We start from the raw sequence: 113,190 nt of genomic DNA, 5'->3' as shown, positions 1-113,190 counted from the left end.
CGGCCGGGCTGCACCCTGGAGGAGGTCACCGGGCTGGCGCGCGGCATGACGATGAAGGAGGCCCTGCACTACAACCCCGAGGGCCGCTACATCCCCCTGGGCGGCGCCAAGGGGGGCATCGACTGCGATCCGCAGGACCCGGGGTCCTACCCCCTGCTGGTCCGCTACCTGCGAGCCATGCGGCCGTACGTCGAGAGCTTCTGGACCACCGGCGAGGACCTCGGCCTGACCCAGGACCTGGTGGACCGGGCGGCCGCCGAGGCGGGGCTGGTCTCCTCGATCCAGGCCGTGTATCCGCTGCTGGACGACGAGGCCGCGGCCCGGCGGCGGCTGGCGGACGCCTTCGCCATCGAGGTGGACGGGATCGGCCTCGACGAGCTGGTCGGCGGCTGCGGGGTCGCCGAGTCGGTGCTGACGGCCCTGGACCGGGCCGGGGTGCCGTACCCGGGGACGCGGGTCGCGGTGCAGGGGCTGGGCACGATGGGCGGGGCCACGGCGCGTTTCCTGGCCCGCGCGGGGCTCACGGTGGTGGCCGTCGCCGACGTCAAGGGCACGATCGCCAACCCGGCGGGCCTGGACGTCGAGGCGCTGCTGCGCGCGCGGGACGCGTACGGCACCGTCGACCGCGCGGTGCTGCGCCCGGGCGATCTGGAACTGCCGGGCGACGCCTGGCTGTCCGCCGACGCGGAGGTGCTGGTGCCGGCGGCGGTGTCGTACGCCGTCGACACGGCCAACGAGCACCTGGTCACCGCCCGCTGGATCGTGGAGGCGGCCAATATGCCCGTGCTGCCCGAGGCGGAGGAGCGGCTCGCGGCGCGCGGGGTGACCGTGCTGCCGGACGTGGTGGTCAACTCGGGTACCAACGCCTGGTGGTGGTGGACCCTGTTCGGCGACATCGGCCCGGACACGGACGAGGCGTTCGCGCACACCCGCCGCTCGATGCGGGCCCTGGTGGAGCTGATGCTGGATCGCGCGGAGTCCGACGGCACGACCCCGCGCGCCGCGGCCCACGCCCTGGTGAGCGACCGGCTGCCGGTGATCGCGGAACGGTTCGGCTGGTACCGGTGAGGGGACGGATGCGCAGCGGCGCCCGAGCAGCGGAGCGAGGACCAGCGCGAAGAGCGCGGTGAGGGTGGTGGCGGCCTGGGCGGCGAAGCAGCCGGCGTCCGAAGAGGGCGAGTCCGAGTGCGGTGACGAACGGGCTGTTCAGGCCGGTGGCCGGCACGGGGGTTCCGGCCGTGGCGGCCGGCAGGGCAGTGGTGATCATGGCGGGTGGGCCGTATCGGTCGGTGCGGCGGCCGGTGAGCGCGGCGGGCTCACGGCTGGGTGTCGCGGGTGAGGACGACGGCGTAGCGGCACTCGGCGTCGCCGGCATTGGCGAAGACGCGCTCGGCCGGCGGGCCGAGTTCGACGGTGTCGCCGGCGTCGAGTTCATGGACGGTGTCGCCGTCGTGGAAGGTCAGGCGGCCGTCGAGGACCCAGACGAGCTGCCGTACGAAGGCGAAGGCGGCCGCCGGATAGGGCACCCGGGCCCCGGCGGGCAGGCGGATCTCGGCGATCTCCGCCGGGAACCGCGGTCCGGTGATCTGGCGGCGCCGGTAGCCGGTGCCGGGGTCGCGCCACTCGGCCGCGTCGGCGCCGCGCCGCACTCCCGCGGTGTCGGCCGTGGTGTCCTGCGCGCCTTCGGCGAGGGCCAGCAGGGAGGCGACGCTCAGCTGGAACGCGGCGGACAGCTTGCCGAGGACGACGGCGGTGGGGCTGCTCTCGCCGCGTTCGATCCGGCTGATCATCGCGGGGGAGACACCGGAGGCGTCCGCGAGCTGCGCCAGGGTCCAGCGGCGGCGCTCCCGCTCGGTGCGGACACGGGCCGCGATCCCCGCCGCCAGGGAGTCCGTCGACGGATCTACTATGTTGGACATGAATCCAATATACGAGAGAGACGGGACGGTGCGGATCCGCCCGGCCCGCTCCGCCGACGCGGAGGCCGTACGCGCGATCCGCGACCACGCGGTCGAGCATTCGACGGCCCTGTGGACCGAGACCACGCAGACTCCCGCCGAGGGTGCGGCGTGGCTCGCCGTCCATCTGGCGCGCGGCTCGGCGTTCGTGGCCGAAGTGGCGGGCGAGGTGGCCGGATTCGCGGTGTACGGCCCGTGGCGCGAGCTGGACGGCTACCGGCACACCGTGGAGGACTCCGTCTACGTGCGGGAGGACCGGCACGGGCTCGGCATCGGCTCGGCGCTGCTGGGCGCTCTCATCGCCGCGGCGCGGGAGGCCGGCCACCACGTCATGATCGCCGGCATCGAGGCGGAGAACGCCGCGTCGGTCCGGCTGCACCAGCGGTTCGGCTTCGAGCACGCCGGCACGGTCCGGGAGGTGGGCGTCAAGTTCGGCCGCCGGCTGGACCTCACGCTCATGCGGCTGCCGCTGGACCGGGACGGCAACACGCGCGGGGGTGCGACCGATTAGGGTGACCGCGTGGCGAGAGTGCGGTTGAGCGTGGCCGAGCGGCGGGAGGAACTGCTGCGGGCCGCCATCGAGCAGATCGAGGCGCGGGGCGTGGCGGCGGTACGGATCGCCGATGTCGCCTCGGCGCTCGGCGTGAGCAACGCGCTGGTGCTGTACCACTTCTCGACGAAGGAGAAGCTGGTCGCCGCCGCCTTCGCCTACGCCGCCGAGGACGACCTGGCGCATCTGCGCAAGCTGCTGGGCCGCCGCACGTCGGCGTCGCGCCGGCTGCGGACGGCGGTGCGCTGGTACGCCCCGACCGGGCAGGCCAAGGGCTGGCGGCTGTGGATCGAGGGCTGGGCGGTGGCGCTGCGCGAACCCGCCCTGCGGGGGGTCACCCAGGAGCTGGACCAGCAGTGGAAGGCGGCGATCGCCGAGGTCATCGCCGAAGGGGTGGCCGCCGGTGAGTTCCGGTGCCCCGACCCCACGGCCACGGCACTGCGGCTGACCGCCCTGCTCGACGGGCTCGCCGTCCAGCTCACCTCCTACCCGGGCGCCCTGTCGCGTGTCCGGGCGCAGGAGTGGGTCGACGAGGCGCTGGCGCGCGAACTGGGGCTGCCCGAGGAGCAGTGAGGGGCGGCCCCGTCAGGATGCCGCCCCTCACCCGCTCCCACGGCCTCAAGCCACGGAAGCGATCCGCATCTTGATGTCGTCCGGGGAGAGCGTCCCCTTGGCCGTCACATGGTCGCCCGACGACTCGCCGCGCAGCCGCCGTCCGATCCACGGCACCAGGTACTCACGGGCCCAGTGCACGTCGTCGCGGCGGACCTCCAGGGTGCCGCGGGGCGGCAGCGGCGGCCACGGCTGGTCCGGGTCGGCCGGCACCTCGACGCCGAGCGCCTGACCGGCCCGCAGCGCCACCCGCGTGTGCCCCTCGGGAGACAGGTGCAGCCGGTCGCCGTCCCAGGCCCGCCGGTCCTGCACGGTCTTCAGGGACCACAGGTCGAGAACCGGGCAGCCGTACCGGTCGGCGATGGCCCGGACATGCCCGTTGTAGGTGGCGATCTTGCCGCGCAGATGCTTGAGGACGGGCACGCCCCGGGTGTCGAACCCGGTGGTCACCAGAACCGTGCCGACGGCCTCGGTCAGTTGGGCCACGGCCCGCTCGAACCGCTCGGCCACCTCGTCGGGGTCGGTGCCGGGGCGGATGATGTCGTTGCCGCCCGCGGCGAAGGAGACCAGGTCCGGGGCGAGTTCCAGGGCCTGCGGCACCTGGTCCGCCACGATCTGGTCGAGCAGCTTCCCGCGCACCGCGAGGTTGGTGTACTCGAAGTCGCCCTCGGGCTGCCGGTCCGACAGCAGAACCGCGAACCGGTCCGCCCAGCCGACGAAGGCCCCGTCGGGGCCGGGGTCGCCCACGCCCTCGGTGAAGCTGTCCCCCACCGCCACGTACGACCCGATCACTGATGCCTTGTCACTCTTCGAATCGTCTGCCACATCGGACCATGATTCACCTTCGACTGTGACCTACGCGACCGTAATAAGGGGTTGACGAACGGTGAGATAAGACACGCCTAAATACTCGACCAAGCCAGGAATAACCCTCTGGACAGGGGCGTTGAAGGGTCGATCCCCCGAAGGCCGGACCCGGGGATCGGGGGTCCGGCCTACGGAGTGCGTGTCAGATCAGTGGGGGTTCCGGATCAGCCGACGGTGACGCCCTTGGAGCGGAGGTAGCCGACCGGGTCGATGTCGGAGCCGTAGTCGGGGCTGGTCCGGATCTCGAAGTGGAGGTGCGGGCCGGTCACGTTGCCGGTGGCGCCGGAGAGACCGACCTGCTGGCCCGCGGTCACGGTCTGGCCGACCGAGACGGAGAGCGCGGAGAGGTGGCCGTACTGCGCGTAGTAGCCGTCGGCGAGCCTGATGACGACCTGGTTGCCGTAGGCGCCGCCCCAGCCGGCCGTGACGACCGTGCCCGTGCCGACGGCCTTGACCGGGGTGCCGGTCGGGACGACGAAGTCGACGCCGGTGTGGTAGCCGCTGGACCACATGCTGCCGGCCACGTGGTAGCCGGTGCCGATGGCTCCACCGGTGACAGGAAGGTTGAAACCGGAGGCGGTCGTCGTCGACGTGTCCGAGGAGGAGGCCGCGTTCGAGGACGACGACGAGGAGGGGGCGGAGGACCGCGAGTCGGGCCGCGCGTGGGACCGCGTCCCGGACCGGGAGTCCGAGCTCGGGGTGTCCGTCGTCGCGGCGTGGCGGCCGCCGAGCGTGAGCTTGAGACCGGGGTGGATCAGCGAGGGGTTGTCGCCGACCGCCTGCCGGTTGTCGGCGTAGAGCCGGGGCCAGCCGCCGTCGACGTGGTGGTCGCGGGCGATCTTCGAGAGATAGTCGCCGGGCACCACCGTGTAGACGCGGTGCGTGGAATTCCCGGTGCCGGAATCCTGGACGGCGGTCTTCTGAGCGGCGGCCTTTCGCACGGCGGTCTTCTCGACGGCCGGAAGCGACTGCGTGGTCTTTTCGGAGACGGACTGCGAGGTGGCCGCGTGGGCGCCGGTGGCCCCCATGAGCGGCAGAGCCAGCGCGGCGCCACCGGTTCCGGCGACGGCCATCGAGCGGGTGAAACGCTGGGACTTGGGGCGGCGGTGCTTACCCTTCGCGGGCATGACGCATTCCTCTCCGGCGCCTACGAGGTGAGCTGTCGGGTTCGGGCTGGAGCTGCCCGGCCACGCGGGAAGACGTGGCTACACCCCTAGCCGCCCCGGGAACCGGAACAGGCGGTCATACCTGGTGGGTCCCCCGCTCCTGCCGAGCACGGGTGAGTGTGTGTGGGGACTCCGGGCGGCGGCAGGATTCGGCGTTCCGTCCGGATGCGTGGCGAACGTAAGCGAGTAGGACGCACGTAAACAAGGGGTAGGTTCCGTCTGTCCGAGTTTCGCTTGATCCGTTACGGGAATAACCGGTCACCCTCCGTGAATTCCAGCCTTACGTGCTTTTCTAATCACCTTGAAAAGCACGGGAATTACGTGAACATGACGCGCGACGGACGGTCACGAATATGACGCTCCTCACGCACGTCACACCACGTCCCCTTATTCCAGACCGAGTTGCAATGAAGACACCAATTCGGACAGAAGGCTCAGATGCGACGTAGCCGGAGAACCGTCGCATCCAGGTCGCCGCACAGCTCCGTACGCAGCCCGTGGTGCAGCAGAACGGCACCTCGATGCACTTCGCCCGTTTCGCGGCATTCGTACGATGCGGTCGGGTCGAGTCCGCGCAGCCGCAGGGCCGGCATCGGCTCGCCGTAGCTCTGCGCCTGGAGCCAGGCGAGGACCACGGTCTCGTCGCCGAGCGTGTACTGGACCGCGCTGAGCCCGCCGGTCGGCGGCCGCAGCCGGAACTGGTCGCCGCGCTGCACCAGGGGCCGGATGTCCTTGTAGAGCTCCACCCAGCGGCCGGCCTCGGCCAGCTCCTCCTCGGTCCACTGCGAGAGGTCGCCGCCGACGCCGAGCGCCCCGGCCATGGAGCTGACGAAGCGGAAACGCAAACTGCTGACCCGGCCGTTGAGCTGGTGGTTCGGGCTGTCGGTGACCCAGGCGGACATCACCCGGGCCGGGTGGATCTGGCTGAAGCCGTGCTGGATGGCGAGCCGGTCCAGCGGGTCGGTGTTGTCGGAGGTCCACACCTCGTCGGTACGGCTCATGATGCCGAGGTCGATCCGGCCGCCACCGCCGGAGCAGGACTCGATGGCGACGTTCGGGTGGGCCGCCCGGATCCGGTCGAGCAGGGCGTACAGCCCGCGGACATGGTCGACCCACAGGCGCTGCGGGTAGGGCTCACCGGGCCAGCCCGCGTCGGTGAAGCAGCGGTTGAAGTCCCACTTGACGTAGTCGATCGGGGCGCTGGACAGCAGGGTGTCGAGCTGCTCCCAGAGGTACTCCTGGACGTCCTCGCGGGCGAGGTTGAGGACGAGCTGATTTCGGAGTTCCGTCCGCTTTCGCCCCTTCTGGTACTGCACCCAGTCGGGGTGCGCGCGGTACAGGTCGCTGTCCGCGTTGACCATCTCGGGCTCGACCCAGATGCCGAACTGCATGCCGAGAGCGTGCACGTATTCAGCGAGGGGCTTGAGGCCCTTGGGGAAGCGGTCCGGGTTGGGCGTCCAGTCGCCGAGGCCCGCGCGGTCGCTGGTGCGGGCACCGAACCAGCCGTCGTCGACCACGAACAGCTCGACGCCGATCGCGGCGGCCCGGCGGGCGAGGGTGGCCTGCTGCTCCTCGGAGATGTCGAAGGTGGTGGCCTCCCAGGAGTTGAACAGCACCGGCCGGTCCCGGTCGGCGTCGGGGATGACGTACGCCCGCTGGTAGGCGTGCCAGGCCCGGCTGGCCCCGCCGAAGCCGCCGTCGGTCCACAGGCCCGCGAAGACCGGGCTGGTGTACGACTCGCCCGCGGCCAGCATCAGCAGGCCCGAGTCGTCGTAGCCGGCCCCACCGGTGATCTGCACGCGCGCGTCGGGGAGTTGGGCGACGGCGATCCGCCAGGAGCCGGACCAGCCGAGGGCGCAGCCCCAGACCTCGCCGCGCTCCTCGGTGGCGTCGGTGTCGAGGGCGACCCAGGGCAGGTGCTGGTGGCTGGTGTGGCCGCGGCGGCTGCCGATGACCTTCTCGCCGTAGGTGAGCGGCGCGCTGGTGAGGCGGGACTCGGCGGCCCAGCGGCCGTGCAGCTGGGAGAGCCGCCAGCCCTCGCGGTCCGGGAGCGTCCAGGCGGCGGGGTCGGCACGCAGCAGCTCCAGGCGCGCGTCTCCCTGGTTGTCGACGGTCACCCAGCGCTCGACGACGTCGCCGCGCATCCGGTAGTGCAGGGTGATGAGGATCCCGTCGTCCCGGAAACGCAGGCGGAGCCCCGCACCGTCCGCGGTCTCCCCGGCGCCGCCGTCCGTCTCGTACGACTCGAAGGTCCACTCGGTGCCGCGGCGCTCCTCGGTGCGCACGGACAGCGCGGGGCGGACGAAACGGGGACCGCCCTCGACTGGGTACTCCTCACGGCCGTCCAGCGGGGACTCGAACGCCCAGTAGCCGGGCAGCGCCCGGGTGCTGAGCTCCTCGGCGTCGGCGAGCCCGATCTTCGGGCCCCAGTGGAGGTGGAGCAGTTCGTCGTCCTCCGTGAGGTGCAGCGCGTAGCTGCTGCCCGGGCCCGACAGGAGCCAGGTACGACCGTTTTCGGCGATGTCCACCACGAGAAACCTCACACAGGTGCCAACAGATCCGCTCAAGCACCAACATCATCAAGGGCGCAGGGCCCGGTGGCAACGCCTGTGGACAACTCATTGCCCGTGGAAACCGATGTCGTATGGTCGATCCAGTGCCCGTCGACGAGCAGCGCCGACGGGGCCGACCGGGAGGAGCCCCCGTGACGCAGCAGGTCCCGTCGACCGAGCCCGAGCTGGCCGGTGTGCGCAACTTCCGCGACGTGGGCGGCCTGCCGACCGCGGACGGGCGCCGGGTCCGGCACGGTGTGCTGTTCCGCAGCGGGCATCTGGCGCACGCGACGGAGCAGGACGCGGAGTTCCTCGCCTCCCTCGGCCTGCACACGATCTTCGACTTCCGCAACGCGGCCGACCAGAAGCTGGAGGGCCCGGACGTCGAGCTGCCCGGCGTGCGGAACGTGAACCTGCCGCTGACCGACCCGGCACACGGCGCCGAGTTCTGGACGATGGTCCGCGAGGGCGACATCGAGCAGCTGCGCGGCCTCCTGGGCGACGGCAAGGCCGCGAACCGGATGGTCAGCTCGTACCGCACGATCGTCAGGGAACGCACCGACGAGCACTCGCGCGTGCTGCACGGTCTCGCCGAGGACAGCGTCCCGGCGCTGATGCACTGCGCGGCCGGCAAGGACCGGGCGGGCGTCTCCATAGCCGTGACGCTCCTGGCGGTGGGCGTGGAGCGGGACGCGATCCTCGCCGACTACCTGGAGTCCAACGCCAAGCACCGCCGCTACAAGGTGCGGCGCAGCGGCGGCGGTGACAGCGCGTACGGCCCCGAGGTGATGGAGCTGCTGAGCCCGCTCTTCGAGGCCCGCGCGGAGTATCTGACGGCGGCCTTCGAGAGCATCGAGGAGACGTGGGGTGACGTCGACACGTACCTGGAGCAGGGCCTGAAGCTCACCCCGGAGACCCGCGAGCGGCTGCGCGGGCGCCTCCTCGACTGAGGCCGGGCGGCCGGGCGGAGACGGGAGCGCTCAGCCCTTGCCGCCGACGGCGAACAGCAGATAGAGGAACGCGGCGAAGACGTGCCCGACGGCGATGTAGATGATCAGCCGGACCCACAGGGCCCGGGGGAACTTCTCCTCGATGTTGCTCATGGCAGCTCTCCGGTGATCGGCCCCAGGCACAGCGCGGCCAGGGGACTCTGCAGCAGGGTGTGGACGAACAGCAGCTCGACCCCGTCGTGGTCCTCGGCGGCGAGGCGGTGCGGGGTGAGCGAGTCGAAGTGGGCACTGTCGCCGGGCGCGAGGACATGGGTGGTGTCACCGAGGCGCAGCCGGAGCCTCCCGTGCAGGACGTACAGCCACTCCTCGCCGGGATGCACCCGCACGATGTCGCCCTGGGTGCCGTACGGCACCCGGACGCGCAGCGCCTGCATGCCGCGGCCGGACGCCCCGGCCTGCCAGTACGTCCAGCCGCCCGCCCCGGTCGGCTCCATGTCCGAGGTCCGCACGATCGCGTCCTTGTCGGCGACCGTCTCGCCGAGCAGCTCGGAGACCGTCGTACCGTAGACACGGGCGAGCGAGAGCAGCATCGGCAGCGAGGGCTGCCGCTGCCCGGTCTCCAGCCGGGAGAGGTGAGCCGGCGACAGCCCGGCGTCCCGGGCCGCGGCCTCCAGGGTGAGGCCGGCGCGGCGGCGCAGGGAGCGCAGCTGCGGGGCGACGGCGGGCAGGTCGTCGCCGGGACCGGCGGGAGGCGCCGGGTCTGAGGCGTTCATGCTTCTATTGAGCCGGATTATTGCCTCAGCGGCAATTTTCTTGCCTCAGAGACAAAAAACGGGGGCCGCCCGCAGGCGACCCCCGCTCAGTGTCAGCGGTTGGCCACCGCCTGCTTGATGAGGGTCTTGCCGAAGTCCCACATCAGGCCGCCGCCGCTGTGCGCGTCGTCCATCACGTCCGTGAAGGCGGCCACGAAGCGGTCCACGTCCGTCTCGTCGACGATCAGCGGCGGGATGAGCTTGATGACCTCCAGATGGTCGCCGGAGACCTGGGTGAGGATCCGGTGCCGTTGCAGCAGCGGTACGACGACCATCTGCGCGAACAGGCCCTTGCGGGCGGCCTGGAGCATGGTCCAGCGGCTGCGGAGCTTGAGCGAGCTGGGCCTGCCGAACTCGATGCCGATCATCAGGCCCCGGCCGCGTACGTCGGCGAGCAGCTCGTACTTGTCGATCAGTTCGGTGAGCCGCGACTTGAGCCGCTCCCCCACGACCCGCGCGCCCGCGACGACCTGTTCGTTCTCCATGACGGAGAGAACGGCGAGGCCGGCCGCCATCGCCTGGGCGTTGGCGCCGAAGCTCGCCGAGTGGACCAGGACCCGGTCCATGGACGAGTAGACCTTCTTGAAGATCCAGTCCTTGCCGAGGGTCGCGCCCACCGGGACGTAACCGCCGGACAGCGCCTTGGCCACGCACACCAGGTCCGGCTCGACGCCGTCCTCGTGCTGATAGGCGTAGAAGTCGCCGGTGCGGCCGAGGCCGGTCTGCACCTCGTCGGCGATCAGCAGCGCCTTGTGCCTGTGCAGCAGCTCCTGGGCGCCGCGCAGGTAGCCGGGCGGCGCCTCGTGCACGCCCTTGCCCTGGATCGGCTCGACGATCAGGGCGGCGACGTCGCCCTTCTTCAACTCACGTGCCAGGGCGTCGAGATCACCGAGGGGCACGGCCGTGTCGGGCAGCAGTGGGGCGAAGCCGTCCCGGAAGCCGTCCTCGCCGTTGACCGACAGCGAGCCGGTGGTCAGGCCGTGGAAGGCATGGTCGCAGTAGAGGACGCGGGGTCTGCCGGTGGCGAAGCGGGCGAACTTCAGCGCCGTCTCGACCGCCTCGGTGCCGCTGTTGCCGAAGAACACCCGGTCCAGGTGCGGACTGTGGGCGAGCAGCCGCTCGGCGAGCAGTCCGGGCAGCGGCTGGCAGTCGAAGCGGGTGAGGTCGGCCAGCTGCGCGTCCAGGACGTCGTGCAGCGCCTTGCGGACGACGGGGTGGTGGCGGCCCAGGCCCATCACCCCGAACCCGGCGAGCATGTCCAGGTAGTCGTTGCCGTCCTCGTCCCAGAAATGGGCGCCCTCGGCCCGCTCGTAGACCTTGTCGAAGCCGATGGTGTGCAGCATGCGCGGGAGCTGGTGGTTGAGGTACCTGCTGTGCAGCTCGTACCGCTCGGCTCCGCGCTCGGCCAGCAAGGCGCCAAGGTCGAACTCCTTACTCATTGCCTCTCCTTGTCAACGCCCTCGGCATCAGCGCCCCTCAGGGGCGCGGGGCGCATCGATTTGCGGCTACCGCCGCGGGGCGCGACCAGTCCGGACGGCGCCGCACCCGCCGCACGACCCCCCGCGGCACCCCCGTAGGCACCCTCGGCCCCCCGCCCCGCGAGGCTCGCTCCGATGCGCCCCGCGATCTCCACCGGCGTCAGCCCGATGTCGGCCAGCACCTCCCCCCGCTTCGCATGCGCCAGAAACTGCTCCGGAATCCCGAACCGCCGTACCGGTACGTCCACTTCCGCGTCTCCGAGCGCGAGCGCGACCGCCGCGCCGACGCCGGCCGCCCGGCTGTTGTCCTCGACGACGGCCACCAGTTCGTGCTGGGCCGCCAGGACCGGCAGCGCGGGGTCCACGGGCTTGACCCAACGGGGGTCCACGACCGTGCAGTCGATGCCCCGGGCGGCCAGCAGCTCCGCGGCCTGGAGACAGACCGGCGCCATCACACCGACCGCGACCAGCAGCACCTGGGCGTCCGCACCACGGTGCAGCACGTCCAGCCCGCCGATCCGGTCGACCGCCGGGATCTCCGGACCCACCGACTCCTTCGGGAACCGCACCAGCGTGGGCGCGTCGTCCACGGCGACCGCCTCCCGCAACTGGAGGCGCAGCTGCTCGGCGTCGCGCGGGGCGGCGATCCGCAGGCCGGGGACCACCTGGAGCACGGACATGTCCCACATCCCGTTGTGGGAGGCACCGTCGACTCCGGTGACACCCGCCCGGTCCAGGACGAACGTCACCCCGCAGCGGTGCAGCGCCACGTCCATCAGCACCTGGTCGAAGGCACGGTTCAGGAACGTGGCGTAGACGGCGACGACCGGGTGCAGTCCGCCGGTCGCGAGACCCGCCGCCGAGACCGCGGCGTGCTGCTCGGCGATGCCCACGTCCCAGACCCGGTCGGGGAAGCGCGCGGCGAACCTGCCGAGGCCGACCGGGTGCAGCATGGCCGCGGTGATCGCCACGACGTCGTCGCGCTCCTCGCCGATCCGGACGATCTCGTCGCCGAACACCGAGGTCCAGGAGGGCCCGTTGGACGGCGCGAGCGGCTCGCAGGTGAGCGGGTCCATCACGCCGACGGTGTGGAAGTGGTCCTCCTCGTGGGCGAGGGCGGGTTCGTAGCCGCGCCCCTTCTCCGTGAGGCAGTGCACGAGCACCGGCCCGTGGAAGCGCTTCGCGCGTCTGAGCGCCGACTCGACCGCCCTGATGTCGTGGCCGTCGATCGGGCCGACGTACTTGAGGCCCAGGTCCTCGAACATGCCCTGCGGGGCGAAGGCGTCCTTGAAGCCCTTCTTGGCGCCGTGCAGGGACTCGTAGACGGTGTTGCCGACGAGCGGGGTGCGCAGCAGTACGTCCTTGCCCCAGGCCAGCATCTTCTCGTAGCCGTCGGTGGTGCGCAGCGTGGCCAGATGGTTGGCGAGCCCGCCGATGGTGGGGGCGTACGACCGCTCGTTGTCGTTGACGACGATGATCAGCGGCCGGTCCTTGGCGGCCGCGATGTTGTTGAGCGCCTCCCAGGCCATCCCGCCGGTCAGCGCGCCGTCGCCGATCACCGCGACGACATGGCCCTTCTCCCCCTGCACCTGGCGGGCCTTGGCCAGGCCGTCGGCCCAGCCGAGCGCGGTGGAGGCGTGGCTGTTCTCGATGATGTCGTGCTCGGACTCCTCGCGCGAGGGGTATCCGGACAGGCCGCCCTTGCCGCGCAGCTTGGAGAAGTCCTGACGGCCGGTCAGCAGCTTGTGCACATAACTCTGGTGACCGGTGTCCCAGAGGATGCGATCGACCGGGGACTCGAAGACCCGGTGCAGTGCGACGGTCAGTTCCACGACACCCAGGTTGGGGCCGAGGTGACCGCCGGTCCTGGCGACCGCGTGCACCAGGAACTCGCGTATTTCTTCGGACAGTTCACGAAGCTTCGCCTCGGACAGCGCCTTCAGGTCGCGTGGTCCCCGGATGGTCTCCAGAATCGTCACGCTCGGCCCCCTCTCGGTCCGTGCTGTTCAGCTCACGGTGACGGCGGGTGTTCCGGACCCGGCGCCGTCCTGCTCCATCTGTTCGGCGATCTTCATCGCCTCCTCGATGAGGGTCTCCACGATCTTCGACTCGGGGACGGTCTTGATGACCTCGCCCTTGACGAAGATCTGGCCCTTGCCGTTGCCGGAGGCGACGCCCAGGTCGGCCTCCCGTGCCTCGCCGGGACCGTTGACCACACATCCCATGACGGCGACGCGCAGCGGCACCTCCATGCCCTCCAGGCCGGCCGTCACCTCGTCGGCCAGCTTGTAGACGTCGACCTGGGCACGCCCGCAGGACGGGCAGGAGACGATCTCCAGGCGCCGCTGCCGGAGGTTCAGGGACTCCAGGATCTGGATGCCGACCTTGACCTCCTCGGCGGGCGGCGCGGACAGCGACACCCGGATGGTGTCGCCGATGCCCTGGGAGAGCAGCGCGCCGAAGGCCACCGCCGACTTGATCGTGCCCTGGAAGGCCGGGCCGGCCTCCGTGACGCCGAGGTGGAGCGGGTAGTCGCACTGGGCGGCGAGCTGCCGGTAGGCCTCGATCATCACGACCGGGTCGTTGTGCTTGACGGAGATCTTGATGTCCCGGAAGTCGTGCTCCTCGAAGAGCGAGGCCTCCCAGAGAGCGCTCTCCACCAGCGCCTCCGGGGTGGCCTTGCCGTACTTCTCGAGGAGCCGTCGGTCCAGCGAGCCGGCGTTGACCCCGATCCGGATCGGTGTGCCGTGGTCCTTCGCGGCCCGCGCGATCTCCCGCACCTTGTCGTCGAACTGCTTGATGTTGCCGGGATTGACGCGGACGGCGGCACAGCCGGCCTCGATCGCCGCGAACACGTACTTCGGCTGGAAGTGGATGTCCGCGATCACCGGGATCTGGGACTTCCGCGCGATCGTCGCCAGGGCGTCCGCGTCGTCCTGCGTGGGGCAGGCGACGCGGACGATCTGGCAGCCGGACGCGGTGAGTTCGGCGATCTGCTGGAGGGTCGCGCCGATGTCCGACGTACGGGTCGTGGTCATCGACTGCACCGACACCGGGGCACCGCCCCCGACGGCCACCGGTCCGACGTGGATCTGCCGCGACACGCGCCGCTCGGCGACCGGCCGGGCCGGGACCTCGGGGAGGCCCAGGGAGATGGCGGTCATGCGGTCACTCCCGGTTTCCGGTGACCGTCTCGCGCATGGCGCGCAGCGACTCCTTCAGGGACCCCATGGTGGCGAGGACGGCGGTGGGCTCGTAGCCGCAGTGCGCCATGCAGTTGGCGCAGCGCGGGTCCTTGCCGCGACCGTACTTGTCCCAGTCGGTCTCCTCGATGAGTTCGCGGTACGTCGGCACGTACCCGTCGCTCATCAGGTAGCAGGGGCGCTGCCAGCCGAAGAGCGAGTAGTTCGGGATCGCCCACGCCGTGCACGGGAAGTCGACCTTGCCCTCCAGGAAGTCCAGGAAGAGCGGGGAGTGGTTGAGCCGCCACCTGCGCCGGTTGCCGCCCGCGAAGGCCTTCTTGAACAGCTCGCGGGTCTGTGCCACGCCGAGGAAGTGCTCCTGGTCGGGGGCCTTCTCGTAGGCGTAGGCGGGCGAGATCATCATCTCGTCGACCTTGAGGTCGTCGTTGAGGAAGTTGAGCACCTCGATGATGGTCTGCGGGGTGTCGGTGTTGAAGAAGGTCGAGTTGGTGGTCACCCGGAAGCCGCGCCGCTTGGCCTCCTTTATGGCCGCCACCGCCTCGTCGAACACGCCCTCCTTCGCCACGGACTCGTCGTGCCGCTCACGCAGCCCGTCGATGTGCACCGCGAAGGCGAAGTAGGGAGAGGGCGTGAACTTGTCCATCTTCTTGCGCAGCAGCATGGCGTTGGTGCAGAGGAAGACGTACTTCTTCTTCGCCACCAACTGGCGCACGATCTCGTCGATCTGAGGGTGCATCAGGGGTTCGCCGCCCGCGATGGACACCATCGGCGCACCGGACTCCAACACCGCCCCGACGGCCTGCGCGACCGGCATGCGCTGCTTGAGCACACCTGCCGGGTGCTGGATCTTGCCGCAGCCCTCGCACTTCAGGTTGCATGCGAAGAGGGGTTCCAGCTCCACGATCAGTGGGAACTTGTCCCGCTTGCGGAGCTTCTGTTCAGCCAAGTAAGTCGCGACCTTGATGGACTGGCGCAGCGGCATGGCCATCTGGCTCACCTCCGGGGGAGCAACAAAGAACGGTGCCATTCGAAGAAAGCTGGAAGAACGGATCGAAGAACGCGGAAAGCCGATATTCCACCGCGCACCGTGCCGATCCGGACGAGTTCATGTTCAGGAGCGTCCACGACCACCCTGACGGCCGCAACCGGGCGTTCGCCCGCGCGCACGGCGCTCAGGAGCGTGGCCGCCGACTCCATGTCGACCGCGATTGCGCCGGTCGCGAGCAGGTCGGACCGTTCGTGACCGCGGACGACGTGATCGGAACCGGTGACGGGGCCGGTGTGGACGGTGCGGCCGGGTACGGTCCGCACGAGTTCTTTCACGAGGAGTTCGGTGCCGACGCAGGGGACACTGCCGCGCGGGTCCCGGGTCTCCTCGGCGACGACCAGGTCGCCGGGGTGCATCCCGGGGGCCAGTCCCGCGCAGAAGCCGGTGGCCAGCACGGCGGCACCGGCGAGCGACGGGTCGGCCAGGACCCGGGTGACGGACCGTTCCGCCGCCCTGGGACCCATGCCGGTGCGCAGCACGGTGACCGGCCCGCCCGCGCCGCCGCGTTCGCCGGCGCGCAGGGCCAAGTGCTCGATGCCGAGCGCGCAGGCGATCAGCAACGGAGCCGGAGCGGGCGTGGTATTCATTCAGCTCCTCTCGGCCTCGGGCATGGGCTCGCCGTGGAGGTACCGGCCGAGCGCGGTGAGTGGGAAGACCTGCCGGTAGAGGTGGTAGTTGATGGAGAAGTCCCAGGGGAAGCCGGTGCCGGTGAAGTAGGGCTCGTCCCAGGAGCCGTCCTCCTGCTGGGTCTCGGCCAGCCACCGCACGCCCCGCTCGACGGCCTTGGCGTCCTTCTCCCCCGCCGCGAGCAGCGCCATCAGCGCCCACGCGGTCTGGGAGGCGGTGGAGGCGCCGCGCCCGCTCCATTCGTCGGCGTACTTGTAGGAGCGCAGGTCCTCGCCCCAGCCGCCGTCCTCGTTCTGGACCTGCTCCAGCCAGGTCACCGCGCGTCTGATCGCCGGGTGCGAGGCGGGCAGCCCGGACGCGGTCAGCGCGGGCACCACGGAGCCGGTGCCGTAGACGTAGTTGACACCCCAGCGCCCGAACCACGAGCCGTCCGGCTCCTGTTCGGCCAGCAGCCACTCGATGCCGCGCCGGGTGCGCGGGTCGTGGGCCATGCCCTCGAAGGCGAGCATCTCCACGACGTGCGCGGTGACGTCGGCCGAGGGCGGGTCGATGACCTCGCCGAAGTCGCAGAACGGCAGCCGGTTGGGGAACGGGCTGGTGTTGTCGACGTCGAAGGCGCCCCAGGCGCCGTTCTTCGACTGCATGCCGAGGTTCCAGCGCACCCCGCGTCCGATGGCCTTCTCCATCCGCTCCGGGTCGTGGTGCTTGACCCGGCGCAGCGCGAGGACGACCTCGGCGGTGTCGTCGATGTCGGGGTAGTTGTCGTTGTGGAACTCGAACGCCCAGCCGCCCGGCGGGAGCTGGGGGCGTTTCACGGCCCAGTCGCCGGGCCGCACGATCTGCTCGCCGAGCATCCAGTCGGCGGCCTTGACCAGTTGCGGATGGTCGGCGGGCAGGCCGGCGTCGGCGAGGGCGATGGCGGCCAGACAGGTGTCCCACACCGGGGACTGGCAGGCCTCGATCATCCGGGCGCCGTCCTCGCGCCACACGGCGTAACGATCCAGCGACTCAAGGCCCGCGCGCATCACGGGGTGTTCGAGGTCGTAGCCGAGCAGGTACAGGGCGATCACCGAGTACACGGCCGGCGGCTGGATGCCGCCCCAGGCGCCGTCGTTCTCCTGGCGTTCGACGATCCAGCGGCCGGCGGAGTTCAGGGCGGAGCCGCGCAGCCGGCGCAGCGCGACCTTGCGGTAGCCGCGGACAACCTTGTCGAGCCGTTGGAAGACGCCCTCCCAACTGGCCACCGGGGCAAGCGGCTGCGGCGGGTTGGGGGCGGCCGGGTCGGTGTGGAGCTCGTCCAGCGGGAAGGGTGCGGGGCGCACCGGGCGTTTGGCCGAGACGACGGTGAGCGGCACGATGGTCTGCCGGGCCCACTGGCCGAAGTTGTAGATGCTGAGCGGGAACCACTTGGGGAAGTACAGGAGCTCCGGCGGGAGTTCGGGCAGGTCCTCCCACTTCCACCAGCCGAACAGGGCCAGCCAGATCCGGGTGAAGACCCGGGCGGCGGCGATCCCGCCGCGCTCGCGGATCCAGGCCGACGCCTTCGCCATGTGGGGCGCGTCGGGAGCGTCCCCGGCCAGCCGCAGGGCGACGTACGCCTCGATGGTGGTGGAGAGTTCGCCCGGACCGCCGTAGAAGGTGGCCCAGGTGCCGTCCTCGCGCTGCTCGCCGCGGATGAAGAGCGCGGCGCCGGCCGTCGTGGACTCGTCCCGGATACCGAGGAACTGACGGAGCAGCAGGTCCTCGGCGTCCATGGTGACATTGGTCTCCAGGTCACCTTTCCACCAGCCCTGCGCGTCCTGCCGGGCGAGCAGATGGTCGGTGGCACGCCTCACGGCGCGTTCGGCGGCTTCTTGTACCCCGGCCGCCGCAGGGGTGGTGAGGTCGGTGCTGGCCGAGGCAGCGCGGGGCGGCAGGGTGGCCCCGGTACTTCCGTCGGTCGTCGCTGTCATGGCTTCCCCTTCGTGCAGTCGTACGAAATCGTTCTGCTGTGGGTCCGCCGTCGGCCGGTGCTGGTTGCGCGCTCGCACCGGCCGGCGACTACGCGAGGGCTATTCGACCGATAATGATCATCTCTTTCGTACGACGACGAAGTCCGCGAGCGCCGTGAACTGCGCCCGGACCAGGTCGGGCATGTCGACGGCGTGCAGGGCCTCGATGGCGATGGTGTGCTGGCGACGCGCCTCTTCGGCGGTCCACTCACGGCCGCCGGCTTCCTCGATGAGGGCGGCGCGGGCGGCGAACTCCTCCTCGGAGAAGTTCTCGAAGTCGCTGCTCTTGGCGTCGGCGGCGAGGATCTCGCCGAGCCGCTCGGAGGCGGGGCCGCCCGCCGCGAGCGCGGCGACGACCGGCAGGGACTTCTTGCGCTGGCGCAGGTCGCTCCAGGTCTGCTTGCCGGTGGATTCCGGGTCGCCCCAGATGCCGAGCAGGTCGTCGACGGCCTGGAAGGCGAGGCCGAGGTGGTAGCCGTACTTCTCCAGGGTGTCGGCGGTGCGGTCGTCGGCGCCGCCGAGCACCGCGCCGATGGAGCTGGAGGCGGCCAGCAGCGCGCCGGTCTTGTTGCCCTCCATCTCCAGGCACTCCTCGACGCTGACCCGGTCGCGGTGCTCGTAGGAGATGTCCTGTGCCTGGCCGTCGATCAGGGCGCGGGTGGCGGTGGTGAGCCGGCGGGTGGCACGGCCGGCCTCGACGGTGCCGAGCTCCAGCAGCACCTCGTTGGCGAGGGCGAACAGGGCGTCGCCGACCAGGATGGCCTGGGCGGGGCCATGCACCTTCCAGACGGTGTCACGGTGGCGGCGCTGTTCGTCGCCGTCCATCAGGTCGTCGTGCAGCAGCGAGAAGTTGTGGACGAGTTCGACGGCGACGGCGCCGGGGATGCCGACCTCGGGGGCGGCGCCGGTGACCTCGGCGGAGAGCACGGCGAGCGCGGGCCGTACGGCCTTGCCGCCGTCGCCGTCGGCGGGGTTGCCCTCGGCGTCGATCCAGCCGAAGTGGTAGGCGGCCACGGTGTCCATGGGGGGTGCCAGGCGGTCGACGGCCGCCTTCAGTACCGGGTTGGCAAGGGTCCGGCCGCGCTCCAGGAGCGCGGTCACGTCCACCGCGTCGGCAGCCGTCTCGGCCGGGGGCACAGTGGGCACAGTTTCTCCTCTTGTTGCGGTACCGGGGGTGCGGGGGCCTGCCGCCTGCTGATCGAGCATCACGCTGCCTCCTCGAACTCGAAGAGGTGACGGGGGCGGGGCCGGCCCAGGGTGCGCAGCACGGCGTCGGCCGCGTTCACACCGCTGCGGACCGCACTCTCCATGGTCGCGGGCCACCCTGTGGCGGTCCACGCTCCGGCCAGATAGAGGCCGGGTGCCTTGGTGCGGGCGCCGGGCCGCAGCCGCCCGACGCCGGGGGTGGGGGCGAAGGTCGCGGTACGCTCCCGGGTCACGAAGAAGTCCTTGACCCCGGCGCCGCGCGCGCCGGGCAACAGCCGTTCCAGCTCGGGCAGATAGCGCTCGCGCAGGACGGCCACGGGTGTGTCGATCTCGTCCTGGGCGGCCGACTGGGACAGTGCGAGGTACTGGCCCTCGCGCAGCCCGGAGGCGTGGGTGCGGTCGAACACCCACTGGACCGGGGTGCCCAGGGCCGCGAAGAACGGCTTGGTGAGCACCGTGCGGTCGTAGACCACATGGACGTTGAGGATCGGCGCGGTGCCGATCTCCAGAAGGTTCTCCGGGGCGTCGAGGGCGCCCTCGGGCAGCAGGTCGTACGCCTCGCGCTGGGCCACGGCGAGCACCACGGTGTCGGCGGTGAGCGTCTCGCCGGGAACCTGAACGCTCCACGTCCCGTTCTCGTTGGTGGAGACGGAGGTGACGCGTGTACGGACCTCGGTGCGCACGCCCGCGGAGTCGAGCGCCTTGCGGGCCAGCCGGTCGTGCAGTTCGCCCAGCGGCACATGGGCCCAGCCGATGTCGGCCGCGCCCGGGTCGGACAGCAGACCGGTCTTGAACACCATCGCGGCGAGCGCCAGGGAAGCGTCCTGGGCCACCGCGTTGAGGGTGGCGACCCCCACCAGGTCCCACAGTGCCTCGATGGCCCGCGCCGACTGGCCTCGGGCAGCCAGCCAGCTGCCGAAGTCCTGTGCGTCGAGCGAGGGATCGCCGAGGTCGAGTGCTCGGAGGGCGAGAGCGGCCTGGCCTACTCTGGCGCGCTCGCCGAGCGAGAGATGCGGGTAGGCGGCGAGGCTGCGTCCCAGATGCAGGGGCACCGGCAAGGGGTCGCGGCGGAGTCTGCCGAGCCGGCGCCCCTCGGGTTTCGCGAGGTCGAGCACGGGCACGTCGAGCCGGTCCTGGAGCGGTGCCAGCGCCGCGCCCTCGACGCGGTCGAGGAACCAGCGGTAGGCGGTGCAGCAACGCAGGTACACATGCTGGCCGTTGTCGACGGTCAGGTCGCCGCGCTGGAAGGAGAAGGCGAGCCCGCCGAGGCGCGGCCTGCCCTCGAGCAGCGTCACGTGCACCCCGGCGTCGGCGAGTGCCAGCGCGGTCGTGACGCCGGCCAGGCCGCCGCCGATCACGACGGCGGTGCGCCCGGACGGAATGTCGTCGTGCGTCCGTTCGGATCGCGTGCCGTCGGTCATCGTGCAGCCTCCCCTGCCCGCCCGCCGTGCCGGTGGAACGGGGCGGGGCGGGCCGTCGCAGTCAGGGACGCCGCGCCGCACCGGAGGGTTGCCTGCCGTTTTTCTCCGGCGGCGCCGGCTTGGCCCACTTCGTCCATCAGGCGCGCCTCCTGACGGTCCGGCGGGACGTGTGGCGACGGGTGTCGAGTCCGGACAGGCCGCGTACGGCGACGTACGCCTTCTCGCGTCCGGGCAGTGAGACCCGGCCGCGCAGCACCGCATCCGGTTCCCGTTCGATGCGGTCGAGCAACCGGCGGTAGATGCCGGCCATGGCGGCGACACAGGCGCCGCTGCGCCGGTCGAGCATGGGCAGCAGCCGGTAGCCCTCGGCGAACAGGGCACGGGCGCGCCGTACTTCGAAGTGCACCAGACCCGCGAAGTCCGAGCCCTCCGGCGGGGTCGGCCCGTGGAACCCGGCGGCACAGCCGAACTTGGCGAGGTCGTCGACGGGCAGATAGGTACGGCCGTTCCCGGCGTCCTCGCGGATGTCCCGGAGGATGTTGGTGAGCTGGAGCGCGAGCCCGAGCGTGTCGGCATACTCCGGCGCGCGCTCGGCGCCGCGCGCCCCCGGTTCGGTGCCGAACACACCGAGCGAGAGCCGGCCGATCGCACCGGCCACACAGCGGCAGTAGACCTTGAGGTCGTCCCAGGTCTCGTAGGTCTCGCCGCGCACGTCCATCAGCACGCCGTCGATCAGCTCGTCCAGGCCGCCCAGCGGGATCGGGAAGGCCTGGGCGGCGTGTGCGAGGGCGACCGCGACCGGGTCGGTGTCGTCCTCGTCGACCGCGCCGTCCTGGACCCGGGCGAGCAGCGCCCGGGTGTCCTCCAGCCGGGCCGCCTTCACGTCGTCGGCCAGCACGCCGTCGCCGATGTCGTCGACGCGCCGGGAGAAGGCGTAGAGCGCCGACATGGCGCGCCGCTTGGGCGCAGGCAGCAGCCTGATGCCGTAGGCGAAGTTCCGTGCCTGCTGTCCGGTGACGGTCTCGCAGTAGCTGTAGGCGGCGAGTACCGGTGCGGACACAGGTGTGGGAGAGTCCACGGTCCGGATCACCCCTCTCCTCGCAGAGTCACGCCCACCTCACGCAGCAACCGGCCCTTGCCGGGCTTGGGCGGGCCGGGAAGTACGTCGTATTCGGCGGCGGCGATCGCTTCGATCGCCGCCCTTCCCCCCGCCACGAACCCCGCGAGCAGCAGCTTCAACCTGCCGTGGACGCTACCCACCAGGGGGGCGCCTTCATTCAGGAGATCGCGAGCGCGTTGTGCTTCGTATGCAACCAGTGCACGCACCGATGCGCCCGCGGTTTTCCTGGCGAGATCCGCCTCCTGGACATGAAAGCGCTTCATGTCCGCGGCGGGCAGATAAATCCGGTCGCGGCCGAGGTCCTCGGCCATGTCCTGGAGGTGTTCGACGATCTGGAGTGCGGTACAGATCGCGTCCGAGAGGCGGATCCGCTCGGGGGTCGAGGTGCCGGTGACGGCGAGGACGAGGCGGCCGACGGGGTTGGCGGACAGCTCGCAGTAGGCGAGCAGGTCGTCGTAGGTCTCGTACCGCTTGACGAGCTGGTCCTGGCGGTTGGCGGCGACCAGTCCGAGGAACGGCTCGGGGGCCAGGTCGCGGCGGCGGACCGTGGGCTGGAGGCGGCGCAGCAGGGGGTGGTGCGGGGTGCCGTCGAAGACACGGCCCAGGTCGGCCTCGAAGGCGTCCAGGAGGACCAGGCGGTTCTCGGCCTCCTCCGGGGAGACTCCGAGCAGCCGGGCGTCGGCGCCACCAGGGGCCAGGTCGCCGTCGCCGATGTCGTCGACGAGGCGGGCGAAGCCGTACACCGCCATCAGATCGTCACGCCAGGCCCTCGGCAGGAAGAACGGGGCCACCGGGAAGTTCTCGTCCGCGGCTTTGTCCAGGGTGCCGCGCTCGGCGTCCCCGGTGCGCGCCGGGATGGTCGCCGTCACCGTTCGCTGCCCGGGGCCGGGACGGCGTGGCCTGCGTTGAGCTGGGGAGTTTCCGTAGCCATTGCCGTCACATCTCCCGTTCTACACTGCCGACCCAATACACACTATTTCGGACACGCCGCCCAGCAATCCGCGGGGCGGCCCGGCCGAGGGTGTCGCGCATTATCGCCCCACTTGCCGCTTTCCGGGACCGGTACAGCTTACGTTGTACAACGCATCGAGGTTCGTCGGGGTGTCCCGCAGATCACAACAACACACCGATTGGCGTCAAGATTCCTAAGGCGGCGCGGAGTTGACGTTTCCTTTGCAGACGCCGGGCCCCGCCGGAAAGGTTCCGGCGGGGCCCGGGGACTGCTGGGCTACTTGCCCGTGAACTTCTCGTACTCCTTGAGCACCTCTTCGGTCGGGCCGTCCATGCGCAGCTCACCGCGCTCCAGCCACAGGACCCGGTCGCAGGTGTCCCGGATCGACTTGTTGTTGTGACTGACGAGAAACACGCTGCCCGCGTGCTCGCGCAGTTCGCGGATCCGGTCCTCGGAGCGCTTGCGGAAGGCCGCGTCACCGGTGGCCAGCGCCTCGTCGATCATGAGGACGTCGTGGTCCTTGGCGGCGGCGATGGAGAACCGCAGCCGGGCCGCCATGCCGGAGGAGTAGGTCCGCATCGGCAGGGTGATGAAGTCGCCCTTCTCGTTGATGCCCGAGAAGTCGACGATCTCCTGGTAGCGCTCCCTGATCTCCTCGCGGGACATGCCCATGGCGAGCCCGCCGAGGATGACGTTCCGCTCGCCGGTGAGGTCGTTCATCAGGGCCGCGTTGACGCCGAGCAGCGAGGGCTGCCCGTTGGTGTAGACCCGGCCCTTCTCGGCGGGCAGCAGACCGGCGATGGCGCGCAGCAGGGTGGACTTGCCGGAGCCGTTGGAGCCGATCAGGCCGATCGCCTCGCCCCGGTAGGCGACGAAGGACACCCCGCGCACCGCGTGCACCTTGCGGACGCCCCGGGCCGTGTCGTCGGAACCGCGCTTGACGATGCGGCTGAGGGCGGCCGTCGCGCTGCCCCTGCCGGATTTGGCGCCGTTGACGCGGTAGACGATGTGCACGTCCTCGGCGATGACGGTGGGGATCCGGTCCCCCTGGTTCTGTTCCGCGTCGTTCAGCTCAGCCACGGCCGTACCGCTCCTCCGCCTTCCAGAAGTACACGAACCCGCCGACGAAGACGACCAGCGCCCAGGACAGGGCGACGGCCCAGACGTGCGGCGGGAGGTTCGAGGCGCCATAGCCGTCGATGAGGGCGAAGCGCATCAGGTCCATGTAGACGGTGGCGGGGTTCACCTGGAGGAGCGTGCGCGCCCACTCCGGACGGCCCTCCATCATCTTGGTGATCGAGAACATCACACCGGACATGTACATCCAAGTGCGCAGGACGAACGGCAACAGCTGGGCCAGGTCCGGCGTCTTGGCGCCCAGCCTGGCCACGATCATGGCCAGGCCGGTGTTGAAGAGGAACAGCAGCACCAGGACCGGCAGGACCAGCAGCCAGGACAGGCCCGGGGAGGTGCCGAAGCCGATCACCACGGCGACCATGACGATCATGGAGAACAGCAGCTGCTGGAGCTGCTGGAGCGCGAAGGAGACGGGCAGTGCGGCGCGCGGGAAGTGCAGCGCGCGCACCAGGCCGAGGTTGCCGGAGATCGCGCGCACGCCCGTCATGATCGAGCTCTGCGTGAAGGTGAAGGTGAAGACGCCCGTGACCAGGAACGGGATGTACAGGTCCTGGGACATCCCGCGGCTGGCGTGCAGGATGACGCCGAAGATGAAGTAGTACACGGCCGCGTTCAGCAGCGGCGTGGCCACCTGCCAGAGCTGGCCGAGCTTGGCCTGGCTGTACTGGGCGGTGAGCTTCGCCTGCGAGAAGGCGAGGACGAAGTGCCGGCGTCCCCAGAGCTGGCGTACGTACTCGACGAGCGAGGGACGTGCGCCGCTCACCGTGAGCCCGTACTTGGCGGCCAGCTGCGCCGCCGTCAGGCCCTCGTCGGGCGACGGCACCGCGCTCACCGCGATTCCGACGTCATGCGTTGTCTCACTCAAGGGTGGAAGCCTTCGTCCTCAGATTCGTCTTACGTTCGTCTTACGGAATTGTGCTACTGGAGGTGACACGTATCCGCCATGGGACACGTTGCCGGGGAGGTCCGCGCGCCGGGCGCGCGGACACACACCTTCGAGCTTCTCAGATCACCGGGGGTCGGCCCAGTCGCGTGAGCTTCCACACGGTCCGCCACCGCATGGGCCGACGGGGTCCGCACGGGGTGGTCCAGCCCTCCCGGAAGCCGGCGAACCAGGCGTGCAGGGCCGGGCGCGAGGGGCGGCGCACCAGGGTCAGCAGCATCCACACCCCGAGGTAGACGGGGACCAGGGGGGCGGGCAGGTTGCGGCGGGCCAGCCACACCCGGTTGCGGGCGACCATCCGGTGGTAGACCGCGTGCCGGGAAGGGGCGGTCGTGGGGTGGTACAGCACCATGTCGGAGCGGTAGTCGATCATCCAGCCGGCGTCCAGGGCCCGCCAGGCCAGGTCGGTCTCCTCGTGGGCGTAGAAGAACTCGTCCGGCAGGCCGCCGACCTCGGCGAGGACCTGGGTGCGGACGGCGTTGGCGCCACCGAGGAAGGTGGTGACGCGGGAGGAGCGCATCGGGTCGGAGGCGCGGAGCCTCGGCACGTGCCGGCGCTGGGTCTGCCCGGTGTCCGGGTCGGCGATCCGGAAGCTGACGATGCCGAGCCTCGGGTCGGAGGCGAAGGCCTCGCGGCACAGCTCGGCGGTGTCGTGTCCGGGGAGCAGTCCGTCGTCGTCCAGGAAGAGCAGTATGTCGACGTCGCGACCGCTGGGACCGAAGGCTTCTATGCCGACGTTGCGGCCGCCGGGGATCCCGAGGTTCTCGGGCAGCTCCATGGTGCGGACGCCGTCCGGGACCTCCGGGACGGGCGAACCGTTGCCGACGACGACCACCTCGACCCGCTCGCCGTCCTGCTTGGCGACCGAGTCGAGGAGGGCGCGCAGCTCGTCGGGGCGGTTGCCCATGGTGATGACGACCGCGCCGACCTTCAGCCCGGCGCTCACCGCAGCCTGCTCGACGCGAGGACCGAGACCAGGTGCAGCAGGGTCTGCAGCACCGCGATACCGGCGAGCACCGCGGTGCCCAGGCGGGTGAAGAAGAGGTCGCCGCGGACCTGGTCGACGATCGCGAGGACCAGGATCAGCAGCGAGGCCTCGATGCCGAGGATCAGCCGGTGGAACCGGAGCAGGGCGGCGGCCCGGCGGGCCAGCGCCATCCCGGAGGACCGCATCTCGGCGGCGGCCTCCTTGACCACGGGCAGCCCGGCCTGGTGGCGGGCGACGCCGACCAGGTCGGTCTCGGCCTTGATCAGGATCGCGCCGAGCGCGGCCAGGGTGCCGAGGAAGGCCCACAGCCAGTCGATACGGCCGCTGCCGAACAGGTCGGCGGCGCGCAGCCCGAGGCCGACCAGGACGGCGGCGTCGGTGAGGTAGGCACCGACCCGGTCCAGGTAGACGCCGCCCAGCGAGTACTGCTGCTTCCAGCGCGCGACCTCGCCGTCGACGCAGTCCAGCAGCAGGTACATCTGGACGCAGACGACGCCGAGCACGGCGCCCGTGATCCCCGGCACCAGCAGGGCCGGGGCCGCGAGCACGCCGAAGACGGTCATCAGGTACGTGAGCTGGTTGGGCGTGACCCTGGTGTTCACCAGGTAGCGGTCCACCCGCAGGGACACCTCACGCATGTAGAGGCGCCCCATCCAGTGCTCACCGCTGCGCCGGTCCTTGACCCCTGCGGGGTGCACGACCGGACGGAGTTCAGCTACCGATGGCCTTGACATAGTCGACGTAGAAGTCCTTGATCTGGTGGGTCTTGAGGTCGAGGTGTTCGAGAATGGTGTAGCGGCCGGGCCGGGTCTCCGGGGCGAACTCGACGACCCGGACGAACTCGTCCACGGTGAAGCCGATCTCCTCCGGCAGCACCGGCAGTCCGTGCCGGCGCAGTACGTCGGCCATGTACACGGACTCCTCGTGGGCTCCGCGCAGGTACATCGCGAAGGCCGCGCCGAGCCCGCACTGCTCGCCATGGCTGGCGGCACGCCTCGGGAACAGCAGGTCGAAGGCGTGGTTAATCTCGTGACAGGCGCCGGAGGACGGGCGGGAGTCGCCCGACACCGACATGGCGATGCCGCTGAGCACCAGCGCCTCGGCGAGCACCTGGAGGAAGTCGTTCTCGCCGATGCCGCCTGGGTGGCGCAGCACCGCCTCGCCGGCCTGGCGGGCCATGGCGGCCGCCAGACCGTCGATCTTCTCGCCGTTGACGCGGTGGGACAGCTCCCAGTCCGCGATCGCCGAGATGTTGGAGACGGCGTCCCCGATGCCGGAGCGCACGAAGCGTGCCGGGGCCTCGCGGATGACGTCGAGGTCGATGACGACCGCGATCGGGTTCGGCACGCCGTAGGAGCCGCGGCCCGCGTCGTTGTCGAGGGTGGCGACCGGCGAGCACAGGCCGTCGTGCGCGAGGTTCGTCGGCACGGCGACCAGCGGCAGGCCCACCCGGGCCGCCGCGAACTTCGCACAGTCGATGATCTTCCCGCCGCCGAGCCCGACGACCGCGTCGTAGCGGCCGGCCTTGATCTCGCCGGCCAGCCGGATCGCGTCGTCGAGGGTGCCGCCGCCGACCTCGTACCAGGTGGCGCCGGGCAGGCTCGGCGAGACGCGCTCGCGCAGCTTGGCGCCGGAGCCGCCGGAGACGGCCACGGCGAGGCGGCCGGAGTGCGAGATGCGCTCGTCGGCGAGCACACCGGCCAGGTCGTCGAGGGCACCCGGGCGGATGTCGACGACGACCGGTGAGGGAATCAGCCTGGTCAGTACTGGCACGCGATCTCCCGTCCCTTGGCGAGATCGTCGTGGTTGTCGATCTCGACCCACCGGACGTCACCGATGGGCGCCACGTCGATACGGAAGCCGCGGTTGACCAGCTCCTGGTAGCCGTGCTCGTAGAACTGCTGCGGGTCGCTCTCCCAGACCGTCTTCAGCGCGTCGGCGAGCTCGGGGGCCGCGTCGCCCTCGATGAGGGTGACGCCGATGTACTCGCCACTGGCCTCGGCGGGGTCCATCAGCTTGGTGATCTTCGTCATGCCGTGACCGGCGTCGACGACGACCTTCATCTCCTCGTCCGCGAGGGACTTCACGGTGTCCAGGGCGAGGATGATCCGCTTGCCGTCGCCGCGGGCGGCGAGCAGCGTCTTCTCGACGGAGACCGGGTGCACGGTGTCGCCGTTGGCGAGGATCACGCCGTCCTTGAGGGCGTCACGACCGCACCACAGGGAGTAGGCGTTGTTCCACTCCTCGGCCTTGTCGTTGTCGATGAGGGTGAGCTTGAGGCCGTACTTCGCCTCCAGGGCCGCCTTGCGCTCGTAGACGGCCTCCTTGCGGTAGCCGACGATGATCGCGACCTCGGTCAGGCCGATCTCGGCGAAGTTGCCGAGGGTCAGGTCGAGCACCGTGATCGAGTCCTCTATCCCGGCAGGCCCCACCGGCACCAGCGCCTTGGGCAGGCTGTCGGTGTAGGGGCGCAGACGCCGTCCGGCGCCGGCCGCCAGCACGAGGCCGATCATGCGGGTTCTCCTTCATCGTGTACGGCGGGCGCCCCTGCGGACGCCCAGAAGCGGATGCTCTCGACGAGCACCAGCCCGGCCACGGCCACGGCCAGGACCGTGAGCGCGACCTTGAACTGCGTGGCGGTGAGCACCGCGGCCACCACGGTGACCAGCAGTGTTCGCCCCTCCTGTCCCCCGATGGCGCGGACCAGCCAGGCCGGCGGCGCCCCGGCGTCGCCGCGGATGCGGTACACCGTGTCGTAGTGATGGTAGGCGACGGCGGCCACCAGGCCGAAAGCCGCGGGAAGGGTTCCGTTCACCCCGGATTTGCTTGCGAGGACGAGAACGGTGCCGTACTCGGCGGCCCGGAACAGGGGCGGGACCAGCCAGTCGAGGGCGCCCTTGAGCGGGCGGGCGAGGGCCTGGCCGGAGGCCAGCGCGTAGACGACGGCGCCCGCGACCGGCGCCCAGGTCACGCCGGAGAAAAGGGACACGGTGAGAACCGCCACTCCGGCGAGCGCCACCAGGAGCGGGAAGCCGAGCGGTGCGGGTGTCGCGCGGGACACGAATCCGGCGAGCGGGCCGTTGTCGGCCAGGTCGGCCAGTGCCTGCGCCGCCCGGTCGGTGCGCCTGGCCCTGCGGGTCAGCGAGCGCAGTACCCGCCCGGCCGTGGTGTAGGTCGCCGCGAGGGCGCAGCCGACCAGCAGCACGTAGAAGGTGATCCGCGGGGTCGTCGCCGCGGTCAGGACGGCTATCAGGGCCCATCGTTCGCCGATGGGCAGGACTATCATCCGGCGCACCCAGACCGTCCAGCCGACGCTGTCGAGCCGGTCGGAGAGGGCCGCGGTGGGGCTGGTGTTGGCCGTGGCGTCGTGGTTCGCCTCGTTGAAGGAGAAGTCGACCACGTGCCGGCAGGTCTGCAGGATCATCGCGCCGAGGGCGAGGGCCCATACGTCGTCGCCGCCCCGGGCCGCGCCGAGGGCGAGTCCGGCGTAGTAGGCGTACTCCTTGGCCCGGTCGAAGGTGGCGTCCAGCCAGGCGCCGAGCGTGGAGTACTGCAGGGAGTAGCGGGCGAGTTGGCCGTCGGTGCAGTCCAGGACGAAGGACGCGATCAGCAGCACGCCCGCCGCGACGAACCCGGCGCGGGTGCCGGTGGCCGCGCAGCCCGCCGCGATCAGGGCGGTGAGCAGCGAGGCGGTGGTGACCTGGTTGGGGGTCAGTCCGCGCCGGGCGCACCAGCGGGCGAGATAGCGGGAGTACGGGCTGATGAAGAAGGTGGTGAAGAAGCCGTCACGGGACTTCACGGCCGACTTCAGGCGTACGGCCTCGTCGTCGACGGCGGCGACGGCCTGCCGTGCCTCGTTGCGGGCCTGCGGGTCGGCGGGGACGGCGGCGACCAGACTGCCCAGCTCCGGGCGGTGCACGTCGGCGTCCAGGGCGGTGACGAGGCCGTCGACGGCCAGGGCGGTGCCGCCGCCGGCGGCGGCCTCCCGGGCCAGCGCCCCGCTCAGCGCCTGGCGGCCGGCCGGCTGGGCGGTGACGGCGCCGGGGATCGCGGCGAGCGCGAAGCGCGGGTCGGTGAGGCCGAGGCGCAGGGCGTGCGGATGGCCGACGAAGCGGGCGTCGACGACGGCGACCCGCTGGTCGGCGGGTACGGTCGCGAGGAGGGCCGCGGTGTCGGCGCTGTCCGAGGCCGTGCGCACCTCGAAGCCGAGCGCCCGCAGATCGCTCTCCAACGACGATCCGGGGACCGGCTGACCGGTGACGATGGCGGTCGGCAACCGAACTCACTCCCTGGGTGCCGGCGCGCGGGCGCCGGTCTACTGCGTGATGGGGCGCGGTGTGCCTGGTGGCCCCCGGGCGGCATTCGGCAGAGGCTATCCGATGGCGAGGACTGCTTGTTCACCGGCCGTTAACGGCGCGGACGACCCACTCTGCCCCGGCCTTTGCCGAGATCATCATCCGTGATCCGGGCCCCGGCCCACAAACCGCGCTCGCAGAACGGACATCGAGGACACGGCCCGCTACGGCGCGGACGGGCGCCGACCGACCACCCGGGATGCCCGCCCGTTCACGACGGGTAACTGAGGGTGCCCTGACCTGGGATTCGTTTCCGCAGGTCAGGGCACATGACAACGGTGTTCACTGCCGCGTTGCCCGATACCCCCCGCCCGTAGTTCACTGTGATCCCGGGCGGAACAAGGAGGCGTATCTCATGGGGGCAGGGCACGACCACGGCCACACGCACACCCACGCGCCGGCCACCGGCACGGCCACGGCGGCCTTTCGCGGGCGGCTGCGGGTGGCACTCGCCATCACCCTCGGGGTCATGGTGGTCGAGATCGCCGGCGGGCTGCTGGCCGACTCGCTCGCGCTGATCGCGGACGCGGCCCACATGGCGACCGACGCGCTGGGCCTCGGCATGGCGCTGCTGGCGATCCATTTCGCCAACCGTCCGGCGAGCACCAACCGCACCTTCGGCTACGCCCGCGCCGAGATCCTGGCGGCCCTGGCCAACTGCCTGTTGCTGCTCGGTGTCGGCGGCTATGTGCTGTACGAGGCGGTCCAGCGGTTCGTGACGCCCGCGGACACGCACGGCGGCCAGATGATCGTGTTCGGACTGATCGGCCTGGTCGCCAACATGATCTCGCTCACGCTCCTGGTACGCGGCCAAAAGGAGAGCCTGAACGTGCGCGGCGCCTTCCTGGAGGTGGCGGCCGACGCGCTGGGCTCGCTGGCGGTGCTGATCTCGGCGGTAGTGATCCTGACCACCGGCTGGCAGGCGGCCGACCCGGTCGCCTCGCTGGTCATCGGCCTGATGATCGTGCCGAGGACGGTGAAACTGCTGCGCGAGACCCTGGACGTGCTGCTGGAGGCGGCACCCAAGGATGTGGACATGGCGGAGGTGCGGTCGCACATCCTGGCGCTGGACGGCGTGCTGGACGTCCACGATCTGCACGCCTGGACGATCACCTCGGGGCTGCCGGTGCTGTCGGCGCACGTGGTGGTCCGCTCGGAGGTGCTGAACGCCATCGGCCACGAGAAGATGCTGCACGAGCTGCAGGGCTGTCTCGGCCACCACTTCGACGTGGAGCACTGCACCTTCCAGCTGGAGCCGGGCGGGCACGCGGAGCACGAGGCCCGGCTCTGCCACTGACCGCGTCGCGGTCCGCCGGGCCGCCCGGCCGGCCACCGGAACCCACCGGTCCGGGCTCCCCCGGCGTCCTTGTGTTCGACACCCCCGGACGGTTCCCGTTCGCACCCGTAGGGCACGATCAACTACCGGGTCCCTCTTCCGGCGTGCCCGTGCCGGGAAGTGCCGGGAGTGTCGGATTCGTACGGCAGACTTGGTACGAAGACCGAGGCGAAGGATGGGTATGCCGATCACACCTGCCACCGCGACGCACAGCACGTCGGAAGGCACAACGGACGCGATCTTGCTTGAACTCGTCGACGAGAAGGGTGTGACCATCGGGACCGCGGAGAAGCTGGCCGCGCATCAGCCACCCGGGCAGCTGCACCGGGCGTTCTCCGTCTTCCTCTTCGACGAACAGGGCAGACTCCTGCTCCAGCAGCGTGCGCTGGGCAAGTACCACTCCCCCGGTGTGTGGTCCAACACCTGCTGCGGCCACCCCTACCCCGGCGAGGCCCCCTTCACGGCGGCGGCCCGCCGCACCTTCGAGGAGCTGGGGGTCTCCCCCTCCCTGCTCGGCGAGGCGGGCACGGTCCGCTACAACCACCCGGACCCGGCCTCCGGACTGGTCGAGCAGGAGTTCAACCACCTGTTCGTCGGCATGGTGCAGGCGCCGCTCGCGCCGGACCCCGAGGAGGTCGGGGAGACCGCCTTCGTGACGGCCGCCGAGCTGACCGAGCGGCACGCCCAGGCCCCCTTCTCGGCGTGGTTCATGACCGTGCTGGACGCGGCCCGTCCGGCGATCAGGGAGCTGACGGGCCCGTCCGCGGGTTGGTGAGAGGCCTCACGGCAGCGCCGCGGGTTTGAGCGGCAGGGCGGCCCAGATCACCTTGCCGCCGCTCGACGTGTGTTCCACGTCCACGACTCCGCCCGCCTCCCTGGCCACCTCCCGCACCAGCAGCAGCCCCCGGCCGCCGGTCTGGCCGTGGTCGGCCTCCAGCGCGGTCGGGCGGTAGGGGTGGTTGTCCTCCACCGACACCCGCACCCACTCGGCACCGACGGCGACCTCGACGGCGAGCACCGGCGACAGCAGCGCCGCGTGCTTGACCGCGTTGGTGACCAGTTCGGAGACGATCAGCAACAGCCCGTAGACCAGGTCCTCCGAGACCGGGACGCCCTGGCGCTGGAGCAGGTCCCGTACGGCGCGCCGCGCCTGTGGGACCGAGGCGTCCACGGCGGCGGCGGTGAACCGCCAGACTCCTTCGTACGGCAGCGGATCCGACGGCGGAGGGCCGCCTCCCTCTGGACGCGGGTCGTGCCCACGCCCGTGGTTCTCCATGGTCCGGTCGCCACCCTCGCGCTCGATTGTCACCACACGACGAGTGTTGGTAACGACCCCCGCCGCTCCGGATGACTGAACACAAGTCAGCAACTATCGAACGGTTCTGACCGTCGGCGCACGACAAGGTCGGTTGAGGGACCGCTCCTGTTCCACGAAAGCCGACTTCGCGCACTATTACGGTTGTACTGCAACCCCTGGGGCGGGGCCGCGTCGACCTGCGGCTCCGGCACGCCGATAACATCCCGCACCATGGAGCCCCACCTCTCCCACCAGGTCACCGACGCCGTGGCCACGGTGGTCATCCACAACCCGATCAAACGCAACGCGATGACCGCGGCGATGTGGCGAGCCCTGCCGCCCCTCCTGGACGAGCTGTCGGCCGACCCCGGCGTCCGGGCCCTCGTGCTGACCGGCGCGGGCGGAACCTTCTGCGCCGGTGCCGACATCTCCACCCTCCAGGGCTCCCCCGCCGCGGCACAGTCCCTCGCCGTCGCCGCCGAGGAGGCACTCGCCGCCTTCCCCAAGCCGACCCTCGCCGCGGTCCGCGGCCACTGCGTCGGCGGCGGCTCACAGCTCGCCGCCGCCTGCGATCTGCGGTTCGCCGAGCAGGGCGCGTCGTTCGGCGTGACCCCGGCCAGGCTCGGGATCGTCTACCCGGCCTCCTCCACCCGTCGTCTGGTGTCCCTGGTCGGCCCCGCCGCCACCAAGTACCTGCTGTACTCCGGCGAGTTGATCGACACGGAGCGGGCACTGCGCACCGGTCTGGTCGACGAGGTGCTGCCCGAGGGCAAACTGGCCAAGCGGGTGGCCGAGTTCACCCGGATCCTGGTGGCACGCTCCCAGCTGACGCAGGCGGCGGCGAAGGAGTTCGCGAACGGCCGCACCGACCGCGACGACCACTGGACGGAGCAGGCGCGCGGCAGCGGCGACACCGCGGAGGGCGTCGCCGCGTTCCTGGAGCGCCGTCAGCCGCGCTTCACGTGGGCTGTTCCCGGCCTAGGATGAACCGGCTCGACGAACGGAGCAGTTCGACGACCTCGGCGGGCGCCTTCTGCGGGGAGCCCGCGTCGTAGGGCGGGTGCGGGTCGTACTCGATCCCGAGCTGTACGGCCTGGGCGACGGCGTCCCCGGCGATCCGGCCGAGCAGGGTGAGCCCCATGTCGATGCCGGAGGAGACGCCGGCCGCGGTGACGTACTTGCCGTCGGTGACGACCCGCTCCCCCGTCGGTTCGGCGCCGAACGTCCGCAGTTCGTCGAGGGCCAGCCAGTGCGAGGTCGCACGGCGTCCCGCGAGCAGGCCGGCGGCGGCGAGCAGCAGGGAGCCGGTGCACACGGACGTGGTCCAGGTGCTGGTGGCGTCGGCGGTGCGGATCCAGTCCAGGAGGGCCTCGTTCGCCATCTGCGGGGTCTGTCCGGGGCCGCCCGGGACGACCAGGACGTCGGGGCGGGGCACCTCGGCCAGGGTCCTGTCGGCGATGAGGGCGAGGTTTCCGTGGTCGTTGCGGACCGGGCCGGTCCGCTCGGCGACGAAGACGACCTCGGAGTCCGGGAGCCGGCCCAGGGTCTCGTACGGTCCCACGGCGTCGAGGGCGGTGAAACGGTCGTAGAGGACGATCGCGAACTGCATGGCTCTCCTAACCGGGTCGGCCGACGGGTGCCGGCCGGAACCTGCGCCGGTACTCGGCGGGTGTCGCGCCGAGGGCCTTGAGAAAGGCGCGGCGCATCGCTTCGGGCGTGCCGTAGCCGCTGGCCCGGGAGACCTCCTCGACACCGTCGCCGGTGTCCTCCAGGAGCCGGCGGGCGTGTTCCAGCCGTACCCGGTCGACGTACCGGCCGGGCGTCATGCCGGTCTCGGCCTGGAAGGCGCGGGCGAAGTGGCGGGGCGAGAGGGCGGCGCGGGCCGCCAGCACCTCGACACCGAGATCGGCATCCGGGTGTTCGGTGATCCACTGCTGGACCTCCCGGAGCGGTTCGCGCCGTGCGGTCTGGGCGGCGAGCTGCACGCTGAACTGGGCCTGGTTGCCGGGCCTGCGCAGGAAGACCACCAGGTGCCGGGCGACGGTGAGCGCCACGTCCCGGCCCAGGTCCTCCTCGACGAGGGCGAGCGCGAGGTCGATGCCGGAGGTGACGCCGGCCGAGGTGGCGACCCGGCCGTCCCGGACGTAGATGGGGTCGGGGTCGACGTCGACCGCCGGATGGTCGCGGGCCAGCTTGTCGCAGTACGCCCAGTGGGTGGTGGCGCGGTGGCCGTCCAGGAGCCCTGCCGCGGCCAGCAGGATGGCACCGGTGCAGACGGAGACGAGCCGCCCGGTGCGCGGCCCGTGCTCGCGCAGCCAGTCGACCAGGACGGGATCGGGGCGCCGGGTGCCCTGCCCGCCGGGCACGAGCAGCGTGTGCGGCTCGTACGCCTCGGCCAGGGCCGTGTCCGGTACGACGGTCAGCCCGCTGGAGGTGCGCACGGGCGCGCCGTCCAGGGAGGCCGTACGGATGCGGTAGCTGCCCGGGGTGTGGGTCTCGGCGCCCGTGAAGACCTCCACGGGCCCGGTGACGTCGAGGCTCTGGACACCGTCGAAGAGGACGACGAGAACGGTTCGCTGCGCCATGTCATCGATTGTTCGCGGAGGGAGCGATGGCCGCAATGACGAGCTTCCCACCTTTTCGGCCATGGCGGATCGAATTCCCTGCCGCGACGGACCGAATTCCCTACCGTGGCTGACCCGACGCTCTGCCGTCGGGCCGGACACGGTACTGGAGTCCGTACCGACCAGTCGGTAACGTGCTCGCCATGACCACTGCCGTCCTGGAGCCGCGCGCCGGCCGCCGCTGCCACACCCTGCTCAACTCCCTGCACGCGACCCACTTCTTCAGCCCCGAGCTGGCCGAGGAACTGGCCACGCTCGGAGTGACCCACCCGCGGGCCGTCAACTTCGCGGTGCGGGCCGCCGCGTTGGGGCCGGTCGGGCCCGGCACGGTGACGGCCACGTTCTACAACTACAAGTACGAACTGGTGGCCCGGCACGTCCCGGCCGTCTGGGAGACCGCCTCGCCCGGCGACGTCCTCGCCGCACGCGCGCGTGCCGTCGACGCCTCGATGCGGCGGCTGCTCGGGGCGGACACGGTGGCCTCCGACGGGATGGCCGAGGCCGCGCGACTCGCGCTGCGGGCCACCGAGGCCTGCTCCCGCTCCGGCCGCCCGCTGTACGCGGCGCACGCGGACCTGGCGGTGCCCGAGGAGCCCCACCTCGCCTACTGGTACGCGGCCACGCTGCTGCGCGAGCACCGGGGCGACGGGCACCTCGCGGTGCTGATCTCGGCCGGTCTCGACGGGCTGGAGGCGGTGGTGACCCACACCGCGACCGGCAAGGGCATGAACCCGAAGTGGGTGCTCGCCACACGTGGCTGGAGCCAGGACGACTGGGACGCGGCGGTGCGGCGGCTGCGGGAGCGCGGGCTTCTCGACGCGGCGGGCGAGCTGACCGAGGCGGGGACGGCCCTGCGGGCGGAGATCGAGACGGAGACGGACCGGCTGGACCGGGCGCCGTACGAGCACCTGGGGACCGCGGGGGTGGCGCGGTTGACGGAGCTGGCGAAGGAGTTCGCCGGGGCGGCTCTCGCCGCGGGCGCCTTTCCGGCGGATCTGGTCGGCAAGGGGTGAAAGCGGTCGGCTGAGCGTCCGCGCGGCGACTTCGTGTCGCGGAAGGGTGCCCTGGGCCCCGGTTGTCGGTGTCACCTGCCACAATTGCCGCGCAACCTCAGTGGAGAAGGCGGTACGGGATCGTGACGACACCCGGGTCCCTGGTTCCAGGGTCCATCGAAGGCAGGATCGCCGAGGAGCTCGGCGTACGGGAGCGGCAGGTCAAGGCTGCCGTGGAGCTGCTCGACGGCGGTTCGACGGTGCCCTTCATCGCCCGCTACCGCAAGGAAGCGACCGAGATGCTCGACGACGCGCAGCTGCGCACGCTCGAGGAGCGGCTGCGCTACCTGCGGGAGCTGGAGGAGCGCCGGACGGCGATCCTGGAGTCGGTGCGCGAGCAGGGCAAGCTCACCGAGGAGCTGGAGGCGCAGATCCGGAGCGCCGAGACCAAGGCGCGGCTGGAGGACATCTACCTGCCGTACAAGCCGAAGCGGCGGACCAAGGCGCAGATCGCGCGGGAGGCCGGCCTGGAGCCGCTGGCCGAGGGGCTGCTGGGCGACCCGACGGTGGAACCGCTGGCCGCGGCCGCCACGTTCGTGGACGCCGACAAGGGCGTCGCCGATCCGCAGGCGGCCCTGGAGGGCGCCCGCGCGATCCTCACCGAGCGGTTCTCGGAGGACGCCGACCTCATCGGTGAGCTGCGCGAGCGCATGTGGGTGCGCGGCCGGCTCGCCGCGAAGGTGCGGGACGGCAAGGAGGAGTCGGGCGCGAAGTTCGCCGACTACTTCGACTTCGCCGAGCCCTTCACCGAGCTGCCCTCGCACCGCATCCTGGCGATGCTGCGCGGTGAGAAGGAGGAGGTCCTCGATCTCGTCCTGGAGCCGGAGGAGCCGACCGAGGGGCCGTCGGGGTACGAGGGCATCGTCGCCCACCGGTTCGGGATCGCCGACCGGGGCCGGTCGGCCGACAAGTGGCTGACCGACACGGTCCGCTGGGCCTGGCGCACCCGCCTGCTGGTCCACCTCGGCATCGATCTGCGGCTGCGGCTGCGTACGGCCGCCGAGGACGAGGCGGTCGACGTCTTCGCGGCGAACCTGCGCGACCTGCTGCTCGCCGCCCCGGCCGGCACCCGGGCGACGCTGGGCCTCGACCCCGGTTTCCGTACCGGTGTGAAGGTCGCCGTAGTCGACGCGACCGGCAAGGTCGTCGCCACCGACGTCATCTACCCGCACGTCCCGGCCAACAAGTGGGACGAGGCGATCGCCAAGCTCGCCCGTCTCGCCACCCAGCACACGGTCGAGCTGATCGCGATCGGCAACGGCACGGCGTCCCGCGAGACCGACAAGCTCGCCGGTGAACTCATCACCAAGCACCCGGAGTTGAAGCTCACCAAGGTGATGGTGTCGGAGGCGGGCGCGTCCGTGTACTCGGCGTCCGCGTTCGCCTCCCAGGAGCTGCCCGAGATGGACGTGTCGCTGCGCGGCGCCGTCTCCATCGCCCGCCGGCTCCAGGACCCGCTCGCCGAGCTGGTGAAGATCGACCCGAAGTCGATCGGCGTCGGCCAGTACCAGCACGACCTCTCCGAGGTGAAGCTGTCGCGCTCGCTGGACGCGGTGGTCGAGGACTGTGTGAACGGCGTGGGCGTCGACGTGAACACGGCGTCGGCCCCGCTCCTGTCCCGGGTCTCCGGCATCACCTCCGGGCTCGCCGAGAACATCGTGGCCCACCGGGACACCAACGGCCCGTTCACCTCCCGCGGCCAGCTGAAGAACGTGGCACGGCTCGGTCCGAAGGCGTACGAGCAGTGCGCGGGCTTCCTGCGCATCCGCGGCGGTGACGACCCGCTGGACGCGTCGAGCGTCCACCCCGAGGCCTACCCCGTGGTACGGCGGCTGGTGAAGGAGTCGCGCCAGGAGGTGGCCGCGCTCATCGGCAACACGGGCGTACTGCGCTCGCTGAGGCCGGGCGACTTCGTGGACGAGAAGTTCGGTCTGCCGACCGTCACCGACATCCTCAAGGAGCTGGAGAAGCCGGGGCGCGACCCACGTCCGGCCTTCAAGACGGCCACGTTCAAGGAGGGCGTCGAGAAGATCTCCGACCTGTCCTCCGGAATGGTCCTGGAGGGGGTCGTCACGAACGTGGCGGCGTTCGGCGCGTTCATCGACGTCGGCGTCCACCAGGACGGTCTGGCGCATGTCTCCGCGCTGTCGAAGACCTTCGTCAAGGACCCGCGGGACGTGGTGAAGCCGGGCGACATCGTCAAGGTGAAGGTCCTCGACGTGGACGTCCCGCGCAAGCGGATCTCGCTGACGCTGCGGCTGGACGACGAGGCGGCGCCGCAGGGCGGCGGCGGCCGGCAGGGCGAGGGCGGCGAGCGGCGCCAGCGCGGCGGGCGTCCGCCGCAGCAGCGGCAGCAGGGCGGCGCACGCGGCGGCCAGGGGCAGGGCGGCGGGCGCGGCGGCCAGGGCCAGGGCGGCGGTGCGCGGCAGGCGCCGGCGCCGGCCAACAGTGCGATGGCCGACGCGTTGCGCCGGGCGGGTCTGCTGGACCCGAAGAAGGGCAAGCGGTGACGGCCGCTTCGGGAGCCGTGAGGTTGTGAGGTGGTGGGGAACTGCGGGTCCGTTGTGGCTGGTCGCGCAGTTCCCCGCGCCCCCAAGGGGCGCGTTTCCTCTCCTCGTCACACGTAGCCGTCACACGTAGCCGCGTCGCTGGACGAAGCCGAGGGCCAGGGCGCCCAGTGGGACGTTGAGCCAGAACGTGAGCAGCCGGTAGACCAGGACCGCCGAGGTGGCCGGGCCGGCCGGCACGCCCAGCGCGGTCAGGCCCGCGATGAGGCCCGCCTCGAGCGCGCCGAGCCCGCCGGGGACCGGGGCCGCGTTGGCGAGCAGGCGGGCCGCCATGTAGGCGGCGCCGAGCTGGACGAAGGGGAGGTCACCGCCGAGCGCGTGCAGGCTGAGGGCGAGTCCGGCGACCTGGACGAGGGGCAGGCCGAGCATGCCGACGACGCCGAGGGCGAGTTTCGCGGGGTCGGCGGCGATCCCGGTCAGGGTCGATCCGGCCGCGCGCAGGAACGGCCACACCTTCTCGCGCAGGAAGCGGCGGCCCGGCGGGGTGAGGCCGACCAGCCCTCCGGCGGCCAGCACCACGGCGATCACGGGCAGCGCGTAGCTGCCGGCGGGCAGGTCCAGGTGCACCCCGCCGTGGCGCTGTCCGGCGGCGGCGAAGAACACGGTGGCCACCACGACGTTGGAGACCGCGCCGGCCAGGCTCTGCAGGCCGACGGAGGCCGTCGCCGCACCGGTCTCGATCCCCGTCTTCTGCAGGTAGCGCAGGTTCAGCGCCATGCCGCCGACATTGCCGGGGGTGATCCGGTTCAGGAAGGAACTGGCGAACTGCACCTGGTAGGTGGCCCGGAACGGCAGCCGCCCCGGAATGGTGCCCAGTTGCAGACAGGTCGAGAACGCCTGGGAGACGAAGGTGACGGGGACGACCGCGAGCAGCCACCACCAGTTCGCGTCGCCCAGCGCGCGGAGCGCGGCCGGGGCGTTGGCCAGTTGCGGCAGCACGAGATGGAGCACCAGGAACGCGCCGGCCAGGCCCAGGACGCTCTGCCAGGTGAACCGGGCGAGCCGGGCCGGCTTGGCGGCCGGGGCGTCGCATGCCGTGCGCACCTCGGCGGCGAGGTCGTGCATCAGGTTCGGCCGTCCGCCGGGGCGCAGTGTGCGGCGCCGGGTGCCCGTGGCGGCCTCCCGGGCGCGCGCCTGGTCGTAGCGGGCCACCTCGCGGCGCGCGGGACCGATCAGGGCGAGCGGTTGCAGATACGGCAGCGCGCTCGCCAGCCGTTCCGGGCCGAGGCCGGCCAGGGCACACGCCGTGGCCCGGACCGGTCCGACGCGGACGGCGGTGGTGGCGAGCAGTTCCGCGAGATCGCCGCCCAGTACCTCGGGCGGAGCGTTCAGCTGCGCCCGGGCGAACGCGGTGAGCCGGGCTCTGCCGTCCGGTTCGACGAGGATGTGCTCGGGGCGCAACGCCCGGTGCGCCAGCCGGTGTTCCTGGATGCGGGCCACGGCCGCCCACACCTCGCCGAGCAGCGTGTCGGTCAGTTCCCCGGCGGGGAGCGCGGACAGCGGGCGGGCGTCCCGCCCGACCGTCACCACGACCGCCCCGCCGCCGGTCACCGGGTAGGCGATGACCGGTTCGGCGACCCGGGCGCCGGTACGGGCGGCGAAGACCAGCATGAGCAGTTCGTGTTCGGCGGCGCCGAGCGGCGTCTGCTCGCCGGGGTCGGCCGGGTGCCGCAGCAGGGCGCGCCGGGCGAGCCGGTGGAACAGGTCGCGGCCCCGGTCCTCGGCGGCGAGGGTGCGTACGGTCAGCCGCGCGCCTTCGACGGTCTCCGCGCCGTAGAGGAGGCCCGCACCGGGGAGTTGACGGTCCGCCGGGAGTTCGTGGAGGGCCGCCAGGGGGATCCCGCAGGCGATCAGGGCGTCGGCGACGGCCTGGGCCGGCGGCCGGTCGGGCGGGCCGCCGGCCAGGAGCAGCACGGCCGAGCCCGCGGTGCCGCCGACGGCGAGCGCTCCGAGCGCGTCCAGCGGGACGAGCGAGGCGGCCAGCATTCCGAGCGCGGCGCACCCGACGGTCAGGCCCCACAGTGCCCGCCGCCACGGCCGTGTCAGCCAGGGGCCCGCGGCGACGACCGCCGACGCGCAGGCCGCCAGGTACACGGCTGAAGGCCAGCCCGCGTGCACCAGTCCGCCGCGGCCGACGAGCACCTCGGGCCAGGACTCGGGTCTGCTCTCGGCCGGCGCGAGACGGGTGAGTGTCCAGCCGACGGTCGCGCCCAGGGCCGCGGCGGGCAGCACCCTCGACACCGCGTCCGGGCGCCGCCGTACGACGAGGACGACCAGGGCGGCCGGCGGCGCGAGCATGGCGATCGCCTGCAGCGTCCCGATCAGTCCGTCGCGCAGTTCCGGGGGCAGCGCGGTGGCCGCGGAGAGCAGGCCCTGCTGTGCCCCGCGGGCGAAGTCGCGGGTGGCGACCGCCAGCAGCACCGTCACGACGAGGGCGGCCAGGGACACCAGCAGCCGCAGCAGGTCGGCGGCGCGGCGCGCGTCGTGCGGCGGCCGGGCGTCGACGACGGGGGCCGCCGCGCCGTCCCCGGCCGCGCCCACCAGGTCCGAGGACAGCAGCATGCGGCCCCGGTCGGTCATGTCCCGCCGCCGGCGGGGGTGCGAGGACGGCCCATGCGCGTACTCCTTCAGGCACAGGTCCGGCTCGCCCGGACGTCCGCCCATGGTTCCATGCGGCACAGGTCCCGCGCCTCGGTCGGATGACTGTACGCAGGCACAGTCATCCGACCGATCAGGTCGCCTCGGGCGGCCCGGCGGTGCCGTTCATCCGGGCGCGGTTCTCCGCGAGCAGTTCCTGGACGCGCCGTTCGACCTCCACGGGGTCGACGCCGAGCGCGCGGCCCATGTGGATGGACCACACCTCCGAGCGGACGTTGGTCTCGAAGTCCAGGTCGGCGCGGACGTTCTCGCGGGCGGCCTGGCGGTTCTGGCTCACCATCACGAAGGTGGAGAGGAAGATCGCCTCCAGGCTGACGATCATGGTGAGCAGTCCGAAGGGGAACGGGTCCCAGATCGCGTCGTCGCCGAACACGCCCTCGTTGCACACGATCCAGACCGCGAACCAGAGCGCGTGCAGATAGACGAACGTCATGGTTCCGGCGAAGGCGGTGATGGCGTCCGCGATCCGGTCCTGCGTCCCGCGCATCCGCGCGACGACGTCCTGTTCGTGCACGATGCGGACGGGCGGCCGTTTCGGCGATGTGGTCATGGGCTCTCCCTGCCTGATGATCCGCGTCGGATCGCAGCGTACGGGGGGTGGGCCCTGGCGCCGTAGGGGGGTGCCGAGTGGGTTGTTCAGCGGCTGCGGGTGTGTGGGGGTTGCTCGCGCTCACGCGGCGGAGCCGCATATCGACACAGCCCCGCGCCCCTGACGGGGCGCTTGCGGACCGGAAGTTGTCAGCGTTCCGTCACCTTGCCCGCCGAGACCTCCAGGCGGCGGGTCACGTGGACCGCGTCCAGCATGCGGCGGTCGTGGGTGACCAGGAGGAGGGTGCCCTCGTAGGTGTCGAGGGCCGACTCCAGTTGTTCGATGGCGGGCAGGTCGAGGTGGTTCGTCGGCTCGTCCAGGACGAGGAGGTTGACGCCCCGGCCCTGGAGCAGCGCCAGCGCCGCACGGGTCCGCTCCCCCGGTGACAAGGTGGCCGCGGAGCGCAGGACATGGTGCTGTTTGAGGCCGAACTTGGCCAGCAGGGTGCGGACTTCGGCTGGCGCGGTGTCCGGGACGGCCGCGCAGAAGGCGTCCAGCAGTGCCTCGGTGCCGTAGAAGAGGCCGCGTGCCTGGTCGACCTCGCCGACCACGACTCCGGAGCCGAGCGCGGCGTGCCCCGCGTCCAGCGGCACCCGGCCCAGCAGGGCGGCGAGCAGCGTCGACTTGCCGGCTCCGTTGGCTCCGGTCACCGCGACCCGGTCGGCCCAGTCGATCTGGAGGGACACCGGTCCGAAGGTGAAGTCGCCGCGCCGTACTTCCGCGTCCCGCAGGGTGGCGACCACGGCGCCGGAGCGCGGTGCCGCCGCGATCTCCATGCGCAGCTCCCACTCCTTGCGCGGCTCCTCGACCACATCCAGGCGTTCGATCATGCGCTGGGTCTGGCGGGCCTTGGCGGCCTGCTTCTCACTGGCCTCGCTGCGGAACTTGCGGCCGATCTTGTCGTTGTCGTTGGACGCCTTGCGCCGGGCGTTCTTGACACCCTTGTCCATCCAGGAGCGCTGCATCTGCGCGCGGTCCTGGAGCGCGGCCTTCTTGTCGGCGTACTCCTCGTAGTCGTCGCGGGCGTGCCGGCGGGCCACCTCGCGTTCCTCCAGGTAGGCGTCGTAGCCGCCGCCGAAGAGGTTGATCCGCCCCTGGGCGAGGTCGAGTTCGAGGACCTTGGTGACGGTGCGGGTGAGGAACTCGCGGTCGTGGCTGACGACGACCGTGCCGGCCCGCAGGCCGGTCACGAAGCGTTCGAGCCGTTCCAGACCGTCCAGGTCGAGGTCGTTGGTCGGCTCGTCGAGCAGGAAGACGTCGTACCGGGAGAGGAGCAGGGAGGCGAGACCCGCACGGGCCGCCTGGCCGCCGGAGAGGGAGGTCATCGGCTGATCGAGGTCGACGGCCAGGCCCAGGGAGTCGGCGACCTCCTCGGCCCGCTCCTCCAGGTCCGCGCCGCCGAGGCCGAGCCAGCGCTCCAGGGAGGTGGCGTACGCGTCGTCGGCCCCTGGTGCCCCGTCGACCAGGGCCTGGGTGGCCTCGTCCATCACCCGCTGTGCCTCGGCGACGCCGGTGCGGCGGGCGAGGAACGCGCGTACGGTCTCCCCCGGCCGGCGCTCCGGCTCCTGGGGCAGGTGGCCGACGACCGCGGTCGGCGGGGAGAGCCGCAGCTCGCCCTGCTCGGGGGTGGTGAGCCCGGCGAACAGCCGGAGCAGGGTGGACTTGCCCGCGCCGTTGGCACCGACCAGACCGATCACGTCCCCGGGCGCGACGACGAGGTCGAGCCCGGAGAAGAGGGTGTGGTCGCCGTGCCCGGCGGCGAGGTTCTTGGCGACGAGGGTGGCAGTCATCAGAACGCCGATCCTAATGCGCCGGGGAGCACACCTTCAGCCCCGTTTCTGCGCCGGTCAGCGCGTCGCCGCCGCCACCAGGACGCTCCCGGAGGTCCGGGCCACGACATAGGACCCGTTCTTGGCCGCCTTGCCGTCGAGGGGGATGCGGTGGCTGCCGGGTTCCAGGACGCCGTCGAAGAGGTCCTGGACGCGCGGCCGGGAGAGCCGGTCCAGGCGGTACGCCGTGAGCCGGACCCGGCAGGGCGAGGTGACCTCGATGCCGGCCGTGCCGTCGGCGGCCACCAGGTGGGTCAGCCGGCGCTGTGGGAGCGGGCTGCGGTCGAGGGCGTACTCGATCTGGGCGACCAGGAGGGGCACGATCGGGGCGAGCCCGTCGACGTGGGCGACCTCCACTCCGGCCCGGTCGAAAGCCTTGCGTACGGCGGCCCGCTCGGTCTCGCCGACCGTGGGGCCGAAGGCCACGGCGCCGTAGCCGCGGAGTTCCTCGGCGGGGACGCCCTCGGCGTCGCGGGTGATGTCGGCGCCGATGCCGATCGTGCGCAGGGCGGCGGCCAGCTTGGCGAGGAGGGCGACGCGGGCGCCGATCAGCAGGACCCGGCGGCCCGGCGGGGGGCCGGAGTCCTCGAGAAGGGCGCCGAGGGCCTCGCGGTACTCGGGCCCGGGGAAGCGGAACGGGCCGATGCCGTGGTAGCCGTTGAGCTCCAGGTCGGCGTGTTCGTCGGTCTGCCAGGCGAAGTCCCGCCAGACGTAGTCGTCGCCGTCCCGCTCGATGACCGCGGTGACCGCGCCGCAGGCCAGGTCCTCGCACTCCGGACAGCCGTAGATGACGTACCGCTCGCCGGGCAGCGGTGCGTCGGACTCCAGTAACAGGCTGCGGACCTGGGCGGTGAAGATCGCGGGCGGGATGTCGGAGGCGAGCGGGGAGACGGCGTCCAGGTCGGAGAGCTGGAACAGCAGCGGGGACCCGTCGACGACGAAGTCCACGAAGTCCCGGTGGACCTGGTAGCCGCCGTCGGCGCGGACGCCGCCGGCGCGCATCGCCGGGGCCAGGCCGAAGGTCGCGTATGCGGCACACATGCTGTGAGTATCCCCAGAGTGGGACGATCTGAGCGCGGCATGACATATTCCGCTAGCGTCCGGGCATGGACCGTGAGCTGGGTGACGAAGTGATCGTGGTCGGCGGCGGGGTCGTCGGGCTGACCACGGCGGTGGTGCTGGCCGAGAGCGGGCGCCGGGTGCGGGTCTGGGCGCGGGAGAGCGGCGAGCGTACGACCTCGGCGGTCGCGGGTGCGCTGTGGTGGCCGTACCGTATCGAGCCGGAGCGGCTGGTCGGCGACTGGGCCCTCGAATCCCTCGCCGTGTACACGGAGTTGGCGGCGCGGCCGGAGGAGACGGGCGTACGCCTGGTCGAGGGCGTACACGACGGGCTGCGGCTGGACGAGCTGGGCCCGTGGGCGGCCCGGGTGCCCGGGCTGGCCGACACCGCCGAAGGCCTCTCGGCGCGGCTGCCGCTGATCGACATGCCGGTCCATCTCGGGTGGCTGCGGGAGCGGTTGGGCAAGGCGGGCGGGACGGTCGAGGAGCGGGGGGTGCGCGGGCTGGGCGAGGTGCCGGCGGCGGTCGTGGTGAACTGCTCCGGGCTCGGGGCTCGTTCACTCGTTCCCGATCCGGCCGTGCGTCCGGTGCGCGGGCAGCTGGTCGTGGTGGAGAACCCGGGGATCAGCACCTGGTACACCTCCGCCGACAAGGCCATGGAGGGGCCTGGAGGAGGGGCCGAAGGGGGTTCCGAGGGAGGTTCCGAGGGGGGTTCCGAGGGGGGCGTTTCCGCCTACTTCTTCCCGCAGCCCGGCGGGCTGCTGCTCGGGGGCACCGCGGAGGAGGACGCCTGGTCCCTGGAGCCGGATCCGGACACCGCGGCCGCGATCGTGGCGCGGTGTGCGGCGGTACGGCCGGAGATCGCCGGGGCCCGGGTGCTGGGGCACCGGGTGGGACTGCGGCCGTACCGGGACGCGGTCCGGCTGGAACGTGAACTCCTGCCGGACGGGCGGGTGCTGGTGCACAACTACGGGCACGGCGGGGCCGGGGTCACGGTGGCCTGGGGCTGTGCCCGTGAGGCGGCCGGGCTGGTGGAGCCGGGCCCGGCCGCCTGATCGGTCAGCTCGCGGGGACGCGCTGCACGGTACGCGGGACACGCACGCCGGTCAGGGCGCCCGCCTCGGGGGCGGTCCAGCGCGCGGCGGTCGCGCGGGCGAACGCGGCCGCTCCCCCGACGAGCGGGACCTTGGCCGAGGTGCGGGACAGGTCCACGGTGAGCGTCGGGGTGCTGGACGGCGGATCGATGAGGTCCTTGTCCGTGCCCGCGACGATCAGCGCCAGCCGGTGCCCCTTGGGTACGACGTGGTCGGTGGCCGCCAGGTCGAGGGTGATCGTGTACTTCTTGCCCGGGGTGAGCGGGACGCCCTTGCCGGGGTCGGCGTAGGTGCCGAGGTCGGCCCAGCCGCGGCTGAAGACCGTGTAGTCGACGGCCTTGGTCCGGGCCGCGGTCTTCAGGAAGCAGGCGCTGTCGCCTGCCGTGCTCTCGCCCCAGCAGGTGCGGTCGCCGAGGGTGGTGATGCCCTCGGCGGCGTCGGCGTAGTCCCGGATGGTGTCCGGGCCGAGGTCGACCAGGACGGCGGTCAGGTGGGCCGTCGAGGTGGTCGGGGCGGCGGTGACCGTGACCTTGGAGGAGCCGGACAGCCGCAGGTCGTGGGTGAGCGGCGCGGTGAGGAAGCCGGCCTTGTCGGAGGTCGGGGTGGCGATCTGCGCGGCCCAGTCGGTCTCGCTCTGCCGCGGGTCGTCCGTGAACGTCTCGGTGCCGGATTTCCGGCTCAGGCCGAGGGTGCCCACACCTGCCTGGGTACCGCCGGCCGGGCGCAGGGTGGTGGCCTCGGTGCCGCGCGGCGGCCAGACGGCGGAGGTCACCCACTGGTCGGGGTGGCGTTCGACGTCCGCCATCGGCTCGCGGTCGATGCCGTTGTCGTAGCCGAGGAGTTCATGGTCGAACCAGCGGTGCAGGGTGTCCACCCAGGCGCCGCGGCGGTAGTCGAACGGGTCGACGTGCCCGGTCTGGGAGAGCCAGATCTTGCGCTCGACACCGTTCTTGGCGAGCGCGTCCCACCACTGGCCGAAGTTCTTGGTGCGGACGTTGAGGTCCTGCATGCCGTGCACGAGGAACACGCTGGCGCGCACCTTGGAGGCGTCCTTGACGTAGTCCCGCTCGGTCCACAGACCGGTCCAGTCACCGGTGCGCGGCGCGCCGTCGACGAGTTTCTGCTGTACGGCACCGCACCTGGCATAGGCGGCGTCGCTCTCCACCGCGCCGGCCAGCCAGTCGGGTCCGGAGTCGTAGAGCGGGGCGCCCTGGGCGAAGTAGTAGTCGTACCAGGAGGAGATGGAGCTGATCGGGACGATCGTCCTGAGGCCCTTGACGCCGGTGGCGGCGACGCCGTTGGCGATGGTGCCGTCCCAGCTCTTGCCGATCATGCCCGTCCTGCCGTTGGTCCAGCCGGCCTTGACGGCGGTGGTGCCGGTGCGGCTGCTGTAGGCCTTGGCGCGGCCGTTCAGCCAGTCGACGACGGCCTTCGCGGACTGGATGTCCGAGCGGCCGCCGACGTCGACACACCCGTCGGAGCGGTTGGTGCCGGCCAGGTCGACGCCGACGACGGCGTAGCCGCGAGGCACGAAGAAGTTGTCGTAGAACAGCGGCATCTGGACGACGTTCCCGGCGGCGTCGTACGTCTTGAGCTGGCTCTCGTTGCCGCGTCCGCAGCAGGAGTAGTACGGGCTGGCGTCCATGATGACCGGCACCTTGCGGCCCTGCGCGGCGGGTTCGGCGGGCCGGACGATGTCGGCGGCGACCCGGTCGGTCTTCCCGTCGCCGTCGGAGTCGAGCCCGGTGTCCACCCAGACGGCCTCGCGGATGGCGTGGGCGTAGGAGTAGACCGGTTGACTCTCGCGCGGGGCCGTACCGGCCGCCTGGGCCGCGACCGGGCTGAGGAAGGCGGCCGTCAGGGCTGCGACGGCCGCGACGACGAACGGTCTCCAGATCGTGAAGCGCGTGCGTTTCGGCATGCGGCGGACGCTACCCCGGTCAACTCCTGCGCAGAAGAGGGCACCTGAGGGACCGACAGAACAAATTGCGGCCGAATGGCGATCGTGTGACAGCGGGGGCCGTGGACAGGCCAGGGGTCACAGGGACTGAATAGGCTCCGAACAGTTTCGTGCTCCATCGACTTGGCGTTCCCGCCCGGGCGTGGCGGGCGCCTCGGCCCCCTACCGACCTGGAGTTCTCGTGCACCGCAGAATCCTCGCGCCGGGCGTACTCGCGGCGGCCTCCCTGCTGCTGGCGATCCCGGCATCGGCCGCGAGCCACAGCCCCGGCGCGCCGGGCATCGGCGACCCCTACTACCCGTACTACGGCAACGGCGGTTACGACGTCTCCCACTACGATCTGCGTCTGCAGTACCAGCCGGCCACCGACGAGCTGGCCGGTACGGCGACGATCCTGGCGCGGACCACGCAGGACCTGTCCAGCTTCGATCTGGACTTCCTCCTCGACGTGAGCGAGGTGCGGGTCAACGGCGCGAAGGCGGACTTCGCCACGTCCGGCCAGCACGAGCTGGTCGTCACCCCGAAGTCGCCGCTGGCGAAGGGCACGCAGGTCACCGTCGTCGTCCGCTACAGCGGGGTGCCGTCGACGAAGAGCGCGTACGGCTTCAGCACCTGGCACCGCACGCCCGACGGGGCGGTCGCGGCGGACGAGCCCGAGTCCGCCTGGTGGTGGTACCCGAGCAACGACCACCCGCTGGACAAGGCGACCTACGACGTCTCGGTCGCCGTGCCCGACGGCACCCAGGTCATCTCCAACGGCCTGCTCCAGTCGACGAGTTCACAGCGCGGCTGGACCCGCTACAACTGGCGGCAGAACAAGCCGCAGGCGACCTACCTGACCACGCTGGCCGTCGGGAGGTTCGACATCACGACGAGCACCTCCGAGGCCGGCGTGCCGGTCGTCAACGCCTACAGCAAGGACCTCGGCGACAACGACGGGGCGGCGCGGGCGAGCGTGGAGCGCACCGGGGAACTCGTCGACTGGCTCTCCGGCTACTTCGGGCCGTACCCCTTCAGCTCGGCCGGGGGGTACGTGCCGAACACGACGACCGGGTACGCGCTGGAGACGCAGACCCGCGTGTACTACAGCCCCAAGCAGTTCGCGAACGGCTCCAACACCTCCGTGGTGGTGCACGAGCTGGCGCACCAGTGGTACGGCGACGACGTCTCCCTCAAGGGCTGGAAGGACATCTGGCTCAACGAGGGCTTCGCCCGCTACGCGCAGTGGCTGTGGTCCGAGCACGAGGGCGAGGGCACGACGCAGGAACTCGCCGACTACGTGTACGCCTCGCATCCGGCCGACGACGCGTTCTGGACGGTAAAGCCGGGGGATCCCGGCCCCGACGACCAGTTCGACATCGCCGTCTACGACCGGGGGGCGCTGGCCGTGCAGGCGCTGCGGAACGCGGTCGGTGACGACGCGTTCTTCGCGATCCTGAAGGGGTGGCCGAAGGAGCACGCGTACGGCAACGCCTCGGTGGCCGACTTCCGGGAGTACGCCGAGAAGGTGTCCGGGAAGTCGCTGTCGGCGTTGTTCGACGCGTGGCTGTTCGAGCCGACGAAGCCGGCGGGGCCCGCGGCGAAGGCCGTGGGGGCCGTTGCCCAGCCGAAGTCGTGGAAGAAGATCGAGGCTACGAACGACGTGCACTAGGCGGTTGACGGGTGCGGTGGGGTGGGGGGCTGCGGGGCCGTCGTGGCTGGTCGCGCAGCTCCCCGCGCCCCTAGAAGGGCGCTTCCTCGCCGTAGGAGTACACGGTGACCGGGATGTGGCGGGCCACCAGGCGTTCCGCTATCAGCGGCTCGACGCGGGGCCACTTGCCGCCTGCCAGGCCGCAGCCTATGCGGGGCATGTGGACGGAGGCGCTGCGTTCGATCGCCTCGTCGGCCAGCTTGGTCAGGGCCCTGTCGATCGCCTCGTAGCGGACCGGGACGCCCTTGCTGCCGGTTCTGGTGCCGTGCTGTCCGATCATGTTGGCCACCCACAGGTACCGGTCGACCTGGATCAGCTGGACCGCGCCCAGGCCGAAGTCGTTCTTCGCCCGGTCGCGGTGCCAGGCGCGGTACGCCTTCTCCGGCTCCGGCCAGCGGCGGGAGAGCGCCAGGACGAAGCCCTTCCCCCAACCCCCCAGGTCGTTGCAGACATGGGCGATCACCTTGGCGCCCTTGCCCGACGGCGCGGTGGCGTCACCCCGGATGTAAGTGATCTCCGACATGACGCCACCGTAGGCGATGCCACTGACAATGGCGCCGACCTGCTACTTCGTGAGCTGCGACAGCTCCTTGTCGGCGGTCTGGAAGACCCTGCGGCGGACCCCGAACCAGCCCGCCACCAGCAGTGCGGCGATGACCGGGATGAGCAGGAGGGTCTTGCGGCCCACCTCCGGGTCCTTCCACATCATGCCGAGGCAGACCAGCAGGAAGGCGATCGTGGCGATCTCGGTGACGGGGCTGAAGCGGAGGCGGAACGAGGGGCGGTCGACCAGCCCGGCCTTCGCACGCCGGACGAAGATCAGGTGGCAGAGCATGATGATCACCCAGGTGCTGATGATGCCGAGGGAGGCGACGTTCAGCACGATCTCGAAGGCCTGGCTGGGCATCAGGTAGTTCAGGCCGACGCCGAGCACGCAGACCGCGCAGGTCAGCAGGATGCCGCCGTAGGGGACCTGGCTGCGGTTCATCCGGGCCGTGAACTTCGGGGCCGAGCCGGCCACCGCCATGGAGCGCAGGATGCGGCCGGTGGAGTACAGGCCGGAGTTGAGGGAGGACATCGCCGCGGTCAGGACCACCAGGTTCATGACGTCGCCGGCGCCCGAGACGCCGATCTTGGAGAGGACCGTCACGAAGGGGCTCTGGTCGGCCGAGTACACCGAGCCGGGCAGGAGCAGGGCGAGCAGGACGACCGAGCCGACGTAGAAGATGCCGACGCGCCACATGATCGAGTTCACCGCGCGCGGGACGACCTTCTCCGGCTCGGCGGTCTCGCCCGCCGCGACGCCGACCAGCTCCAGGGCCGCGTACGCGAAGATCACGCCCTGCATGACCAGGACGACCGGCATCAGGCCGTGCGGGAGGACACCGCCGTGGTCGCCGATGACGCTCAGGCCCGGGGTCCGGCCGTCCACCTTGTGCTGGGTGGCCAGCAGGAAGATGCCGATCAGCATGAAGCCGACCAGGGTCGCGACCTTGATGATCGCGAACCAGAACTCCATCTCGCCGAAGATCTTCACCGAGATGAGGTTCACCGCCAGGACCACGGCCAGGGCGATCAGCGCGAGCGTCCACTGCGGGATGCTGGTGAACATGCTCCAGTAGTGCGTGTAGAGCGCGATGGCGGTGATGTCGGCGATTCCGGTGGTCGACCAGTTCAGGAAGTACATCCAGCCGGCGACGTAGGCACCCTTCTCGCCGAGGAACTCACGCGCGTACGACACGAAGGATCCGGACGACGGGCGGTACAGGACCAGCTCGCCGAGGGCGCGGACGACGAAGAAGGCGAAGATTCCGCAGACCAGGTAGGCGAGGGCGAGCGCCGGGCCCGCGTTGTGGAGGCGTCCGCCGGCGCCGAGGAAGAGGCCGGTGCCGATCGCGCCGCCGATGGCGATCATGTTGACATGGCGGGCCTTGAGGTCCTTGCTGTAGCCGGCGTCGCCCGCGTCCGCGGGCGTCTGGGCCGCGTCGGTCCGGGTGGCTACGGCCTGTGCCGTGTCCACGGCGTTCTTGCTCACAGGTGGGTCCACTCTCTGGTGCGCCCGAGCGGGTCGCGCTCGGGTGTCCGGACGTACTCGGTCCGCGCGCTCGGTGGTGGGCACAGACCAAGGTGCCACCTTCCCCCGGCCACCTGGGCGTATGCGATGGCACAGATCACACAGCGGCGCTTCTCACAAGATTGCGATCATGACATTCGAATGAACATCCGACGAACGGATGACCGTGCGGCCTGCGCATCCTCCGGTGTCACAGTGCCGCTGTGACAGCGATACTGCTACGCATGACGACCGACACCGACGGCGAGTCCGAGCCGGCGCTCACGATCGACGAACTGGCCGCCCGGGCCGGCACCACGGTCCGCACGGTCCGGTTCTACGGCACCAAGGGGCTGCTTCCGCCCCCGGTGATCGGTGCCCGCCGGGTGGGCCGGTACGGGCCCGAGCACCTGGCCCGGCTGGCGCTCATCGAGGAGCTTCAGCACCAGGGCATGACACTGGCGGCGATCGAGCGCTATCTGCACCGGTTGCCGCCCGGGCTGAGCCATCACGACCTGGCCATCCACCGGGCCGTGGTGGCCTCCTGGGCCCCGGACGCCGAGGAGACGGTGAGCGCCGGGGAGCTACGGCGGCGGGCCGGGCGCCGACTGGACGAGGGGGACGTCGAGCGGCTCGTCGCGATGGATGTCGTACGGCCCGACGGTGACGTCTACCGCATCGACCCGGGCCTGTTCCGGCTCGCCGTACAGCTCCTGGACGTACCGCTGTCCGAGAAGGCGATCCTGGCCGCGCGCGCGGTGCTGACCGAGCACTCGCGCGCGGCCGCCCACGCGCTGTCGCAGCTGTTCCGGGCCGAGGTGGCGGAGCGGACCGAGCAGGACGTGAAGTCCCTGTCCGCCCATATGCAGCCGCTGGTGGTGCAGGCACTGCTGACCACGTTCCAGCGGTCGCTCAGGCAGGAGGTGCACGAGTGGCTCGCCGGCTCGGAGGAGGGCCTGCCCTCCTGAGGACGGGACCAGGCCGGACGCCCGGGGCGTCCGGCCTGTGGTGTGCCGTCGAGTGGGACGGACCGGTCAGCGGGCGTCGGTGAAGGTCTCCCCCTTGTCCGCCTTCTCCACCAGCAGTGCGGGCGGGGTGAACCGCTCGCCATACGTCTGCGCCAGCTCACGCGCGCGGGCCACGAAGCCGGGCAGGCCGCCCTCGTAGCCGTTGATGTACTGGAGGACACCACCGGTCCAGCCCGGGAAGCCGATGCCGAAGAGCGAGCCGATGTTGGCGTCCGCGACCGAGGTCAGGACGCCCTCCTCCAGGAGGCGGACGGTGTCCAGCGCCTCGGCGAAGAGCATCCGCTCCTGCATGTCCCGGAACGGGATCTCGTGGCCCGGCTGCGTGAAGTGTTCGCGCAGGCCCGGCCAGAGCCCGGCGCGCTTGCCGTCCTCGGCGTAGTCGTAGAAGCCGGCGCCGCCGCTGCGGCCGGGGCGGCCGAACTCGTCGACCATGCGGTCGATGACGGCCTCGGCGGGGTGCGCGGTCCAGGTGCCGCCGGCCTCCTCGACGGCAAGCTTCGACTCGCGGCGGATCTTCTGCGGCAGGGTGAGGGTCAGCTCGTCCATCAGGGAGAGCACCTTGGCCGGGTAGCCGGCCTGGGCCGCCGCCTGCTCGACCGACGCGGGCTCGACGCCCTCGCCGACCATGGCGACGCCCTCGTTGATGAAGTGGCCGATCACCCGGGAGGTGAAGAAGCCGCGCGAGTCGTTGACGACGATCGGCGTCTTGTTGATCTGCCGGACCAGGTCGAAGGCGCGCGCCAGAGCCTCGTCGCCGGTGCGCTCGCCCTTGATGATCTCGACCAGCGGCATCTTGTCGACGGGCGAGAAGAAGTGCAGGCCGATGAAGTCCTCCTGGCGCTCCACTCCCTCGGCGAGGGCGGTGATGGGGAGCGTGGAGGTGTTGGAGCAGAGCAGGGCGTCGGGGGCGACGACCGCCTCGATCTCCTGGAACACCTTGTGCTTGAGCGAGGTGTCCTCGAAGACGGCCTCGATGACCGCGTCGCAGCCGGCGAGGTCCTGCGGGTCCGCGGTGGGGGTGATGCGGGCCAGCAGCGCGTCCGCCTTCGCCTGGCTGGTACGGCCCTTGGCGACGGCCTTGGCGCACAGCTTCTCGGAGTAGGCCTTGCCCTTCCGGGCGGCCTCGGCGGAGACGTCCTTGAGGACGACGTCGATGCCCGCGCGGGCGCAGGAGTAGGCGATGCCGGCGCCCATCATGCCCGCGCCGAGAACGGCGACCTTGGTGACCTTGCGGGGCTCCACGCCCTTCGGCCGGTTGGCGCCGGAGTTGACGGCCTGGAGGTCGAAGAAGAACGCCTGGATCATGTTCTTCGAGATCTGCCCGGCGGCCAGCTCCACGAAGTAGCGGGCCTCGATGACCTGGGCGTTGTCGAAGTCGACCTGGCTGCCCTCGACGGCGGCGGCGAGGATGCGGCGCGGCGCCGGATAGGGGGCGTTGTTGGTCTGCTTGCGCAGGCTCGCCGGGAAGGCGGGCAGGTTGGCCGCGAACTTCGGGTTGGCGGGCGTGCCGCCGGGGATCCGGTAGCCCGGCGTGTCCCAGGGCTGCCGGGACTCGGGGTTGGCGTCGATGAAGGCGCGGGCCTTGGCCAGCAGGTCTTCCGGCGACTGCGCCACCTCGTGGATCAGGCCGTTCTGCAACGCCCGCGTCGCGTTGTACTGGGTGCCCTGGAGGAGGACCTTCAGCAGCGCGTCGGCGATGCCGAGCAGGCGCACGGTACGGACGACTCCGCCGCCGCCCGGGAGCAGGCCGAGGGTGACCTCGGGGCAGCCGATCTTGGTGCCGGGGGTGTCGAGGGCGACGCGGTGGTGGCAGGCCAGGGCGAGTTCGAAACCGCCGCCGAGGGCCGCGCCGTTGATCGCGGCGACGACCGGCTTGCCGAGGGTCTCGATACGGCGCAGGTTGCGCTTGATGGCGAGGCCGCCGTCGAAGAGGTCCTGGGCGGTCGCGGGGGTGACCCGGATGAGGTCGCGCAGGTCGCCGCCGGCGAAGAAGGTCTTCTTGGCGGAGGTGAAGACGATGCCGCGGATCGAGTCCTGCTCGGCCTCCAGGCGGTCGGCGACCGCGGCCAGGGACTCGACGAAGGCCGCGTTCATGGTGTTGGCGGACTGGTTGGGGTCGTCGAGGACGAGGGTGACGACGCCGGTGTCGTCCTGTTCCCAGCGGATGGTGGTGCTCTCGGTCATGTGAGGGTCTCCGTGAGGTCTCTTGGTTCCGCCGGGGTTTTCAGACGCGCTCGACGATCGTGGCGATGCCCATGCCGCCGCCCACACACAGGGTGGCGAGGCCGTAGCGCTTGTCCTGGCGCTCCAGTTCGTCGACGAGCGAGCCGAGGATCATCGCGCCGGTGGCGCCGAGCGGGTGGCCGAGCGCGATGGCGCCGCCGTTGACGTTGACCTTGTCCAGGGACAGGCCCATGTCCTTCACGAAGCGCAGCACGACCGCCGCGAAGGCCTCGTTGATCTCGACCAGGTCGATGTCGTCGATGGTGAGGCCGGCCTTGGCGAGGGCCTTGCGAGTGGCGGGGGCGGGTCCGGTGAGCATGATGGTCGGCTCGGAGCCGGAGACGGCGGCCGCGATGATCCGGGCGCGCGGGGTGAGGCCGTAGCGCTCGCCGATCTCCTTCGAGCCGATGGCGACCAGGGAGGCGCCGTCGACGATGCCGGAGGAGTTGCCCGCGTGGTGCACGTGGTCGATCTTCTCGACCCAGTGGTACTTCTGCAGCGCGACCGCGTCGAAGCCGCCCAGCTCGCCGATGTCGGCGAAGGAGGGCTTGAGCTTGGCGAGGGAGTCGGCGGTGGTGCCGGGGCGCAGATGCTCGTCGTGGTCGAGGACGACCAGGCCCGCGCGGTCCTTCACGGGGACCACGGAACGCTCGAAACGGCCCTCCTTCACGGCCGTCGCCGCCCGCTCCTGGGAGAGCGCCGCGTACTCGTCGACGTCCCGCCGGGAGAAGCCCTCGATGGTGGCGATCAGGTCGGCGCCGATGCCCTGCGGCACGAAGTTGGTGGCCAGGTTGGTCATCGGGTCGTTGAACCAGGCGCCGCCGTCGGAGGCCATCGGCACCCGGGACATGGACTCGACGCCGCCCGCGAGGACGAGGTCCTCGAAGCCCGAACGGACCTTGGCGGCGGCCATGTTCACGGCTTCCAGGCCCGACGCGCAGAAGCGGTTCTCCTGCACGCCGGCCACCGTGTCGGGCAGTCCGGCGGCGATCGCGGCGATCCGCGCGATGTCGGAGCCCTGGTCGCCGACCGGGCCGACGACACCGAGCACGATGTCGTCGATCGCGGCCGGGTCCAGGCCCGGGAAACGGCCCTGGATCTCGTGGATGAGACCGACGACCAGATCGATGGGCTTCGTGCCGTGCAGGGCGCCGTTCGCCTTGCCGCGGCCGCGCGGGGTGCGGATCGCGTCGTACACGTACGCTTCGGTGCTCACTGACAAGCCTTTCAACGAGGGTTCGGGGCGGTGGGGGGTCAGAGCCAGTTCTTGACGGTCTCGACCAGGCGGGCCGGGTCCGGGCCTACAGGGGTGATGTCGAGGGTGGTCACGCCCGCCTCGCGGAAGGCGGCGATGCGGTCACGGACGTAGCCCTCCGGGCCGCACAGGGACATGAGCTCGCAGAACTCGTCCGGTACGGCGGCCGCTGCGTCCCGGTGGCGGCCGTCCAGGTACAGCTCCTGGATGAGCCGGGCCTCCTTCTCGTAGCCGTAGGCGACGGCGAGGTCGTTGTAGAAGTTCTTGCCCGGTGCGCCCATGCCGCCGACGTAGAGGGCGATCCTGGGGCGGGCCAGGTCGCGTGCGGCGGCCGCGTCCTCGCCGATGGCGAGCAGGCCGCCGGCGACGATCCGCAGCGGTCCGAGGGCCGGGTCGCGGCGGGCGGCGCCCTCCGCCAGCGGGGTCCCCCAGACGTCCTTCGCCTTCTCCGGGATGAACAGGGTGGGCAGCCAGCCGTCGGCGATCTCGGCGGTCATCCGGACGTTGGCGGGGCCGAGGGAGGCGACGTAGAGCGGGACCTCGGCGCGGACCGGCCTGGTGAGGATCTTCAGGGGCTTGCCGAGACCGCCGGGGCGGGGCATGTCGGTGATGCCGTGGTGGTCGATGGTCTCGCGGCGCAGGATCCGCCGGGTCAGCTCGATGGTCTCGCGGGTGCGGCCGAGGGGCTTGTCGTACGCCTTGCCGTGCCAGCCCTCGACCACCTGCGGGCCGGAGGCGCCGAGCCCGATGACCGCCCGGCCGCCGGAGATCGCGTCGAGGCCGGCGGCCGTCTGGGCGATGAGGGCGGGGGTGCGGGAGTAGACGTTGAGGATCGCGGCGCCGATCTTCATCCGCTCGGTGCGGGCGGCCAGGTATCCCATGATGGTGGGCGAGTCGAAGCCGTAGGCCTCCGCGACCCAGACCGTGTCGAGGCCCGCCGACTCCAGCGCGGCCGCCCGGTCCGCCGCGGCACGCGGGTCGCCCGCGTAGTCGAGGAAGGTCGAGAGCTCCATCAGGTGGTGTCCTTGTCGTCGTCGAGCAGGGCGGGCACGGCCCAGTCGCGCGCCACCTCGGTGGTGTCCCCGCCCGGCCGGGCGGGGGCGGTGCGCACGGCCGTGGGGGTCGCGGAGAAGCGGGGGGCGGGGGCCGGCTGGGTGATGCCGCCGTGGTCGGTGAAGGTGCCGCGGGCCGCCAGGTGGGGGTGGTGCGGGGCCTCGCGCAGGGAGAGCACGGGGGCCACACAGGCGTCGGAGCCCTCGAAGACGGCCGTCCACTCGTCCCGGGTACGGGCCTTGAAGCGGGCGGCGACGCGCTCGCGCAGCTCGTCCCACCGGGTCCAGTCCTTACGGGCGTCGGCCAGGTCGTCCAGGCCGCCCAGCAGCCGGAGGAACTCGGCGTAGAACTGCGGCTCCAGGGCGCCGACGGCCATGTGTCCGCCGTCGGCGGTCTCGTAGGTGCCGTAGTACGGGCAGCCGCCGTCCAGCAGGTTGGCGGCGCGCCGGTCCTGCCAGCCGCCGGCGGCCACCATGCCGTGGATCATCGCGGCGAGGTGCGCGGTGCCGTCCACGATGGCGGCGTCCACGACCTGGCCGGTGCCGGTCGCGCGCGCGTGGTGCAGCGCGGCCAGGACGCCGACGACGAGGTAGAGGGAGCCGCCCGCGTAGTCGCCGAGCAGGTTGGCGGGGACCGCCGGGGGTTCGTCGGGGCGGCCGATCATGCCGAGGGCGCCGGTGACGGCGATGTAGGCGATGTCGTGGCCCGCGCGGTGGGCCAGCGGCCCCTCCTGGCCCCAGCCGGTCATCCGGCCGTAGACCAGGCGGGGGTTGCGGGCGTGGCACTCCGCCGGGCCGACACCGAGCCGCTCGGCGACTCCGGGCCGGTTGCCCTCGATCAGGACGTCGGCGCGCTCGGCGAGGTCGAGGACGCGGGCCGGTCCGTCCGGGGCCTTCAGATCGACCAGCACCGAGCGCTTGTTGCGGTTGGTGACGTCGTACGCGGGGTCGATGGCGAGTCCGGGGCCGCCGGGCCGGTCGACGCGGACCACGTCGGCGCCCAGGTCGGCGAGGAGCATGGCGGCGAACGGGCCCGGTCCGATGCCGGCCAGCTCGACCACGCGCACGCCGAAGAGCGGGCCGTGTCCTGGCGTCCCTGCCGTGGTCATGCCGCCCCCAGTCATGTGACACAACTGATGTAACACCGTTGATGCTAAGAACACGTTCCACTGGACACAAGGGTGAACGAGCAAGCGCTTAGTCAAGATACCCGGTGGGGGTGCGTCCGCACTCCTCACGCTAGCCTCAGCCACCGACAACGGCGCGGGTTGCACGACCGAGAGGTGTCATGAGCAGGCTGAAGACGACGGACCGTCCCTACGACATCGTGCTCTTCGGGGCCACCGGCTTCGTCGGCGAGCTCACCGCCGACTACCTCGCCGCCCACGCGCCCCTGGGCCTGCGGTGGGCGGTCGCGGCCCGGGACGAGCGCAAGCTGGAGGCGCTGCGCGAGCGGCTGCCGGCCGGCACGGAGGTCGGGCTGCTGCGCGCAGACGTGGCGGAACCCGGCACCATCCGCGCCCTCGCCGAACAGGCGCGCGTGGTGGCCACGACGGTCGGCCCGTACGGCCGTTACGGCGAGGACCTGGTCGCGGCCTGCGCGGACACCGGCGCGGACTATCTGGACCTGTGCGGGGAGCCCGAGTTCGTCGACCTGACGTATGTCCGGCACGACGCACGCGCGCGGGAGACCGGGGCCCGCCTGGTGCACGCGTGCGGCTTCGACTCGGTCCCGCACGACCTGGGCGCCTACTTCACGGTCCGCCAGCTGCCCGAGGGCGTGCCGCTGACCGTGGACGGCTTCGTGACCGCCGACGCGACCTTCTCCGGCGGCACCTTCGCCTCCGTCCTCGACCAGTTCGCGCGCCCCCGGCAGATGATCGCCGCCGCCCGGGACCGCGCCCGGTACGAACCCCGGCTGATGAACCGCCGGGCGACCGCGCCCGCCGGACCGCCGCGCTTCGCCAAGGAGATCGGCGCCTGGGCGCTGCCGCTGCCCACCATCGACGCGCAGATCGTGCGCCGGTCGGCGAAGGCCCTGGACCGCTACGGCCCGGACTTCCGCTACCGGCACTACGCGGCCGTCAGGCATCTTCCGGTGGCGCTCGGCGGGGTGGCGGCCGTGGGCGCGGTCGCCGCGGCCGCGCAGCTGCCGCCCGCCCGGCGCTGGCTGTCGGACCGGCTCAGGCCCGGGGAGGGGCCCAGCGCGGAGAAGCGGGCCCGCAGCTGGTTCACGGTCCGGTTCGTCGGAGAGGGCGGCGGACGGCGGGTCTTCACGGAGGTCTCGGGCGGCGATCCCGGCTACGGCGAGACGGCGAAGATGTTCGCCGAGGCCGCGCTCTCCCTCGCCTTCGACGACCTGCCGGCGACAGCCGGCCAGGTCACCACCGCGCAGGCGATGGGCGACGCGCTGACCGAGCGGCTGCGCGCGGCCGGCATCGGATTCCGGGTGGCCGCGATCCGCTAGCGGGCGCCGGCCCCGGTCAGGACTGCCAGGCCAGCACGGTGCAGACCATCCTTACGATCCAGGCGAACCCCGCCACCACCGCGAGGACGAGCGCCGCGTTGACGGCGCGCTCGACGGGCTGGGCGGGGTCGGCCACGGGCTTGGGGGCACGATGTGTCGTCATGCCGGCCAGCCTGTCGCCGGGACCGGGGCGGGCACATCCGTACGCGTACTCAGTACGGATACTCAGGCCTGGGCCTCCCGCAGTGCCCTGCGGCACAGCGCGTCCGCGCGGCGGGTGGTCTCCGGCAGGCGGTATCGCGGGGTGAGCGCCAGCGTGTGGGCGCAGGCGCGGTCCAGGCTCACCCGGTGGCCGACGGAGACGAACACCGGCTTGACGCCGTCCCGGGTGCGCAGCGCGCGGCCGACCTCCTCGGTGCCGGCGAGGAGCGGCGCGTGGCTGCCGCGCGGGGCGTCCGGGTCGTCGTACGCGAAGGTGAAGGGGTTCTTGGCGACGCCGACGGTGGGCAGGCCGGTGAGGACGCCGAGGTGGCTGGCGAGGCCGAAGCGGCGCGGGTGGGCGAGGCCGTAGCCGTCGCAGACGACCAGGCCCGGCGGACAGGGCAGGGCGTCGAGGGCGGCCCGAACGGTGGGGATCTCACGGAAGGCGAGCAGACCGGGCACGTAGGGGAAGGAGACGCGGCCGACGGCGGTCGCCTCGGCCACGGGTTCCAGGGTCGCCGCGTCCAGCACGACGGCCGCCGCCGCGACCAGGTCCCGTTCGTCGTCGTAGGCCACGTCGACACCCGTGACATGGCCCGTGCCGGGCGCCGGTCCCGGCTCGTCGAGAACCACCCGCCCCCGCAACTCGTCCTGCACGGCCAGCGCCGCTTCCTCGGTCGCGGGCCAGCCCGCGGGTACGCATACGGTCGTCATGGTGATCACGAGCGTACGACGCGCCACGCGCGCGTGCGGCGGGCGCGGTCGCGTTCCCGTGTCAGCGCTGGAGGATCGGCGGGTCAGCTCTTCCTGGCGTTCAGGGCGCGTTGCAGTTGCGCCTTGTTCATGTCGGAGCGGCCCTCGATGCCACGCTGCCTGGCCTCTTCGTAGAGCTGGTCGTAGGTCGGGCCCGCGGCGCCGCTGTGCGAGCGCTTGCCGCCGCGTCTCCCGGACGACATGTCCTGGAGGGACGTACGGCTCGCGGTTTCGGACTCGCCGGCGCGGGCGCGTTCCTTGTTGACGGTCCGCGCGGCGATCTCCTCGGCTCGCTGTTCGCTCTCGCCCCGGTCGAGCGCGCTCTCCTTGATGTGCTCGTACTGGCGTTCCCGCTTGGGGCTGGATCCGCGTGGCATGGCCACTCCCTCCGTGTCCCATCGTCGGCATTGCCGCCACCGGGTACCCGCGGGTCAGCGCTCCAGACGTGCCACCCGGCCCTGCTCACCGGCGGCCCAGCAGCTCAGGTCCGGGGTGCAGTCGACGGTGTCGTACGAGCCGGTGTCGACGGTCCGCCAGGTGCGGCCGCCGTCGGTGGTCAGGTCGGTGCCGGTGGGGCCGACGGCGAGGGCGGTGCTGCGGCTGTGCGGGAGCCAGGCCGCGCCGGAGCGGTAGGCGGGCGGCGGTGTGGTCGCGGGCTGCCAGGTGCGGCCGCCGTCGCGGGTGACCGCGGCCGCCTGCGGGGAGGACTGGTCGGGGCGGTAGTCGCCGCCGACCGCGAGGCCGTGGGTGCGGTCGCGGAAGGCGAGGGCGAAGACGCCCTTGGCCGGATCGCCGGCCGGGACGGGCGTGTCGGTGGCGGTCCAGGTCCGTCCACGGTCGGTGGAGTGCAGCACGCGCGCGTGCGCGCCGCCGCCGGTGGCCAGCCAGGCGTCCTTCGGCCCGGAGGCGACCAGGCACTGGCCACTGGCGGCGAAACCGGCCTCGCCGTCCAGGGCGGCCGGCATCCCGGTGCTGGGCAGTACCCGCCAGGAGCGGCCGCCGTCGCCGGTGGCCAGGATGCGGAACCTCCCCTCGACCGGGTCGCTCATGGCGAGGCCGTGGCGGCGGTCGAAGAAGGTCATGCAGTCGTAGAAGGCGGCGGGGTCGGTGTTGCGGAAGGACTCGGTCCAGGTCGCCCCGCCGTCGTCGGTGCGGTAGACGCGGGACGCCTCGCCCTCGCCGATGGCCAGCACCACCGCGCGGCGCGCGTCGAACGCCTCGACGTCCCGGAACTGGAGGTCGCCCGCGCCCGGCGGAGAGACGTTCCGCCAGGTCGTCCCGCCGTCGGTGGTGCGCAGCACGGTGCCGGCCGTTCCGGCCAGCCACGCGGTGTGCCGGTCGACGGCGGCCAGACCGCGGAACCGCACGTCCGGTGTGCCGGTGTTCTTGACCACCCAGTGCGGTGCCGGTGTCGCCGCGTGCGCGGAACCCGCGGTCAGCGCGGCCAGCGCCGCCGCGCACGCCACCCCCACCGTCACCGTCCGGCTCGTCCGTCCCGTCCGTCCTGACCGCCGCGTGCTCCCCAAGCGCCTCATGGCGGGGCAAGTTAGCCCACTGTCCCGGTGCCGTCCAGAGGGCCCGGCCGTCCCCTGGGCCAGGTAAGCCCCAGGTGTGAATGAACCCGGTGACAGAGGTCACTCGCACTTCGCGTGCACGGATCGGCCGCTTCCGTCGTCTCTTCCAGTGCCAGGTCTTATACGCCCGGAAATTCGTCCAGCCGTCACTAGGGAGCAAGGCCTTGTCCACTGTCATCGAGCAGCCCGTGGAGGCCCGACTGGTCGCCGCGTCGCCCCGCATGCCCAGCATTCCCGCCAGCCTTCGCTACGACAGCGAGGACCCCTTCGCCGTCCGTATGACGTTCCCGGCCCCGGCCACCCTGGAGGGCGTCGACGTCTGCTGGACGTTCTCCCGCGAACTGCTCGCGGCCGGCCTGCACGCCCCGGAGGGCGCGGGGGACGTCCGGGTGCGACCGTACGGCTACGACCGGACCGTCCTGGAGTTCCACGCCCCCGAGGGCACCGCCGTCGTCCATGTGCGCACGGGCGAGATCGAGCGGTTCCTGGAGGCGACCGGTGACCTGGTGCCCACCGGTCTCGAACACCTCCGGCTGGACCTCGACCACGACCTGGCCGAACTGATGCGGGACGCCTGCTGAGCCATCCGGTGGCGTCGGCCGGCCGCCGGACGGGGTCGCGATTAATTGCGTTGACACCCCGTTGGGGCCCTCCTACCTTGTACAACGGTTCTGTTGCCGTCGATAGGAGAAGGACGTTGCTCGTCTGAGGACTCGAGACACCGCGTCACACCCGCGAGGTGTGTCCGTGGCGTTCGACCTCGGCGTGCGAGCCGTCCTCCGGCACAGGCATCTCTTCCCTGGCCCTCGGCTGCTGTCCCGCGGTGTCTCGACACGCGTCTGTCCCCGACACCGCAAGCAACCATGAGGCGCCCATGTCTGCTTCCGTCACCTGTACGTCCCTGTCCTTCTCCTGGCCCGACGGCACCCCCGTCCTCGACGGCCTGGACGTCGCCGTAGGCCCCGGCCGGACCGGCCTGGTCGGCGTCAACGGATCAGGGAAATCCACACTTCTCAAGCTCATCGCCGGTGAGCTCACCCCGTCCGACGGCACCGTGAAGGTGGCCGGCGACGTCGGTCACCTCCCGCAGAACGTCACCCTGGACACCGCGCTGCGCGTCGAGGAAGCGCTCGGCATCGCCGCCCGGCGGGCCGCGCTGCACGCCATCGAGGCGGGCGACGCGTCCGAGGCGCACTTCGAGACGCTCGGCGACGACTGGGACGTCGAGGAGCGCGCCCTGGTCACCCTCGGCGAGCTCGGACTCGGCCACATCGGACTCGACCGGACCGTCGGCGAGGTCTCCGGCGGCGAGTCGGTGCTGCTGCGGCTGGCCGCGCTGCTGCTGGACCGGCCGGACGTACTGCTGCTCGACGAGCCCACCAACAACCTCGACCTGTACGCCCGCAAGCGGCTGTACGCGGCCGTCGCGTCCTGGCCGGGCCTGCTGATCGTGGTCAGCCACGACCGTGAACTCCTCGACCTGGTCGACCAGATCGCCGATCTGCGCGCCGGGGAGGTCACCTGGTACGGCGGCAACTTCTCGGCGTACGAGGAGGCGCTCGCCGTCGAACAGGAGGCGGCCGAGCGCATGGTGCGGGTCGCCGAGGCCGATGTCCGCAAGCAGAAACGCGAACTGTCCGACGCCCAGGTCAAACTGGCCCGCCGCAAGCGGTACGGGCAGAAGATGTTCGAGCAGAAACGCGAGCCGAAGATCGTCATGGGGGCGCGCAAACGGGCGGCTCAGGAGTCCGCGGGCAAGCACCGCATCATGCACGAGGAGCGGCTCAGCGAGGCGAAGGAGCGGCTGGACGAGGCGGTGGAGGCGGTACGGGACGACGACGAGATCCGCGTCGAACTGCCGTACACGGCCGTACCGCCGGGCCGGAACGTCCTGACGCTGGAGAATCTGGAGCTCGCGCACGGCTCGCGGGTGAAGGGGATCCTCGATCTGCGCGGGCCCGAGCGGATCGCGCTGATCGGGCGCAACGGCGCGGGCAAGACGACGCTGCTGCGCACGATCGCCGGGGAGCTGGAGCCGGTCGCGGGCGAGGCGCACACGCATGTGCCGCTGCGTTTCCTGCCGCAGCGGCTGGACGTGCTCGACGGGGAGCTGACCGTGGCCGAGAACGTGGCCAGGTTCGCGCCGGGCGCCACCAACAACCGGATCCGGGCCCGGCTGGCCCGCTTCCTGTTCCGGGGCGCCCGCGCCGACCAGCGGGCGGCCACGCTCTCCGGCGGCGAACGCTTCCGGGCGGCGCTGGCCGCGCTGCTGCTGGCCGAGCCCGCCCCGCAGTTGCTGATGCTCGACGAGCCGACGAACAACCTCGACATGGCGAGCGTGCGGCAGCTCACCACTGCTTTGGAGTCGTACCAGGGGGCTCTGATCGTGGCCAGTCACGATCTTCCCTTCCTGGAGTCGATCGGGATCACCCGCTGGCTGCTGATGGCGGACGGGGAGCTGACGGACACCACACCGGAGGAGGTGGCGCGTCTCAGGAGGGGCACAGCCTGACAACAAGGGTTTTGTCGACACGGACCCGCGCTGCATGATGGCGGTCCGGCGCCCCCGACAATGGGCGCCGGACCCAACCGCCGACCCCGGAGACCCGTCGTGCCCAGCAAGAAGGCCCTCATCCGCCGCCCCAGCCCGCGCCTCGCCGAAGGTCTGGTGACGCACATCGAGCGGGAGAAGGTCGACGACGAGCTCGCCCAGGACCAATGGGAGGAGTACGCGCAGACGCTGCGCGCGCACGGCTGGGAGACCGTCGAGGTCGATCCGGAGGACGACTGCCCGGACTCGGTCTTCGTCGAGGACACGGTCGTCATGTACAAGAACGTGGCGCTGATCACCCGGCCCGGCGCCGAGTCCCGGCGCGCGGAGACCGCCGGGGTCGAGGAGGCGGTGGCCCGCCTCGGCTGCTCGGTGAACTGGATCTGGGAGCCGGGCACGCTGGAGGGCGGTGACGTCCTCAAGGTCGGCGACACCCTCTACGTCGGCCGGGGCGGACGGACCAACGCGGCCGGGGTGCAGCAGTTGCGGGCGGTGTTCGAGCCGCTGGGCGCGCGGGTCGTCGCCGTACCGGTGAGCAAGGTGCTGCATCTGAAGTCGGCGGTGACCGCGCTTCCCGACGGAACGATTCTGGGGCACATCCCGAACGTGGACCGGCCCTCGCTGTTCCCGGGCTTCCTGGCGGTGCCCGAGGAGGCCGGCGCCCATGTGGTGCTGCTGGGCGGCGGCAAACTGCTGATGTCGGCGAGCGCCCCGAAGACGACGGAACTGCTGACCGACCTCGGCCACGACGTGGTCACGGTGGACATCTCCGAGTTCGAGAAACTCGAGGGATGTGTGACGTGCCTCTCGGTGCGACTGCGGGAGCTGTACGTCTGACCGGGTGATCTGGTCACCCCTCCAGCCCTGGGACCTGCGAGTCCCGGGCCCGTTTGGCATGTCCCGATTCGCCCTGGGCACGGCGCCTGATCAGCGGTCTTAACGGCGCGCTTAACCTACGGCTTCGTAACCTACGGGTTCGTAGCCTACGATCACGTAGGTTTCCGGCACCGCTCGCCGGTCCTCACCCGTTCATTCGCTCTTGTTCGGCGTCCCCCTGGAGTTCTCGTGACGATCACTTCTCCCCATCTCGGCAGCTCGTCCGCCTGGACCGACGCGCGGCTGCTGTACGCCCTGGAGGAAGTGGTCGAGAAGGAGCTGAACCGCCATCTGAAGGTCGCCAAGGACTGGATGCCGCACGAGTACGTGCCGTGGTCGGACGCCCGTAACTTCCCCGGCTTCTTCGAGGACGGCGAGGCCTGGGGCAAGGAGCAGTCCAAGGTCACCGAGATCGGCCGGATCGCCCTGGTGGTGAACCTGCTCACCGAGGACAACCTGCCCAGCTACCACCACGAGATCGCCTCGCTGTTCGGCCGGGACGGCGCCTGGGGCACCTGGGTGCACCGCTGGACCGCCGAGGAGGGCCGGCACGGCATCGTGATGCGCGACTACCTGCTCGCCTCCCGCGCGGTCGACCCGGACAAGCTGGAGGAGTTCCGGATGTCGCACATGAGCGAGGGCTTCGAGTCGGACAACCGCCACTCGATGCTGCACTCGGTCGCCTATGTCGCCTTCCAGGAACTCGCGACCCGCATCTCGCACCGCAACACCGGCCACCAGTCCGGCGATCCGGTCTGCGACCGCATGCTGGCCCGGATCGCGACCGACGAGAACCTGCACATGGTCTTCTACCGCAACCTTCTGAAGGCCGCCTTCGAACTCGCCCCCGATCTGACCATGCAGGCGGTGCGGGACGTCGTGGTCGACTTCCGGATGCCCGGCCACGGCATCCCCGGCTTCGAGCGGGCCGCCGCCCAGATGGCCATCGGCGAGGTCTACAACCTGCGCATCCACCACGACGACGTGATCCAGCCGGTGCTGCGCCACCTGAAGGTCCTGGAGATCGACGGCCTCGGCCCGGAGGGTCTGCAGGCTCAGGAGGAACTCGGCCTGTTCATGGGCGGGCTGGACGCGGAGGCCCTGAAGTTCGACGAGAAGCTGGCCGCGCGCAAGGCGCGGATGGCGGCGCGCGCCGGGGCGTGAACCCACGACGGAGGGGCGCGCGGATTATCCGGTGCGCCCTGTCGGTGGCCTGCGGCATCATGCGCCCATGCGTGCTGACATCACCTCCGGCCGGGCGGTCGGCTTCCTGCTGGACCTGATCGACTCCACAGGCGCCGACCGGGTACGCGCGCGTGTCGGGCTGCCCCGGCCGGCGCCGGAGGACCTCCGGGAGGCCCGGCGCCGGCTCCCGTCGGGGCTGCCGGCACTGCCTTCCTCGGTGCTGCTGTGGATGCTCCAGGAGGACGACCCCGAACTCAACGCCGTCGTCTGGCGTCTCCTCACGGACCGGGACACGGCGCTGCGGCGGGCCGTCCTGAACGGGGTGCCGTTCGGCCCGGGCCCCCTGCCCACGGTGGAGGTCGACCCGGTCCTGCGCGACAACTACGAGCCGCCACCGGTCCCGGAACGGGTCGCCCGCCTCGGACTGGTCCCGGCCCTGCGCGAGTCGACCACCATGGCCGCCGCGCGGGAGGCCACGTCCATGGTCTACCGGCGCGAGCACTGGCAGACGGTCGCGGCGGCGGACCGCGAGAACTCCCTTCCCGGCTACGTCCGGTGGGCCCTGGCCGTACGCCCGGACTGCCCGCCCTCGCTGCGCGCCCAGTTCGGCGCGCACCGCAAGTTCGACTTCCGCGTCCGCCAGGCCGGGATCACCACGGGCCCCGCCGAGTACGCCGTGGGACACGGCCCCGCCCTGGACGCGCTGAAGGTGCTCTCCCTCGGACACGTGATGTTCCCGCGCCGGATCGCCGAGGCCGAGGACGCCCTGCGCCCGCTCGTCCGCGACCACCTGGGCGACCACGAGGAGGCCTGGGCGGTACTGGCCCAGCTGCTCGGAACCTTCCACGGCACGACCGAGGAACTGATCGTGACCGCCGGGGCCATCGCCTAGGACAGGCCCTGAGCCACCGCCCGCTCCTTGTACCGGTCCGGATAGCGTTCGGTGAACTTCACCGCCCAGACCAGCAGGGCGATGGGGACGACCCAGTTGAACCAGTCGCTCTGCCCGGGCAGTCGGATGGCCAGCCAGGTGGACAGGGCCATCAGCGCGAAGACCACCCCCCAGGCCGCGGTCAGCACCATGTTGACGTGGGTGAAGACGGGCGAGCCCCAGTACTCGCGCGGCACGGAGTGGCGCGCGTACTGCGCCGTGAAGGGGTCGGACAGCAGGGAGCCGAGCGCCACGACGGCCACCACCGCGTTGGAGATGACCTGGGCGTACGTCTCCAGCCAGATCAGCTCGTGGCGGTCCAGGGCGAGGGCGAGGACGCAGAGCACCGCGAAGAACACGATGGCGATCATGTCCAGCAGGAAGAACCGGCCCCGGAGCATGTCCTTGCCGGACAGCACGACCGCGGCGACCAGTGCCGCCAGCGCCGCGTACTCCCAGGTGCTGGGGCTCGCGACGACGCCGAAGATGATCCACGGAGCGAAGGAGAGGAAGACGCTCCCGGTACCTACGGGCTTCTCGGCCCGGGTTCGCACGGCCGGCCGCTGTTCCGTGTGTCCCATGGGAGCTCCTCCCATCGCCACCTGGCTCTCCTACCAGCGTGCCGCGCCGACGGGCCGTCCGCACACTCTCCGGTGTGTGCCGCCGGCCCGGGGCTCCTGGCGTGGGAAGGGCGGGCGGCGGACGGGCCGGGGCCGTCCCGGCGACCGGGACGGCCGGATCCGCCGCCGGGAGCCGCCATGCCCTACCGGTTCAGCGTTGAACGACCGGTGCGGACCCGGCGCCGGCCGCGCTGTGGCGCCGGCGAACCAAGCCGTACGGCTTCGAGTCGCCGTTCGACCTGCTCACCGAGATCTCCGCGTACGACCTCACCCCGGTCGCCCACCGGATCAGCACCCCGCTGCTGATCACCGACCCGGAGGGTGAGCATTTCTGGCAGGGCGCCTCGCGGCGGCGCTGCGACGCGCTGCCGGGCCCGCGGCGGCTGGTGCTTCACAGCGGCGGAGGGCGCGCATCCGCACTGCGAGCCGATGGGCCGCGCCGTCTTCGGACAGCGGGTATTCGACTGGCTGGACGCCCTGCCGGCGTCCGTCCAGAAGCCGTTCCAGGGGGCGGGGCGGCCGGATTCGAACCGGCGTGTTCTGGTTCTGGAGACCGGTGCGCCTGCCTCTGCGCTACGGCCCCGCCCTTGCGGCCGATCGTAATGCCTTCGCCCGATGTCGGTGGCGGCTGGTACCAATGGAGCGTCGGGGGGAACTGCGCGGCGGGGGGCTGCACATGGCGTACGGAGAGCGGGGGCGGCCACGCCCGCCCGTGGTCGATCTGGCCGACCGCAGGGCACTCGAGGCCTACCGGCCGGCGGATCCGGAGACGGTCGCGCAGGCGAGGCGGCTGAAGGAGGCCGCCCTGCTGGACTTCGGGCTGACCGAGTCGGCGGTGGCGTCGTGGCTGTACTCGAAGTGCCCGCACCAGATCCCGACGACGGCGATCGACACGGCGGCCGTGGTCGCCTCGGGTGACGGCACCTGTCTGCTGCTCTACAACCCGGACTTCTTCGTCGGACTCGGCCTGGACGGCGTGAAGTTCGTGCTGTTCCACGAAGCCCGGCACCTGGTGCACCGCCATCTGCTGGCCGACCCGGAGCTGCGCGAGGACCCGGTGTTCACGCTCGCCGCCGAGGTCGCCGTCAACCATGTGGCCCTGGTCCGCCTCGGCCGTGACGACCTGCCGCTGCTGGACGGCCGTCCGACGGGTGTCGATCCGCGCGCGGTGTACGAGGCCTACCGGGAGGATCTGACGGCCCACGGCCTGGAGCCGCTGGTGTACGAGCGGTTCGTCGAGACCGACATGCGGATCTACGGCGAGCTGAAGCGGATGCGCGAGCCGCCGGTGCCGCCGCCGCTGTGCCCGCATCTGGTGGCCGGTCTGGTCCCCGCCGACCAGGAGACCGTCGACGCGGTGACCTCGTCCGCGCTGCTCAACTCGCTGCTGGCGGCCCGGCGCGGTCACGCCGACGCGGAGCGCGAGCTGCTCGACCTCATGAACCGCACGGATGAGGGTTCGGCGCGGGCCGCGAAGCTCTGGGGGAACCTGGGCGCGGGCATGCTGCGCGGCGAGACCAGCCGCACCCGGACGGTCGACTGGTGGCAGCGCTGGCTGGTCGACGTCCTGGGCTCCCGGCTGCGCGACGGCGAGCGGCTGGTGTACCCGAAGAAGCGCGGCGCCCTGCTCGCCGCCCTCGGCCAGGATCCGGTGCTCGCCCGGCGCGGCCCGGTCCGCGACAAGGTGCTCGTCATCGCCTACGACACCTCGGGCTCGATGCCCCACCAGGTGATCGACTGCCTCACCCGGCTCGTCGGCCGGATCGACGGGGTGGCGGCGCACTGGCTGTCCTTCGACGCGGTGGTGATGCCGTTCGCACCCGGCGAGCGTGTGTACGGCGGTGGCGGCACCAGCTTCCAGGCGGTCGCCGACTATGTGGAGGGCCGTACCGAAGTGGCGGGCCGCCGTTGCGAGGTGATCCCGGACGCGGTGGTCGTGCTGACCGACGGATACGCGCCGCCGGTCACCCCGGCCGAGCCGGAGAAGTGGATCTGGCTGATCACGGAGGGCGGCGACGACTGGCCCGAGAGGCACACACCCGCGATGGACTGCCATCGCGTCACCACGGGATCGCGGTAGATGAGCACACGGACGAAGACCACGGAGAAGAAACGGACCACGGAGCCGTCCCGGCTGGAGTCCTTCATCGACGCGATGATCGACATGCGGCAGACCGGGCAGATCTTCGGCGAGCACGGCATCGGCAAGACGGCGACGTTCTTCTCGCACCTCGCCCGGTCCCACCCGGACACCACGCTGGTGTATGTGCCGGCGGCGAACCTGACCCCGGACGACCTGCTGGTCAACGCACCGGTCCGGGACCCGCACACGGGCGAACTGGTGCTGCGCCAGCTGGTGATGAGCCAGCTCAGGCCGGCCCGGCCGTTCGTGCTGCTCATCGACGACTCGCTGCAGGCGGGCGACACGATCCAGTCGCAGCTGATGCAGATCGCCTGCGACTGGTCGCTGGGCGAGCACGATCTGCGCGCCCTGGGCTGTGTCGGTGTGTTCCTCACCGACAACGAGTCGCTGTCGGAGACCTCGGCCCGCCGTGGTGACCTGGCGCTCCTGGACCGCATGGTGACGCTGCGGATCACGGCGAACGACACCTCGTGGCGGCGGCATCTCGCGGCCGAGTACCGCCCGTGGGACCTGCGTCCGGTGTTCTCCCTGTGGGCGTCGCTCTCCCCCGCGCTGCGCGAACTGCTCTCCCCGCGCACCCTCGACCATGTGCTGGCCAACGCGCGCGAGGGCTTCCCGCTGCGCTGGGGCCTGCCGCTGGTCGACGGCGAGCGGCTGCGGCTGGCCGAGCCCGGCCCGGACGGCCGCCCCGGGCAGAACCGGACGGCCGAGATCCTCGACCGGATCGCCGCGAGCGTGGGCGTGGCCAACCCGGCGACGATCGCGGACCCGGTACGGCAGGTGGTGCGGGCCGCGCTGCGCAACCGCTGGACGGTACTGCTCCAGGGGCCGCCGGGGTGCGGCAAGACGGAGCTGGTGCGGGAGACCGTGCGCGAGGGGCTCGGCCGGGACGCCCTGTACTTCTCGCTGCCGGTGACGAACGTCGAGGACCTGTGCGCGCCGGTCCCCTCCCCGGATGGCACGCTGGACAACCTCCTGGCCGCGCCGTTCACGGGTCCGGAGCCCAAGGTGATCGTCTGGGACGAGTACAACCGGCCCAAGGACAAGGCCGCGTTCGCCAAGCTGATGGAGGTCACCCAGGAGTGGTCCCTGGCCGGGCGGCGGATCGAGAACCTGCGGGCGCAGATAGCGGTGCAGAACCCGCCGTACCACCTGGGCCGCAAGCTCCTCGTGGCACGGAACAACATCGCCCAGGCGACCCGTTTCACCGCCTCGCTCCTGGTCGAGCCCGAGGACATCCCGGCCAACGAGTGGCTGCTCACGCGCTACGGCCGGGACGCCGAGACGGTCCTTGAGTGGTGGAAGCACGACATCGACGACGAGGGGCGGGCCTGGATCACCAAGCGGACGCTGGAGCGGCTGATCAAGCTGCACCGGCGGGGGCTGCCGCTGGAGATGGGCACGGTCTACCTCGGCGACGGCGAGTACGCGCCGGTGCCGCTGACGGCCCTGGTCGACCGCTTCCGGGGGCGCCCGGTCACCGGCCTGCGCGAGCTGGCCCGGGACGTCGAGGCCTGGGAGGACCGCTTGCGCCGGGCCGCCGCGCTCTCCGACGAGGGCGGCGGCGACAGCGACGTGGTGCACCAGATCCTCGCCAACGCCGAGCTGTCCCAGCTGAAGCGGGAGCGGGCGGTGGTGATCCGCCTGGTGGCCCTGCTCCCGGCGAAGCTGCGCGCGACCTATCTGGTGGGTGCGTCGGAGCGGCAGCAGCGGTACTGGATGGAGGTGTTCGGGGAGATGCGCAGGAGGTGAGAGTCAGCCCTGAGGCGGTGCCGTGCGGTGCACACTGTGTCCGGCACCCCGGGGAACGTCGGCTCCCCACTCACCACGCGGCCTCCCGGTAGTCCTTCAGGAACACCCCGGACACCGGGTCGCCGGCCTCGCCGCGCACGATCGGGTCGTAGACGCGGGCCGCCCCGTCGACGATGTCGAGCGGGGTGCGGAAGCCCGCGCCCGCCATCCTGGCCTTCTTCGGGGCCGGGTTCTCGTCGGTGATCCAGCCGGTGTCCACCGCGCACATGTGGACGCCCCGCTCGGCGAGTTCGGCGGCGCTGGTGCGGGTGAGCATGTTGAGGGCGGCCTTGGCCATGTTGGTGTGCGGATGGCCCGCCGTCTTGTTGCGGACGGCGAACCGGCCCTCGACCGCGGTCACGTTGACCACGTACCGGCGCGGGTGCGGCGAGGCCAGCAGCAGCGGCAGCAGCCGGTCGCAGAGCAGGGCCGGGGCAAGGGCGTTGACCAGCTGGGTCTCCAGGACCTCGGCCGGGTCCAGGTCGCCGAGCCGGGCCGACCAGGAGTTCTCCGGCGAGGGGTCGGGCAGCAGCCCGGCCTCGTCGGCCTCCCGGAGGGCGACGGGCAGCGACGCGGCTCCCTTCGCCGGCGTCCGCAGCGATGTGAACCCGGGGGCCGGTCGGGCGCCCGGCGGCAGCGCGGCGCGTTCGCCGGAGGCCAGCAGGGCGTAGGACTCGGGTGGTCTGCGCACGGTCTGGGCCGCGTTGTTGACGAGGATGTCCAGCGGCTCGCCCTCCTGCCGCAACTCCTCGCACAGGCCGAGCACTTGACGTGGATCACGCAGGTCGACGGCGAGCACGGTCAGCCGGTCCCGCCATTTCGCGCTGCCGGGGGCGGCTTGGAAGCGGCGCACGGTGTCGTGCGGGAAGCGGGAGGTGACCAGGACTTCGGCGCCGTCGCGCAGCATCATCAGCGCCAGCTGGAAGCCGATCTTCACCCGGCCGCCGGTGAGCAGCACCCGGCGGCCGCTCAGGTCGGTGCTCAGGGCGCGGCGGGCGGTGTTGTCGGCGGCGCAGTCGGGGCAGAGCCGGTGGTAGAAGGTGTCGACCTGTCGGTAGGGCGACTTGCAGACGTAGCACGTGCGCGGCTTCTGGAAGACACCCCCGGCACCGGGCACGGCCAGCGGCGCGTCCTCGCGGCGGTCCAGGGCGCCGGTCGCGGTCGCGGCCATCACAGCGGCGTCGGCGCGGGACAGTTCGGTGCCGCGGGTCCTGCGGCGGCGCAGCCGTCCGTCGCGGGCGAAGGAGGCGGCGACCTGCTCGGCGCGCAGCCGCACCGGGTCGTCGACGGGCAGCGCCCGCAGCTTCCCCACCACGTCGTGGAAAGCGGCCAGTTCCGCCTCGGTGATCGCCTCGCTCATCCGTCCCGCCGCCCCGTGTCCGCCCTACCGTGGTCCCAGCCGGATTCGAACCGGCGTATCCGCCCTGACAAGGCGGCGAGTCTGCCTCTGCTCTACAGGACCTCGTCACGCGGCCCGGACGACCGGATTCGAACCGGCGTGTTCGCCTGAGCAAGGCGGTGCGTCTGCCTCTGCGCTACGTCCGGCCGCGTCCCGGGATCGTAACCGGGCGCGGCGAGGGACCGTACACATTTTCCGGGGCGGCCGTGGTCCGGCTCTTCCGGGGCGGCCGTGGTCCGGCGATTCCGGAGCGATCATGGTCCGGCGTTTCCGGGGCGGCCGTGTTTCAGCTCTCCCGGGGCGGTCGTGGGTCAGCGGGAGGCGCGCCGGAGTTCCAGTCGCTCCTTCTCGGACAGGCCGCCCCAGACGCCGAAGCGTTCGTCGTTGTCCAGCGCGTACTCCAGGCAGGCCGAACGCATCTCGCACATACCGCAGATGCGCTTCGCCTCGCGCACCGAACTGCCGGGCTCGGGGAAGAAGAAGTCCGCCCCGGTCTGCGCGCACAACGCCTGCGCATGCCAGACCGGGACGGGCGTGCGGGGTGGGATGGTGGTGTCGAAGTGCATGCCCAGGATCGTGCCGTGCGGCGAAAAACGTTCGATCAACGCCCGCTCAACGGGGGCGCGACGGACCGCAGCAGCCTCGATCATGCGCGACGACGCCACGCCTGCGCACGGCGGCGCGCGCAACGGAATCAAAACTCGGCGAGTGCGTCAAGTGACCTACGGTAACCGGATTGCGGTGGGCGCGCTCCGGCAGCGATTGTCAGTGGGCGGTGGAAGACTCGGCTCTGCAATGCACGGGACCCTTCCGAGGAGGGCGAAGATGCTCACCACCCGTTTCGTCAACGGCGCTCCCAACTGGATCGACCTCGGCACCCCCGAGATCGACGGCGCCGTCTCCTTCTACAACGGCCTCTTCGGCTGGCAGTTCCAGTCGGCGGGTCCGGACGCCGGCGGTTACGGATTCTTCCAGCTGGACGGCAGGACCGTCGCCGGCGGTATGCAGACCAGTCCCGAACAGGGCCCGCCGAGCTGGACCGTGTACTTCCAGAGCGAGGACGCGCAGGCCACCGCCAAGACCGCCGAGCAGGCGCACGGCAGCGTCCTCGCCCAGCCGATGGACGTGATGGGCCAGGGCCACTTGGCGATCCTCGCCGACCAGGCGGGCGTGCCCTTCGGGATCTGGCAGCCAGGGCTGACCAAGGGCGTGGACGTGGCGAGCGATCCCGGTTCGCTGTGCTGGGTCGAGCTGTACACCCCGGACATCGCGGCGGCCGCCGCTTTCTACCACAAGGTGCTCGGCCTGGAGACTTCCGGAGTGCCCTTCCCCGGCGGCACCTACACCTGTGTCAACCCCGCGAACGGCGACGACGACTCCATGTTCGGCGGGGTGGTCCCGCTGGCCGAGGACCCTGCCGAGGCCCAGATCGGCGCGTACTGGCTGCCGTACTTCGAGGTCGAGGACCCGGACGCGGTGGTGGAGAAGGCGCAGCAGACCGGTGGCAAGGTGCGGATGCCGGCGACCACGCTGGAGGGTGTGGGCCGGATGGCCAAGCTGGCCGACCCGTACGGCGCCCGGTTCGCGGTGATCAGGGGCGAGCAGCAGGGCTGAGGCGGAGGCGGTCTATGCGGTGGCACGCCGTACCAGTGTCGTGGGCAGGATGACGCTGGACGGCGCGCCCGTGGCCGGGTTCCCCCGGGTCAGGGAGGCCAGCAGGAGCCGGGCCATCAACCGGCCCATCTCCTCGATGTCCTGACGGACCGTCGTCAGTGACGGCTCGGCCTGTTCGGTGACGGGCAGCACGTCGTCGAAGCCGATCACGGCCACGTCCTCGGGCACCCGGTGGCCGCGCTCGCGCAGGACGCGCAGGGCGCCCAGTGCGGTGAGGTCGTTGGCCGCGAACACGGCGTCGACGTCCGGGCAGCGGTCGAGGAGTTCGGCCATGGCGCGCTCGCCGCCGGCCGGGGTGAAGTCGCTGGGCACGACCAGCCGCGGATCGGTCCTTCCCAGGGCGTCCATGACGTCCCGGTAGCCCTGGAGGCGGTCGGCGGCCGATGTCTGGTCCAGGGGCCCGGTGATGTGGGCGATCCGGGTCCGGCCGAGGCCGGCGAGATGGCGTACGGCGTCCTGGGCGCCGCCCCGGTTGTCGCAGTCGACGTACACGGCGCTGTTGGTGCCGTCGCTCCAGCCGGGCCGGCCGCCGAACACGGTGGGAACTCCGGCGCCCTCGATCAGACCGGGCAGCGGGTCGTCGAGATGGAGCGAGAAGACGAGCGCGCCGTCGACATGGCCGCCGGCGAGATAGCGGGCCACGCGCGCGTGGTCGTCCCGCCCCTCGGTGAGCAGCAGCACGAGCTGGTTGTCGCGGGCGGTCAACTCCTTGCTGATGCCCCGCAGTTGGAGGGCGAAGAAGGGGTCGGTGAAGATCCGGGTCTCGGGTTCGGCGATGACGACGGCGATCGCGTCGTGCCGTTTGGTGACCAGGCTGCGGGCCGCCTGGTTGGGGACGTAGCCGAGTTCCTCCACCGCTTTGCGGACCCGCTCGACGAGGGGTTCGCGCACCCCGTCCCCGCCGTTGACCACCCGGGACACGGTGGCCCGGGACACCCCGGCCCGCGCGGCCACGGCCTCCAGTGTGGGGCGCGACACTGCCTCGGACACCTGGGCCCTCCTCATCGGCGGCTGACGATCAGCATAGCCCCGGACGGGAGGGAGGACGTGAGCGCCGCCGGGGCGTGACAGCCCGCCGGGGCACCGGGATCCGGACCCGAGCCCCTTCGTCAGGAGGGCTGTTCGGGCCGTGCGCGGCTCGGCTGGACGCGTTTGGGCTCGCCCGGCATCTTCGGGTACTCGGGCGGATACGGCAGGTCGCCGAGACCGTGCTCGTGTTCGTCGCGGCGGGCGAGTTCGAGGAGCGTGTCGAGGGAGAAGGCGTGGTCGTCCATGTCGGCGTGCACATCGCCGACTTCGGCGAAGCGGGCCGGCATCGTGACGAGGTCGAAGTCGCCCGGCTGCACGTCGTCGACCTCCTCCCAGCGCAGGGGCGCGGAGACCGGGGCGTTCGGACGGGGCCGCAGGGAGTAGGCGGAGGCGATGGTGCGGTCCCGGGCGGTCTGGTTGTAGTCGACGAAGATGCGCTCGCCGCGTTCCTCCTTCCACCACTTGATCGTCACCTGGTCCGGCATCCGACGCTCCAGCTCGCGGCCCAGGGCGATCGCCGCGCGCCGCACCTGGGTGAAGGTCCAGCGGGGTTCGATGGGCACGAAGACATGCAGGCCCCGGCCGCCGGAGGTCTTGGGCCAGCCGCGCAGCCCGCCGAACTCGTCGAGGACGGCCCGCAGTTCGTGGGCGGCGCGGACGGCGTCGGCGAAGTCGGTGCCGGGCTGCGGATCGAGGTCGATCCGCAGTTCGTCTGGGCTGTCCACGTCGGCGCGGCGCACCGGCCAGGGGTGGAAGGTGAGAGTGCCGTACTGGGCGGCCCACACCACGGCGGCCTCCTCCGTGGGGCACATCTCGTCGGCGGTGCGGCCGCTGGGGAAGGTGATGTGGGCGGTGGGGATCCAGTCCGGCATGCCCTTGGGCGCGCGCTTCTGGTAGAACCACTCGCCCTCGACGCCGTCGGGGTAGCGCTGCAGGGTGGTGGGGCGGTCGCGCAGGGCGCGCAGGATGCCGGGGGCCACGGCCGCGTAGTAGCGGGCGACGTCCAGCTTGGTGAAACCGCGCTCCGGGAAGAACACCTTGCCGGGGCTGGACAGCCGTACGGTCCGGCCGGCCACCTCCAGTTCCACCGCATCACCCATGCGGCCACGGTAGGCGCACCACCCGGCCCGCGCATATCGGCTACGCCCGTCCCGCACACATCGGCCAGGCCCGCGGCCCGCACATCGGCCAGGCGCGGGGCACGGACATCGATCAGGCCCGCGGCCCGCACATCGGCTAGGCGCGGGGCACGGACCAGGTGACTTCGGGCCTGCGCTGGACGTCGTAGACGATCCGGTCGGGGCGGCTGCCCTTGGCCATGCCGAACGTGATCTTCCCGCGCAGACAGCTGCCCGGTCGCACGGTGCCCGCCGAGACCGGATAGGTCGGCGCCGGTACGCCGTACCCCCTGAGCCCGAGCGGCTTGACCTCGGTGCCGTCCTTGAGCCGGAGGGTCCACGGGGACTGCGCGACGATGACGTTGGTGCTGGCGGCGTCGGCGCACGTCTTCACTTCCAGCACGGCCCACTCGGGGTCGGGGAAGTCGGCGAGGTTGGTCGGAAGGTGCACGCCCTTGGCGGGCTGCGTGTAACTGACGGCGGTCGTGGTGGCGCTGATGTGACTGCCGTCGCCGTCGATGTCCTTCCAGTGCCGGCCGGAGCCGAGCGTGAGGGCCTTGGTCGAGGCCTGCGCGCGGGACGCCTCGGCGCCGGCCGGGTCGGCGCCACCGCCGGTGCAGGCCGTCGCGGTCGCCGCCAGCAACAGGACAGCGGTGACGGTCGTACGGATACGCATGAATGTTCCCCCGTGGAGCGTGTGTACCGAATGAGCATCATGCTGCCTGTGCGGGTGCTGTGCGGACACCGTGTCCAGGTTGTGATCAACAAGCACCGATCCGGGGCGTGCACGCGACGAGCGGAGCCCGGGGTCCGCTCGTAGAGTCGTGGGCATGGATCTGCCGGTGATGCCACCCGTGAAGCCGATGCTCGCCAAGTCGGTGGCGTCGATCCCGCCGGACATGCAGTACGAGGCGAAGTGGGACGGCTTTCGCGCGATCGTGTTCCGGGACGGCGCCGAGGTGGAGCTCGGCAGCCGTACCGGGAAGCCGTTGACGAGGTACTTTCCCGAGCTGGTGGCGGCGCTGACGGAGCGGGTGCCCGAGCGGTGCGTGCTGGACGGGGAGATCGTGATCGCGCGGGAGGGCCGGCTGGACTTCGACGCGCTGACCGAGCGGATCCATCCGGCGGACTCCCGGGTGCGCACCCTGGCGGAGCGGACGCCCGCCTCCTTCGTCGCCTTCGACCTGCTGGCGCTGGCCGACGAGTCCCTGCTGGACGTTCCGCTCACCGACCGCCGCGCCCTGCTCACCACGGCGCTCGCCGGGGTCACCCCGCCCGTGCACCTGGCGCCCGCGACGACCGATGTGGACGTGGCCCGGCAGTGGTTCGAGCAGTACGAGGGCGCCGGCCTCGACGGGGTCATCGCCAAGCCGCTCACCCTGCGCTATCTCCAGGACGAGCGCGCCATGTTCAAGGTGAAGCACGAGCGGACCGCCGACGTCGTGGTGGCGGGCTACCGCCTGCACAAGAGCGGCCCGGTGGTCGGTTCGCTGCTGCTGGGCCTGTACGACGACCGGGGCGCCCTCCAGCATGTCGGCGTCTCGGCCGCGTTCCCGATGAAGCGGCGGGCCGAGCTGATCGAGGAGCTGGCGCCGCTGCGCATGGACGACGCCTCCGGGCACCCCTGGGCGGCCTGGACGCAGGAGGCCGCCCACGAGTCGGCCCGGCTGCCCGGCGCGCCGAGCCGCTGGTCGGGCAAGAAGGACCTGTCCTGGGTACCGCTGCGGCCCGAGCGGGTGGCCGAGGTGGCGTACGACCACATGGAGAACGGCGCCCGCTTCCGCCACACGGCCCGCTTCCGCCGCTGGCGCCCGGACCGCACACCGGACAGCTGCACCTACGCCCAGCTGGAGGAACCGGTGCGGTACGACCTCTCGGAGATCCTGGGGTCGTAGCCCCGACACCCCTCCCCGCGGGCGGGTCACCCGACGGTGCGTGATCGGTTTCGACCGGGTATGGCCACCGGTGAGCCGATGAGCACACAATCAAGGGGACGAACGGGGTGGCAACGGTGGGCATGCGACACAGGGCGCCGACGCGCCGGACCGTGCTGACGGCCGCACTGGCCGCGGCCGTGCTGTCGGCCGGCTGCACCCGGCACGACACCTCGGACGACGGCCGGGCACCGCACGACAGCCAGGCACCGGACGACAGTCAGGCGCCGGACGGGCAGCGCACCGCCGGCACCGGCTCCGTACTGGCCGTGAAGATCGACAACGTCGGCGCGGCCCGCCCGCAGACCGGACTGGACTCTGCGGACGTGGTGTACGCGGAGCAGGTGGAGGGCGGGCTCAGCCGGCTGATGGCGGTGTACGCCACCAAGCTCCCCGGGGTCATCGGCCCGGTGCGCAGCGCTCGCGAGTCCGATCTGGAACTGCTGCGCCAGTTCGACCGGCCGACGCTCGCCTTCTCCGGTGCCCAGCGCAAGCTGCTCCCGCTGATCGACCGGGCACCGCTGCGGCCGGAGACCCCCGACGCGGCGTCCGACGCCTACTACCGGGGCAGCGACAAGCCGGCGCCGCACAACCTGTATCTGCGCCCGGCGAAACTGATGGCCGGCGCACCCGGCGAGGCGGCGCTCACCACCGGCTTCCGCTACGGCCCGGCCTCGGCCGGCGGCACGGCCACCGCCACCCGCACCGTGCGGTATCCGGCGGCCCGCTTCACCTTCACCTGGTCCGGCGGCGAGAAGCGCTGGCTGGTGTCGATGGACGGCACCCCGGCCCGGACCCCGGCCGGGAAACGGGTGGCGGCCGCGACGGTCGTGGTGCAACACGTGCGGGTACGCACGTCCGAGTTCCACGACGTGCTCGGCAACCACACGCCGTTCACCGAGACGGTGGGGACGGGGAAGGCCGAAGTGCTGCGGGACGGGCGTTCGTTCGAGGCCACCTGGACACGGCGGAAGGCCGGCGACGGTACGACGTTCACCGGGGCGGACGGCAGTCCGGTGGACTTCGCCGAGGGGCAGGTCTGGGTGGTGTTCGCGAAGTCCTAGGCCTGCGGGACGAGGGGCTCCGCGGGATTGCGCAGCCCCTCCGCCGCGTCCGAGACCCGGCGGATCAGTTCGAAGAACTGGGTCTGCTCCTCGGCCGAGAGCGGGGCCAGGAACACCTGGTTCATCCGGGCGGTGCGCACGGTGAGCTTGCGGTGGGTGCGCAGCCCGTCGTCGGTGAGGCGCAGCAGAGAGCGGCGGCCGTCCTGCGGGTCGCGCACCTTGTCGACCAGCCCGCGCCGACCGAGCCGGCTGATGACCTCGGCGATGGTCGACCGGTCCAGACCCACCCGCTCCCCCACCGTGCGCTGGTCCAGTCCCGGCTCGGCGACGAGCGCGTTCAGGACGGCGAACTGCGGCGAGGTGATCTCCTCCGAGACCATCGTGTTCCACAGCAGGTAGTGGGCCTGCTGAAGCCGCCGGGCCAGGTGCCCGGGGTGGGTGGTGAGGTCCACCGCGGCCATATGCGCCCCCAAGATCCGAATTGGTTGGTGCACTGAACGATACTCGCAGTCACCACATCCTGTCTGTACACCCGTCTGCCATTACCCGAGGCCTTGACGAGCGAAGACGCCGGTGGCAGCGTGAAAGAGGTCTCGCCGAAGTACTCAGTGCCCTGACTAATTCCTTGATCGAGATGGGGCTTCACGGATGGCCGAGGTGGTCGCCACGGCTGGGAAGGCGGTGGCCGATGTGCCGAAGGGCGCGTCGCCGGCGGTGGGCGGGTTCTGAGCGACAGGTCGTGCGGCACCCGCGGGTGCGCCGCGGCTCGTCGCGCCCACGCGGCAGAGCCGCACATCGATAGAGCCCCGCGCTCCTGCCGGGGCGCTTACAGCTAGGAACTCCCATGACTCTCACCCAAGCCGACATCGACGTCGAAATCACCGCCGAACACTCCGCCTACGAAAAGCGCGTCGCCGAAGGCGCCCCCGTCGAACATCACCCCCGTCGGGACTACGCCCCCTACCGGTCCTCCGTTCTCCGGCATCCGAAACAACCCCTGGTCGCCATCGACACCGGCAAGGATCCGGAGCTGGTGGAGCTGCACTCCCCCGCGTTCGGGGAGCGGGACATCACCGGGACGGACAATGACCTGACCCGTCAGCACACCGGTGAGCCCATCGGTGAGCGGATCACCGTCTCCGGGCGGCTGCTGGACCGGGACGGCCGGCCGGTCCGAGGCCAGCTGATCGAGATCTGGCAGGCCAACTCGGCGGGGCGCTACGCCCACCAGCGCGAGCAGCACGACGCCCCGCTCGACCCCAACTTCACGGGTGTCGGTCGTACGATCACCGACGCCGACGGCGGCTACCGCTTCACCACCGTCCAGCCGGGCCCCTACCCCTGGCGCAACCACCTCAACGCGTGGCGGCCGGCGCACATCCACTTCTCGATGTTCGGCACGGCGTTCACCCAGCGGCTCGTGACGCAGATGTACTTTCCGAGCGACCCGCTGTTCCCGTACGACCCGATCATCCAGTCGGTGACGGACGACGCGGCCCGGCAGCGCCTGGTCGCGACCTACGACCACAGCCTGTCCGTGCCGGAGTTCTCGATGGGCTACCACTGGGACATCGTGCTGGACGGCCCGCACGCCACCTGGCTCGAAGAAGGACGCTGAGCTGCCATGACGAAGATCGACACAAGGAGCCCGGAGCAGGTGCTGCCCACCCCGTCGCACACGGTCGGTCCGTTCTACGGCTACGCGCTGCCGTTCCGCGGCGGCGAGGAGATCGCCCCCCTCGGCCACCCGGACACGGTCACGGTCCACGGGTACATCCTCGACGGCGAGGGCAACCCGCTGCCCGACGCGTTCCTGGAGCTGTGGGGCGCGGACCCCGAAGGGAACGTCTCCACCACCGACGGTTCGCTTCGCCGCGACCCGGCGACCGGTGACCACCTCGGCCGCAACGGCGTGGAGTTCACCGGCTGGGGCCGGATCCAGACGGACGCCGACGGACACTGGTACGCGCGGACGCTGCGGCCGGGTGCCCGTGGCGACAGCGCGCCCTACCTCAGCGTGTGCGTCTTCGCCCGGGGGCTGCTCATGCACCTGTTCACCCGGATCTATCTGCCCGGCGACGACGCCGCGCTCAGCGCCGACCCGCTGCTCACCCGGGTGGGCGAGCGACGCGACACACTGATCGCGGGCGACGAGGGCCGGGGGACCTACCGTTTCGACATCCGCCTTCAGGGCGAGGGCGAGACGGTCTTCCTGGAGTTCCGGTGACGACAGTGGGACACGGCGGCGGCGACGCCGGGCTGCTCGGTCCCGGGTGGGCCGGGTCCGCCGTCGCGTCCGCGACCGAAGACGCCGCCTGGCTGCGGGCGCTCCTCGACGCGGAGGCCGCCCTCACCCGCGCCCAGGCCGCCCTGGGGCTGGCCCCGGCCGAGGCCGCGGCGGCCGTGACGGAGGCGGCCGGCACCGACCGCTTCGACGTCGGTTCGCTCGCGGAGCGCGCCCGGGCCGGCGGAAACCCGGTCATCCCACTGGTCGCCGATCTGACGGAGGCGGTCGGCACGGAGTACGGGCCCTATGTGCACCGGGGCGCCACCAGCCAGGACATCATGGACACGGCGACGATGCTGGTCGCCGCCCGCACCCTGGACCTGGTCCGCGCCGACCTCGGCCGTACCGAGCAGGCGCTGGCCCGGACGGCCGCCGAGCACCGTGACACACCGATGCCGGGACGTACGCTCACGCAGCACGCCGTACCGACGACCTTCGGGCTGAAGGCGGCCGGCTGGCGTTCGCTGGTCCTGGACGCCCGGGACCGCATGGTGCGGGTCCGGGAGTCACTGCCCGTGCAACTCGGCGGCGCGGCGGGCACGTTGGCGGCCTTCGGAGCGTACGGCGCGGAACCCGTCGAAGAGCTGCCCGCGGCGTACGCGCGTGAACTCCGGCTCGCCGTCCCGCTGTTGCCATGGCACACGCTGCGTACGCCGGTCGCCGATCTCGCCGGGTGCCTGGCCTTGACGGCCGGCGCGCTGGGCAAGGTCGCCGTGGACGTGCTGACGCTGTCCCGTACCGAGATCGGTGAGCTCTCCGAGGGCAGCGGGGGCGGTTCGTCGGCGATGCCGCACAAGGCGAACCCCGTGCGGTCCACGCTCGTCGCGGCCGCCGCCCGGCGGGCCCCGCAGCTCGCGGCCGTCCTGTACGGCTCCCTGGTCGCGGAGGACGAGCGGCCGGCCGGTGCCTGGCACGCCGAGTGGGAGCCGTTGCGGGATCTGCTGCGCGCCGTCGGGGGCGCGGCCCGGGACACCGCGGAGCTGGCGGAGGGGCTGCGCGTGCACCCGGAGGCGATGCGCCGGAACCTGGATCTCACCCGTGGGCTGATCGTCTCCGAGCGGCTGTCCGCCGCACTGGCCCCCGTGCTCGGCCGGGCCCGCGCGAAGGAGCTGCTCACCGAACTCGCCCGCCGCACCCACGCCGAGCGGCGCCCGCTGCGTGAACTCCTCGCCGAGGAGCCCGAACTGAAGGACATCGACCTCGACGACCTGACCGACCCGGCCCGCTACACCGGCTCCGCCGGCGCCCTCACCGATCGTGCACTGGAGCGACGTTGATCGAGACCCTCCTCAACCACCGTGTCGAAGGCCCCACTTCCGCTCCTCCGCTGCTGCTCGGGCCGTCGCTGGGCACCTCGTACGCGCTGTGGGACGCGGTGGCGCCCGAACTGTCCACCGGCCACCGGGTGGTGCGCTGGAACCTGCCGGGACACGGCGGTTCGGCACCCGGTCTGCTCAAGGCGGGAGCGACCGTCGGTGACCTCGCCGACCTGGTGCTCGCGCTCGCCGACTCGCTCGGCATCGAGCGGTTCGCGTATGCCGGGGTGTCGCTGGGCGGAGCGGTCGGACTGCACCTGGCCGTCCACCACCCGGACCGGCTGGAAAACCTGGCCGTGATCTGCTCCTCCGCCCACTTCAACGGGGCCGGGCCCTGGGAGGAGCGGGCCGAGCGGGTACGCCGGGAGGGCGTGGAGTGGCTCGCGAAGAACGCGGGCAGCCGCTGGTTCACGCCCGGCTTCACCGTGCCGCGCCTCGTCGAGGACCAGCGGACGGTGGACCCGGAGGCGTACGCCGCCTGCTGCGACGCGCTGGCCGCCTTCGACCTGCGGGACCGGCTCGGCGAGATCGCCGTACGCACCCTGCTGATCGCGGGCCGTCGGGATCCGGCGACCCCGCCGCCGCATCTGCGGGAGATCGCGGACGCGGTTCCGGCGTCCACGCTGGTCGAGTTGCCGGGCGCCTCGCACCTGGCGCCCGCGCAGTGCCCCGAGGCCGTCCTCACCGCGCTCCGCGCGCACCTCGACGGCGGTGCCAAGCGGGGCATGGCGGTGCGCCGGGAGGTGCTGGGCGACGCCCACGTCGACCGGGCGCAGGCCCGCCAGACGCCGTTCACGGCCCGCTTCCAGGACTTCATCTCGCGCTACGCCTGGGGCGAGATCTGGACCGACCCCACGCTCTCCCGCCGCGAACGCAGCATGATCACCCTCACCGCGCTGGTCGCGCACGGCCACTACGACGAGCTGGCCATGCATGTGCGGGCCGCCCGGCGCAACGGGCTCACCCCGGAGGAGATCGGCGCGGTACTGCTGCAGACGGCCGTGTACTGCGGGGTCCCGGCGGCGAACTCGGCGTTCGCGACGGCCCAGCGGGTGCTGGCGGAGGAGGAGGAAGGGTGACCCTGGCAGTCGTAGCCCCAGCAGTATCAAGCAACCGGCGGAGGTGCGTGCCTACGCTGGAAGCATGTCCACCATTCTGATCACCGGTGCCACCTCCGGGCTCGGCCGGTACGTCGCCTTCGAGCTGGTCCGCTCCGGCCATGTCGTCCTCGCGCACGGCCGGGATCCGGGCCGTACCGACGCTCTGGTCCAGGAGCTGCGCACCGAGGGCGACGCGGAGGGCTTTGTCGCGGACCTGGCCTCGCTGGCACAGGTCCGGGAGCTGGGCGCGCGGGTCGCCGAGGCGCGTCCCGACCTGGACGTGCTGATCAACAACGCGGGCATCGGCGCCGGTGCGCCCGGCACCGGACGCGAGCTGAGCGCCGACGGCCACGAACTGCGGCTGGCCGTCAACTACCTGGCCCCGGTGACCCTGACCCACGCCCTGCTGCCGGTCCTGCGTGCCCGCACCCCGGCCCGGATCGTCAACGTGGGCTCGGCGGGCCAGGAGCCCCTGGACTTCGACGACCCCGAGTTCACCCGCGGCTACCAGGGCTTCGCGGCCTACTGCCGAGCCAAGTTCGCGCTGGCGGCCCACACCTTCACCCTGGCGGAGGAGCTGGCGGGCACGGGCGTGGCCGTCAACGTGCTGCACCCGGCGACCTTCATGGACACGGCGATGGTCAGGGAGGGCGGGGTGGCCCCGTGGAACACGGTGGCGGACGGCGCCCCCGGGGTGCTCGCGCTCGCGACCAAGGACTTGGGGACGGGCGGCTACTTCGACGGTACGAGCAGGGCGCGGGCGCACGAGGCCACGTACGACCGAGAGGTGCGAAAGCGCCTCTCCGCGGTCACGGATCAACTCCTCGCGCTGTAGCGCCCTTCAGGGGCGCGGGGCTGTATCGACAGGCGGCCGCCGCCGCGTGGCCGCGCTCGGCCACAGACGGCCCGCACCCGTCACCGCAGCCCGCGCCCCGTATCCAGAACCTCCCGCGCCTGGGCGACCAGCCCGTCCGCCCCGCACGACCGGGCCAACGCCAGCCCCCGGTTCAGCTCGGCCACCGACCGTGCGGCGATCCCGTACTCCACCCGCGCCGCCGCATGCTCGTACTGACACGGCGACGCCTCCAGATAGGCAACCGCCTGCGAGGCGAGCCGCACCTGCCGCTGCCCGGTCTCCAGCGCGGCGGCGCACCTCAGGGCCTCACCGATCGCCGTGTCCGTGCCGAACCGCTCGGCCTGCCGCCGTGCGTCCGCCGTCAGCTGTGCCGCCCGCGCCGGGTCCTCGCCCGCGAGGGCCCGGGCGAGGTCGAGCGCCCAGGGCACCACCACCGGGTTGAAGTGACCGCGCGCGGCGGCCGCCTTCTCCGCGGCCTCCAGTTCGTTGACGGCCTCCTTCGTCCGGCCGACGGCCAGCAGCAGCCGGCCGCGTACGGACCGCGGGTCCGGCATCACGATGGTGGAGGGGTACGGCGGTGCGAAACCGTACTGCTCGGCCGTCTCCCAGGCCTGCTGGACATGGCCGCGGGCGAGCAGCGTGTCGACCAGGTTGCAGGTGGCGGTCCAGTACAGGGGCAGTCTGCGGCCGACCCGCTCGGCGATCCGCAAGGACTCCCGCAGGGATGTCTCCGCGTCCCCCAGCCGGCCGCGCCTGCGGTGGGCGAGGCCCACATAGGCATGGGCGAGGGCGAGATGGCCGCCGCTCCAGCCGGCGGACTCGTAGGCGCGCAGGGCCTCGTTGTAGAGGCTCTCCGCGCGGTCGAGGCGGTCGGTGTAGACGTAGGCGTTGGCGAGCATCAGCAGCAGCTCGATGCCCCACTCGGTGTCGGTCCAGCCGAGTCCGGGAGCGAGCCGGCCGTTGACGAGGGCGCGGTCGCACATTTCCACGACCTCTTCGGCGTTCTCCCCCTGGATGAGAAGGTCGAAGCCGCGCAGCATCAGCAGGGCGCGCTCGGAGTTGTCCCGGCCGGTGCAGGTGTCGGCGAGCTCGCCGAGGCGTTCGGAGCGGCGCGGGGAGACCGCCTCGCCTGCGATGCCCTCCCACATGAACTGGACGGCCTGGAGCCGGAGCCTGGCGGGGCCGTCCTCGTGCCGGGCGGCCTCCGCCTCGACCGTGCGGACGGCTTCCTCCAGCTGGTCGTTGTGGAGGAGGGCCTGGGAGAGGCGGAAGACGGCGTCGACGCGTTCGGCGCCGCCGAGGCCGGGCATGCCGAGCGCGCTCCGCAGATGGCCGATGGTGACCGCGGGCTTGGTGAGCAGGGTGGCGCAGCCCAGTTCGTAGAGCACGCGCGCGTGGACCTCGGGTACGGGCGGTTCCAGCAGGGCGCGTTCGAGGCAGCGGCGGGCCGCGTCCGGGGCGCCGACGGCGAGGTGTTCCTTGGCCGCGTCCTGCAGCTGCTGGACGAGTTCCTCGTCGTCGTCCGGATGCACCTTCAGCAGGTGACGGGAGGCCTCGGCGATGCCCCGGCCGTCGTCGATGACGATCTGGGCGGCGATGCCGTGCATGGCGGTGCACATCGCCGGCGGGATGGAGTTGTAGACGGCGCTGGCGATCAGCGGATGGACGAACTCCAGGTCGCCGGTGTGGGAGCGGGAGCCGGCCGGGTCGGGTGCGGTGAGGATACGGGCGCTGCGCAGCAGTTCGGCGCACCGCTCGGCGTCCTCCACGGTCATGGTGGCGAGCTGGGCGACCAGGTCGACGGAGATGCCGGTGCCGAGGATGGCGGCGGCCCAGGCGAACCGGGTGGCGTCGATACCGAGACCTTCGAGGCGGGTGACGAGTCCGCCGCCGCGGGCCGACCGGTTGAGCGCGCGCAGTTCGCCGGCCCGGGCCTCGACGGGTTCGACCTCGCTGTCCTGGACCTTGGCGAGGAGCTCGACGGTCTCGTAGGGGTTGCCGCCGGTGACGGCCCAGACCTCGCGGCAGAACGGGGCGTCGGCGTGTGCGCCGAGGGTGGCGAGGGTGAGTCCGGCGGTGGCGTCCGGGGTGAGGGCGCTGAGGTTGTGCACGGGGTTCGCGGCCGCGGCGGCCACGGTGTCGAGGTAGCGGGCGCTGTCGCCGCTGACCTCGCCGGGGCGGCGGGCGACCAGGACGAGCACGGGCAGGTCGTCGAGGCGCTCCACGAAGGCGGCGAGCCAGGCCAGGGTCTCCTGGTCGGCCCAGTGCGCGTCGTCGATCAGCAGCACCAGCGGCCAGTCGCGTTTGGCCAGCCGGCGGACGGCGGCGACCAGTCCGTCGCAGACGCCCTGCGGGTCGGCCTGGCGCTCGCCCGGGTCGGTGATGCCGAGGGCGGGACCGGCGATGTCGTACCAGTCGCCGAGGTACTCCCGGGCCTCGTCGGGGAGCAGGGAGACCAGGGCCGGCTGGAGCAACTGCCGTACCACGTTGAAGGGAACGCTGCGCAGGGTCTCGCCGCCGCGGGTGGACCAGACGGTGCAGCCGCGGCGCTGGGCGATCCGGCGGGTCTCGGCCAGCAGGGCGGTCTTGCCGAGTCCGGCCTCGCCGCGCAGGACCAGCAGGTTCCCGGAGGTGGAGCGGTCGGCGCAGAGGAGGTCGAGTGCCTCGGTGATGGCGGTGAGCTCCGCGTCGCGCTCCCAGAGGGGAGCAGAGGAGCCCTCCGGGGGTAGTTCCTCCGTCATCCCGTTACCTCCCCAAGTCGCCCGAACGACGTACAGACCACGAGCCTAGCCGTCCTGTTGGCTGTCCGGAGGCGGGTCCGGGCAGCCGTTGCCGTGACGGGTGACGGCGGGCGCGGCGGGACGACGCGTGACGGCCCCGACCTGCCGCTGTCGAGCGAACGGACCGTCAACAGGCGTGGAAATGAAGCTGAGTTTCGAAGATCGGGCAGCACAGGAACGGAATCGCCCCCTCCGGGCGCTGGCGGCGGGCTCGGTGGGCAACTTCATCGAGTGGTACGAGTTCGGTGTCTACGGCTATTTCGCGACGGTCGTCGCCGAGCGGTTCTTCACCCCGGCGGGCGGCAGCGCGGCCGAGGGGCTGGTGCGCACCTACGCCTCGTTCGGGCTGGCGTTCTTCTTCCGCCCGCTGGGCGCGGCCCTGTTCGGCCGGCTGGCCGACCGGCTCGGCCGGCGGCCGGTGCTGATCCTCGTGGTCGCGCTGATGACGGGTGCCACGGCGCTCATCGGCCTGCTGCCGACCTATGCGCAGGCCGGTGCGCTCGCGCCCTGGCTGCTGACGCTCCTGAGAGCCATTCAGGGACTCTCCGCGGGAGGGGAGTTCGGGGGCGCGGTGGCGATGCTGACCGAGTTCGCGCCGCCGGGGCGGCGGGGGCTGTACGGGGCGTGGCAGTCGTTCACCGTGGCGCTGGGGCTGCTGGCCGGGGCGGGCCTGGCGGCCGGGCTCGCCTCCGTACTGACGGCAGGTCAGCTCGCCTCATGGGGCTGGCGGTTGCCGTTCCTGCTGGCGCTGCCGCTGGGCGCGCTCGCGCTGTGGCTGCGGGTGGGTCTGGACGAGACGCCGGAGTTCCGGGAGCCGGACGTGCGGGCGGTGCGGGTGTCGGCCGGGGCGGTCGCGGTGGCCGTCGGGCGGGTGATGGGCTGGTCGGCGGCCGGGTACACCTTCCTGGTCGTGCTGCCGTCGTACCTCCAGACCGCGCTGCACACCGGCTTCCGTACGGCCCTGCTGGCGACCGTGCTGGCGAACCTGGGTTTCGCGGCGGCGATCCTCCCGGCGGGGCTGCTCAGCGACCGGGTCGGGCGGCGGCCGGTGATGCTGACGGGCGCCGGTCTCGTGGTCGTGCTGGCCCTGCCGCTGCTCGACCTCCTCCAGGACGGCGGGGTGTCCGCCGGGGTGAAGGGCGCGGCCCTGTTCGGTGCCGGCGCGGTGGTGGGGCTGCTGGCCGGGCCGGGGCCCGCGCTGCTGGCCGAGATGTTCCCGGCGCGCGCCCGCTGCACGGGCCTGGGACTCGCCTACGCCCTGTCCAATGCCGTCTTCTCGGGCTGTGCGGGCCTCATCATCACGGAGGCGGTCGAGCGCACCGGGAACCTGGACGTCCCCGGCTACTACGCGGCGGCGACCTGCGCGGTCAGCGTGCTCGCGCTGGCGAGGTCACGGGAGACGAAGGCGGGCTGAGCGGTGCTGGTGATCGGTCTGATGTCCGGGACGTCGTACGACGCGGTCGACGCGGCGGCCGCCGAGCTGCGCCTGGCCGGCGACACGCTGCTGCTGAAGCCGCTGGGGCTGGTGAGCACGCCCTACGACGACGAGTTGCGCGAGGCTCTCGCGGGCGCGCTGCCGCCGGCCGCCGTACCGCTGGCGCGGGTGTGTCTGCTGGACACCCGGATCGGGCAGGCGTTCGCGGCCGCGGCCCTCCGGGCCGACCGTGAGCTGTGCGGCGGACGGGCCGAGTTGGTGGCCTCGCACGGGCAGACGGTCTTCCACTGGGTGGACGGCGGCCGGGTGCACGGGACACTGCAGCTCGGCCAGCCGGCCTGGATCGCGGAGGCGACGGGGCTGCCGGTGGTCGCCGACTTCCGGCCGCGGGACGTGGCCGCCGGCGGCCAGGGCGCGCCCCTGGTGAGCCTGGTCGACCTGCTGTGGCTGCGCGGCCGGCCGGGCACGCCGGTGGCGCTGAACATCGGAGGGATCGCCAACCTCACCGCGCCGGACGGCACGGCCTTCGACACCGGGCCGGGGTGCGCGCTGCTGGACGCCGCGGCCCGGGAGTTCACCGGCGGCCGGCTGACGTACGACGTCGACGGGGCGCTGGCGGCGCGCGGCCGGCCGCACGGCCCCCTGCTGGAGCGGCTGCTGGCGGACCCGTACTACGCGCTGCCCGCGCCGAAGACGACCGGCAAGGAGCTGTTCCACGCCGGGTACTGGCGGGCACCGGAGGAGCTGTCGGCCGAGGACGCGCTGGCGACGCTCACCGAACTGACGGCCCGGACGGTGGCGGACGCGGTACGCGGCCTCGGAGCCACAGAGGTGATCGCCTCGGGCGGCGGCACCCGCAACCCGGTGCTGATGCGGCTGCTCCGCGCCCTGCTCCCGAAGACCCCCGTCCGCGCCTCGGACGAACTCGGTCTGCCCTCGGCGGCGAAGGAGGCCTACGCCTTCGCGGTCCTCGGTTTCCTCACCGCACACGGCCTCCCGGGCACCGCCCCGACCGCCACCGGCGCCCGCCATCCGAGCGTCCTGGGCTCCCTGACCCCGGGACGGCACGGTCTGCGGCTGCCACAGCAGGCCCCGAACCCGCCGGTACGGCTGCGGATCGAGTGAAGTCCGACGGCTCGGTACGGCGGCTCGGCCGCGGGTCGATCACAGCGCGCGGGAGTCGGCTCATCCGAAAGTCGCCGGATCCTCTCATCCGACTTTCACCGATGCCTCATACGGTGGGGGCATGACGCAGGTGACTCCCCCCGGGTGGTACCCCGACCCCGGGCAGACAAGTGACGGTCCGGCCACTGAGCGCTGGTGGGACGGCAAGGCGTGGACGGAGCAGACCCGCCCCGCCGGGTCGGGTGCCGACTGGGGTCCCCCGACGCCATCGCCGGCCGACGGGGCCTACCAGGCATACCCGGCCTATCCGGGGTATCCGGCGCCGCCGGCCACCGGGAAGCGCGGGCTGCGCACCGGCGTTGCCGTCGGTGTCGCCGTGGCGGTACTGGCCGCCATCGGGGTGGGTGCCTGGGCGCTCACCGGAAACGGCGGCGGCAACGGCGGCGGACAGGCCTCGCAGCAGGGTCCGGGCGGCCAGGGCGGCGGTTCCGGCCAGGGCGGGCCCGAGGGGCAGAACGGCGGGCAGGGCTTCCCGTTCGGCGGGTCGGGCGGCTCGGGGTCCGGCGGCGGCTCGGGCTCGGGCGGTTCGGACGGCGGCGCGTCGCCGTCGCCCGGCCAGTCCGAGGCTCCGAAGGTCCAGGGCGGCGGCACGGTGTCGGACTCCATCAACGCCATCGGCATCCCGGTGCCGAAGGGCTGGACCGGGCAGGTGATCAACGTCGGCGCCCAGATCACGTCCGACAACTCCTACAAATGCCCCGGCGACACCTCCAAGACCTGCACCGCCGGCGGCGCCTACTCGGCGCCCGCGCTGGTGCTGGGCACCAAGGGCGACACCGCCGAGGAGGTCGCCAAGGCGGACATCTCGGCCAACGCCACGGAGTCGTACGGCGGCAAGTCCTACGGCTCGATCACCTCGCACCAGGTGCTGGCCTCCAAGGCCGTCACCGTGGCCGGGCAGAAGGGCTATCTGGTCCGCTGGAAGGCGGTGACCAGCAAGGGCGCCGACGGTTACGTCGAGTCGCTGGCCTTCCCGTCGCCCTCCAACGCCCAGCAGATCGTGGTGATCCGGTTCGGTGTCGACGTCGGTCAGAGCCAGTCCGTGATCGACGACATCACCAAGGGCATCAAGGTGTCCTCCGGCGGCGGCGACGGCCAGACCGTCTGACCCGCCCCCGAACGCCGATCGGCCGGGTGGAGCGCCCCTCCGCTCAAAGGGGAGCCCCACCCGGCCGGGGGGTGCGCGCCGCCCCCGTCCCCACGGTGCGGCGCGAGCAGGTCACCGTCCAGTCATCCCGTGGACGGCGGCCTGGGTCTAGGTCAGTCCGAGTGCGGGCAGCGCGACGGCCTCCACGAAACGGACGAGATAGTCGGCGTCGGCGTACTCACCGGTGAGCACGGGCCGTACCCGCAGAACGCCGAACATCATGGCGGGCACATAGTCCAGTGCGGCGTGACCCTCGGGAACCTCGCCGCGCTCGACACCGCGGAGCAGGATCGCCTGGAGCGCGGCGATCTCGGGTTCGACGAGCGCCTCGCGCAGTGCCTGCGCCAGTTCCTCGTCCGAGTGCATCGCGTGCCCCAGCGCCTGGAGCAACTTGGTGTCCTTGCGGGTCCAGGCACCCGCGGCCCGCGCGACCTCGCGCAGGTCCTCGGCGAGTGACCCGGTGTCGACGCCGCCGAAGCGTACCTCGCGGCTGGCCCGCAACGCGGCCGCGACGAACTGCGGCTTGGTCTTCCACTGCCGGTAGAGCGTGGACTTGCTGCACCGGGTGCTGGAAGCGACCCCTTCCATGGTCACGGAGTCGTAGCCGCATTCGCGGATCTGTTCGAGCACGGCTTCGAAGAACTCCCGCTCCCGCTCCGGCGTGATCTTGGAGCGGCGCGAGGCGGCGACCGTCTCCGGTCCGTCCGCGGCCTGCGACGTCATGTGCCCTGCTCCTCACTCGCGCATCACATACGGATCATCCGGTCTCCGCCCCCCGTTCAGTCCGGGCGGAAACCTACAACCAGTGTGGCCTACGTCTATCGATACGCCACTGTACCGGTACCCGACCGTATCGGTACAGTGGCGTATCGGTACAGTGGCGTATCGGTACGCTTCCGTATCGATGAGTATCGGTGAGTTCGGGCCACCGCCCGGACTCGGCACAGCACCACCGTGAGTGAGGGGGCCTGGGATGAGATCCCAGTCCGAGCCGGCAGCAGCGGAGCCGGGGGCGATAGCCCGGCCACCGCTGGTCCGTGAGCTCCTGCTCGTCGCAGGACTCTTCCTCGTCTACAAGTTCGGGCGGCAGCTGGCCACCGGCCACACCGCCGAGGCCCTGCACAACGCCCACCGGATCTGGGACCTGGAACGGACGCTGCATCTGCCCTCGGAGGTCGACGTGCAGTCCGCGCTGCTGCCCGGCGGCACCCTCGTCCACCTGGCCAACACCTACTACGCCACGGTTCATTTCCCGGCCACGCTGGCCTTTCTGGTCTGGCTCTACCTGAAGCGGCCCGCGCACTACGTCTGGGCCCGCCGGGTCCTCGCCGTGGTCACCGCCGCCGCCCTGGTGCTCCCCTTCACGTTCCCGCTGGCACCGCCGCGGATGCTGGCCGCCACCGGCCTCGTCGACACGGCCCGGGTGTACGGCCCCTCCGTCTACGGCCCGCCCGCTCGCGACCACCTCTCCAACCAGTTCGCGGCGATGCCCTCGCTGCACTTCGGCTGGGCCCTGATGGTGGCGGTCGGCCTGATCGTCGCGACCCGCTCCCGATGGCGCCCGCTGTGGCTGCTGCACCCGGCGATCACCCTGCTGGTGATCGTGGGCACCGCGAACCACTACTGGCTGGACGCGATCGTCGCCACCGCGATGCTCGGCGCCGCCCTGGCCCTGATCCACCCGCCGCACCGCACGGCCACCACGGCCGGACGGAGCACCCGCGGGTTCGTGTCCGAGGAGCCCGCGCTGGTAGGGGCGGGCCGATGAGCACCGCGACCCTGATCGCCGTCCTCCTCTCCCTGGTCTCGGCCGTCGCCTACGCGGCCGCCGCCGTCGCCCAGGAACGGCTCGCGTCGAAGACCGCCGGCGCCGGTCTGGTACGACTGCTCGGCTCCGGTGCCTGGTGGGCGGCGGTCGGCCTCAACGCGGGCGCCGCGCTCCTGCACGTCGTGGCCCTCAAGTACGGCCCGCTCACCCTCGTACAGCCGCTGGGCGCACTCACCCTGGTCGCGGCCGTACCGATGGGGGCGCGGGTGGCCGGGCGCCGGGTCAGCGCGACGGAGTGGCGGGGCACGGCCCTGACGCTGCTGGGGCTCGGCGCCCTGCTGGTCACGGCCTCCGGCCCCGCACCCCATCGGGTGCTGAGCCTCACCGAAGCCCTCGCGGTGGCCGGTACGACCGCCGCCCTGATCGGCGCCCTGTCCCGCCCCGGCACCCGCCCGGGCCTGCGGCACGCGACCGCGTCCGGCTTCGCCTCGGGCGTCGCCTCGGCCCTCACCCAGACGGTGACGGTGGCGGCGACGGACCGCTCCGGCCCGGTGCTGAGCGTCCAGGTGATCGTGGTGGCGCTCCTGGTGGCCGCGTTCGCGGTGGGCGGCCTGCTGCTCTCCCAGACGGCCTACCGAGGCGGCCTGGGCGCCCCCCTCGCGGTGGTCACCCTGTCCAACCCGATGGCGGCGGCGTTGATCGGCCTGACCCTGCTGGGGCAGGGCCTGCAGGGCGGCGCGGCGGGCATCCTGCTCGCCCTGGCGGGCGCGGGCCTCGCCTCCTTGGGCGTGGTCCTGCTGACCCGGGTGACCCCGGCGACACGGCTCGTGGAACCGGACGACGAGGAGCACCCGGTTGCCGCGGTGCTGGCCCTGGAGTCGGCACGGGCTGCGGCGGAACAGGCCCTGCTCCCACAACAACAGAAGCCCGAGACCGGTCAGCTCACGGCACACTGAGCGCCCCTTCAGGGGCGCGGGACGGTATCGACATGCGGCTGAGCCGCGAGGGCGCGATCAGCCCTCGCGGCCCCGCGGACGACCCTCAGCCCAGCCCCCGCGAGTCCTGCTTCAGGGCCGTGTCCACGGTCAGCGCCGTCGCCACCACCAGGCTCCGCAGCGGCTCCGGCAACTGGTGGTGGATCTGCAGCACGTAGTTGTCGGCGGTCGTGAACATCGTCTTGGCGAGCCCCTCCCACGTCTTCGTGATCCGGGCCACCTCCGTGTCGGTGTGGTCGACGATCGCGAAGTTCCACGCGCGCCAGTTCTCCGCCTTGATCGCACCGACCTTCTGGTCACCCACGATCATCGCGAAGTTGATCTTCCCGATCATGTTCTGCTGGACGATCTCACCCACCTGCGAGCCGTCCGGACGCGTGACGATCACCCTGGACTTGAAGATCTTCGCGGGCCGGGTCAGCAGCAGCTGCGGCTGTCCGGACGCGTCACGGATCTCCAGCCGGTGAGTCATGTACTGGTCGAGGCTGGAGACGAAGCGCAGGATCTTCTTCAGCGCGCTCTGCCCGACCTCGGCCACCGAGCCGATCTCCCGGCCGTGCTGGTCCATGACCTTGTACTCGTTGGTCAGCTCGATCAGCTTGGCCTTCTGGTTCACCACCAGCACCGGCTCGGTGAAGAGTGTCTGGGCCGCACCGTGCGGATCGCGGTACGAGTCTGCAGGAGTGTTCGATTGCGTGGTCACCGGGGCACACTACCCCGATGTGACCGGTACCTGATCAGTTCCGCACGATACGGCCCTCAACCCCTTGTCACTGGGTGCGGATCGCCGGGTCGCTGACCCCGGGCCGCCCGTTCTCCACGTGCCCCGCGAACCGCCGCACGAAGGTCGCGTCGGCCTCGGAGGTGACCGTCAGGTCGTACCACTGGTCGCTGTGGTTGAGGTGGGCGATGTGCTTGACGGTGGCCCCGGCGCGCACCGTGAACGTGCGGCCCCGGCCGCCGTACCCGTCGGCCACCGCCAGCTTCACCGTGCCGCTGCCCTTGTTGGTGAGGGTCAGCTCGATGTCGTCGCCGTGCGGCCGGGCGGTGACCTCGGGTCCCGCCACCTTGCCCGGGCCCTGGAAGGTGCGCAGGAAGCCGTTCGGGCCGTGCACGGTCAGGTCGTACGAGCCGCCCGAGTACGCCGAGTTCCAGGTGTCGGAGACGGACTTGCCGGCTTCGGTGGTGTAGCTCCAGGGGCCGTCGGCGCGGTTGTTGGAGGTGACCACGAAGGCGGCGCCGGCCTGCGCGCCCGAGGCGAAGGTCAGCGTGAGCTTGCCGGCCGCCGCGTCCAGCGAACCGTCCACCAGCGGGGCGTACTTGAGCGGCCGGGTGGGCCGGGAGCCGCGCTCCTGCTTGGGCAGGGCCGGGTTGGCGGGCGGGGTGGGCACGTAGTCGGGGTGGCGGTTCCTGTCCGGCGGCCGGTAGCCGTCGGTCGAGGGCAGCGCGACCGGCTTGGTGTCCTTGCGGGAGAAGTCGAACGCCGCGGTGAGGTCGCCGGTGACGGCGCGCCGCCAGGGCGAGATGTTCGGCTCGTGGACGCCGAAGCGGTTCTCCATGAACCGGATGACCGAGGTGTGGTCGAGCGTCTCGGAGCAGACGTAACCGCCCTTGCTCCACGGGGAGACGACGATCATCGGCACCCGCTGGCCGAGGCCGTAGGCGCCGGCGGCGTGGCTCGCGTCGCCCTTGAAGAGGTCCAGGGTCGGGTCGACCGTGGACTTGCCCTGGGCGGCGGAGGCCGGCGGGAACGGCGGGACCACGTGGTCGAAGAAGCCGTCGTTCTCGTCGTACGTGATGAACAGGGCCGTCTTCGCCCACACCTCGGGGTCCGCGGTGAGCGCGTCGAGGACCTGGGAGATGTACCAGGCACCGTAGTTGGCGGGCCAGTTGGGGTGCTCGGTGAAGGCCTCGGGGGCGACCACCCAGGAGATCTGCGGCAGCTCGCCGGCCTTGACGTCGGCCTTCAGCCGGTCGAAGAAGCCCTCGCCCTTGGTGGCGTCGGTGCCGGTACGGGCCTTGTCGTACAGCGGGTCGCCGGGCTGGGCGTTCTGGTACTGCTTGAAGTAGAGCAGCGAGTTGTCGCCGTAGTTGCCCCGGTAGGCGTCCTGGATCCAGCCCCAGCCGCCGGCCGCGTCCAGGCCGTCGCCGACGTCCTGGTAGATCTTCCAGGAGACGCCCGCCTTCTCCAGGCGCTCGGGGTACGTCGTCCAGGAGTAGCCGGCCTCGTCGTTGCCGAGGACCGGGCCGCCGCCCTGGCCGTCGTTGCCGGTGTAACCCGTCCACAGGTAGTAGCGGTTCGGGTCGGTGGAGCCCATGAACGAGCAGTGGTAGGCGTCGCAGATGGTGAAGGCGTCGGCGAGGGCGTAGTGGAACGGGATGTCGTCCCGGTTCAGGTACGCCATGGTCGTGGAGCCCTTGGCCGGCACCCACTTGTCGTACTTGCCGTTGTTGACGGCGGTGTGCGTGTCGGCCCAGCCGTGCGGGAGGTCCTGGATGAAGGCGAGGCCCAGGTCGTCGGCGTCCGGGTGGAACGGCAGGATGTCCTTGGTGCCGTTCGACTGGCGCCACACCGACTTGTCGTCCTGGGTGACCGGACGCGGGTCGCCGAAGCCTCGGACGCCCCTGAGGGTGCCGAAGTAGTGGTCGAACGAACGGTTCTCCTGCATCAGGACGACGATGTGCTCGACGTCCTCGATCGACCCCGTGCGGTGGTTCGCGGGCAGCGCGGCGGCGCGCTGGATGCTGTTGGACAGCGCGGTGAACGCCGTTGTGGCGCCTGCGAGTTGGAGGAATCGGCGCCGGTTTACTTCGGTCATGAGTGAGCGACCTCTCATCCTGACGCACGGGATGGCCGGAACAGGGCGGATTGTGCGCGGCTGCGAGTGTTCCAAGAGCATCGAACGTCAGGGAAGGGTCCGGTGGCGCGGATGTGAATCTCGGCGGTACGGGAGGTAGGTAGTCGGTAAGGAGGCGGGACCGGCCACGGCCCGGGGCGGCCGTGGCCGGCATGGGACCTCAGCTGATGAAGGAGCCCGGGGCGCAGGCGCTGGACGCCACCCACACGTGGGACATGATGTTGTCGTTCATGTTGTGACCGTCGGTGAAGGAGTCGCGGGTGAGGTTGTCCACGTACAGCTCGCCCGGCTTGAGGCAGCCGTAGGCGGAGGACGGGTAGCCCGGCAGGTAGTAGAAGGCGACGACGTCCTTGCCGCCGACGAAGCCGCTGTTCATCACCGAGGAGGCGGCGTTCTCGTCGCCGCTCTGGAAGGGGCCGAACGCGTCGCTCCAGTCGGGGTCGTTGCCCGCGGTGACGCCGAGCAGGTCGCCCTGGCAGTCCCAGTCTCGCCAGGCCCGCACGTTGCCGTCCCGGCCCGGCCACTTCGCGTTGCAGCCGGAGACCGCGTGGGCGTTCGCCGGCACGGCGAGGCCGAGGGCCGCGAGGCCCAGGGTGGCGATGGCGAGGGTCAGTTTGCGCATGACGGATTCCGTTCTGCCTCGTCGTGGGAGGCGGTGGGTGTGGGTGGGTGCCGCGGCGGGTGCCGCGGAGTTCGTGGGGGCGCCCGGCGGTGTCGGGCGCGGGTGGGGACCGGTCCCGCCCGCCGGGGTCAGGCGCGGGCGGGGACGAGCCGCTCAGCCCCGCCGGCCGGGGTCAGGCGCGGGCGGGGACGAGCCGCTCAGCCCTGCCGGCCGGGGTCAGGCGCGGGCGGGGACGATCCGCTCAGCCCTGCCGGCCGGGGTCAGGCGCGGGCGGGGACGAGCCGCTCGGCGCGTGCCAGCGCCTGCTGCCGCAGCTGCCGGTAGGCGTTCAGCTGGGCGCCGTACTTCGCGTTCAGCTGGGCCAGGTAGTGGGCCTCCCGGTCCTGGCCGACGGACTTGAGGGAGACCTGGCGGGCACAGGTGGCGTCGGCGACCGCGATCCGGGTCTCGGCGGCGAAGCTCCGGGCCTCCTCGGCCCGGCTCTGGACGGCGGGGTGCTCCCGGGTGGCCTGCCGGGCCGCGTCCGGGTCCGGGTAGGGGTGCCCGGCCCGCTTCATGCAGCTCGCCCAGTCGTGCACGGCGGCGGTGAACCGCCGGTCGTGCAGCAACTTGCCGACGTACAGCGGGCGCAGGTTGCTCGCGGCGGTGTCCAGCCGGAACCAGGTGGCCCGATCGCCGTACAGCGTGTGCTCGGCCGCCGCGTCGCAGCCGCCGGACCGCTTGCTGACCGAGCCGCCGCCGGGGAGCGCGGTACGCAGCAGCTCCGTCTTTCGTCCGCCGTCCAGCGCGGTGTCGTAGGCGGACCTGCGGTCGGCCGAGAGGCCCTTGCGGTAGGCGATGTTGGGGTTGTGCAGACGGGCGCGGTCCTCCTTGGCGGCGATCCGGCTGCCGTAGCCGTAGGTCCGGGCCCAGCGGACGTCGTCCTGGACGTAGCCGAGCGGCCGGCTCTCCGCCAGGGACAGGGAGCCGTCGGACCAGTAGCGGAAGCCGTGCCGGGCCATGCACTGGGTGATCAGGCGTTGTTCGGCGTCCGAGACCCGGAGGTCCTCGGCGTAGGTCAGTTCGCGCGCCTTGGCCGCGGCGACCGGTGCCGGGCCGCCGCCGGACTCCTCGGAGCAGCCGGTGAGGGCGAGCACGGCCACGGCGGCGACGGCGCTCAGGTGCGCGACCTTACGACGGAGGGCGGGGCGCTTCATCGGGCAACTCCCTGGGCTGCGGCGAACGGCTCGGTGCTTTCGGGCCGTTGACGGTGTCGGCGGGGCGTTCGTATGACATGCGACCGCGAGGAATTTCCGGCCCGACGGATTTCGTGGCCGATCCGGGGTCGCGGTCATACGAGGGCCGCCGGCCACCCGTCTGACGCACAGGGACCGCTGTGGCCACCCACAGAAACCAGCCAACTGCGCCGATCGGGAGACCCCTCCCCCGGGCCTGGCCGGCCCCGCCCCTGTTCGGCGTACCGGGCGTCGCGGAGGCTTGCGCAGCACCGATCCGACAACACGGATCCGGTCACGACGGCCCGGTCTTCGCCCTGCTCTGACGGCGCCCGCCGATATCGTTGTCGGCATCCGCCAGGAGCGATCGGGGACCGATGTTCGAAGTACGTCTGCTCGGCCCGGTGGAGGTCTGGGAAGGGGGCCGACGGGCCCCGCTCGGCGGTTCCAGACCCCTGGCCGTCCTCGCCGCACTCGTCGTGCACCTGGGCGAGGTGATCTCCACCGAGCGCCTGGTGGACTTCGTCTGGGACGAGGAGGCGCCGGCCACCGCGGGCGCCCTGGTCGCCACCCATGTCTCCGCCGTGCGCCGGGCGCTGTCCCGGGTCGGCAGCGCCGAGGAGATCCGCACCCGGCCCCCGGGCTATGTCGCCGACCTCGCCGCCGACCGGGTCGACGCCCGCCGTTTCGAGGAGCTCCTGGCGGCGGGCCGGTCCGCGGGACGTCCGGAGGAGGCCGCCGAGGCGCTGACCGAGGCGCTGGGGCTGTGGCGGGGCCGGGAGGCGCTGGAAGGCCTCGGCCAGTCGTTCGCCCGGATCGAGGCGGCCCGGCTCGGGGAGCTGCGGCTGGTGGCCGAGGAGGAGTCCTTCGGACTGGCGCTGGAGCTGGGCCGCGCGGACGGCGCGATCGCGCCGCTGCTCGCCCATGTGGCCGCGCATCCGCTGCGGGAGCGGCCGCGCGGCCAGCTGATGACCGCCCTGTTCCGCACCGGCCGGGTCTCCGACGCGCTGCGCGTCTTCCAGGAGGGCCGTACGGTCCTCCGTGACGAGCTGGGCATCGATCCGGGCCCGGAGCTGCGCGCCGTCCACCAGGCCGTGCTGACCGGCGACACGGGCGTGCTGGGGACCGGGCAGCCGGCCCGCACGGTGCCCGCCCCCCGGAGTGCCGAGCCCGCGCCCTCCCATCTGCCGCCCGACATCGCCGACTTCGTCGGCCGCGGCGAACAGGTCGAGTGGGCCACCGAGTTGCTGCGGAGCGTCGGCGACCCCGGCCGGACCGCGCCCCCGATCGGGGTGATCTCCGGGCGCTCCGGCATGGGCAAGACCGCCCTCGCCGTGCACGTCGGCCACCGCACCGCCGAACTCTTCCCCGACGGCCGCCTGTTCGTGGACCTGAGGGCCGCCGACACCACCCCGCTGGAACCCGCCGACGCCCTCGCCCGGCTGCTGCGCGCGATGGGGGTGGACCCCGACACGGTGTCCACCGGCGTCGAGGAGCTCACCGGCCTGTACCGCACCCACATCGGGCACCGGCGGGTCCTGATCGTCCTGGACAACGCGGCCGGTGAGGCGGATGTCCGGCCACTGCTGCCGCCCGGCCCCGGCTCCGCGGTGCTGATCACCAGCCGCCGCCGGCTGGTGGCCCTGGAGGGCGCCGCCCATCTGGACCTCGCCGTCCCGGACGAGGCCGAGGCCCTCGACCTGTTCCGCCGGGTGGCCGGCGAGGGACGGACAGGGGCGGACCCGGAGCGGGCCGCCGAGATCGTCGCCCTCTGCGGACGGCTGCCGCTCGCGGTGCGCATCGCCGGGGCCCGGCTGGCCGCCCGCCCGCACTGGGCGCCCGCCCGGCTCGCCGGACGGCTGCGCGACGAACAGCGCCGGCTCAGCGAACTCAGCGCCGGGGACCTGGAGTTGCGCACCAGCCTGGAACTCGGCTACGCCGACCTCGCGCCGCAGGAGCGCCGGGCTCTGCGCCGCCTGGCCCTGGTGGACCTGCCGGACTTCGCGGCCTGGATCGCCGCGCCGCTGCTCGGCATCGGGACCGAGGAGGCCGAGGAGGCCGTCGAGCGGCTGGTGGACTGCCACTTCATCGATGTGATCGGCGTGGACGGCACCGGCCTGGCCCGCTACCGCATCCATGACCTCGCGCGCGAACACGCCCGCGAGCGCTGTCTCTTCGAGGAGAGCCCCGAGGAACGTGCCGGCGCGGTGCTGCGCCTGGTCGGCTGCTGGCTGGACCTGGCCCGGAAGGCGGCCGCCCGCGGCCCCGGCGGTGCGGTACGGCACTTCCCGGAACCGGCCGCCGTACGCCCGCTCGACCCGGAGACCGAGGAGGCGCTGCTCGCCCGGCCTGCCGCCTGGTTCGCCGCCGAGCAGGCCGGGCTGCTGGCCGCCGTGACGCACTGCGCCGACCACGGCATGACGCGCGCCGCCCGGGATCTCGCCGGGGCGCTGATAGCGAGTTCGGCGGCGCTGTACAACCAGTTCGACGCGTGGTCCCGCTCGCACACCGCCGCGATGGCGGCGGTGCGCCGCGGCGGGGACGTCGAGGGCGAGGCCTGGCTGCTGGCCGGACTCGGTCAACTCCGTTACGAGCAGGACAGGTTCGAGGAGTCGTACGCCTACTTCACGGACGCGTTACGGCTGTTCGAGGAGCGCTCGACCGAGGGGGCGGCGATGGCACTGGCAGGGATGGGCACCGTCCGCCGCGAACAGGCCCGCTACGCGGAGGCGTTGGAACTGCTGGAGACCGCGCTGGAGCGGTACGGCGACGACGGCGACGTGGGTCCCCGGGCACGGGTGCTCTACGGCATCGGGTACGTGCACCGCGAGCAGGGCCGCGGCGCCCCGGCCCGCGAGGCGCTGTCCCGCGCCCTCGACCTCTACCGGGCCGCCGCGGACCTGCACGGCGAAGGACTCACCCTGCGCTCACTGGCCCTGTGCGACCGGGCCGAGGGCCGGTACCCGGAGGCCGAACGGCTGCTGCACGACGCCTTGCGCATCTTCACGGACCTGCACGACACCTTCGGCACCATGTACACCGAACAGTCCCTGGCCAAGGTGGAGTTGCGCACCGGCCGTACGGATGAGGCGCGGCGGCGGCTGGTGCGCTGCCTGGCGGTGGCCCGCGAGCGGCAGGACCGGTTCGGCGAGGCCCTGGTGCTGCGCACGCTCGGGGAGGTGCGGCTGGCGGCCGGGGACACCGACGGCGCCCGGGAGCCACTGGAGCACGCGGCGGCCCTCTGGGCGGAGCTGGGGCTGTCGCTGTGGCGGGCGCGGACGGTCTGGGACCTGGCCGAGGTGTGGACGGCGGACGGCGACCCGGAGACCGCGCGGGCGGCCCGGGCCGAGGCGCTGGAGGTGTTCCGGTCGGTGGGCGGACGGGAGGCCCGGGAGCGCCGGGACGACGAGCCGTCGTAACCGGATCGGGGCTGTAGAAGCCCTGGTGACACGCTTGCAGGGAACCTGCAGGGCAATTACAGGGGCACCGGGCACTGTTGTCTGCGTGACGGACATCATCACGCTCTCCGACTCCCGGGTCGCGGCGGTCGTCGAGCAGGACTGCGGTGAACCGCTGGTCGATCTGCGCGGGACTCCCGGCCTGCTGATCGACCTCCGCCAGGCCGACGCGGACGGCAGTTACGCGCACCTGCGTTCCGGGGCGCTCGGCCGGCTCCTGGACGCGCAGTCGCTGCTGCCCGCCGGGATCAGGTTCCTGGTGGTGGAGGGGTACCGGCCGCCCGATCTGCAGCGCCGCTACTTCGAGCAGTACGCGGCGACGCTGCGCGCGGCCCATCCCCACGCCCCGCCGGACCGGATCCGTGAGCTGGCCAGCGCCTACATCTCCCCGCCGGAGGTGGCTCCCCATGTCAGCGGCGGGGCGGTGGACCTGACCCTGTGCACCGCGGACGGCACCGAGCTGCCGCTGGGCACGGCGGTCAACGCCACCCCGGAGGAGAGCGCGGGCGCCTGCCGTACCGGGGCGGCGAACATCGGCACCGAGGCGCGCGCCAACCGGGCGCTGATGGGACGGGCACTGAGCACGGCCGGCTTCGTCAACTACCCCACGGAGTGGTGGCACTGGTCCTACGGCGACCGGTACTGGGCCCTGCTGAGCGGCGCGCCGGCCGCCCGCTACGGACCCGCCGCCACCTCCGTCCGGCCCGTCTGACCAACGGACCGAACCTTCTCCTCTCACGCACCACGAAGACCACGAACGCCACGAAGACCACGAACGACGGGGGACGACCATGGAAGGCCACGGCGGCACATGTACGCAGGCCCCGCGCAAAACCGTACCGGGCCCGCGGGAAGCCCTGCGGGGAGCGGGCGAGGTGGGTCAAGTGCCCATGACTCCGGGGGACTTCGACGCCTCCTTCACCGCCGACATGCCCAGACTGCGCAGACGGCTGCTGGCCCTGACCGGCAATCCGCACGACGCCGACGACCTGCTGCAGGAGACGTATCTGCGGCTGTCCCGGCGGGCCCGCGCCCGGAACCTGACGCAGCAGCAGCATCCGTACGCCTACACCTGCACGGTCGCGCTGAACCTGTTGCGCGACTCCTGGCTGCACCCCTCCCGCCGTGAGCGCACCACCGACCGGCTGCCCGAGGCGGGCTGGGACGGCGGGCTCGCCTCGTACGAGGCCTCGGCCACCGCCCTCGCGCTGCTGAGCGTGCTCTCGCCGAAGGAGGCGGCCGCGGTGATCCTCGTCGATCTGGAGGGTCTCACCCACGACACGGCCGGGGAACGGCTCGGCGCCCATCGGGGCACCGTCCAGCGCAACCGGATGCGGGCGCTGGCCAAGATGCGCGCCGCGCTGGCCGGTTGAGCACCGGGTGCCGCGTCCCGACGGGGGTGGGACGCGGCACCCGGCAGGTCGCCGGACCCCCGTACACGCCCGTACACGGCTCCACGTCGACTAAGGATGTACACCTTGAGACTCTCCGAACTCACCACGCCGGGCCGGGCGATCGCCGCCGCGGCGGCGATCGCGCTGATCGCCTTCCTCCCCGCCACCGCACACGCGGCCGCCCCGCGCGCCGCCCAGGACGCGACCTGCGGGGTACTGGCCTCCGGCGCCTCGGCCACCGCGGAGGCCGCGGTCGGCGCGGCCTGCTCGCAGATCGGCGTCTGGTACAGCTGGGGCGGCGGGCACGGCGCCACCCCCGGTGCCACGTACGGCTACTACGACGGCTCCGACCCCGACAGCCTGCACGACAACGAGCGCAAGGGCTTCGACTGTTCGGGCCTGATGCGGTACGCCTACTACCGGGCGACCGGCCGCGACCTGCTCAACGGCACCGCCGACGACCAGTACCACAGCTCGCAGGCCACGGCCCGCTTCTCGGCCTCCCAGGGCACCGCTCCCCTGGTCCCCGGTGACCTGATGTTCTGGGGCAGCGGGCACATCCACCACGTCGCCATGTACCTGGGCGCCGGGCAGATGGTCGAGGCGTACGAGTCGGGCACCCACATCCGGGTCGCCCCGGTGCGCACGGGCGGCGACTACGCGGGGGCGATCCGCATCAACCCGTCGGGCACGCCGGTGCCGCCGCCGGCCAACGGCGGTACGACGTTCGAGACCTGGGGCACGGGGGTGCGCACGCACGCCACGCCCAGCGTGCGCTCCTCCGTCGTGGACACCTTCGCCGGGCCGACCCAGGTCTCGGTCCAGTGCCAGGAGCACGCGGAGACGGTGACCGCCGAGGGCTACACCAACGACATCTGGTCCAAGCTCGCCGACGGCTCCTGGCTGACCAACATCTACATCAAGGGGCCGGCCGAGCTGCCCGGCATCCCGGACTGCGGCGGTGACACACCGCCGCCGCCCGGTGGGGGCAGCACGGCGTTCCAGACCTGGGGCACGGGCGTGCGCACGCACAGCGAGCCCAATGTGAACGCCGGCGTCGTCGACTACTTCCCGCAGCCCACGACGGTCAACGTGGTCTGCCAGTCCCACGCCCAGACGGTCACGGCCGAGGGCTACACCAACGACGCCTGGTCCAAGCTGACCAACGGCGCGTGGATGACGAACATCTACATCAAGGGCCCGGCGTGGCTGCCGGGGGTCGCCACCTGCTGATCGGAGCCCGGCCGTGGGGCGCCCGACGAGTCGGGCGCCCCACCCGTGTACCTACTCACCTTGTTGTCCATGAACGGCCGCCCGCTCCCCGAGTCTGCGCAGCGCGAGTTCGCCCCAGTGCAGGTTCTCCCGCTCGAAGGACATCCCGCGCAGCAGGGTGAGGTACGGGCCGATGCGCTCCGCCTCCGCGAAGTAGGCCTCCTCCGAGCGCCCGGCGAGCAGGCGCCGCCGGATCCGTTCGTAGCGGGCCAGTTTGGCGGTGGCCCACTCCATTCGCTCGGCGACGGCGGCGCGGACCGCCTCGATGTCGCCGGCGTCCGCGCACTGCACCTTGACCAGCAGTTCGTCGCGGACGACCGCGGGCCGAGCGGGGGGCTCGGCGGTGTACGCGCGCACCGCCTCGCGGCCCGCCGCCGTCAGGGAGAACAGCCGCTTGTTGGGCCGGCGTTCCTGCTCGACGACGCGTGCGGTGACCAGTTCCTCGGCCTCCATGCGGTCCAGTTCACGGTAGAGCTGCTGGGGCGTGGCCGTCCAGAAGTTGGCGACCGTCGCGTCGAATCCCTTCGCGAGGTCGTACCCGGAGGCCTCGCCCTCCAAGAGGGCGGCCATCAACGCGTTCCGCAGAGCCATGGGTGCACGCTAGCATGCACCTACTCAATTTTTTGACTATGCGAGGTGGACCCATGCATCCCTTCCGCAAGGCCGTCGAGAGCGACGACCTGGACGCCGTGGCCGCCCTGATGGCCGACGACGTCGTCTTCACCAGCCCGGTCGCCTTCAAGCCGTACGCGGGCAAGGCGATCACCGTGGCGATCCTGCGCGCGGTGACCCAGGTCTTCGGCGACTTCACCTACGTACGGGAGATGGCGAGCCCCGACGGCCGTGACCACGCCCTCGTCTTCACGGCGACGGTGGCCGGCAAGAAGCTCCAGGGCTGCGACTTCCTGCACATCGACGAGAACGGGAAGATCGACGACCTCACGGTGATGGTGCGCCCGCTCTCCGCCGCCCACGCGCTGGCCGAGGCCATGAACGCCCGGTTCGACGCGATCGCCCAGGAGGCGGCCGCCGCGCGGTGACCCCGGGCCGGGCAGCGGTCACCGGCTTCCGCCATCGCCCGATCGAGGGCCTGGTGGGAGCCGGGCACCGCGCACAGACCGGCCGGCGCGGGGGCCGGGGGGCCGCTCCCGCGGCGCACGGCGGACATGAACCCCGCCCGGCCGATGGCCCGTTGCAGGGCAGCGGCGGCGGTGGGCCCGCGCTATCGTGGGGGTTCGACCGGTCGGGTGCGACAGGTGGGACGGGCGGTCCACACCACACCCCGGCCGGGTCGCGCGCTCCGCGCGGCCGGGTGGAGTCACGTGCCGGCCGAGGGAGTGGATCACCCCCGGTGGCGTCGTCGCGCCGCGTTCCCGTGCGGACCGGCGGCCGGCCCCGGCTCCCGGGCGATCAGGGTCATCGAACGGTCGTGGCCGCGTGCCACGCCGTGGAGCGGACCGCCGCCGGCACGCGCCGGCCGGTCCCTCCGGTCGTCGGCGTGCGTGCGTCCACGGGCATCCCGCCGCACGTCATGCCCGACGACCTCAGGAAGGCCCGCTTCCGTGCACATATCAGCCCCTGACGACACCGCCGCCCCCACGACCCGGCCACCGGTGCGCTCCCGCACCCTGTCCTGGATCCCCGGCCTGCTGTACGACACCGCGTTCCGCCGCTACTGGACGGCGCAGACGGTGTCGTACCTCGGCGACCAGGTGTCCGCGCTCGCCATCCCCCTCATCGCCGTCACCGTCGTGCACGCCGGCGCTGCCCAGATGGGCTATCTCGCCGCCGCGGTCTGGCTGCCGCACCTGCTGTTCGGACCGTACGCCGGGCTGTGGGCGGACCGCCGCCGGCACCGCCGCCGCGTCATGATCGCCGCCGACCTGGGCCGCTTCGCCCTGCTCGTCAGCCTTCCGGTCGTCCATGCCCTCTCCACGCTGACCTTCACCAGTCTGTTCACGGTGGCGTTCGGCGTCGGACTGCTCTCGGTGCTCTTCGAGGTGTGCAATCCGCCGCTGTTCAAGGCGCTGGTGCCGCCGGGCGGTTACGTGGCGGGCAACGCTCTCGGCAGCGGCAGCCGGGCCATGGCGAAGGTCGTCGGGCCCAGCGCCGGCGGTTTCCTGGTGCAGTTGTTCTCGGCGCCGTTCGCCCTGCTGGTGGACGCGCTGTCCTACCTGGTGTCGGCGGTCCTCCTGGCCCGTATCGCGCCCGAGGAGGCACCGCCGTCCGAGGAGCGCGTCCGGCTGCGGGCGGCCGGACGGTTCATCCTCCGGTCCCGGGCGATCCGGGCGGCGCTGGCCGCCACGGCGACGGTCAACTTCTTCTGCTTCGTGACGACGACCCTCTTCGTCCTGTACGCCACCACGACCCTGGGCCTCGGCGCGGGGCTGCTCGGCACGGTGCTGGGCGCGGGGGCCGTCGGCGCGGTGGTGGGGGCCGTGTGCGCGACCCCGCTGACCCGGCGCCTCGGGGTGGGCCGGACGTTCCTGCTGGGCTGCCTGATGACGCCCGCGCCGCTGCTGCTGATCCCGGCGGCGCACGGGTCCGGGCCGGCGGTCCTGGTCATGCTCGTCGGAGCCCAGTTCGGTTCGGCCCTGGGCGTCATCTGGATCGACATCACCGCGGCCACCCTGCTGACCTCGCTGGTCCCGGACGCCATGCGGTCGAGCGTGTTCGGCGCCTACCAGGGGGTGAACCTCGGCATGCGGCCGCTCGCCGCGCTGATCGCCGGGGCCGTCGCCGGACCGCTCGGGCTGCGGACCACGCTGTGGATCGCGGCGGCCGGCGCGCTCACCGCCTGTCTGTGGATCCTGCCCTCGCCGCTGTCCCGCAGGACTCCGCCCGCGGCCGGCCAGGAGGCGTGACCGGCACAACCGGCATGCGGAAGTGCCGCTCAGAGTGCCTGTGACAGTGCCGTTCCGGGCGTCGCGGCGCGATTAGCGTGGATTCACCGATCGATGATCGCCGCCGCACTCACCCCCCCGGATGTCCGCCCGCGTCTGCCCGCATCCGCCGAACCAAGGCGACCGGGACGGCGGGGCGGCGCCCGCGGCCGGCCCCCGGGCCGGGCGCGGTCCCCGCCCCGCCGTCCAGCCACCGCCCGTCCGTCAAAGCCCTCATGGAGACTTCCGTGACACCAGCAGATTCCGGACACTTCCTCGACAAGTTCCTCCGGCAAGTCGCCGCGACCCCCGACCGGCCCGCGGCAGAGCTCGGCGACCGGCACCTGACGTATGCCGAACTCGACGCCCGTGCCGCCGAACTGGCCGCCCGGCTGCGGTCCCTCGGCGTGGGTCCCGGGGCGACGGTCGGCGTGTTCCTGGAGCCGTCCCTCGACCTCGTGGCCTCCGTCCTGGCCGTCGCCCGTGCCGGTGCAGCCTGGCTGCCGCTGGACCCCTCGTACCCGGCCGACCGGCTGTCCTACATGATCCGCGACTCGGACGCCGCGCTGGTCGTCGCCGACGCGACCGCCCCCGAGTGGCTGCGCGGTCTCGGCGTGCCCCTGGCGGACCCGGCGGACGACACCCCGGCCGCCGAGCCCGTCCCGCTGCCCCGGCTGCGCCCGGAGTCCCCGGCGTACGTCATCTACACCTCGGGGTCCACCGGCCGCCCCAAGGGCGTCACCCTCACCCAGCGCGGACTCGCCAACCTGGCCGACGCCCAGCGGACCGCGTTCACGGTGCACCCGGGCCACCGGGTCCTGCAGTTCGCCTCGCCCAGCTTCGACGCGTCCGTCTTCGAGCTGACCATGGCGCTGTGCTCGGGTGCCACGCTGGTGCTGCCGCCGCGCCGGGACGTCCTGTACGGCCCGGGGCTCGGCGACTTCCTGGCCGCCACCCGGATCACCCACATCACGCTGCCCCCGAGCGTGCTCGCCATGGTGCCGGAGCAGGAGCTGCCGTACCTGGAGACGATCGTCTGCGCCGGGGAGGCGCTGCCCCAGCAGCTCGTCGACCGGTGGGCGCCGGGCCGCGCCATGTTCAACGCGTACGGCCCGACCGAGACCACCGTGTGGGCCTCGGTGTCCCGGACCGAACCGGGCGGCGGCAAACCCGTCATCGGCCGGGCCATCGACGGTGTCCGCCTCTACGTCCTGGACGAGTCGCTGCGCCCGGTGCCGCCCGGTGAGCCGGGTGAACTGGTCGTCGGCGGCGAGGGGGTGGCCCGCGGGTACATCGGGCGCCCGGCGCTGACCGCCGACCGATTCGTGCCCGACCCGGACGCCCCGGGCGAGCGGGCCTACCGCACCGGGGACCTGGTGCGGATGACGCCGGACGGGGAGCTGGACTTCCTCGGCCGCATCGACCAGCAGGTCAAGCTGAACGGCTTCCGCATCGAGCCGGACGAGATCGCCGGTGTGCTGCGCGAGCACCCCGCCGTGCAGGACGTCGCCGTCGTGGTGGGCCGGGTCGGCGACGAGGACCGGCTGGTCGGCTATGTCGTGGCGCCGTCGGCCGGGCCCCTGGAGCTGCGCGGGTTCGCCGCCGAGCGGCTGCCGCACTTCATGGTGCCGTCGATCGCGGTGATCGACCGGCTGCCGCTGCTGCCGAACGGCAAGCTCGACCGGGCCGCGCTGCCCGCCCTGGACCGCGTGTCACTGGGCCTGGGCGAGGGCGGGGCGCAGGCCGGCACCGAGACCGAGCGCCGGTTGGCGGAGATCGCCGCCGAGTTCCTCGGCATCGACGGGGTCGGCGTCGACGACGACTTCTTCCTGCTGGGCGGCCACTCGCTGCTGGCGGGCCGCCTCGCGGCGCGGGTGCGTTCGGAGTTCGGCACCGAGCTGCCGATATCGAGCATCTACGAGGAGCGCACGGTGGCCCGGATGGCCGCCGAGCTGGACCGGCTGGGCCGCAGCGCGCCGCCGTTGCCGCCGGTGGCGCGGGTCCCCCGGGACCGTCCGCTGCCGCTGTCGTTCCCGCAGGAGCGGATCTGGTTCCTGGAGCAGCTCTCCCCCGGCAACCTCGCCTACAACGCCCAGGCCACCATCCGGCTGCGCGGCCCGCTCGACGTGGACGCGCTGAGTGCCACGATCACCGAGGTGGTCCGCCGGCACGAGATCTTCCGTACGGCGTTCTCGACGATCGACGGCGTCCCGGTGCAGGAGGTCCGCCCGCCGATGGCGGTCCGGGTGCCCGTCGTCGACCTTCAGGACGTGCCGGAGGAGGACCTGGAGCGCCGTACCGAGGAGGTCGTACGGGACACGATCCGGCGCCCCTTCGAGCTGACGGATCCGCCGCTGGCCCGCTGGCTGCTGATCCGACACGCGCCCGACGACCACACCCTGGTCCAGGTGGAGCACCACTTCGTGCACGACGGCTGGTCGTTCGGCGTGCTGCTCGACGAGATCCGCGCGATCTACCCGGAGCTGGCGGCCGGCCGTCCGTCGCCGTTGCCCGAACCGCCCATCCAGTACGCCGACTTCGCCGTCTGGCAGCGCGCCTGGATGCGCGACGAGGTGCTGGACCGTCATCTGGACTACTGGAAGGGGCACTTGAAGGACGCCCCGCTGGTCCTGGACCTGCCGACGGACCGGCCGCGACCGCGCGTCCCCTCCTTCGAGGGCGCGGCCCTGCGGGTGGAGCTGCCGGCCGAACTGAGCCGCGCGCTGCGGGAGTCCAGCGAGCGCTCGGGGGTGACCCTGTTCGCCTCGATGCTGTCGGGCTTCGCCGCCCTGCTGAGCCGCTACTCGGGCCAGCGCGACCTGGTCGTGGGCACGGGTGCCGCCAACCGCCGGCTCGCGGAGACCGAGCGCATGCTGGGCATGGTGGTGAACACCCTGCCGCTGCGGCTGGACACCTCGGGTTCCCCGGACTTCGACGGGCTGCGGCAGCGGGTGAACCAGGTGCTGGTGGAGACCGCGGACTGGCAGGACGTGCCGCTGGACCGGCTGGTGGAGGCGGTGGCCCCGCCCCGGGTGCCGTCCATCAACCCGCTGTTCCAGGTGATGTTCAGCTTCCACAACGCCATCGTGCCGGACCTGGAGTTCGGGGGTGTGCGGGGCACCGTCCTGGAGCGCCACAACGGCTCGTCCAAGATGGACATGAACATCGTGGTGGTGCCGCGGGCCCAGCAGCGCGCCGGGCGTGCGGACCACCCGGACCGCGACCGGATCACGCTGATCTGGGAGTACGCCTCCTCGCTGTTCGACGAGGCGACGATGCGGCGGATGGTGGACCAGTACGTCACCCTGCTGCGGTCGGCGGTCGCCGAACCGGACCGGCCGATGGACCGGATCGGGCTGGTGTCCGGGGACACGGCGGACCGCGAGCGTCCGGCGCTCGGCGGCGGGCTGGGCGAGCGGGTCGAGTTCTCCGGCGGTCTGCTGACCGATCTGGTGGACGCCGTGGCCGCGGCCACCCCGCACGCGCCGGCCGTCACCGACTCCGAAGGGACGCTTTCCTACGCGGAGTTGACGGGACGCGCGAACCACCTCGCCGGGCGGCTGCGGGCGGCGGGGGTCAGGGCGGACACGCCGGTCGGCCTCTGGATGGACCGGTCCGCCGAGATGGTGGTGACCCTCCTGGCGATCATGAAGGCGGGCGGCGCGTTCCTGCCGCTGGACCCCGACCTTCCGGTGGGCCGTGCGGTGACGCTCCTCACGGACGCGGGGGCGCCTCTGATCTGTGTGGACGGACAGCGGGCCGAGTCACTGGCGGGCGGCACGCTCGCGGTCCTGGACTGCGGTCCGGGAACGCTGACCGAGTCCGCGCCCACGGCTCCGGACAACGGTGTCACCGGGGACCATCTGGTGTCGGTGTACTACACGTCCGGTTCCACCGGCACCCCCAAGGGCGTCGCCTCCACCCACACCGGCTGGACCAACCGCATCCAATGGATGCAAGACCGATACCCCCTCACCCCCGGCGACACCGTCCTGCACAAAACCGTCCT

Annotated in this window: 96 protein-coding genes, 3 tRNA genes and 1 riboswitch (1 of these 100 only partly in view); of the genes, 40 read left to right on the top strand and 59 right to left on the bottom strand. The window is 72.0% G+C overall.

Annotated features, from left to right (window positions below; all coding sequences use genetic code 11):
- Positions 1–1,068 carry the 3' portion of a Glu/Leu/Phe/Val dehydrogenase dimerization domain-containing protein gene (locus ABZ642_RS37470; RefSeq protein ID WP_360493010.1) on the top strand. Its footprint begins 111 nt before the window's first position, so the window shows 1,068 of its 1,179 coding nt (coding positions 112–1,179); the start codon falls outside the window, past its left edge; the stop codon is at positions 1,066–1,068.
- Between the two features lie 248 nt (positions 1,069–1,316).
- Here the strand turns inward: ABZ642_RS37470 and ABZ642_RS37465 are convergent, their stop codons facing one another.
- Positions 1,317–1,919, bottom strand: coding sequence for an XRE family transcriptional regulator (locus tag ABZ642_RS37465; RefSeq protein ID WP_360493007.1), 603 nt, complete (start codon positions 1,917–1,919; stop codon positions 1,317–1,319).
- On the opposite strand from ABZ642_RS37465, the gene ABZ642_RS37460 reads away from it, so the two are divergent.
- Both ABZ642_RS37460 and ABZ642_RS37455 read left to right on the top strand, forming a co-directional pair.
- Entirely contained in the window at positions 1,918–2,469 is a 552-nt protein-coding gene (locus ABZ642_RS37460; protein WP_360493005.1) for an N-acetyltransferase family protein, read from the top strand. The two genes, ABZ642_RS37465 and ABZ642_RS37460, sit on opposite strands and share 2 nt — an antisense overlap.
- A gap of 9 nt (positions 2,470–2,478) precedes the next feature.
- A complete protein-coding gene (locus tag ABZ642_RS37455) occupies positions 2,479–3,081 on the top strand; it encodes a TetR/AcrR family transcriptional regulator (protein WP_360493002.1) in 603 nt (200 codons plus the stop codon).
- A gap of 45 nt (positions 3,082–3,126) precedes the next feature.
- Here the strand turns inward: ABZ642_RS37455 and ABZ642_RS37450 are convergent, their stop codons facing one another.
- From ABZ642_RS37450 to ABZ642_RS37440, 3 genes are all read right to left on the bottom strand, one after another.
- Positions 3,127–3,912, bottom strand: a complete 786-nt coding sequence (locus ABZ642_RS37450) for an SGNH/GDSL hydrolase family protein (RefSeq protein WP_360493091.1) — start codon at positions 3,910–3,912, stop codon at positions 3,127–3,129.
- A 239-nt stretch (positions 3,913–4,151) separates the two neighbouring features.
- On the bottom strand, positions 4,152–5,114 hold the full coding sequence (locus ABZ642_RS37445; RefSeq protein WP_360492999.1) for a peptidoglycan DD-metalloendopeptidase family protein: 963 nt from the start codon (positions 5,112–5,114) through the stop codon (positions 4,152–4,154).
- Between the two features lie 4 nt (positions 5,115–5,118).
- Positions 5,119–5,279: riboswitch (cyclic di-AMP (ydaO/yuaA leader) on the bottom strand.
- 308 nt (positions 5,280–5,587) lie between these two features.
- Positions 5,588–7,684: an alpha-galactosidase gene (locus ABZ642_RS37440; RefSeq protein ID WP_360493088.1), complete on the bottom strand. Its 2,097-nt coding sequence runs from the start codon at positions 7,682–7,684 to the stop codon at positions 5,588–5,590.
- A gap of 173 nt (positions 7,685–7,857) precedes the next feature.
- Here ABZ642_RS37440 and ABZ642_RS37435 point away from each other — a divergent pair, with 173 nt between their 5' ends.
- Entirely contained in the window at positions 7,858–8,655 is a 798-nt protein-coding gene (locus tag ABZ642_RS37435) for a tyrosine-protein phosphatase (protein ID WP_360492995.1), read from the top strand.
- Positions 8,656–8,685: 30 nt separating this feature from the next.
- Here the strand turns inward: ABZ642_RS37435 and ABZ642_RS37430 are convergent, their stop codons facing one another.
- The 20 genes from ABZ642_RS37430 to ABZ642_RS37335 all read right to left on the bottom strand — a co-directional run bounded on the left by ABZ642_RS37430 (position 8,686) and on the right by ABZ642_RS37335 (position 29,857).
- Positions 8,686–8,808: a DUF6126 family protein gene (locus ABZ642_RS37430; RefSeq protein ID WP_123972047.1), complete on the bottom strand. Its 123-nt coding sequence runs from the start codon at positions 8,806–8,808 to the stop codon at positions 8,686–8,688.
- Positions 8,805–9,428, bottom strand: coding sequence for an XRE family transcriptional regulator (locus tag ABZ642_RS37425; protein WP_360492992.1), 624 nt, complete (start codon positions 9,426–9,428; stop codon positions 8,805–8,807). The genes ABZ642_RS37430 and ABZ642_RS37425 overlap by 4 nt, the downstream gene beginning before the upstream one ends.
- A gap of 92 nt (positions 9,429–9,520) precedes the next feature.
- A complete protein-coding gene (locus tag ABZ642_RS37420) occupies positions 9,521–10,906 on the bottom strand; it encodes an aspartate aminotransferase family protein (protein ID WP_360492989.1) in 1,386 nt (461 codons plus the stop codon).
- Positions 10,903–12,924, bottom strand: a complete 2,022-nt coding sequence (gene dxs / locus ABZ642_RS37415) for a 1-deoxy-D-xylulose-5-phosphate synthase (protein WP_360492986.1) — start codon at positions 12,922–12,924, stop codon at positions 10,903–10,905. Before dxs ends, ABZ642_RS37420 begins: the two co-directional genes overlap by 4 nt.
- A 27-nt stretch (positions 12,925–12,951) precedes the next feature.
- Positions 12,952–14,109, bottom strand: a complete 1,158-nt coding sequence (gene ispG, locus ABZ642_RS37410; protein ID WP_360492983.1) for a flavodoxin-dependent (E)-4-hydroxy-3-methylbut-2-enyl-diphosphate synthase — start codon at positions 14,107–14,109, stop codon at positions 12,952–12,954.
- A gap of 4 nt (positions 14,110–14,113) precedes the next feature.
- Positions 14,114–15,136 (bottom strand): adenosyl-hopene transferase HpnH, encoded by a 1,023-nt coding sequence (gene hpnH, locus ABZ642_RS37405; protein ID WP_360492980.1) that lies wholly within the window; start codon positions 15,134–15,136, stop codon positions 14,114–14,116.
- 5 nt (positions 15,137–15,141) lie between these two features.
- Entirely contained in the window at positions 15,142–15,783 is a 642-nt protein-coding gene (locus ABZ642_RS37400; RefSeq protein ID WP_360492977.1) for a 1-hydroxy-2-methyl-2-butenyl 4-diphosphate reductase, read from the bottom strand.
- Positions 15,784–17,775 (bottom strand): squalene--hopene cyclase, encoded by a 1,992-nt coding sequence (gene shc, locus ABZ642_RS37395; protein ID WP_360492974.1) that lies wholly within the window; start codon positions 17,773–17,775, stop codon positions 15,784–15,786.
- A gap of 117 nt (positions 17,776–17,892) precedes the next feature.
- Positions 17,893–19,020, bottom strand: a complete 1,128-nt coding sequence (locus ABZ642_RS37390; RefSeq protein ID WP_360492971.1) for a polyprenyl synthetase family protein — start codon at positions 19,018–19,020, stop codon at positions 17,893–17,895.
- Positions 19,020–20,441, bottom strand: a complete 1,422-nt coding sequence (gene hpnE, locus ABZ642_RS37385) for a hydroxysqualene dehydroxylase HpnE (RefSeq protein WP_360492968.1) — start codon at positions 20,439–20,441, stop codon at positions 19,020–19,022. Before hpnE ends, ABZ642_RS37390 begins: the two co-directional genes overlap by 1 nt.
- On the bottom strand, positions 20,438–20,578 hold the full coding sequence (locus tag ABZ642_RS37380) for a DUF6380 family protein (RefSeq protein WP_360492965.1): 141 nt from the start codon (positions 20,576–20,578) through the stop codon (positions 20,438–20,440). Before ABZ642_RS37380 ends, hpnE begins: the two co-directional genes overlap by 4 nt.
- The gene (hpnD, locus tag ABZ642_RS37375) at positions 20,578–21,531 is read right to left on the bottom strand and encodes a presqualene diphosphate synthase HpnD (protein ID WP_360492962.1); all 954 of its coding nucleotides are present in this window, start codon (positions 21,529–21,531) and stop codon (positions 20,578–20,580) included. The genes ABZ642_RS37380 and hpnD overlap by 1 nt, the downstream gene beginning before the upstream one ends.
- Positions 21,528–22,430 (bottom strand): squalene synthase HpnC, encoded by a 903-nt coding sequence (gene hpnC, locus ABZ642_RS37370; RefSeq protein WP_360492959.1) that lies wholly within the window; start codon positions 22,428–22,430, stop codon positions 21,528–21,530. The genes hpnD and hpnC overlap by 4 nt, the downstream gene beginning before the upstream one ends.
- 359 nt (positions 22,431–22,789) lie before the next feature.
- Positions 22,790–23,593, bottom strand: a complete 804-nt coding sequence (locus ABZ642_RS37365) for an ABC transporter ATP-binding protein (RefSeq protein WP_360492956.1) — start codon at positions 23,591–23,593, stop codon at positions 22,790–22,792.
- Positions 23,586–24,515 carry an ABC transporter permease gene (locus ABZ642_RS37360; protein WP_360492953.1) on the bottom strand — a complete coding sequence of 310 codons (930 nt, stop codon included), beginning with the start codon at positions 24,513–24,515 and terminating at the stop codon, positions 23,586–23,588. The genes ABZ642_RS37365 and ABZ642_RS37360 overlap by 8 nt, the downstream gene beginning before the upstream one ends.
- Before the next feature lie 139 nt (positions 24,516–24,654).
- Entirely contained in the window at positions 24,655–25,539 is an 885-nt protein-coding gene (locus ABZ642_RS37355) for a glycosyltransferase (protein WP_360492950.1), read from the bottom strand.
- A complete protein-coding gene (locus ABZ642_RS37350) occupies positions 25,536–26,279 on the bottom strand; it encodes a CDP-alcohol phosphatidyltransferase family protein (RefSeq protein WP_360492947.1) in 744 nt (247 codons plus the stop codon). The genes ABZ642_RS37355 and ABZ642_RS37350 overlap by 4 nt, the downstream gene beginning before the upstream one ends.
- A 13-nt stretch (positions 26,280–26,292) precedes the next feature.
- Entirely contained in the window at positions 26,293–27,354 is a 1,062-nt protein-coding gene (locus tag ABZ642_RS37345) for an iron-containing alcohol dehydrogenase family protein (RefSeq protein WP_360492944.1), read from the bottom strand.
- Positions 27,342–28,094, bottom strand: coding sequence for a phosphocholine cytidylyltransferase family protein (locus ABZ642_RS37340; protein WP_360492941.1), 753 nt, complete (start codon positions 28,092–28,094; stop codon positions 27,342–27,344). Before ABZ642_RS37340 ends, ABZ642_RS37345 begins: the two co-directional genes overlap by 13 nt.
- Positions 28,091–29,857: a DUF5941 domain-containing protein gene (locus ABZ642_RS37335; protein ID WP_360492938.1), complete on the bottom strand. Its 1,767-nt coding sequence runs from the start codon at positions 29,855–29,857 to the stop codon at positions 28,091–28,093. The genes ABZ642_RS37340 and ABZ642_RS37335 overlap by 4 nt, the downstream gene beginning before the upstream one ends.
- Positions 29,858–30,291: 434 nt before the next feature.
- On the opposite strand from ABZ642_RS37335, the gene ABZ642_RS37330 reads away from it, so the two are divergent.
- Both ABZ642_RS37330 and idi read left to right on the top strand, forming a co-directional pair.
- The gene (locus ABZ642_RS37330) at positions 30,292–31,233 is read left to right on the top strand and encodes a cation diffusion facilitator family transporter (protein ID WP_360492935.1); all 942 of its coding nucleotides are present in this window, start codon (positions 30,292–30,294) and stop codon (positions 31,231–31,233) included.
- A gap of 220 nt (positions 31,234–31,453) precedes the next feature.
- Positions 31,454–32,047, top strand: a complete 594-nt coding sequence (gene idi / locus ABZ642_RS37325; protein WP_360492933.1) for an isopentenyl-diphosphate Delta-isomerase — start codon at positions 31,454–31,456, stop codon at positions 32,045–32,047.
- A gap of 6 nt (positions 32,048–32,053) precedes the next feature.
- On the opposite strand, the gene ABZ642_RS37320 is transcribed toward idi, so the two are convergent.
- Positions 32,054–32,548, bottom strand: a complete 495-nt coding sequence (locus tag ABZ642_RS37320; protein WP_360493086.1) for an ATP-binding protein — start codon at positions 32,546–32,548, stop codon at positions 32,054–32,056.
- A gap of 252 nt (positions 32,549–32,800) precedes the next feature.
- On the opposite strand from ABZ642_RS37320, the gene ABZ642_RS37315 reads away from it, so the two are divergent.
- Positions 32,801–33,556 (top strand): enoyl-CoA hydratase/isomerase family protein, encoded by a 756-nt coding sequence (locus ABZ642_RS37315; RefSeq protein WP_360492929.1) that lies wholly within the window; start codon positions 32,801–32,803, stop codon positions 33,554–33,556.
- Here the strand turns inward: ABZ642_RS37315 and ABZ642_RS37310 are convergent.
- Together ABZ642_RS37310 and ABZ642_RS37305 are read right to left on the bottom strand one after the other, a co-directional pair.
- Entirely contained in the window at positions 33,528–34,178 is a 651-nt protein-coding gene (locus ABZ642_RS37310) for a DJ-1/PfpI family protein (RefSeq protein ID WP_360492926.1), read from the bottom strand. The genes ABZ642_RS37315 and ABZ642_RS37310 overlap by 29 nt on opposite strands.
- A 7-nt stretch (positions 34,179–34,185) precedes the next feature.
- Positions 34,186–35,154 carry a GlxA family transcriptional regulator gene (locus tag ABZ642_RS37305; protein ID WP_360492923.1) on the bottom strand — a complete coding sequence of 323 codons (969 nt, stop codon included), beginning with the start codon at positions 35,152–35,154 and terminating at the stop codon, positions 34,186–34,188.
- Positions 35,155–35,336: 182 nt separating this feature from the next.
- On the opposite strand from ABZ642_RS37305, the gene ABZ642_RS37300 reads away from it, so the two are divergent.
- Positions 35,337–36,206, top strand: a complete 870-nt coding sequence (locus ABZ642_RS37300; RefSeq protein ID WP_360492921.1) for a hypothetical protein — start codon at positions 35,337–35,339, stop codon at positions 36,204–36,206.
- Positions 36,207–36,328: 122 nt separating this feature from the next.
- Positions 36,329–38,755, top strand: a complete 2,427-nt coding sequence (locus tag ABZ642_RS37295) for a Tex family protein (protein WP_360492918.1) — start codon at positions 36,329–36,331, stop codon at positions 38,753–38,755.
- Positions 38,756–38,875: 120 nt separating this feature from the next.
- On the opposite strand, the gene ABZ642_RS37290 is transcribed toward ABZ642_RS37295, so the two are convergent.
- The 4 genes from ABZ642_RS37290 to ABZ642_RS37275 form a co-directional block, all read right to left on the bottom strand.
- Entirely contained in the window at positions 38,876–41,476 is a 2,601-nt protein-coding gene (locus tag ABZ642_RS37290; protein ID WP_360492915.1) for a lysylphosphatidylglycerol synthase transmembrane domain-containing protein, read from the bottom strand.
- Between the two features lie 67 nt (positions 41,477–41,543).
- Positions 41,544–42,020: a DUF1003 domain-containing protein gene (locus tag ABZ642_RS37285; RefSeq protein WP_360492912.1), complete on the bottom strand. Its 477-nt coding sequence runs from the start codon at positions 42,018–42,020 to the stop codon at positions 41,544–41,546.
- Between the two features lie 188 nt (positions 42,021–42,208).
- Positions 42,209–43,849 carry an ABC-F family ATP-binding cassette domain-containing protein gene (locus ABZ642_RS37280; RefSeq protein WP_360492909.1) on the bottom strand — a complete coding sequence of 547 codons (1,641 nt, stop codon included), beginning with the start codon at positions 43,847–43,849 and terminating at the stop codon, positions 42,209–42,211.
- A gap of 57 nt (positions 43,850–43,906) precedes the next feature.
- Positions 43,907–44,929 (bottom strand): oxidoreductase, encoded by a 1,023-nt coding sequence (locus ABZ642_RS37275; protein ID WP_360492907.1) that lies wholly within the window; start codon positions 44,927–44,929, stop codon positions 43,907–43,909.
- A 65-nt stretch (positions 44,930–44,994) separates the two neighbouring features.
- Here ABZ642_RS37275 and ABZ642_RS37270 point away from each other — a divergent pair, with 65 nt between their 5' ends.
- Positions 44,995–46,002, top strand: coding sequence for an FAD-dependent oxidoreductase (locus ABZ642_RS37270; RefSeq protein WP_360492903.1), 1,008 nt, complete (start codon positions 44,995–44,997; stop codon positions 46,000–46,002).
- Between the two features lie 4 nt (positions 46,003–46,006).
- On the opposite strand, the gene ABZ642_RS37265 is transcribed toward ABZ642_RS37270, so the two are convergent.
- Positions 46,007–47,962: a Xaa-Pro dipeptidyl-peptidase gene (locus ABZ642_RS37265; protein ID WP_360492900.1), complete on the bottom strand. Its 1,956-nt coding sequence runs from the start codon at positions 47,960–47,962 to the stop codon at positions 46,007–46,009.
- A gap of 220 nt (positions 47,963–48,182) precedes the next feature.
- On the opposite strand from ABZ642_RS37265, the gene ABZ642_RS37260 reads away from it, so the two are divergent.
- Positions 48,183–49,652 (top strand): M1 family metallopeptidase, encoded by a 1,470-nt coding sequence (locus ABZ642_RS37260; RefSeq protein ID WP_360492897.1) that lies wholly within the window; start codon positions 48,183–48,185, stop codon positions 49,650–49,652.
- A gap of 70 nt (positions 49,653–49,722) precedes the next feature.
- Here the strand turns inward: ABZ642_RS37260 and ABZ642_RS37255 are convergent, their stop codons facing one another.
- Positions 49,723–50,214 carry a macro domain-containing protein gene (locus ABZ642_RS37255; RefSeq protein WP_360492894.1) on the bottom strand — a complete coding sequence of 164 codons (492 nt, stop codon included), beginning with the start codon at positions 50,212–50,214 and terminating at the stop codon, positions 49,723–49,725.
- A gap of 42 nt (positions 50,215–50,256) precedes the next feature.
- On the bottom strand, positions 50,257–51,726 hold the full coding sequence (locus tag ABZ642_RS37250) for an amino acid permease (RefSeq protein WP_360492891.1): 1,470 nt from the start codon (positions 51,724–51,726) through the stop codon (positions 50,257–50,259).
- A 263-nt stretch (positions 51,727–51,989) separates the two neighbouring features.
- Between ABZ642_RS37250 and ABZ642_RS37245 the strand changes: the two genes are divergently transcribed.
- Positions 51,990–52,712, top strand: a complete 723-nt coding sequence (locus ABZ642_RS37245) for a MerR family transcriptional regulator (protein WP_360492888.1) — start codon at positions 51,990–51,992, stop codon at positions 52,710–52,712.
- Between the two features lie 66 nt (positions 52,713–52,778).
- Here the strand turns inward: ABZ642_RS37245 and ABZ642_RS37240 are convergent, their stop codons facing one another.
- The 4 genes from ABZ642_RS37240 to ABZ642_RS37225 are packed head-to-tail and all read right to left on the bottom strand — an operon-like array spanning position 52,779 to position 58,411.
- Complete coding sequence (locus tag ABZ642_RS37240) at positions 52,779–54,956, bottom strand: 3-hydroxyacyl-CoA dehydrogenase NAD-binding domain-containing protein (protein ID WP_360492884.1); 2,178 nt, start codon at positions 54,954–54,956, stop codon at positions 52,779–52,781.
- Positions 54,957–54,996: 40 nt separating this feature from the next.
- Entirely contained in the window at positions 54,997–56,211 is a 1,215-nt protein-coding gene (locus ABZ642_RS37235) for an acetyl-CoA C-acetyltransferase (RefSeq protein ID WP_351705463.1), read from the bottom strand.
- Between the two features lie 38 nt (positions 56,212–56,249).
- A complete protein-coding gene (locus tag ABZ642_RS37230; protein ID WP_360492880.1) occupies positions 56,250–57,263 on the bottom strand; it encodes an LLM class F420-dependent oxidoreductase in 1,014 nt (337 codons plus the stop codon).
- Complete coding sequence (locus ABZ642_RS37225; protein ID WP_360492877.1) at positions 57,263–58,411, bottom strand: CaiB/BaiF CoA-transferase family protein; 1,149 nt, start codon at positions 58,409–58,411, stop codon at positions 57,263–57,265. Before ABZ642_RS37225 ends, ABZ642_RS37230 begins: the two co-directional genes overlap by 1 nt.
- A 179-nt stretch (positions 58,412–58,590) precedes the next feature.
- On the opposite strand from ABZ642_RS37225, the gene ABZ642_RS37220 reads away from it, so the two are divergent.
- Complete coding sequence (locus ABZ642_RS37220; protein WP_360492874.1) at positions 58,591–59,769, top strand: saccharopine dehydrogenase NADP-binding domain-containing protein; 1,179 nt, start codon at positions 58,591–58,593, stop codon at positions 59,767–59,769.
- 16 nt (positions 59,770–59,785) lie between these two features.
- Here the strand turns inward: ABZ642_RS37220 and ABZ642_RS37215 are convergent, their stop codons facing one another.
- The 4 genes from ABZ642_RS37215 to ABZ642_RS37200 all read right to left on the bottom strand — a co-directional run bounded on the left by ABZ642_RS37215 (position 59,786) and on the right by ABZ642_RS37200 (position 62,258).
- Positions 59,786–59,932: a hypothetical protein gene (locus ABZ642_RS37215; protein WP_360492872.1), complete on the bottom strand. Its 147-nt coding sequence runs from the start codon at positions 59,930–59,932 to the stop codon at positions 59,786–59,788.
- A gap of 62 nt (positions 59,933–59,994) precedes the next feature.
- Complete coding sequence (locus tag ABZ642_RS37210; RefSeq protein WP_360492870.1) at positions 59,995–60,684, bottom strand: endonuclease V; 690 nt, start codon at positions 60,682–60,684, stop codon at positions 59,995–59,997.
- 83 nt (positions 60,685–60,767) lie between these two features.
- Positions 60,768–61,100, bottom strand: coding sequence for a plasmid stabilization protein (locus ABZ642_RS37205; protein WP_360492867.1), 333 nt, complete (start codon positions 61,098–61,100; stop codon positions 60,768–60,770).
- A gap of 54 nt (positions 61,101–61,154) precedes the next feature.
- On the bottom strand, positions 61,155–62,258 hold the full coding sequence (locus ABZ642_RS37200; RefSeq protein ID WP_360492864.1) for an oxidoreductase: 1,104 nt from the start codon (positions 62,256–62,258) through the stop codon (positions 61,155–61,157).
- Positions 62,259–62,461: 203 nt separating this feature from the next.
- Here ABZ642_RS37200 and ABZ642_RS37195 point away from each other — a divergent pair, with 203 nt between their 5' ends.
- The 5 genes from ABZ642_RS37195 (at position 62,462) to ABZ642_RS37175 (ending at position 67,801) form a co-directional block, all read left to right on the top strand.
- Entirely contained in the window at positions 62,462–62,878 is a 417-nt protein-coding gene (locus ABZ642_RS37195) for an SsgA family sporulation/cell division regulator (RefSeq protein ID WP_360492861.1), read from the top strand.
- Positions 62,879–63,171: 293 nt separating this feature from the next.
- Positions 63,172–64,809 (top strand): ABC-F family ATP-binding cassette domain-containing protein, encoded by a 1,638-nt coding sequence (locus ABZ642_RS37190; protein WP_360492859.1) that lies wholly within the window; start codon positions 63,172–63,174, stop codon positions 64,807–64,809.
- 99 nt (positions 64,810–64,908) lie between these two features.
- The gene (gene ddaH, locus ABZ642_RS37185; RefSeq protein ID WP_360492857.1) at positions 64,909–65,685 is read left to right on the top strand and encodes a dimethylargininase; all 777 of its coding nucleotides are present in this window, start codon (positions 64,909–64,911) and stop codon (positions 65,683–65,685) included.
- Between the two features lie 228 nt (positions 65,686–65,913).
- A complete protein-coding gene (locus ABZ642_RS37180; protein WP_360492855.1) occupies positions 65,914–66,888 on the top strand; it encodes an acyl-ACP desaturase in 975 nt (324 codons plus the stop codon).
- Between the two features lie 67 nt (positions 66,889–66,955).
- Positions 66,956–67,801, top strand: a complete 846-nt coding sequence (locus ABZ642_RS37175) for a hypothetical protein (RefSeq protein WP_360492853.1) — start codon at positions 66,956–66,958, stop codon at positions 67,799–67,801.
- Here the strand turns inward: ABZ642_RS37175 and ABZ642_RS37170 are convergent.
- Positions 67,798–68,421 carry a hypothetical protein gene (locus ABZ642_RS37170; protein ID WP_360492851.1) on the bottom strand — a complete coding sequence of 208 codons (624 nt, stop codon included), beginning with the start codon at positions 68,419–68,421 and terminating at the stop codon, positions 67,798–67,800. The genes ABZ642_RS37175 and ABZ642_RS37170 overlap by 4 nt on opposite strands.
- A 548-nt stretch (positions 68,422–68,969) precedes the next feature.
- Positions 68,970–69,045, bottom strand: a tRNA-Trp gene (locus ABZ642_RS37165).
- 91 nt (positions 69,046–69,136) lie between these two features.
- Between ABZ642_RS37165 and ABZ642_RS37160 the strand changes: the two genes are divergently transcribed.
- Both ABZ642_RS37160 and ABZ642_RS37155 read left to right on the top strand, forming a co-directional pair.
- Positions 69,137–70,540, top strand: coding sequence for a hypothetical protein (locus ABZ642_RS37160; RefSeq protein WP_360492849.1), 1,404 nt, complete (start codon positions 69,137–69,139; stop codon positions 70,538–70,540).
- On the top strand, positions 70,541–72,355 hold the full coding sequence (locus ABZ642_RS37155; protein WP_360492847.1) for an AAA family ATPase: 1,815 nt from the start codon (positions 70,541–70,543) through the stop codon (positions 72,353–72,355). It abuts the gene before it with no gap.
- Positions 72,356–72,425: 70 nt separating this feature from the next.
- Here the strand turns inward: ABZ642_RS37155 and ABZ642_RS37150 are convergent, their stop codons facing one another.
- The 4 genes from ABZ642_RS37150 to ABZ642_RS37135 form a co-directional block, all read right to left on the bottom strand.
- Positions 72,426–73,754, bottom strand: coding sequence for an SDR family oxidoreductase (locus ABZ642_RS37150; RefSeq protein WP_360492844.1), 1,329 nt, complete (start codon positions 73,752–73,754; stop codon positions 72,426–72,428).
- Positions 73,755–73,784: 30 nt separating this feature from the next.
- Positions 73,785–73,856 (bottom strand) — tRNA-Asp (locus ABZ642_RS37145).
- A gap of 11 nt (positions 73,857–73,867) precedes the next feature.
- Positions 73,868–73,939 (bottom strand) — tRNA-Ser (locus tag ABZ642_RS37140).
- Between the two features lie 165 nt (positions 73,940–74,104).
- On the bottom strand, positions 74,105–74,359 hold the full coding sequence (locus ABZ642_RS37135) for a WhiB family transcriptional regulator (RefSeq protein WP_351705417.1): 255 nt from the start codon (positions 74,357–74,359) through the stop codon (positions 74,105–74,107).
- 259 nt (positions 74,360–74,618) lie between these two features.
- Here ABZ642_RS37135 and ABZ642_RS37130 point away from each other — a divergent pair, with 259 nt between their 5' ends.
- The gene (locus tag ABZ642_RS37130; RefSeq protein WP_360492840.1) at positions 74,619–75,407 is read left to right on the top strand and encodes a VOC family protein; all 789 of its coding nucleotides are present in this window, start codon (positions 74,619–74,621) and stop codon (positions 75,405–75,407) included.
- A gap of 12 nt (positions 75,408–75,419) precedes the next feature.
- Here ABZ642_RS37130 and ABZ642_RS37125 read toward each other — a convergent pair whose 3' ends face one another.
- The 3 genes from ABZ642_RS37125 to ABZ642_RS37115 form a co-directional block, all read right to left on the bottom strand.
- Positions 75,420–76,457: a LacI family DNA-binding transcriptional regulator gene (locus tag ABZ642_RS37125; RefSeq protein WP_360492837.1), complete on the bottom strand. Its 1,038-nt coding sequence runs from the start codon at positions 76,455–76,457 to the stop codon at positions 75,420–75,422.
- A 119-nt stretch (positions 76,458–76,576) separates the two neighbouring features.
- Positions 76,577–77,596: a non-homologous end-joining DNA ligase gene (gene ligD / locus ABZ642_RS37120; protein WP_360492834.1), complete on the bottom strand. Its 1,020-nt coding sequence runs from the start codon at positions 77,594–77,596 to the stop codon at positions 76,577–76,579.
- A 136-nt stretch (positions 77,597–77,732) separates the two neighbouring features.
- On the bottom strand, positions 77,733–78,290 hold the full coding sequence (locus ABZ642_RS37115) for a hypothetical protein (protein ID WP_360492832.1): 558 nt from the start codon (positions 78,288–78,290) through the stop codon (positions 77,733–77,735).
- A gap of 154 nt (positions 78,291–78,444) precedes the next feature.
- Between ABZ642_RS37115 and ABZ642_RS37110 the strand changes: the two genes are divergently transcribed.
- The gene (locus ABZ642_RS37110; RefSeq protein WP_360492829.1) at positions 78,445–79,509 is read left to right on the top strand and encodes an ATP-dependent DNA ligase; all 1,065 of its coding nucleotides are present in this window, start codon (positions 78,445–78,447) and stop codon (positions 79,507–79,509) included.
- Positions 79,510–79,631: 122 nt separating this feature from the next.
- Positions 79,632–80,612, top strand: coding sequence for a DUF3048 domain-containing protein (locus ABZ642_RS37105; protein WP_360492826.1), 981 nt, complete (start codon positions 79,632–79,634; stop codon positions 80,610–80,612).
- On the opposite strand, the gene ABZ642_RS37100 is transcribed toward ABZ642_RS37105, so the two are convergent.
- Positions 80,609–81,073: a MarR family transcriptional regulator gene (locus ABZ642_RS37100; protein ID WP_360492823.1), complete on the bottom strand. Its 465-nt coding sequence runs from the start codon at positions 81,071–81,073 to the stop codon at positions 80,609–80,611. The two genes, ABZ642_RS37105 and ABZ642_RS37100, sit on opposite strands and share 4 nt — an antisense overlap.
- 383 nt (positions 81,074–81,456) lie before the next feature.
- Between ABZ642_RS37100 and pcaH the strand changes: the two genes are divergently transcribed.
- The 5 genes from pcaH (at position 81,457) to ABZ642_RS37075 (ending at position 86,150) form a co-directional block, all read left to right on the top strand.
- Positions 81,457–82,230, top strand: coding sequence for a protocatechuate 3,4-dioxygenase subunit beta (gene pcaH / locus ABZ642_RS37095; RefSeq protein WP_360492820.1), 774 nt, complete (start codon positions 81,457–81,459; stop codon positions 82,228–82,230).
- Positions 82,231–82,236: 6 nt separating this feature from the next.
- A complete protein-coding gene (pcaG, locus tag ABZ642_RS37090; protein WP_360492818.1) occupies positions 82,237–82,839 on the top strand; it encodes a protocatechuate 3,4-dioxygenase subunit alpha in 603 nt (200 codons plus the stop codon).
- Between the two features lie 5 nt (positions 82,840–82,844).
- Entirely contained in the window at positions 82,845–84,176 is a 1,332-nt protein-coding gene (gene pcaB, locus ABZ642_RS37085; protein ID WP_360493083.1) for a 3-carboxy-cis,cis-muconate cycloisomerase, read from the top strand.
- Entirely contained in the window at positions 84,173–85,294 is a 1,122-nt protein-coding gene (pcaD, locus tag ABZ642_RS37080) for a 3-oxoadipate enol-lactonase (protein ID WP_360492815.1), read from the top strand. Before pcaB ends, pcaD begins: the two co-directional genes overlap by 4 nt.
- Before the next feature lie 64 nt (positions 85,295–85,358).
- Entirely contained in the window at positions 85,359–86,150 is a 792-nt protein-coding gene (locus tag ABZ642_RS37075) for an SDR family NAD(P)-dependent oxidoreductase (RefSeq protein ID WP_360492813.1), read from the top strand.
- A gap of 80 nt (positions 86,151–86,230) precedes the next feature.
- Here the strand turns inward: ABZ642_RS37075 and ABZ642_RS37070 are convergent, their stop codons facing one another.
- Positions 86,231–88,912, bottom strand: coding sequence for an AAA family ATPase (locus ABZ642_RS37070; RefSeq protein ID WP_360492810.1), 2,682 nt, complete (start codon positions 88,910–88,912; stop codon positions 86,231–86,233).
- A gap of 181 nt (positions 88,913–89,093) precedes the next feature.
- Between ABZ642_RS37070 and ABZ642_RS37065 the strand changes: the two genes are divergently transcribed.
- From ABZ642_RS37065 to ABZ642_RS37055, 3 genes are all read left to right on the top strand, one after another.
- On the top strand, positions 89,094–90,365 hold the full coding sequence (locus ABZ642_RS37065; protein WP_360492807.1) for an MFS transporter: 1,272 nt from the start codon (positions 89,094–89,096) through the stop codon (positions 90,363–90,365).
- A 3-nt stretch (positions 90,366–90,368) separates the two neighbouring features.
- On the top strand, positions 90,369–91,511 hold the full coding sequence (locus tag ABZ642_RS37060) for an anhydro-N-acetylmuramic acid kinase (RefSeq protein ID WP_360492804.1): 1,143 nt from the start codon (positions 90,369–90,371) through the stop codon (positions 91,509–91,511).
- A 121-nt stretch (positions 91,512–91,632) separates the two neighbouring features.
- Positions 91,633–92,679 carry a DUF2510 domain-containing protein gene (locus tag ABZ642_RS37055; protein ID WP_360492801.1) on the top strand — a complete coding sequence of 349 codons (1,047 nt, stop codon included), beginning with the start codon at positions 91,633–91,635 and terminating at the stop codon, positions 92,677–92,679.
- Between the two features lie 147 nt (positions 92,680–92,826).
- On the opposite strand, the gene ABZ642_RS37050 is transcribed toward ABZ642_RS37055, so the two are convergent.
- Complete coding sequence (locus tag ABZ642_RS37050) at positions 92,827–93,441, bottom strand: TetR/AcrR family transcriptional regulator C-terminal ligand-binding domain-containing protein (RefSeq protein ID WP_360492798.1); 615 nt, start codon at positions 93,439–93,441, stop codon at positions 92,827–92,829.
- A 250-nt stretch (positions 93,442–93,691) separates the two neighbouring features.
- Between ABZ642_RS37050 and ABZ642_RS37045 the strand changes: the two genes are divergently transcribed.
- Together ABZ642_RS37045 and ABZ642_RS37040 are read left to right on the top strand one after the other, a co-directional pair.
- A complete protein-coding gene (locus ABZ642_RS37045) occupies positions 93,692–94,486 on the top strand; it encodes a phosphatase PAP2 family protein (RefSeq protein WP_360492795.1) in 795 nt (264 codons plus the stop codon).
- The gene (locus ABZ642_RS37040; RefSeq protein WP_360492792.1) at positions 94,483–95,442 is read left to right on the top strand and encodes a hypothetical protein; all 960 of its coding nucleotides are present in this window, start codon (positions 94,483–94,485) and stop codon (positions 95,440–95,442) included. The genes ABZ642_RS37045 and ABZ642_RS37040 overlap by 4 nt, the downstream gene beginning before the upstream one ends.
- 85 nt (positions 95,443–95,527) lie before the next feature.
- Here the strand turns inward: ABZ642_RS37040 and ABZ642_RS37035 are convergent, their stop codons facing one another.
- From ABZ642_RS37035 to ABZ642_RS37020, 4 genes are all read right to left on the bottom strand, one after another.
- A complete protein-coding gene (locus ABZ642_RS37035) occupies positions 95,528–96,184 on the bottom strand; it encodes a phospholipid scramblase-related protein (protein WP_360492789.1) in 657 nt (218 codons plus the stop codon).
- Between the two features lie 67 nt (positions 96,185–96,251).
- A complete protein-coding gene (locus ABZ642_RS37030) occupies positions 96,252–98,300 on the bottom strand; it encodes a phosphocholine-specific phospholipase C (protein ID WP_360492787.1) in 2,049 nt (682 codons plus the stop codon).
- A 199-nt stretch (positions 98,301–98,499) separates the two neighbouring features.
- A complete protein-coding gene (locus ABZ642_RS37025; protein WP_360492784.1) occupies positions 98,500–98,961 on the bottom strand; it encodes a hypothetical protein in 462 nt (153 codons plus the stop codon).
- A gap of 260 nt (positions 98,962–99,221) precedes the next feature.
- Entirely contained in the window at positions 99,222–100,157 is a 936-nt protein-coding gene (locus ABZ642_RS37020) for a hypothetical protein (RefSeq protein WP_360492781.1), read from the bottom strand.
- A 395-nt stretch (positions 100,158–100,552) separates the two neighbouring features.
- On the opposite strand from ABZ642_RS37020, the gene ABZ642_RS37015 reads away from it, so the two are divergent.
- From ABZ642_RS37015 to ABZ642_RS37000, 4 genes are all read left to right on the top strand, one after another.
- Positions 100,553–103,594, top strand: a complete 3,042-nt coding sequence (locus tag ABZ642_RS37015; protein WP_360492778.1) for a tetratricopeptide repeat protein — start codon at positions 100,553–100,555, stop codon at positions 103,592–103,594.
- 85 nt (positions 103,595–103,679) lie between these two features.
- A complete protein-coding gene (locus tag ABZ642_RS37010) occupies positions 103,680–104,345 on the top strand; it encodes a M15 family metallopeptidase (protein ID WP_360492775.1) in 666 nt (221 codons plus the stop codon).
- Positions 104,346–104,523: 178 nt separating this feature from the next.
- On the top strand, positions 104,524–105,006 hold the full coding sequence (locus tag ABZ642_RS37005; protein ID WP_360493080.1) for a sigma-70 family RNA polymerase sigma factor: 483 nt from the start codon (positions 104,524–104,526) through the stop codon (positions 105,004–105,006).
- A 105-nt stretch (positions 105,007–105,111) separates the two neighbouring features.
- Positions 105,112–106,260, top strand: a complete 1,149-nt coding sequence (locus tag ABZ642_RS37000; protein WP_360492772.1) for an NlpC/P60 family protein — start codon at positions 105,112–105,114, stop codon at positions 106,258–106,260.
- Positions 106,261–106,311: 51 nt separating this feature from the next.
- Here the strand turns inward: ABZ642_RS37000 and ABZ642_RS36995 are convergent, their stop codons facing one another.
- Positions 106,312–106,890, bottom strand: coding sequence for a PadR family transcriptional regulator (locus ABZ642_RS36995; RefSeq protein ID WP_360492769.1), 579 nt, complete (start codon positions 106,888–106,890; stop codon positions 106,312–106,314).
- 53 nt (positions 106,891–106,943) lie between these two features.
- On the opposite strand from ABZ642_RS36995, the gene ABZ642_RS36990 reads away from it, so the two are divergent.
- The 3 genes from ABZ642_RS36990 to ABZ642_RS36980 all read left to right on the top strand — a co-directional run.
- Positions 106,944–107,339, top strand: a complete 396-nt coding sequence (locus tag ABZ642_RS36990) for a nuclear transport factor 2 family protein (protein ID WP_360492766.1) — start codon at positions 106,944–106,946, stop codon at positions 107,337–107,339.
- A 522-nt stretch (positions 107,340–107,861) separates the two neighbouring features.
- Positions 107,862–109,163 carry an MFS transporter gene (locus ABZ642_RS36985; protein ID WP_360492763.1) on the top strand — a complete coding sequence of 434 codons (1,302 nt, stop codon included), beginning with the start codon at positions 107,862–107,864 and terminating at the stop codon, positions 109,161–109,163.
- A gap of 266 nt (positions 109,164–109,429) precedes the next feature.
- Positions 109,430–113,190: amino acid adenylation domain-containing protein (locus ABZ642_RS36980; RefSeq protein ID WP_360492760.1), on the top strand; the 3,761-nt coding region annotated here is incomplete at its 3' end.

Source organism: Streptomyces sp. NPDC007157, assembly GCF_040634235.1.
Lineage (GTDB): Bacteria > Actinomycetota > Actinomycetes > Streptomycetales > Streptomycetaceae > Streptomyces.
This window is presented reverse-complemented; position numbering and strand designations above follow the sequence as displayed.

Excerpts from the sequence above, each read along its gene's own strand:
- ABZ642_RS37330 (WP_360492935.1), top strand. The coding sequence starts at position 30,292 with ATGGGGGCAGGGCACGACCACGGCCACACGCACACCCACGCGCCGGCC.
- ABZ642_RS37285 (WP_360492912.1), bottom strand. The coding sequence starts at position 42,020 with ATGACCACATCGCCGAAACGGCCGCCCGTCCGCATCGTGCACGAACAG.
- ABZ642_RS36995 (WP_360492769.1), bottom strand. The coding sequence starts at position 106,890 with ATGGCTCTGCGGAACGCGTTGATGGCCGCCCTCTTGGAGGGCGAGGCC.
- ABZ642_RS37275 (WP_360492907.1), bottom strand. The coding sequence starts at position 44,929 with ATGTGTGCCGCATACGCGACCTTCGGCCTGGCCCCGGCGATGCGCGCC.
- ABZ642_RS37290 (WP_360492915.1), bottom strand. The coding sequence starts at position 41,476 with ATGGGCGGACGTCCGGGCGAGCCGGACCTGTGCCTGAAGGAGTACGCG.
- ABZ642_RS37175 (WP_360492853.1), top strand. The coding sequence starts at position 66,956 with ATGCGTGCTGACATCACCTCCGGCCGGGCGGTCGGCTTCCTGCTGGAC.
- ABZ642_RS37015 (WP_360492778.1), top strand. The coding sequence starts at position 100,553 with ATGTTCGAAGTACGTCTGCTCGGCCCGGTGGAGGTCTGGGAAGGGGGC.
- ABZ642_RS37390 (WP_360492971.1), bottom strand. The coding sequence starts at position 19,020 with ATGCTCGATCAGCAGGCGGCAGGCCCCCGCACCCCCGGTACCGCAACA.
- ABZ642_RS37310 (WP_360492926.1), bottom strand. The coding sequence starts at position 34,178 with ATGCAGTTCGCGATCGTCCTCTACGACCGTTTCACCGCCCTCGACGCC.
- shc (WP_360492974.1), bottom strand. The coding sequence starts at position 17,775 with ATGACAGCGACGACCGACGGAAGTACCGGGGCCACCCTGCCGCCCCGC.
- ABZ642_RS37030 (WP_360492787.1), bottom strand. The coding sequence starts at position 98,300 with ATGACCGAAGTAAACCGGCGCCGATTCCTCCAACTCGCAGGCGCCACA.
- hpnE (WP_360492968.1), bottom strand. The coding sequence starts at position 20,441 with ATGACCGACGGCACGCGATCCGAACGGACGCACGACGACATTCCGTCC.
- ABZ642_RS37160 (WP_360492849.1), top strand. The coding sequence starts at position 69,137 with ATGGCGTACGGAGAGCGGGGGCGGCCACGCCCGCCCGTGGTCGATCTG.
- ABZ642_RS37075 (WP_360492813.1), top strand. The coding sequence starts at position 85,359 with ATGTCCACCATTCTGATCACCGGTGCCACCTCCGGGCTCGGCCGGTAC.
- ABZ642_RS37100 (WP_360492823.1), bottom strand. The coding sequence starts at position 81,073 with ATGGCCGCGGTGGACCTCACCACCCACCCCGGGCACCTGGCCCGGCGG.
- ABZ642_RS37205 (WP_360492867.1), bottom strand. The coding sequence starts at position 61,100 with ATGCCACGCGGATCCAGCCCCAAGCGGGAACGCCAGTACGAGCACATC.
- ABZ642_RS37050 (WP_360492798.1), bottom strand. The coding sequence starts at position 93,441 with ATGACGTCGCAGGCCGCGGACGGACCGGAGACGGTCGCCGCCTCGCGC.
- ABZ642_RS37445 (WP_360492999.1), bottom strand. The coding sequence starts at position 5,114 with ATGCCCGCGAAGGGTAAGCACCGCCGCCCCAAGTCCCAGCGTTTCACC.
- ABZ642_RS37190 (WP_360492859.1), top strand. The coding sequence starts at position 63,172 with ATGTCTGCTTCCGTCACCTGTACGTCCCTGTCCTTCTCCTGGCCCGAC.
- idi (WP_360492933.1), top strand. The coding sequence starts at position 31,454 with ATGCCGATCACACCTGCCACCGCGACGCACAGCACGTCGGAAGGCACA.
- ABZ642_RS37170 (WP_360492851.1), bottom strand. The coding sequence starts at position 68,421 with ATGGGACACACGGAACAGCGGCCGGCCGTGCGAACCCGGGCCGAGAAG.
- ABZ642_RS37005 (WP_360493080.1), top strand. The coding sequence starts at position 104,524 with ATGACTCCGGGGGACTTCGACGCCTCCTTCACCGCCGACATGCCCAGA.
- ABZ642_RS37115 (WP_360492832.1), bottom strand. The coding sequence starts at position 78,290 with ATGCGTATCCGTACGACCGTCACCGCTGTCCTGTTGCTGGCGGCGACC.
- ABZ642_RS37460 (WP_360493005.1), top strand. The coding sequence starts at position 1,918 with ATGAATCCAATATACGAGAGAGACGGGACGGTGCGGATCCGCCCGGCC.
- ABZ642_RS37230 (WP_360492880.1), bottom strand. The coding sequence starts at position 57,263 with ATGGAGCTCTCGACCTTCCTCGACTACGCGGGCGACCCGCGTGCCGCG.
- ABZ642_RS37420 (WP_360492989.1), bottom strand. The coding sequence starts at position 10,906 with ATGAGTAAGGAGTTCGACCTTGGCGCCTTGCTGGCCGAGCGCGGAGCC.
- ABZ642_RS37340 (WP_360492941.1), bottom strand. The coding sequence starts at position 28,094 with ATGATCGGCCTCGTGCTGGCGGCCGGCGCCGGACGGCGTCTGCGCCCC.
- ABZ642_RS37425 (WP_360492992.1), bottom strand. The coding sequence starts at position 9,428 with ATGAACGCCTCAGACCCGGCGCCTCCCGCCGGTCCCGGCGACGACCTG.
- ABZ642_RS37220 (WP_360492874.1), top strand. The coding sequence starts at position 58,591 with ATGAGCAGGCTGAAGACGACGGACCGTCCCTACGACATCGTGCTCTTC.
- pcaG (WP_360492818.1), top strand. The coding sequence starts at position 82,237 with ATGACGAAGATCGACACAAGGAGCCCGGAGCAGGTGCTGCCCACCCCG.
- ABZ642_RS37240 (WP_360492884.1), bottom strand. The coding sequence starts at position 54,956 with ATGACCGAGAGCACCACCATCCGCTGGGAACAGGACGACACCGGCGTC.
- ABZ642_RS37245 (WP_360492888.1), top strand. The coding sequence starts at position 51,990 with ATGACGACCGACACCGACGGCGAGTCCGAGCCGGCGCTCACGATCGAC.
- ABZ642_RS37430 (WP_123972047.1), bottom strand. The coding sequence starts at position 8,808 with ATGAGCAACATCGAGGAGAAGTTCCCCCGGGCCCTGTGGGTCCGGCTG.
- ABZ642_RS37210 (WP_360492870.1), bottom strand. The coding sequence starts at position 60,684 with ATGACGACCGTATGCGTACCCGCGGGCTGGCCCGCGACCGAGGAAGCG.
- ABZ642_RS37255 (WP_360492894.1), bottom strand. The coding sequence starts at position 50,214 with ATGTCGGAGATCACTTACATCCGGGGTGACGCCACCGCGCCGTCGGGC.
- ABZ642_RS37065 (WP_360492807.1), top strand. The coding sequence starts at position 89,094 with ATGAAGCTGAGTTTCGAAGATCGGGCAGCACAGGAACGGAATCGCCCC.
- ABZ642_RS37215 (WP_360492872.1), bottom strand. The coding sequence starts at position 59,932 with ATGACGACACATCGTGCCCCCAAGCCCGTGGCCGACCCCGCCCAGCCC.
- ABZ642_RS37200 (WP_360492864.1), bottom strand. The coding sequence starts at position 62,258 with ATGAGGCGCTTGGGGAGCACGCGGCGGTCAGGACGGACGGGACGGACG.
- ligD (WP_360492834.1), bottom strand. The coding sequence starts at position 77,596 with ATGGGTGATGCGGTGGAACTGGAGGTGGCCGGCCGGACCGTACGGCTG.
- ABZ642_RS37025 (WP_360492784.1), bottom strand. The coding sequence starts at position 98,961 with ATGCGCAAACTGACCCTCGCCATCGCCACCCTGGGCCTCGCGGCCCTC.
- ABZ642_RS37135 (WP_351705417.1), bottom strand. The coding sequence starts at position 74,359 with ATGCACTTCGACACCACCATCCCACCCCGCACGCCCGTCCCGGTCTGG.
- ABZ642_RS37105 (WP_360492826.1), top strand. The coding sequence starts at position 79,632 with ATGCGACACAGGGCGCCGACGCGCCGGACCGTGCTGACGGCCGCACTG.
- ABZ642_RS37280 (WP_360492909.1), bottom strand. The coding sequence starts at position 43,849 with ATGACTGCCACCCTCGTCGCCAAGAACCTCGCCGCCGGGCACGGCGAC.
- ABZ642_RS36990 (WP_360492766.1), top strand. The coding sequence starts at position 106,944 with ATGCATCCCTTCCGCAAGGCCGTCGAGAGCGACGACCTGGACGCCGTG.
- ABZ642_RS37070 (WP_360492810.1), bottom strand. The coding sequence starts at position 88,912 with ATGACGGAGGAACTACCCCCGGAGGGCTCCTCTGCTCCCCTCTGGGAG.
- ABZ642_RS37130 (WP_360492840.1), top strand. The coding sequence starts at position 74,619 with ATGCTCACCACCCGTTTCGTCAACGGCGCTCCCAACTGGATCGACCTC.
- ABZ642_RS37380 (WP_360492965.1), bottom strand. The coding sequence starts at position 20,578 with ATGGACGAAGTGGGCCAAGCCGGCGCCGCCGGAGAAAAACGGCAGGCA.
- pcaH (WP_360492820.1), top strand. The coding sequence starts at position 81,457 with ATGACTCTCACCCAAGCCGACATCGACGTCGAAATCACCGCCGAACAC.
- ABZ642_RS37225 (WP_360492877.1), bottom strand. The coding sequence starts at position 58,411 with ATGACCACGGCAGGGACGCCAGGACACGGCCCGCTCTTCGGCGTGCGC.
- ABZ642_RS37040 (WP_360492792.1), top strand. The coding sequence starts at position 94,483 with ATGAGCACCGCGACCCTGATCGCCGTCCTCCTCTCCCTGGTCTCGGCC.
- ABZ642_RS37110 (WP_360492829.1), top strand. The coding sequence starts at position 78,445 with ATGGATCTGCCGGTGATGCCACCCGTGAAGCCGATGCTCGCCAAGTCG.
- ABZ642_RS37400 (WP_360492977.1), bottom strand. The coding sequence starts at position 15,783 with ATGAATACCACGCCCGCTCCGGCTCCGTTGCTGATCGCCTGCGCGCTC.
- ABZ642_RS37150 (WP_360492844.1), bottom strand. The coding sequence starts at position 73,754 with ATGAGCGAGGCGATCACCGAGGCGGAACTGGCCGCTTTCCACGACGTG.
- ABZ642_RS37320 (WP_360493086.1), bottom strand. The coding sequence starts at position 32,548 with ATGGAGAACCACGGGCGTGGGCACGACCCGCGTCCAGAGGGAGGCGGC.
- ABZ642_RS37300 (WP_360492921.1), top strand. The coding sequence starts at position 35,337 with ATGACCACTGCCGTCCTGGAGCCGCGCGCCGGCCGCCGCTGCCACACC.
- ABZ642_RS37045 (WP_360492795.1), top strand. The coding sequence starts at position 93,692 with ATGAGATCCCAGTCCGAGCCGGCAGCAGCGGAGCCGGGGGCGATAGCC.
- ABZ642_RS37305 (WP_360492923.1), bottom strand. The coding sequence starts at position 35,154 with ATGGCGCAGCGAACCGTTCTCGTCGTCCTCTTCGACGGTGTCCAGAGC.
- ABZ642_RS37465 (WP_360493007.1), bottom strand. The coding sequence starts at position 1,919 with ATGTCCAACATAGTAGATCCGTCGACGGACTCCCTGGCGGCGGGGATC.
- ABZ642_RS37055 (WP_360492801.1), top strand. The coding sequence starts at position 91,633 with ATGACGCAGGTGACTCCCCCCGGGTGGTACCCCGACCCCGGGCAGACA.
- ABZ642_RS37315 (WP_360492929.1), top strand. The coding sequence starts at position 32,801 with ATGGAGCCCCACCTCTCCCACCAGGTCACCGACGCCGTGGCCACGGTG.
- hpnH (WP_360492980.1), bottom strand. The coding sequence starts at position 15,136 with ATGGCCATGCCGCTGCGCCAGTCCATCAAGGTCGCGACTTACTTGGCT.
- ispG (WP_360492983.1), bottom strand. The coding sequence starts at position 14,109 with ATGACCGCCATCTCCCTGGGCCTCCCCGAGGTCCCGGCCCGGCCGGTC.
- ABZ642_RS37270 (WP_360492903.1), top strand. The coding sequence starts at position 44,995 with ATGGACCGTGAGCTGGGTGACGAAGTGATCGTGGTCGGCGGCGGGGTC.
- ABZ642_RS37020 (WP_360492781.1), bottom strand. The coding sequence starts at position 100,157 with ATGAAGCGCCCCGCCCTCCGTCGTAAGGTCGCGCACCTGAGCGCCGTC.
- ABZ642_RS37265 (WP_360492900.1), bottom strand. The coding sequence starts at position 47,962 with ATGCCGAAACGCACGCGCTTCACGATCTGGAGACCGTTCGTCGTCGCG.
- ABZ642_RS37155 (WP_360492847.1), top strand. The coding sequence starts at position 70,541 with ATGAGCACACGGACGAAGACCACGGAGAAGAAACGGACCACGGAGCCG.